Origin of the sequence: Streptomyces sp. NPDC057253 (genome assembly GCF_042669125.1) — a bacterium.
GTDB lineage: Bacteria > Actinomycetota > Actinomycetes > Streptomycetales > Streptomycetaceae > Streptomyces.
In genome coordinates this window covers 55,441-169,780 of record NZ_JBHUXV010000001.1, presented here as the reverse complement: position 1 = coordinate 169,780, position 114,340 = coordinate 55,441, and the positions used below count along the sequence as shown (strand labels likewise).

The window sequence follows — 114,340 nt, the reverse complement described above, 5'->3', positions numbered from 1 at the left end:
TAGACGACGTCCAGCCGCAGTTCCGGCTCCGGGCCGTCGATCATCGGCACGATCGGCTCCAGGAACCGGCGGAAGACGCGGTCCGCGCCGATGGCGGCCTCGGACCCGACCCGGGCGACCGCGGGATCGGTGGCGCCCGCGGCGAGGAAGACGCGCATCAGACGCTCGTGCGCCTGATAGGTCTCGGTGAGCCCGGTGACCGCCGAGGTGACCAGGGCGACCGGGTCCGTGCCCAGCGGGGCGAAGCGGCGGACGATGTCGGCGTCGAACTGCTCGATCATGTCGTGCTGGAGGGCCGCGATCAGGCGGTCCTTGTCGCCGAACCGACGGTAGACGCTGCCGACCGCGACCCCCGCCCGGGCGGCGACGGCCGCGACGGTGAGCGCCTCGGTGCCGCCCTCTTCGAGCAGGGCCGTACCCGCGTCCAGGATGCGCTGCTGGGTCAGCCGGCTGCGGGCCTGCTGTGCCGGCGGCAGGTCGAGTGACGGTTCGGAACTCACCGTCCCAGCCTATACACCGTCGGCATCCGCCCTCGGGGCTGCCGGACGACGGGTGGACGGACAGGGCCCTTGACGCCTCGCGAGCCGTAATGCGAATGTGAATCCACAATCCTATTCGAGGACCGCACACGACGGTGCCCTCGCAGGTGATCCCCCACTCCACCCTGCCCCGTCACCGCTGTGCGCCCGAGCCGCCCGGGAGACAGCACCATGACCACCACTTCAGAGACCGACACCGGCACGGGCTACGGTCGCCCGAAGCCCTCCTACAACGCCCGCCTCCGCGAGGTCGGACCCGGTACCCCCATGGGGGAGGCGCTGCGCCGCTACTGGCACCCGATCGCCAGCTCCGAGGCGCTCGTCGCCGGCGCCCTGCCGCAGAAGACCCGGGTGCTCGGCGAGGACCTGGTCGTCTTCCGGGACGGGCGGGGCAACCCCGGTGTCGTGTTCGAGCGCTGCGCCCACCGCGGCGCCAGCCTCTTCTACGGCCGCGTCGAGGACGACGGCATCCGCTGCTGCTACCACGGCTGGAAGTTCGACGTCGAGGGCCGCTGCGTCGAGCAGGCCTGCGAGCCGGCCCTCGGGCGCAGGCGGGACGCCGCCCGTCAGCCCTGGTACCCCGTCGCGGAGCGCTACGGGCTGGTCTTCGTCTACATGGGCCCGCCCGAGCTCAAGCCCGAACTCCCGCGCTACGACGCCCTGGAGGACCCCGCCGAGGACGAGCGGTACTTCGCCGGCTGGCCGGTGCCGCACGCCGCGGTGCTCGGCATGCCGGCCGACTTCAGCTGGCTCAACATCTACGAGAACTCCGCCGACCCGACCCATGTCACCTGGCTCCACTCCACGCACAGCGGCTACCAGATGCTGGGCACCGGGACCTTCGGCTACCCGGAGAACTTCTTCGACCCGGCCACCATCGCCGATCGTCTGACGTACGAGCGCACCGACCACGGTGTGAAGTACACCCAGCGGTTCGAGGTGGAGGGCGAGGACGGCGAGGTCACGGAGTACGGCTTCGCGGTCGAGCAGCACCTGCCCAACGTCTTCGGGCTGCCGGACTACGTGCACGTCACCCCCGACGCGCGGCCGGACCAACTGCTGTGGGTCGTGCCCTCCGACGACACCAGCCACCGGCTCTTCTTCTCCATCCGCAGCAACGACCCCGAGCGCATGGTCCGCTTCGTCATCGGCATCACGCAGAACGGCAAGCAGAACCACGAACTGACCGAGGAGGAGCGGCAGAGGTTCCCCGGTGACACCGAGGCCCAGGGCTCCCAGGGAGCGATCACCCTGGACTCCGAGGAGACCCTGGCCACCGGTGACCGCGGTGTCGTCATGCTGCGGCGCATGCTTCTGACGATGGCGGACGACGTCGAGGCCGGGCGGGACCCGATCAACATCGTCCGCGACGCCTCGGAGGTCCACCGCACCCAGTCCGGCCTGTTCACCCTCGGCAGGCGCCCGGCGGCCGACCGCGCCTCCACGGCCGCCGGAATCTGAGCGAGCGGCATGAGCAACGATTGGCTCGACACCGTCGTGGTCGCCCGGTATCACGCGACGGCCCGGATCGTGGTGCTCGACCTGGTCAGCCGCGACGGCGTCGCGCTCCCCGAGTTCGCCGCCGGCGCCCATGTCGACGTCCTCGTGGACGACGCCGCCGGGCTGGTCCGCCAGTACTCCCTGTGCGGGCCGCCGCACGACCGCACCCGCTACCGGCTGGCCGTGCTGGCCGAGACCGCGTCCCGCGGCGGCTCCCTCGGGATGCACCGGCTGCGCGCGGGCGACGGGCTGCGGATCTCCCGTCCACGCAACAGGTTCGGCGTCTCGGACCGGGCGCGCCGCCATCTGCTGGTGGCCGGCGGCATCGGCGTCACTCCCCTGCTGGCCATGGCGCACTCCCTCCAAGTCGCCGGCGCGGACTACCGGTTGCACTACTGCGCGCGAAGCCACGCGGACGCGGCCTTCCTCGACGAGCTGGAACACGACCCCCGCGTCCGGCTCCACCTCGACGACGGCCCGGACGAGCAGCGGTTCAGCATCGCCTCCGACCTCGGCCCGCCCGACCCCGACACGGCGGTGTACGTCTGCGGACCCGGCGGCTTCATGGACTTCGTGATCTCCGCCGCGCAGGGAGCGGGTTGGCCTGCCGAGGCGATCCACAAGGAGCGCTTCGCTCCCGTGGAGAACGCCGGCGCACGCCTGGCCGACGGGACCTTCACCGTGCGGCTCGCCAGGACCGGCGGCGCGTACGAGGTCAAGGAGAGCGAAAGCGTCCTGGACGTGCTGCTCGCCCAGGGTGTCGACGCCCCCTACTCCTGCCGGCAAGGGATCTGCGGTGAGTGCATCGTGCGCGTCCTGGCCGGCGAGCCCGACCACCGCGACGACATCCTGACCGACCGTGAGCGCGCCGAGGGCCTGTTCACCACGTGCTCCTCGCGAGCCCACTCACCCCTTCTGGAGCTGGACCTATGACGACGACCCCGTCCACCGCAGCCGTCCGGGCGATCGAGGAGGCGGAGGCCGCCTGGCTCGCGGCCCTCGTCCAGGGCGAGGAGGCGATGACCGCCCTCATGCTCAAGGACGGCCGGGCCGTCCACGGCCCGATCGGGAAGATCGACGACCCGCAGACCTTCGCCCACTTCACCTGGACCCGCCGCCGGCACGTCTTCGCCAAGGCCGAGGAACTCAGCATCACGGTCCGCGGCAGAACGGCGATCACCACGTGTCTCCAGGAGATGCACATCGTCTTCGACGAGAACCTCCCGCCGTTCCCGGTCCAGGAGACGGTGACCCGGGTGTGGGAGGAGACCGATCAGGGCTGGCGTCTGGCGCATCTGCACCAGGCCAAGCGCATGCCGCCGGTCTGACACCCCCGCCGTCCTGGCCTGACGTCGTTGTTCGATCAACGGACATGAGGGTTCAGGTCAGGAGGCCGGCCGAAGAGAGTTCGACATGCAGGGTTCCCGCGGCGATCGACGACGACCGCCGCTGTCGTGGAGGTGAGGCAACACATGTCAGCCACTGAGATCGAGGCACCCACGTCCGGCGCGGTCCGGACCAGCGACCTCCTCATCGCGGGCGAGCACGTCGGGGCCAGGGACGGCCGCCGCTTCGAGACCGCCGAGGCCCTGACCGGGGAACCGATCGCACGGGTCGCGGCGGCCGGTGTCGAGGACGTGAACCTCGCGGTGGACGCCGCGGCGGCGGCGCTGCCGGAGTGGTCGGGCCTCGCGCCGGCCGCACGGCGGGCGGCGCTGGAGCGCGCGGCCGTCCTGCTCGGCGAGCGCACCGACGAGATCGTGGCCACGATGAGCCGCGAGATGGGCGCCACGCTGCCGTGGTGCGGCTTCAACGTGCACGTCGCGAAGGGCATGCTCGTCGAGGCCGCGGCCCAGGCGTACGCGGCCGTCGGTGAGGTCATCCCCTCCGACGTGCCCGGTCTCACCGCGCTCGCCGTGCGCCAGCCGGTCGGTGTCGTCGTCGGCATCGCGCCCTGGAACGCGCCGCTGATCCTGGGGGTGCGCGCCGTTGTGTGGCCGCTGGTGTGGGGCAACACCGTGGTGCTCAAGTCGTCCGAGCAGACCCCGCTCACCCAGGCCGCCATCGTCCAGGTCCTGCACGACGCGGGGGTGCCCGCCGGTGCGGTCAACCTGATCAGCAACGCCCCCGAGGACGGCCCGGCCGTCGTCGAGGCCCTGATCGCCCATCCGGCCGTGACCCGCGTCAACTTCACCGGCTCCAGCAGGGTCGGGCGCATCATCGGCGAACTCGGCGGCCGTCACCTGACCCGGGTGGTCCTCGAACTCGGCGGCAAGGCCCCCTTCCTGGTGCTTCCCGACGCGGACCTGGAGGAGGCCGCCGCCGCGGCCAGCTTCGGGGCCTTCATGAACCAGGGCGAGATCTGCATGTCCACCGAGCGGGTCATCGTCCACCGGAGCGTGGCCGACGAACTCTCCTCCCGCCTCGCCGACCGGGCCGCCAAGCTGGTCGTCGGCCCCCCGAGCGACCCCGCCTCACAGATCGGCCCGCTGGTCCACGCCGCCGCCCGCGACCACGTGGTCGCGCTGATCGAGGACGCCCGCGCCAAGGGCGCCCGGATCCTGACCGGCGGCACGTCCGACGGACTGTTCGTGCAGCCCACCGTGGTGCGCGGGGTCACACCGGACATGCGCATCCACACCGAGGAGACCTTCGGGCCGGTCGTCTCGATCATCGAGGTCGACTCCACCGACGAGGCCGTCGCCGTCGCCAACGACACCGAGTACGGGCTCTCCGCGGCCGTCTTCAGCAAGGACGCGGCCGCCGCCCTCGATGTGGCCCGCCGCATCAGGTCCGGCATCTGCCACATCAACGGCGCCACCGTGCACGACGAGCCCCAGATGCCCTTCGGCGGCGTCGGCGCCAGCGGCTGGGGCCGCTTCGGCTCCCGCGCCGCGCTGGAGGAGTTCACCGAACTGCGCTGGATCACCCTCCAGTCCGGATCCCGCCACTACCCCATCTGACCAACCGGCGATGCCCCCGGCACCGGGAACCCCCACCTCTGCAAGGAGTCAGCAATGTCGCGGAGCGACACCGACCGCCACGAGATCCGGCAGCTCGTCGAGGACTGGGCACTGTGGCGCGACGCCGGGGACTGGGACCGTTTCGCCACGGTCTGGCATCCGCGGGACGGCTGGATGAACGCCACCTGGTTCCAGGGCACCGCCACCGACTTCATCAAGGCCAGCCGGGAGGGCTTCGAGAACGGCGTCAGCATCCTCCACTTCCTGGGCGGGCACACCGCGGAGGTCTCCGGCGACCGGGCCGTCGCCCAGACGAAGATGACGATCAGTCAGCGCGCGAGCGTCGACGGCGTGGAGGTCGACGTGGTCTGCACCGGCCGCTTCCACGACCTCCTCGCCCGCCACGAGGGGCGCTGGACCCTGGTGCGCCGACAGCCGATCTACGAGAAGGACCGGCTCGACGTCGTCGATCCCGCGGCCGCACTGACCTTGGATCCCGAACTCCTCGGCCAGTTCCCGCCCGGCTACCGGCACTTGGCCTACGTGCAGACCAAGGCGGGCTTCACGGTGAAGAACGGCCTTCCCGGCCTCACCGGCGCCGCGGTCGAACAGCTCTACTCGGAAGGCGGACAATGGCTGGCGCAGGCCCGATGAGATTCACCCACGAGACCCCCGCCCAGCGGGTGGTGTTCGCGGCCGGGCGGTCGCCGGACGCGGTGGCGGCGGAGGTCGAGGCGCTCGGCGGTGCCAAGGTCATGCTGATCGCGTCGGACCGCGAGAAGGAACTGGCGGACCCGATCGCCGAGAAGATCCCGGTCGTCCTGCGTCACGAGGAGGTCGTGATGCATGTACCGGTCGAGGTCGCGGAACGAGCCCGGCGGGCGGCCGCCGACGCCGGCGCGGACATCCTGGTCAGCGTCGGCGGCGGCTCGACCACGGGTTTGGCCAAGGCGGTGGCGCTGACCACCGGGCTGCCGATCGTGGCCGTCCCCACCACCTACGCCGGCTCCGAGGCGACCGACGTCTGGGGCCTGACCGAGGGGGAGACCAAGACCACCGGCGTGGACAAGAAGGTGCTGCCGGCCTCGGTCGTGTACGACGCGGGCCTGCTGACCACGCTGCCCGGCGACCTGACCGTCGCCAGCGGCCTGAACGCGATGGCGCACTGCGTGGACTCGATGTGGGGCCCGCGCGCCGACCCGATCGACCGGGCGCTGGCCCAAGAGGGCATCCGCGCGCTGGCGACCGGCCTGCCCGCGGTCGCCGACGCCTCGACCGGCATCGAGGGCATCGAGGGCATCGAGGGCATCGAGGGCATCGAGGGCATCGAGCAGACGCTGTACGGCGCCTACCTCGCCGCGGTCGCCTTCGCCTCGGCCGGCTCCGGCCTGCACCACAAGATCTGCCATGTCCTCGGCGGCATGTTCCACCTCCCCCACGCCCAGACCCACGCGGTCGTCCTCCCCCACGTGCTCGCCTTCAACGCCCCGCACGCCCCCGAGGCGGCGGCACGGATCGCCCAGGCCCTCGGCTCGGACTCCGGCCCCCGCGGCGCGAGCGCCGGCCTGGCCGCCCTGCGTGAGGTCCTGCACGCGCCACGGGCCCTGCGCGACTACGGCATGCCCGAGGACGGCATCGCCAAGGCGCTGGCGCCGATCATCAAGGCCGTCCCCGCCAACAACCCCGCACCCGTCACCGAGGACAACCTCACCGCCTTGCTGAAGGCGGCGTGGGCCGGCGAACCCCTCAGCTGAAAGAGGCCGTCATGGCTACCTACGTCAACCCCGACGCCGCCCGGGCGGGCGTGCACGGCACGGTCCACCAGGAGGTGCCCAAGGAGCAACAGGCGGTCGAGCAGCGGCTGGTGGACAACGTCGTCGCCTCCTTCGACGGCTGCGCGGACCCGCGGCTCAAGGAGCTCATGGTCTCGCTGGTCAGGCACCTGCACTCCTTCGTCCGCGAGGTCCGGCTCACCGAGGAGGAGTGGGGAACGGCGATCGACTTCCTCACCCGGGCCGGCCACATCACCGACGAGGTCCGGCAGGAGTTCATCCTGCTCTCCGACACCCTCGGCGCGAGCATGCAGACGATCAACGTCAGCAACCAGGCCTACGAGGGCGCCACCGAGGCCACCGTCTTCGGGCCCTTCTTCGTCGAGGACGCCCCGCGCATCGCACTCGGCGAGGACCTGGCCTTCGGCGCCCCCGGCGAGCCCTGCTGGGTCGAGGGCACCGTCACCGACACCGACGGCACCGCTGCCGCCGGCGCACGGATCGAGGTCTGGGAGGCCGACGAGGACGGACTCTACGACGTCCAGTACGACGCCGGGAAACGCGCCGGCCGGGCCCACCTGTTCACCGCGGCCGACGGCGGGTACCGCTTCTGGGGGCTCACCCCGACGCCGTACCCCATCCCCAACGACGGGCCTGTCGGCAAGATGCTCGACGCGGTCGGCCGCTCGCCGCTGCGCGCCGCCCACCTGCACTTCATGGTGTCCCACGAAGGGGCGCGCACCCTGGTCACGCACATCTTCCCCGAGGGCGATCCCATCGGCCGCAAGGACACCGTCTTCGGCGTCAAGGACTCCCTGATCAAGCGGTTCGAGCGGCAGCCCGCGGGGACACCCACCCCCGACGGCCGTGTCCTCGACGGCACCTGGAGCCGGGTCCGCTTCGACATCGTCCTCGCCCCCGCGGGCGTATGAGGGAGCGAGCGGGCCGCTGTGCCTCAGGGGTCGCCGCCCCTCATCAGCGGGGAGACGAACCCCTCGCTCCCCTCCCACCTGGGCGTTTCCGTGGCGCCCAGGTGGGGACCCGGTCTTCGTGGTGGCGTACGGAGCGGAGCAGCGGGTGCGGATGCCGGCTCTGCGGGCACGTTGGCTGCGGCAGACGTTCGTCCACTGGCCCTTCCGGCCGGAGGCGGTGCGGGCGCTGCTGCCTCCCGGACTGGCCGTGGACGAGTACGAGGGGGCGGCGTGGGTGGGTCTCACGCCGTTCGTCATGGCGGACGTGCGCCCGGCCGGCGTGCCCGCCGCGGTGCCCGCCCTCCCCTCGTTCGCGGAGACCAACCTGCGGACCTATGTGCGCCGCGCGGACGGGCGGGACGGGATCTGGTTCCTGTCCATCGAGGTGGCCAACCCGGTGATGCTGGCGGCGCGTGCCGTGGGCGCGCCGTACCGGCTGGGGTCCCTGCGGGTCGGCGGGGACGGGGAGACCGTCTCGTACGCCGGCTCGCGGCTCGGGGGCCGGGTCTCCTACCGCTTGCGCATCCGTCCCGGCGAGGACCTGCGGCCCACGGAGCGGGACGTGTGGCTGACCTCGCGGTGGCGGGCGTACACCCGCCGCCTGGGCCGTCTCTGGGAGACGCCGGTGGAACACGAGCCCTGGCCCCTGGCCGGCGCGGACGTCGAGGTGCTGGAGGAGACGTTGACCACCGCGGCGGGCCTGCCCGCTCCGCTCGACGGTCCCGTCGTGCACTTCTCCCCCGGCGTCGAGCACGTCCGGCTGGGGGCCTCCCGGCTCTCCTCCTCATGAGCCGCCCGGCGCGCGGCGGACGGCTGCGGTTCGACGGCTGGATCGCCGGTCTGGGCACGGCCTCCGGGACCCGGATCGTGCTGGGGCACTGGCCGCGGTCGCCGTACGGACCGTTCAGCGATGTGATGGTGGAACGGCCGGACGGGGAACGGCTGTTGCTGGCCCCCACGCGGGAGACGGCGGACTTCATCGCAGGCACCTACGCCTTCGACAGCGTGCGGATCGTCCCCGTCGGCGTCCGGATCGACCACGGGACCTGGCGCGTCACGGCGGGGCCGCTCGACCTGCGGTTCACCACGGGCCGCCGACGGCTCCTGGGGCTGCTGCTGTGCGCGGTGCCCGCCGTGCTCGCCCGGCGACCGGCCTGGTGCACGCTGACCTCCCTGCCCGCCCGCCTGCTGCTGCCCGGCGTGCGCACCCGGGGCAGTGCGCGAGCGGGACGCCGTGAGTGGTACGGCGCCCAGGACCTGCGGCCGATCCGGGAGGTGTCCGCGGTCTTCGAGGGCGTGGACCTCGGTGCCCTGTCACCGGTCGCCCCGCCCGTGCGCTTCGGCTTCGGGTCGGTGCCGAGGGAGCCCTCCCTCACCCGTGTCACGACCACGGTGGGTCCGGCCCCGGGGAGAGGACGCGCAGCCGGGGTACCCGGCCGTCCGCACGGGCCCACCAGGGCCGAGGCCCGCCCTATCGGCGCGGCACCACCCCCACGAACCCCTGACAGTGAGGCCGACCATGAGTGAGCAGACCCCGTCCCAGGCCGAGGGCGAGCGGCAGGAGAACGACCCGGACGACGCCGAGCGGGAGACATCCGAGCGCCGTGACGTGCCCCGGACGACGCCTTCGCAGGCGGAGGGCGAGGACACGGAGGACACCGAGGGCGCGGAGGACGCGTAGGCCGGGAGCCCCCGCACCGTGAACAAAAGTCCGATGACTGGCTCTCGGCAGGCTGGTTACACACTGCCCGACACGCACACTTCTCCGAGGCACCGTTGGGCGGGCCGATGGCCGTACACACCGAACCTGTCGCGCCGGTCCCCGCGGTGGAGCGCCGCAGCAGGGGCCAGGTGATCGTCTCCTGGCTGACCACGACCGACCACAAGAAGATCGGCCACCTCTATCTGATCACCTCGTTCTGCTTCTTCCTGCTCGGCGGGGTGCTCGCGATGGCGATCAGGGCGGAGCTGGCCCGGCCGGGGCTGCAGTTCCTCTCCAGCGAGCAGTACAACCAGGCGTTCACCATGCACGGCACGGTGATGCTGCTGCTGTTCGCCACCCCGACCTTCGCCGGATTCGCCAACGCGATCATGCCGCTCCAGATCGGCTCCCCCGACGTCGCCTTCCCGCGGCTGAACATGTTCTCGTACTGGCTGTTCCTCTTCGGCGGGCTGATCGTGGTGAGCAGCATGTTCACCACCAACGGCACCGCCGACTTCGGCTGGACCGCCTACACCCCCCTGAGCGGCGGCGAACGCACCCCCTACGTCGGTGGCGACATGTGGATCATGGGGCTGGCGCTGTCCGGGTTCGGAACCATCCTCGGCGCGGTCAACTTCATCACCACCATCATCTGTATGCGCGCCCCCGGCATGACCATGTTCCGGATGCCGATCTTCACCTGGAACGTGCTGCTCACCTCGGTACTCGTGCTGCTGGCCTTCCCCGTCCTGGCCGCCGCCCTGCTGGCGCTGGAGGCGGACCGCCACTTCGGCGCGCACGTCTTCGACGCGGAGAACGGCGGGGCGATCCTCTGGCAGCACCTGTTCTGGTTCTTCGGGCACCCGGAGGTCTACATCCTGGCGCTGCCGTTCTTCGGGGTCGTCACCGAGATCATCCCGGTGTTCTCCCGGAAACCGATCTTCGGCTACATGGGGCTGATCGGCGCGACCATGGCCATCTCCGGCCTGTCGGTGACGGTGTGGGCCCACCACATGTTCGCCACCGGGGCCGTGCTGCTGCCGTTCTTCTCTTTCATGAGCTACCTCATCGCGGTGCCCACCGGGGTGAAGTTCTTCAACTGGATCGGCACGATGTGGAAGGGCTCGGTCTCCTTCGAGCCACCGATGCTGTGGGCGACGGGCTTCCTGGTCACCTTCCTCTTCGGCGGGCTGACCGGAGTTCTGCTGGCCTCCCCGCCGCTGGACTTCCACGTCCACGACACCTACTTCGTCGTGGCGCACTTCCACTACGTCCTGTTCGGCACGATCGTGTTCGCGATGTTCGGCGGGTTCAGCTTCTGGTGGCCGAAGATGACCGGCACCATGCTCGACCACCGCCTGGAGAAGATCCACTTCTGGACGCTGTTCGTCGGCTTCCACACCACCTTCCTGGTCCAGCACTGGCTCGGCGCCGAGGGCATGCCCCGGCGCTACGCCGACTACCTGGCCGCCGACGGCTTCACCGCCCTCAACACCGTCTCCTCCATCGGTGCCTTCGTCCTCGGCCTGTCCACGCTGCCCTTCCTCTACAACGTGTGGAAGACCGCCAAGTACGGCAAGCGCGTCGAGGTCGACGATCCCTGGGGCTACGGCCGTTCCCTGGAGTGGGCCACCTCCTGTCCGCCCCCGCGCCACAACTTCGCCGAACTGCCCCGCATCCGCTCCGAGTCCCCCGCCTTCGACCTGCACCACCCCGAGGTGGCCAAGCACGACCAGAAACGGCACAGCGGAAAGCGCGACGTCATCGACGCCGAGGGTCACGAGGGGGAACGCGCCTGAAGGGGCCGGCCCACGAAAGCACCGAGGTCCGGCGGGACACCACCCGGGCCCGGACCCTGTTCCGTCGGCGAGGCGGTTGACCGGCCCGGTGGGGGCACTCGGAGGCTGACACAGGACCGCGGCAGCCGGAGACGATCATGAACACGACGACACAGAGCTCGCAGGACGCCGGCACCCGGCAGAAGCGGCTGGTGATCTACCTCAACGACCACCTGGCCGGATCGACGGCGGGCGTCGAGCTCGCACGCCGCATGGCCGGGGAACACCGTCAGTCGCCCTTCGGCGAGGCCCTGGAGAACCTGCGCAAGGAGGTCTCGCAGGACCGGCAGGCCCTGGTGCGCCTCCTCGCCGACCTCGACGTGCCGGTGCGGCGCTACAAGGTGTACGGGGCCTGGCTCGCCGAGAAGGCCGGACGGGCGAAGCCCAACGGACGGCTGGTGCGTCGCTCCGGGCTCTCGCTGCTGATCGAACTCGAGGCGATGCGGCTGGGGGTGCAGGGCAAGGCGGCCCTGTGGCGCGGACTGCTCGCCGGGTCGGCGCAGGACGCGCGGCTCGACGCCGACCGCTTGGAGGAATTGCTGCGCCGGGCCGACCGCCAGATCAGGACACTGGACGCGCTGCACGCCAGGGCAGCCGACACGCTGCTGTTCCCGACGTCACGGCCGGAACCGACGTCGACGGCCCCGACCGGGACGAACGCTCCGACCGGGACGAACGCCTCGACGTGACCTCGGCTCTCCTCGGTGCGGACGGCGCCTCTCCACCCTCCTCGCACACGGGTTACACCGAACCGTCACGGGTACCCGCGCGGCTCCGCTCCGGCCCGCAGCCGAGGAGATCTCATGGGCTTCAACCCCCTGGAACATCAAGGCATCCCCCTGGAACGCCAGTTGCGCAACTGGCGGGAGCTCGACGTCGAGCCCGTCGACCCCGACCACGGTGACCCGTACACCAAGTGCCGCATCATCGCGATGAACGGCATCGAGGTCGAGGCGATCCTCTTCAGCCACCAGTTCGCCCGCCGCTGTCCCGACCTGGACGTCAAGCGGCAGCTGGCGGAGGTGCGTTACATCGAGCAACAGCAGCAGAAGGTCGTCAACTGGCTGCTGCCCGGCCTCGCCTCGGTCCTGGAGACGACGATCTCCTACGAGCAGGTCGCGGTCGACCTCACCGGCTGGATCGCCCGCCACGAGCCCGACCCGTACCTGAGGCAGGCGTACGAGTTCGGCGTCCTGGAGGACTTCGACCACCTGTACCGCTACGCCAACCTCTACGAGATGATCGAGCACCGCAAGGCGGAGTCGATCGTCGACGGGCTCACCGAGGTGATGCCGGGACGGCCGACCAGGTTCCACCACCGGCACCCGGTCGACAACGTGCGCGAGCCCTACGACCGTTCGACGGTCAACCCGCTCTCCCGGCTGCACGCGCTGACGATCATGGCCGCGGAGCAGCAGACCATGAACTTCTACATGAATGTCGGCCCCCAGTACATGGAGCCGATCGCCCGCCGGCTGTACCAGGAGATCGGGCTGATCGAGGAGGAGCACGTCACCCACTACGAGTCGCTGGTCGACCCGGGCGAGTCGTGGTGGGAGCAGCTCGTCACCCACGAGTACAACGAGTGCTACCTCTACCACTCCTTCATGGAGCAGGAGCCCGACCCCAAGGTGAAGGCGGTCTGGGAGCTGCACCTGAACATGGAGCTCGAACACCTGCGGATCGCCTGCGACCTGATGCGCCGTCACGACGGCCGGGAGCCGCAGGAGATCCTCGCCCCGGAGCTGCCGAACGTCCTGACCTTCGAGGAGAACAAGCAGTTCGTACGGGGCCTGCTGGACACCCAGATCGATCTGACCACCCTCGGCACCGGCTACGTCCGGGACGCCCACGAGCGGTTCGAGAGGATGCAGGAGCAGATCCACGGGGGCGAGGAGCCGCCCAGCGAGCGCGTGATGGCGCAGCACCAGGAGCTGTTCGGCCGCGAGTACCGCATCGAGACGGAGGGCGAGCACCCCGACGCCGCCCTGCGGGAGAGGAGCTGACATGGCCGGGATCGCCGCGAGCGACGCCGACGTCGTGGCCCTGCTGATGCGGCAGCACGGCGACATCCGCAACCTCTTCGACCAGGTGGAGCGGACGGCCGGGGACGAGCGCCGGGCGGCGTTCCGTCAGCTGGTGCGGCTGCTCGCCGTGCACGAGACGGCCGAGGAGGAGGTGATCCGGCCCTTCACCCGTACGTCGGTGCCGGACGGGGCGAAAGTCGCGGACGAGCGGCTGGCCGAGGAGCGGGAGGCGAAGGAACTGCTGTCCCGGCTCGACGGGACGGACCCCGACGACCCCAAGTTCCTGCCCGAGCTCCAGACCCTGCGTCTGGACGTGATGAAGCACGCCCGCGCCGAGGAGCGGTACGAGTTCAACCACATCCGCCGCCACGCCGACAAGGCTCGCCTCGCCTCCATGTCGACCGCCCTGAAGGCCGCCGAGGCGGTGGCCCCGACCCACCCCCACCCCCGCACGGAGTCCGCGGCCAGGAACATGATGCTGGGTCCGGTCGCGGCCCTGGTCGACCGCACCCGGGACGCCGTACGCAAGGCCATGGGCAAGGACGGCTGACAGGCTCCCGTCCCCCAACGGCGATCCGGATCCTGGGCCGCTGCTTCGGCCGTGACGGCTGCGGCTCAGGACTCGTCCCTCCGGAGACGGACACCCGACGACGGCCTAGACCGCGGCGGCCTCCGTGACCTCCCCGTCGGCTTCCGGCACTCCTCCCTCGTGCGAGGCGAACTGGCTGCGGTACAGCTCGGCGTAGCGGCCGTCGAGGGTGAGGAGTTCTCCGTGGGTTCCCCGCTCCACGATCCGGCCGTCCTCGACGACCAGGATCTGGTCGGCCGCCCGGACCGTGGACAGGCGGTGGGCGATCACGATCGCCGTCCGGCCCTCCAGCGCCTCGGTGAGCGCCTCCTGGACGGCCGCCTCGGAGGTGTTGTCGAGGTGGGCGGTGGCCTCGTCGAGGATGACGACCCGCTGGCGGGCCAGCAGGAGCCGGGCGATGGTCATGCGCTGGCGTTCGCCGCCGGAGAGCCGGTAGCCGCGCTCGCCGACCACGGTGTCGAGACCGTCGGGCAGGGACCGTACGAGGGCGTCGAGGCGGGAGCGGCGCAGGGCGTCCCAGAGCTCGTCCTCGGTCGCCTCCGGGCGGGCCAGCAGCAGATTGGCGCGGACGGTGTCGTGGAAGAGGTGGCCGTCCTGGGTGACCATGCCGAGGGTCGCCCGCAGGGAGCCCGCGGTCAGGTCGCGGACGTCGACGCCGCCGACCCGGACGGCGCCCGCGTCGACGTCGTAGAGCCGCGGCAGCAGCTGGGCGACGGTCGACTTCCCGGCGCCGGAGGAGCCGACGAGGGCGATCGTCCGGCCGGGTTCGGCGCGGAAGGAGACGCCGTGCAGGACCTCGGCGCCGCCGCGGGTGTCCAGCGAGGCGACCTCCTCCAGTGAGGCCAGGGAGACCTTGTCGGCGGAGGGGTAGCCGAAGCGGACGTCCTCGAACTCCACGGCGACCGGTCCCTCGGGAACCTCACGGGCGTCCGGCTTCTCCGCGATCAGCGGCTTCAGATCCAGCACCTCGAAGACCCGCTCGAAGCTGACCAGCGCGCTCATCACCTCGACGCGGGCCCCGGCCAGCGCGGTGAGCGGGGCGTACATGCGGGTCAGGAGCAGGGCGAGGGAGACCACCGCGCCGGGTTCCAGGGTGCCGCGCAGGGCGAACCAGCCGCCGAGGCCGTAGACGAGGGCCAGGGCCAGGGCGGAGACCAGGGTGAGGGCGGTGATGAAGACCGACTGTGCGGTGGCCGTGCGCACGCCGATGTCGGCCACCTGACGGGCCCGGGCCGCGAACTCCACGGACTCCTGCTCGGGCCGGCCGAAGAGCTTGACCAGGGTGGCGCCCGTTGCGGAGAAGCGCTCGGTCATACGGGTGCCCATGGCCGCGTTCAGGGTGGCCGCCTCCCGCTGCATCCGGGCCATCCGGCTGCCCATGCGGCGGGCCGGGATCACGAACACGGGGAGCAGGGCGAGCGCGAGCAGGGTGATCTGCCAGGAGAGGGTGAGCATCACCACAAGGGTCAGCAGCAGGGTCACCAGGTTGCTGACCACGCCGGACAGGGTGTTGCTGAAGGCGCGCTGGGCGCCGATGACGTCGTTGTTGAGACGGGAGACGAGCGCTCCCGTACGAGTGCGTGTGAAGAACGCGACCGGCATGCGCTGCACATGATCGAACACAGCCGTGCGCAGATCGAGGATGAGTCCCTCCCCGAGCGAGGCCGACAGACGCCGGGCGAGGATGCCGAGCGCCGCCTCGGCGACCGCGATCAGCGCGATGAGCAGGGCCAGGCGTACGACCTCGCCCTCGTCGTCGCCCGACACGATCGCGTCCACGACGTTGCCGGCCAGGACGGGCGTGGCGACGGCGAGCAGCGCGGTCGCCACCCCGAGCACGACGAAACGGGCGATGCGGGCGCGGTGCGGGCGGGCGAACGCGCCGATGCGGCGCAGCGTCGCGCGGGCGAACGGACGGCGCTCCTGCTCGGCGTTCATGACACTGTGCAGCTGTGTCCAGGCTGTGGTCTCCATGCTCATGGGAGAAAACCTAGGACCTCAAGCGTTGTTGAGGTCAACGCCCGAACGTCGACCGCCCGACCGAAGGACTCGATGACCGTACGTAAGGCCCTCGTCCCGCTTCCGCAACCCGCCGTTGGCGCGGTGCGGAGAACCTCTCCCGATGTGACAGCGGTAGAACTCCCCCAGGGACGCCTTCCCCAGCGCCTCCCCGTCCGCCGTATCCGCCAGATCCTGTGTCTGGTCCCGCTCCTGCTGGTCACCGTCGTGGCGGTGCAGCACCGGTCCGTGCTCGCCGAGGGCTTCGGGCATCTGAGGCACGCCGAGTGGCCGTGGCTGCTGGCCGCGGTCGGTGCCACCTGTCTGACGTGGGTGGCCGCCTCCTTCACGCGGCAGGGCGCCGTGGTGCAGCGGCTGCCCCGGCGACGGCTGCTGGCCACCCAGTTCGCGGCTGGCGCGGCCAACCACCTGCTGCCGACGGGGCTCGGCGCGAGCGCGGTCAACCTGCGGTTCATGACGGTGTGCGGGGTTCCGCTCGCCCGCTCCTCGGCCGCGCTCGCCCTGTATCTGATGGCGGAGACGATCGGCCGGCTCACCCTGCTGACCGCGCTCCTCGTCGCCTTCCCGGACGCGCTGCGGCTCGGCACCCTGCTGCCCGAGACGGCGGTCGGCCCCCTGCTGCTGGGCCTGGGCGCGGTGCTGGTGGTGGCCGTGGGCGTGCTCACCGGTGTGCGCCGGGTGCGGTCGGCGGTGGGCTCCTTCCTGCGGACCGCGCTGTGCGAGGCCCGCTCGGTGCACGCCCGGCCGTCCCGGGCGCTCGCCCTGTGGGGCGGCTCGCTCGCCTTCCCCGCGCTCCAGGCGGCGGGGCTGGCCGCGGTGGGACAGGCCCTCGGGCTGTCGGTGCCGCCCGTGCACATGGCGCTCGCCTACCTCGCGGCGACCTGCGCGGTGGCGCTGGTGCCCACGCCGGGCGGGGTCGGCTCGGTGGAGGCGGCCCTGGTGGTGGCGCTGGTGGCGGCGGGCGGCCCGGCGGCCGTGGCCACGGCGGTGGTGCTCGCGTACCGGATCATCACGGTCTGGGTGCCGCTGCTGCCGGGCGCGCTGACGCTGGGCGCGCTGGTGCGGCTGAAGGTGATCTGACCGGGGGCACGGGAATCACCGCGCACTGTTCCGACCGGCGGACACGCCGACTTGCCGTCCACTGATGCGACCGGCGCGCACGCCACGCTGCCGTCCACTGATCCGACCGACGCGCACGCCACGCTGCCGTCCACTGATCCGACCGACGCGCACGCCACGCTGCCGTCCCCTGATCCGACCGACGCGCACGCCACGCTGCCGTCCCCTGATCCGACCGACGCGCACGGGACCTCACCGCCCGGTGACCCGGACGACCACGGCCCTGCCCCCGGCATCGACCCGGTGCGTCCAGCCGGCGGCCAGGGTGATGGTCCGGTTCGGGAGTGCCCGGCGCAGGGTCTGGCGGTGCAGTGTCCGGCCGTTCTGGGTGACGTGCAGGAGGGACCGGCCCAAGGGGACCGTGGTGCGCAGGACGTACGGCAGGCCGCGGTCGGCCGGGGTGACGCGGTTCGGGGCGATCCAGCGCAGGGGCGGCTCGACCGACAGGGGCACGCCGGCGGGGCGTTCGGCTCCGGCGAGCGCTTCGAGCACGGCACCGGCCGCGTGGGCACCCTCGCGGGCCGCGGTCGCCGCGCTCTCCACGGCGTGCAGGACACTGCCGACGGCGAGGACACCGGGCCGTGAGGTGTGCAGCGAGCCGTCGACGACCGGGCCGCGCGTGCCAGTGTCGAGGGCGAGGCCGCCACGCCGGGCCAGTTCGTGCTCGGGCACGAAGTCGCCGGTGAACACGACGGTGTCGCAAGGCAGTACCGTCGTACGACCGTCGTGGTGCCGGACCCGGACACCGGACAGCCTCCCGTGGCCGAGGAGTTCGGTGACCGTGGTGTCGGTGAGGAGCGGGATCCCCTGTCGCAGCCGGGCGTCGGCGGCGCGGGCCGCGGTGGTCTGCGGACGGGGGAGGTCGGTGACCATGGCGACGACCACGGCCCCCGCGGCCCGTACGGTGGCGGCGGCCGCGTAGGAGACGTCCTCGGCGCCGACCACGACCGCCCGCTCGCCGATCCGCTGTCCGTACAGGTGCACGGCCTGCTGGAGTTCGCCCGTGGTGCGGACGCCGGCCGGGCGGGTGCCGGGCACCAGCCGTGCGGGGCGCGGGCGTTCGCGGGCGCCGGTGGCCAGCACGACCGCGCGCGCCTCGATCGTCTCCGGGCCGCCGGGGCCGACGGTGTGCAGCGCCAGAGGGCCCGCCCAGTCGAGGGCGGTGACCTGGGTGCGTACGGCGGCTCCGGCGCGCTCCGCCGCGCTGACGAGGAGTCGGGCGTACTCGGGGCCGGTCAGGGGGTGCCGCCAGGTGCCGTAGCCGCCGTGGGCACAGTGCCGCGGCACTCCCCCGGCCGCCGGCTCCCGGTCGAGGACCTCGACGCGGGGCACTCCGGCGGCCGCGAGACGGGCCGCTGCCGCGAGTCCGGCGGGGCCGGCGCCCACCACGAGGACGTCGACCCGGCGTGCCGCTGTCATGACCGGCCCTCCGCGCCCTGTGCCCTTTGTGCCGTCTCCCACAACTCCCGTACCGCCGCCCCGCAGTGGAACCCCTGGCACCGCCCCGCCCGGGCCCGGGTCCGGCGGCGCAGTCCGTCGAGTCCGGCCGGGGGGATCGTGGCGGTGAGCGCGTCGCGGATCTCGCCCCGGGTCACCCGCTCGCAGTGGCAGACGACGGTGCCGTACTCGGGGTCGGCGGCGATGAGTTCGGGCCGCTGGTAGGGGCGTGGGAAGGCTTCGCCGAGGTTGGGCATGCGCACCGGCTCCAGGTCCTCGGCGGGCCCGAGGTCCAGCCCGCTGTCGGCGAGCAGGTCCGTCACGTACGCGGCGACCGCGAGGGAGGCGGTCAGTCCGGTCGAGCGGATGCCGCCGACGGTGACGTACGCCTGCTCGGGGTGCGCGGTGATGCGGTAGTCCTCGTGCTCGGTGGCGGCGCGCAGGCCCGCGTAGACGGCGGTGACCTCCTCGTCGAGCAGGGCGGGGAGGATGCGGCGGCCCTGGTCGCGGAGCGCTCGCAGTCCTTCGGCGGTGGAGTGGGTGGCCCGCTTGTCGTCCAGGTCCTCGGCGGTCGGGCCGAGCAGGACGTTGCCGTGGACCGTGGGGGCGACCAGGACGCCCTTGCCGAGGGCCGTGGGGACGGGCAGGAGGATGTGCCGTACGAGGTCGCGGGCGAACTTGTCGAAGACGAGCAGTTGGCCGCGGCGCGGGGTGACGGTGAAGTCGTCGTGGCCGAGGGCGCGGTCGAGGGTGTCGGCGTGCAGCCCGGCGGCGTTGACGAGCCAGCGGGTGCGCAGGGGGCCCCGGGTCGTGTCGAGGACGTGGTGCTCGCCGTCCCGGCGGACCGTCCTGACCTGGGCGTTGAGGTGGAGGTCTACGCCGCTGAGGACCGCCTGGGTGGCGTAGGCCAGGTTCGTCGTCCAGGGGCAGATGATGCTCTCGCCGGGCACGTGCAGGGCGCCGAGCGCGCCGGGGCCCAGGTGGGGTTCCCGTGCGTAGAGCTCTTCCGGGCCGATCAGGTGGGTGTCCGGGTGGTCGTTGCGCTCCGCCTTCTCCGCGAGGCGGGGCAGGGCGGCGTGTTGCACCTCGTCCCAGGCGACGAGGAGGGCGCCGACGGGTTCCACCGGGATGCCGGTCGCTGTCGCGTACTCGGCGAGCAGCCGCGCGCCTTCTCTGACGAGGCGGGCCTCCAGGAAGCCGGGGGTGGCGTCGAAACCGGTGTGCAGGATGGCGGTGTTGGCCTTCGAGCTGCCCTGTCCCACGTCGTCCTGGGCGTCCACGAGGGCGATGCGGAGGTGGGGGTGGTGGGCGAGGGCTCTGGCGATGGCGCTGCCGACGACTCCGGCGCCTGTGACGGTGATGTCGTAAGGGAGTGAGGGCAGGGGGCCTTGGCGGGTGACCGTGGCTCGGGTGTCAGCCGTCATGTGAGTGCCGCGACGGGTCGTCGTGCCGCGATGTGGCGTCGTGCCGCGATGTGGCGTCGTTCGGCTGCCGCGCCGTCGGGGCCGGTCGCGCAGTTCCCCGCGCCCCTGAGGGGGCGCTGCCGGACCGTCTCTTTCATTCGGCCGCTTCCTCCAGGAGCGTTGCGACCGCCCTCCGGAAGCCTGCCAGTCGCTCCGCCGCCTCCCCTGCCGAGACCTGTGGCTCGTACACCGCGGCCGGTTTCCAGTCCGGCAGGGCGTCGGCGACCGACAGGCCGGGTTCCGCGCCCAGGTGGGCCAGGGCGCCCACGCCCAGTGCGGTCGCGTCCGGCAGCGCGGATACCTCTACCGGGCGTTGCAGCAGGTCTGCCTGGGTCTGCATGAGGAGGGCCGAGCGGGTGAGGCCGCCGTCGACGCGGAGGGTGTCCAGGGGCGAGCCGAGGTCGGCCTCGGCGGCCTCGGCCAGCGAGACGACCTGCGCCGCCAGGCCCTCGCAGAGCGCCCGCACCAGATGGCCGGGGCCGGTGTCGAGGCCGAGTCCGGTGAGGGAGCCCCTGAGGTCGCCCCGCCACCAGGGGGCCGCGAGACCGGCCAGGGCCGGGACGAAGGTCACCCCGCCGCTGTCGGGGACCGTCCCGCCCACGGCGTCGAGGTCGGCGGCGCCCCCGATGACGCCCAGGTCGGTGAGCCAGCGGACCGCGGACGCGGCCGTGTACACCTGGCCGTCCAGGCAGTAACTGGTCCGCCCCTCCAACTGCCAGGCCACACAGCTCACCAGTCCCGAGTCACCGCGCCGGGGCACGGATCCGGTGTGGGCGAGCAGGAACGCACCGGTGCCGTACGTGCACTTGGCGCCGCCCGGTGCGGTGACGCGCTGGGCGAGCAGCGCGGCCTGCTGGTCGACGGCAAGTCCGGTGAGCGGGATCTCCGGTCCGAACGCCCTGGTCACGCCCACCGGTCGGGCGTTGTCGACGACCTCCGGGAGCTGTTCGTCCGCGAGGCCGAAGAGTCCCAGCGCCCGCTCGGACCACTGCGCGCGGTCGAGGTCGAGGAGCTGGGTGCGTCCCGCGGTGGCCGCATCGGTGACCAGGGCCCCGGTGAGCCGGTGGACCAGCCAGGCGTCGCTGGTGGTGACGGCTCCCTCGCGGGTGAGGTGACGGCGGATCCAGGCCATCTTGGGGGCGGCGAAGTACGGGTCCAGCGGGAGACCCGTCAGGTCCCGCAACTCCTCGGCGAACTTGGCGAGTTCGGCGCACACGCTCTGTGCCCGCCGGTCCTGCCAGACGAGCGCGTCGGTGAGCGGCCGGCCTGTCGCGGGGTCCCAGGCGAGCACGGTCTCCCCCTGGTTCGCGAGGCCCAGCGCCACGACCGGTTCACCCGCGTCGGCGAGCGCACGCGAACCGGCCTCGATCACCGAGTCGTGGAGCCGTGCGGGATCGACCTCGACGAGTCCGCCGGGCAGATGGCGGGGCCGCACCTCGGCGAACCCGGTGCCGATGACCCCGCGTTCGGGGCAGATCACCAGGGCCTTGGTGCCGGACGTGCCCTGGTCGACGGCGAGCACCGGACCGGTCATTCCCTGAAGGCCCCTCCCGGCACGCGTTGCTGAGCGATCACTGCCCGACAGCCTGCCGTCGCCGTCCGTGTCCCGTCAAGCGGCTCCCACCAGCGGCTTCTTGGGCCCGTTGACTGGCTGATCACCAGTCAACTCCCTTGTTGTGAAGAGAAGTTGGCAATGATCGGGAAGGTGGTGTGCGGTCCATTCCCCGCCCCTATAGTGACCGCCGTCCCGCGCGATCTCCTCAACCGCCGCCCCGAGGAGGGCTGTTGTTACTCCACCTCGCCGTCCTGCCCGGTCCCGTGTCCGGGGCGGGCGGGTGATGGCCAGAGAAGGAGCACGCCCCGTCTACGATCCCGCCGGTCACGACCCGGAACTGCGCGCGGCCCTCCAGGAGGTCCGCACCGGGCGCTGGATGTCGATGCGCACTCTGCTGGAGCGGACCACCGCCTGGTGGCAGTGGACCCAGCGCACCCAGGTGCTGGCTGCGGCGGCCGCGGGCACCGACGTGGTGCGGACCTGGCTCACCGAGGAGCCCGGCAGTGTGCCGGCCACGGTGATGCGGGCCCGGGTCGCGGTGGAGCGCGCGCTGCGGGCCCGGCGCGAGCGGCACCGCCGTACGCACGAACTGTGGATCGAGGCCTGGGACGTGAGCCGGACCGCCGCCCGGGTCGCGGCGCACGACCCGGTGCCGTGGGTGTGTCTGCTGGCGCTGGCGCAGCTGGACCAGCGGCTGCTGTGGGAGGAGCACCGCGCCGCGTCGCCCGGACCGATGCTGCCGCCGGGGCCCTGGGGGCTGCTGGCCGAGGCCGACAAGCGGGATCCGTACAACCGCGAGGCCCACCACCGGATGCTCCAGTTCCTGTACGCGCAGGCGTCCTCGGAGCGGCTGGCGGAGGCGGTCGGCTTCGCGCACTGGGCCGCCGAGTCGGCCCCGCCGGGTTCCGCTCTGCACGTGCTGCCGCTCTATGTGCGGGTCGAGCGGTACCGGCGCGGCCGCGGGTCCCGGGCGGCGCTGGACCTGCACTGGGTGGCCGAGGACGCCGTCCGGGAGGCGGGCCGGGCGCACGACGGCTGGTTCGCGCAGGCCCCCGCCGAGGAGCGCACCCCGCTGGACCTCAACCACCTCGCCCACGCGCTGTGGGGCGCGCTGCGGTTCGAGGAGGCGGCCCGGGTCTTCGAGGCGCTCGGCCCGTACTACACGCCCCTGCCGTGGTCCTACCGCACCGACGCCGACGGCGAGCGGGCCGAGGGCGTCCAGATCTTCCTCCAGGCGCGGGCTCGCAGCAGCTCCGCGGCGTACGGCGCCTGACATCCGTACCACTCCTGCCACTTCACCGGAGGTCCTCGTATGTCATCCGAACCCTCGATATCCCCGGACGTCCCGCAGCCCGACGAGGAACAGCGGCTGCGGGAGCTCGGCTACCGGCCCGTCCTCGCCCGGCGCATGGGCGGCTTCGGGAACTTCGCGATCAGCTTCTCGGTGATCTCGATCCTGTCCGGCTGCATGACCCTGTACGGCTTCGGCATGGGCGCGGGCGGTCCCGCGGTGATGCTGTGGGGCTGGGCGGGGGTAGGCCTGTTCGTGCTGTGCGTGGGACTCGCGCTGGCGGAGGTCACCAGCGCGTATCCGACGTCCGGCGCCCTCTACTACATGGCGGACCGGCTCGGCGGGCGCCGCTGGGGCTGGTACACGGGCTGGCTGAACCTGCTCGGGCTGCTCGGCGCGATCGCCGGCATCGACTACGGCGCCGCCCTGTTCGCGGGCGCGTTCGCCAACATCCAGTGGGGCTTCGAGCCGACACCGGAGAAGACCATGCTGATCTTCCTCGGGATCCTGCTGCTGCACGCGGTGCTGAACCTGTTCGGGGTGCGGCTGGTGTCCGTGCTCAACTCGGTCAGCGTGTGGTGGCACCTCGCCGGGGTGGCGGTCATCGTCGGCGCCCTGTGGATCGTCCCGGACCGCCACCAGTCGCCGTCGTTCGTGTTCACCGAGTTCGTCAACGACACCGGCTGGCACAACCCCGTCTACGTGGCCGCGATCGGCCTGCTGCTCGCGCAGTACACCTTCTCCGGCTACGACGCCTCCGCGCACCTGTCCGAGGAGACCTCCAACGCCTCGGTGTCGGCCGCGAAGGGCATCGTGCGCTCGATCTGGGTCTCCTGGATCGCCGGGTTCGTGCTGCTGGCGGGGCTGACCTTCGCGATCCAGGACTACGACGCCACGCGGGCCAGCGGGACCGGGGTGCCGCCGGCCCAGATCCTGCTCGACGGGCTCGGCACCGACGGGGCGAGCGCGCTGCTCGCCGTGGTGATCGTGGCCCAGCTGTTCTGCGGCAACGCCGAGGTGGCCGCGGCCAGCCGGATGGTGTTCGCGTTCAGCCGGGACAAGGCCCTGCCGGGCTCGGCGCTCTGGCGGAAGGTCAGCGCCCGCACGCAGACGCCGGTCGCGGCCGTGTGGCTGTCGGTCGTGGTCGCCGGGGTGCTCGCGCTGCCCTCGCTGTACTCGGCGACCGCCTATGGCGCGGTGACGGCGATCAACGTCATCGGGATCACGCCCGCGTACGCCATCCCCGTGTTCCTGCGGCTGCGCGCGGGCAGCCGTTTTCAGCCGGGTCCGTGGAGCCTGGGCCGGTGGAGCAGGCCGATCGGATGGACGGCTGTGGTGTGGGTGGCCGGTGTGACGGTGCTGTTCTGCCTGCCGCAGTCCTCGCCGGTGACGGTGGACACCATGAACTACGCCTCCGTCGCCCTGGCGGTCGTGCTGCTCCTCGCCACGGTGTGGTGGTTCGTCGCCCGGCGGTCGTACGGCACGCCCACGACGGCCGCGTACTCCGACCGGGAGCAGGCCGAACTCTCCGAGGGGATCGTCTGAAACAAGGCGATCCGGCATCCGGCCGAGTACGAACTCCTGTGTCGGATACGGCAGGATGAGCGGTCGCGTCGGCCACGGAAGCTTCACTCGGCCGACGCGATCGCACATCCCGCACTTCTCGAACAGGTGGCAACGTGACGGCATTCAAACGGGATCTCACCATGGACGACCTGGTCGTCGCCGGCATCGCGGTGGTGGCGGGCCTCGTGGCGGCTTTCCTGCTGCGCATGCTGCTCAAGTGGCTGGGCAAGCACGCGGACCGCACCAAGTGGAGCGGTGACGACGTGATCGTGGCGGCGCTGCGGACCGTGGTGCCGTCGGCGGCGATCGCGGGCGGCATCGCCGTCGCCGCGGCGGCCCTGCCGCTCGCCAAGGGGGTCCAGCGGACCGTCAACCAGATCCTGACCGTGCTGCTGATCTTCGTCGTCACGGTGGCGGCGGCCCGGCTGGTGGCGGGGCTGGTGCGGACGGTCACCACGTCCCGCTCCGGAGTCGCCGGTTCGGCCACGATCTTCGTCAACATCACCCGGGTGCTGGTCCTGGCGATCGGCTTCCTGGTGGTGCTCCAGACCCTGGGCATCTCCATAGCGCCCCTGCTCACCGCCCTGGGCGTCGGCGGTCTCGCGGTGGCGCTCGCGCTCCAGGACACCCTCGCCAACCTCTTCGCGGGCATCCACATCCTCGCCTCCAAGACGGTCCAGCCCGGCGACTACATCCGGCTGAGCAGCGGCGAGGAGGGCTATGTCGAGGACATCAACTGGCGTCAGACGACCGTCCGCGCGCTCTCCAACAACCTGATCGTCGTCCCCAACGGGGAGCTCGCCAAGACGAACATGACCAACTTCATGCGTCCCGAGCAGCAGTTGACGATCCTGGTGCAGGTCGGGGTGGCCTACGACAGCGATCTGGAGCACGTCGAGCGGGTCACCTGCGAGGTCGTCACCGAGGTCATGACGGAGGTGGAGGGCGCGGTCCCCGAGCACGAACCGCTGGTCCGCTTCCACACCTTCGGCGACTCCCGGATCGGCTTCACCGTCATCCTGGGCGTCGGGGAGTTCAGCGACCAGTTCCGCATCAAGCACGAGTTCATCAAGCAACTGCACAAGCGCTACCGCGAGGAGGGCATCCGCATCCCGGCCCCCACCCGGACGGTCGCCCTCCAGCAGGGCTCGGTGACGATCCCTCAGCAGCGGGGCGGAGAGCCGGTGATCGAGCCGGGCGAGGTGTCGCCCGCCCGGTTCGACTAGGTCGACGGGCCGACGTCAGGCCGGTGGGGGGAACGCCGGGGCTGTGGCCCAGCGGGGGTACGGACGTCCGGCCCCAGGCCGGGGCTCGCCGGCACGCGGGATCTCCTGGGCTGCCGCGGCCGCATGGGCGACCGGCCGTGCGGCGGCTCCCCGATCAGGTCCCCTTACGAGCGGTTCCACCACAGCGGCACTGCCCGGCCGCATCAGCGCCCGCCCACCGGCACCCGGCCTGTCGCCCAACACCCATCGCCCCGCAGACGCCCCGTGCGGCCGTGACCGCGCGGGGCGTCCATGTCGGTCGGGAGCGGTCATTCCCCCGGGTCGGCTACAGCGTCGCCGAGTTGTCGTGCGGGGCGCTCGGTCTGGTCTGCGGGATGCGCAGGGTCGAGGTGACGGGGGTGACCGTCCAGTCCGGGTGGCCGGGCATCCTGGGGGTCTTCGTGCCGTAGAGCCAGTCCCGCAGGAAGCCGGACTGGTCCGTGCCGGAGATCTCCGAGGCGACGGCGATGTAGTCGGCGGTCGAGGCCGAGGAGTTGCGGAAGCGCTCCAGGAAGGTGGACTCGATCGCGGCGAAGACCGTCTCGCCAACCTGTTGGCGCAGCGCGTACAGGACGAGCACGCCGCCGAGGTAGCGCTGGCTGTCGAACAGGTTGACCGCGTTCGGGGCGGCGACCGGGCCCGAGGTCCTGCGCCACTGGTCGCCGCGCGCGTACGTGTCCTTCATACGCGCTTCCATCGTGGTCAGGCCGAGGGAGTCGGCCCAACCGCGCTCGTAGCGGTACAGCAGCCCGTAGAAGTCCGCGTGGCCCTCGTTGAGCCACAGGTCGGACCAGGTCGCCGGGCTGACGCTGTTGCCGAAGTAGGAGTGGACCAGCTCGTGCATCATGTGCGAGCCGATGCTCCTCTCCGCCTGGAGCAGGAAGTTCGGCTTGTACAGGGTGAGGGTCTGGGTCTCCAGGCCCGTGAAGTCGAAGGCGTTCGAGGCGTCGTTGTTGCACGGCAGCAGACCGTACGTCTCGAAGGGGAAGGCGCCGAGCCGCTGCTCGATCCAGCTCACCAGGTTCGGGGTGAGGGCGAGCGCGGGCTCCAGGGCCGTGGCCCGGGCGGCCGGGACGACGTCCCGGAGCGGGAGCCCGTGCGGACCCTGCCGGTCCTTGATCACGTAGTCGCCGACCGTGATCTGCACCAGCTCCGTGGCGATCGGCTCCCGGGACGCGTAGCAGTACGCGGTCCGGCCGTCGCCGAGGTCCTCGGTGCTCACCAGCCGCCCGCTCGCGACGCCCTTGAGACCGGCCGGGACGGTGACGCGGAAGGTGAAGTCCGCCTTGTCCGAGGGGTGGTCGTTGCACGGGAAGACGGTGTGCGCCGAGTTCGGCTGGGGGCAGACGGCGAAGCCGTCCGGAGTGGGGACCCAGGCGGTGTGGGCGAGCGTGCGGCGCGGATCGGCGCCGTACGCCACGACGACGGTGACCGTCCGACGCGCGGGCAGCGAGACGGCGGGCGTGATCCGCAGCTTCTCGCCCACCTGCTCGAAGCCGGCCGTCTCCCCGGCGACGGTCACGGTGCGTATGTCCAGGCCCAGCGCGTCCAGCGAGAAGCGGCTCAGCTCCTGGCTGGTGGTGACCGTCAGCGTCACGGTCGCCTCGACGAGCCGCGTGCCGGCGTCGTACGCGAGGTCGAGGTCGTAGGCGGAGACCCGGTAGCCGTCGTTGCCGAGGCTCGGGTAGACGGAGTCCCCCAGGGTCTCCGGGCCAGGGGTGCCGGTCTCCGGGTCCGCGTGCGCCGGGGAGGCCAGGGACAGGGCCGCCACCGTGCCGAGCAGAGCTGCCGGGGCCGTCACTCTGGTGCGATATCTCATGGTCCGCTTTCGTCGGGCGGCCGGATGGTCGGGTCCGGCCGTCGGATGAGTGTGATCAACCTGCATGACCACAAGATCGGACGCCTGAGTTGCCTCGGGAGATGCACGGGTTCTCGGACAGCGTGTCCGGACCCCTGTCGAGTCGGGCTCGATCACGAGATATCTTGATGTCGAGCAATGTTGCAGACGTGGAGCGGAGCACCCGGTGACTGACTCGACCATCATCTATACGCACACTGACGAGGCCCCGGCCCTGGCGACGTATTCCTTCCTGCCGGTGGTCCAGGCGTACGCCTCGCAGGCGGGTGTCTCCGTGGAGACGCGGGACATCTCGCTGGCCGGACGCATCATCGCGGTGTTCCCGGAGTACCTGACCGAGGACCAGCGGATCCCGGACGCCCTGCACGAGCTGGGCGAGCTGGCGAAGACGCCCGAGGCCAACATCATCAAGCTGCCGAACATCTCGGCGTCGATCCCGCAGCTCAAGGCCGCGGTGGCCGAGCTCCAGGCGCAGGGGTACGCGCTGCCGGACTACCCGGACGACCCGAAGACCGACGAGGAGCGGGACATCCAGGCCCGCTACGACAAGGTCAAGGGCTCCGCCGTGAACCCGGTCCTGCGCGAGGGCAACTCCGACCGCCGCGCCCCCGCCTCGGTGAAGAACTACGCCAAGACCCACCCGCACCGCATGGGCGCCTGGTCCTCGGACTCGAAGACCAACGTGGCGACCATGGGCGTGGACGACTTCCGCTCCACCGAGAAGTCCGTCGTGATCTCCGAGGCCGGCGCGCTGAGGATCGAGCTGGTCGGCGACGACGGCTCCACCACCGTGCTGCGCGAGTCCGTACCGGTCCTCGAGGGCGAGGTCGTGGACGCGTCGGTGCTGCACGTGGCCCCGCTGCGGGAGTTCCTCACCGCGCAGATCGCCCGCGCCAAGGCCGAGGACGTCCTGTTCTCCGTGCACCTGAAGGCCACGATGATGAAGGTCTCGGACCCGATCATCTTCGGTCACGTGGTGCGCGCGTTCTTCCCGAAGACCTTCGCGCAGTACGGCGCCACGCTCGCCGCCGCCGGTCTGACCCCGAACGACGGTCTGGGCGGCATCTACAAGGGCCTGGAGTCCCTGCCCGAGGGCGCCGAGATCAAGGCCTCCTTCGACGCCGAGCTCGCCGAGGGCCCCGCTCTCGCGATGGTCGACTCCGACAAGGGCATCACCAACCTGCACGTGCCGTCCGACGTGATCGTGGACGCCTCGATGCCGGCCATGATCCGCACCTCGGGCCACATGTGGGGGCCGGACGGCCAGGAGGCCGACACCCTCGCGGTGCTGCCGGACTCCTCGTACGCCGGTGTCTACCAGGCCGTGATCGAGGACTGCCGGGCCCACGGCGCCTACGACCCCTCGACCATGGGCTCGGTGCCGAACGTCGGCCTCATGGCGCAGAAGGCCGAGGAGTACGGCTCCCACGACAAGACCTTCGAGATCGCCACCACCGGTACGGTGCGTCTCGTCGACCAGGCCGGCAATGTGCTGATCGAGCAGACCGTCTCGGCCGGTGACATCTTCCGCGCCTGCCAGACCAAGGACGCGCCGATCAAGGACTGGGTGAAGCTGGCCGTCACCCGCGCCCGCGCCACCGGCGACCCGGCGGTGTTCTGGCTGGACGAGACCCGTGCGCACGACGCCAACCTGATCGCCAAGGTCAACGCGTACCTGCCGGAGCACGACACCGAGGGCCTGGACATCCGGATCCTCGCGCCGGTCGAGGCGACCAAGCTGTCGGTGGAGCGCATCCGCCGCGGCGAGAACACCATCTCGGTGACGGGCAACGTCCTGCGTGACTACCTCACCGACCTCTTCCCGATCCTGGAGCTGGGCACCAGCGCCAAGATGCTGTCGGTGGTCCCGCTGATGGCGGGCGGCGGTCTGTTCGAGACGGGCGCCGGCGGCTCCGCCCCCAAGCACGTCCAGCAGCTGGTCAAGGAGAACTACCTGCGCTGGGACTCCCTCGGTGAGTTCTTCGCGCTGGTCCCCTCGCTCGAGCAGTACGCCGACTTCACCGGCAACTCCCGCGCGAAGGTGCTGGCCGACACCCTGGACCGCGCCACGGCGACCTTCCTCAACGAGGACAAGTCCCCGACCCGTCGCGTCGGCGGCATCGACAACCGCGGCAGCCACTTCTACCTGTCCCTGTACTGGGCCCAGGAGCTGGCCTCGCAGACCGACGACGCGGACCTGGCGAAGGCCTTCGCCCCGCTCGCCGAGACGCTCGCCGCGAACGAGCAGAAGATCGTCGCCGAGCTGAACGCCGTCCAGGGCAACCCGGCCGACATCGGCGGCTACTACCAGCCCGACCCGGCGAAGGCCGCAAAGGTCATGCGCCCGTCGCCCACATGGAACGAAACCCTGTCGTCTCTCAGCTGACGCGGCCCCCTACGGGCCCAGCCACCTGCCCTCCGCCCCGGTCGCCTTCGGTCCGACCGGGGCGGAGGCGGTCCCGAGGGGGGCGGGGCAGGTCGTACAGGGCACGTACCCGTCGTGGCAAAGCTGACCAAGAGTGCCGCTATGGCGCAGACCACCTGCACCCCCAGGGGCGCGGGGAACTGCGCGACCAGCCACAACGGCCCCGCACCCGCCCGCCAACAGAACCCGGCACCCCCTAGGCGCCCACCCCTCCACCGACAACGCCCCGGGAGCAGCCGCATGACCTCTTTCGATCTTCTGCCCGGTGCCGAGGATTCGCCGGTGATTCTCCATGTGCCGCACTCCGCGCGGGAGATACCCGCCGACGTGCGGGCGGGGATTCTACTGGACGGTCCCGCGCTGGAGCGGGAGCTCGATCACATCGTCGACGCTCACACGGCGGAGCTCGCCGCGGTCGCGGCCGGGCTGGCCCGCAGCACCCCGTGGCGGTTCGTGAACCGGCTGTCCCGGCTCGTCGTCGATCCGGAGCGGTTTCCCGACGAGCGGGAGGAGATGCTGGCCGTGGGGATGGGGGCCGTGTACACACGGACCACGCACCGCGAGGAACTCCGGCCCGCGGACACCGACCCCGAGCCGCTCATCGACCGCTACTTCCGGCCGTACGCCCGCGCCATGAGCGACGCCGTCGCCGGACGGCTCGCCGCGGTCGGGCGGGCCGTGATCATCGACGTGCACTCCTATCCCAGCGCGCCGCTGCCCTACGAACTGCACGGCGAGGGCCCCCGACCGCCCGTCTGCCTCGGGACCGACTCCTTCCACACCCCGCCCGAGCTGGTCGCCGCGGCCCGGAAGGCGTTCGGGGAGGCCGGTCTGGACAGCCCGTTCAGCGGGACGTACGTGCCGCTGGAGTTCTACGGCCGTGATCCCCGGGTGAGCGCCCTGATGGTGGAGATCCGCCGCGACACGTACATGACCGAGCCGGGCGGCCCCGCCGGGCCAGGGCTGGACAGGCTCGCACAAGCGCTGGCCATTCTCGTGGACGCCCTGCGCTGACCCCGCCACGGACGGGGGCGGAGCAGGCCCGCCCCCGTCCGGATCAGACGGTCAGCCAGTCGGTGACGATCACTTGCCCGCCGGTCCGCAGCCGTAGCGCGAAGGGACCGGTCGGGGACGCGTCCGAGGTGAAGCGCCCCATGTCGTCGGTGGTGAGCGGCGCACCCGCCCGGGGGCCGCTGAGCACCTCGATCCGGGCCGAACAAGGCGGCAGCACCTGCCCCATCAGGCCCTGCGCGGTGAGTTCGACGTCGACCGTCACCTCGCCCGCGTGGAAGGTGAGCATCCGGGGTGCCGCCGAGGCTCCCCGCACCGGGATCGCGTCCACCACCGAGTCGAAGGACAGTTCGGCGATACGGCTGTCCAGGTCGTGCAGCGCGAACGCCTCGACGGCGATCTGCCGCAGGGCCGGCGGCACCGGGTCCAGGATGGCGGTGGCCTGCCGGAGCTCCTCCTCCAGCAGGTCCAGGGTTAATTCCTCGTCCGGCAGGGCCTCTTCGGCGAAGATGTCGTCGAAGTCGTCGTGGTCGCTCATACCGCCCCCCGGGCTTCGAGCCGCGCCCGCAGCCGCCTCAGGCAGCGCTGGCGCAGTGGTCCGATGCTGCCCACCGCGATCCCCAGGGCGGCGGACACCTCCTGGTAGCCGGGTTTCGGGGACGCCATCAGGATCCGCAGCAACTGCCGGCAGCGGTCGCCGAGTTCCTCGAACTCCTGCCACAGGTGCCGCACCCGTTCGCTCTGCGCGGCGGCCTCCTCGGAGTCGATGAGGGACTGCTCGGGCGTACGGTCCTCGCTGATCCGGTCAAGCAGTTGCGGATCGTCCGTGACGGTCAGCCGCCTTAAGCTCTTGAGCACCTTCAGGCACTCGTGGCGCGCGGTGCTGGCCAGCCAGGACTTGGCCTTGTCGGGTTCCCGGATCCGCCCCAGGTGCTGGGCGAAACGGAACCAGACGGTCTGGTACACCTCGTGTGCGTCGGCGTCGGAGAGCCGGTGTGAGCGCACCACTGACCACACCAGTGGGCTCAGCCCTTCCACGAGCGCTTTCCAGGCCGCCGCGTCGCCGTCGACGGCGGACTGGACCAGCGCACCGACATCTGCTCGGTCCACGGTCCCACCCCTCGTGTACGGCAAGTCATCGTACGCCGTGGAAGGGACCACTCCGGCCCTCACGCCCCGACCGGGCGCTGCACCACCGGCACCGGGCGCCAGCCGGCCGGCCGAAGCGCCGGTACGTGCGCCCCGCGCACTTCCGCGAACTGCGTGTTGCCGGCGAGCAGTTGCTGCCGGGCGGCACGCGGGTCGGTCTCCTTGTTCGCGGTCATGTGGGCGGCGACCAGACCTGCGACGACCGGGGTGGCGAAGGAGGTGCCGCTCCAGTGCGCGTACCCCTCGAACATCACCTGGTCCGGCTTGGCGGTGGTGCCGTCCTCGCTCAACACACCGATGTGGGACGGGGACTGGCAGGTGCACACGTAGGTGAAGCCGTACCGGCAGGCGTCGTAGGTGGAGTGCTGGTACGCGTACGGCACCGGCGCGTCGAAGCCGGTGAGGGCGCTGGTGAGGCGCTCGCCGGGGGCGTAGACCTTCACCCAGGAGCCGTGGTTGCTGAAGCAGGCGCCGAACTCGCCGTCCCCGCGCAGCGCGCCGACCGACAGGACGACGTCCCGGTAGTCGGGCAGGTCGGCGTAGGCGGCGGGCCAGAAGGGGCTGGCGCTGGAGTTGTTGCCGGCGGCGGCGACCAACAGGGTGCCGTGGGCGCGCAGTTCCTGCATGAAGGCGTCCATGCCGACGAGTCCGTCGGTACGGCCGTTGGAGGTGCCCGCGGAGAGGCTGATGATGTCGGGCCAGCCGTCGGCGACCGCGTCGAAGAGCCGCTCGCCGAGCTCGGACTCCAGGATGGCGCCCGCGTCGTTGAGGGTGTTGCGGACGACGATGTCGGTGTTGGGCGCGACCGCCGCGAGCACACCGGCGATGAAGGTGCCGTGGCCGACGTACTGGAGGAGGTTGCCGGCCGCGTCGGTCTCGGTGCCGTGCAGGTCGCCCTCGACGTGGGCGAGCAGCGGGACGAGCGCGTGGTCGTGGGTGAGGCCGTTGTCGACGACGAGGACGCCGACCGAGGTGTCGGGGTCGTAACCCGCTTCCGCGGGGGCCGGGTTGGTGCCCTGGCTGAGCGAGGCGGGCACCGGCTCGTCGCCGGGGCAGGAGTTGACCGCGATGGAGACCACGTGGTTGCGGCTGACGATCCGGCGCCCGGCGCGTCCCTCGCGCTCGCTCATGGCGCGCAGGGCGTGGGTGACGGCGCGGTCGCCGCGCCGGTCGCCGTGGCCCGGGTCGCCGACCTTGATCCGGGTGATGCCGGAGCGGTTGGTCTCCGGGCTGTCGCGGCGCACGTAGTCGCCGGTCAGACCGGTCGCCGCGGTGAAGTGGCTGCGGACGGTCTCCTCGACGAGCGCCGCGTCGCGGCCGTCGCGGGCGAGCACGACACCCTTCTCGTAGATGAACTCCGAGGCGTCGTCGGGTCCGAGGGCCAGCGGGACGTCCGGCATCGAACGCTGGATCTGGTCGAACTGCTCGTGGAATCGCTGAGGTGCCATGGCGTGTCCTCCCACTGGGGCGGCGGTCGTCAGTCAGAGCCGCGGGTCCGGTGATTGATACAGCGACAAACCGGTGTGGCCCGCCACCTGGGCCACTACCATCCTTTGAGTGACAGCGGGAAGCGACTCGGTTCTCGAACTTCTGCCGATGGTGTTCGCCGCACCCAACCAGGCGCTGGCGAGGGCGGAGGAAGTGCTCGGCTCGGATCCCTCACCGCTGCACGCCTCGGTGGCCCACCAGGTGATCGGCATCTGGCAGCGGGACTGGGGCGACATGCGGATCGCGCTGGAGCATCTGCGCCGGGCCCGTGACCTCGCGGCGCGCTCGGAGTCGGCCGACCGGGAGGCGGACGTACTGGCCGCGCTCGGGGTGGCGTTGGTGCACGCGGGGCGTACCCGGCAGGGGCTCGCGGCGCTGGAGCGGGGTGTCGAGGTCGGCAGTGGGCACACCCGCGCGCGGGTGCTGTTCCGGCGGGCCTACGCGTCCTGGGTGCTGGGACAGCACCGGGCGGCGCTGGAGGACGTACGGCGGGCGGTTCCGGTGCTGCGGCAGGCCGACGACGTGATCTGGACCGCGCGGGCGCTGACCCTGCGGGCCACCGTGCATCTGGCGCTCGGGGCGGTGGAGCGGGCGGATGCCGACTTCACGGCGGCGGAGGCGCTGTGGGACACCACGGGCCAGGAGCACGACAAGGCCGACGCGGTGGAGAGCCGGGGCCTTGCCGCCTACCGGTCGGGGGACATCCCGGCCGCGCTGCGGCTGCTGGACGAGGCGCAGGAGCGGTACGCCAAGCTCGGCACGCCGACGTTCATGCTCACCATCCGGCGCTGCGAGGTCCTGATGGCGGCCGGGCTCGCCCGGGAGGCGCTCGCGGAGGCGGACGCGGCGATCAAGGTCCTGGACGGGATCGGCGGGCAGTCCACGCTCAAGGCGGAGCTGCTGCTCGCCGCCGCGCGGGCGGCCCGCCTCGAAGGCGACCCGCACACCGCGATCGCCCGTGCCGACCTGGCCGTACGGCTGTTCGCGGGGCAGCGGCGCACCTGGTGGGAGACGCATGCCCGGCTGGTGCTGATCGAGGCGCGGGTCGCGGCCGGACGCGGCTCGGGGCGGCTGGTCGCGGACGCGGCGGCGGTCGCGGAGCGGCTGGCCTCCTTCGGCGCGCCCGCCGCCCCGGAGGCCTCGCTGCTGGCGGGCCGGATCGCGCTGGACCTGGGGTGGCGCGAGGACGCCCAGCGGCATCTGGAGATCGCCGCGCGCAGCCGGCACAGCGGGCCGCCGCTGGGGCGGATGACGGGCTGGGCGGCCCGGGCGCTGTGGGCGCGGGCCGTGGGCTCCGACCGGCGGGTCCTGGAGGCCTGCCGCCGGGGCCTGGACGTGCTCGACGACCACCGGACGACCCTGGGCGCCTCGGAGCTCAGGGCACGGGCCACCGCTCAGGGCGCGGAGCTCGCCGCACTGGCCGCGCGGGCCTCGCTCGCCTCGGGCGGGCCGCGCCGGCTGCTGGTGTGGAGCGAGCGCTGGCGGGCCACCGCGCTGTCCGCCCCGCCGACCCGTCCGCCGGCCGACCCCGGGCTGCTCAGCGATCTGACCGCGTTCCGGGAGATCGCCGCGCGGGCGGAGGCGGCCCGGATGGAGGGGCGGCCGGTGCCGACGCTGGAGCGTGAACAGCGGCGCCTGGAGCGGGAGATCCGCTCCCGCACCCACCACATCCGCGGCGACGCGCCCGGCGACGGCTACCGCTTCGACCCGGTCCGGCTGCTGGCCCGGCTCGGTGACGACGTACGACTGGTCGAACTGGCCGTGCTCGACGGGCGGGTGCAGGTGCTGCTGTGCGGGCAGGGGCGGGTGCGGCGGTTCGAGGGCGGGCTGCTGGCCGACGCGGAGCGCGAGGCGGAGCACGTCCAGGCGGGGCTGCGGCGGCTCGCGCACCCGGGTGCGGAGGCGCGGCTTCCGGTGGTGGAGGCGGCGGGGCGGCGGCTGGAGGAGCTGCTGCTCGGCCCGGCCGCGGCGCAGCTCGGCTCCGGGCCGGTCGTGGTGGTGCCGCCGGGGCGGCTGCACCGGGTGCCGTGGGCGCTGCTGCCGTCGCTGCGGGAACGGGTGTTCAGCGTGTCACCGTCGGCCAGCAGCTGGCTGCGGGCGCGCGAGACCGCACCGCCGGGCGGCGGACGTCAGGTGCTCGTGCGCGGGCCGGGGCTGGCGACGGGCGGCGCCGAGGTGCCGGAACTCGCCGGACGCCACGGCTCCGCGACCGTTCTGGAGCACGACGAGGCGCGTGTGCCGCGGGTGTTGGAGGAACTGGACGGGGCGGCGCTGGCCCATATCGCGGCGCACGGCACGTTCCGTGCGGACAGCCCGCTGTTCTCGTCGTTGCGGATGGCCGACGGGCCGCTGATCGTCCATGACTTCGAGCGCCTGGACCGCAGCCCGTACCGGATCATCCTGTCCTGCTGCGACACCGCGCGGTTCGCGTCGGTCGGCGCGGACGAACTGCTCGGCCTGGTCACGGCGTTGCTGCCGCTGGGGACCGCGGGGGTGGTGGCGTGCAGTGCGCCGGTCAACGACGAGGCGGTGGTGCCGTTGATGCTCGCGCTGCACAAGGGGCTCGGTGCGGGGGCGTCGATGGCGGAGGCGCTGCGGGACGCGCGGGCCGCGCTGCCGGGGGACTCGGTGCATCAGGCGACGGGGTGGGCGTTCTCGGCGTTCGGGGCGGCGTGACGCGTCAGGGGTGCTCGACGCGTGTGGGGGCGGCCTGACCCCTCCCCCGAATACTGGGGGTCAGACCGCCCCGGTCCGGTGTCCGGCTCAGGCCGGCTGTGCCTCGGGCAGCTCCACCAGGCACGGCAGCGCGTCGCGGTCGCTCGCGCCGAGGCGGGTGTACGCGCTGTAGAGGTGGTTGCCGACGGTCCGGATCGACAGGGTGAGCTTGTCCGCGATCTGGCGGTTGGTCAGCCCGGCGGCGGCGAGGGTGACGACCTGCCGCTGGCGGGCGGTGAGTTCACCGAGGACCAGCCCCGCGAGGGCGGGGGTGCGGGCCCCCTGGCAGCGGCGGGCCAGCGCGACGGCCCGGGTGCGTGAGGTGCGGGCCGCGCCGGGGTCGCGGTGCGCCCGCACGGCCTGGGCGTACGCCTCCGCCGCGAACAGCAGGAAACCGCGCTCCTCCAGGGCCCGGGCCGCACGGTCGAGTCCGGGCCCGTCGCCGAGCGCGAGCGCGTCGGCATGCGCGGCGAAGACCCCGGTCAGCCTGCCGCCGGCCCGTTCGGGCGCACCGAGCCGGACGGCGTCGTACGGCTCCGCACCGACCGCGTCGAGAGCGGCACCGAGATCACCATGGGCAACGGCCCCCCAGGTGGCTGCGCCGGCTGAGGGGGCCACCACCGATCCCGGCTCCCCCGACTGTGCCGTCGCCAGGGCGAGTTCGAGTCGGCAGGAGGGGTCGTCCGGGGTGGTGCGCAGGCCCTCTCTTGACCAGGCCGTGGCCTCTCGGAGTTCGCCGCGCAGGCGGGCGAAGCGGGCTCGGGCGGCGGCGTGGGGGGCCGGGATGCCGGTGCCCTCGGCCACGAGCCACTCCCCCACCGGGGCCGGTACGGCCCGTACGTCCGCCTCGGCGATCGCCCGGGTCAGCGTGGCCGTCTCGGTCTCCAGGGCGGCGGCCGTGCGGTCGGACGGGGTGCGGGTCAGGCGGCGGGCCCGGAGGCGGCCGGCCACCGACCGGAGTACGGCGCCGTGGAGCGAGTGGACGAGGCGCGCGGCGCCGTGGTCGTCGACGTGGACCAGGCCGTCGGCCTCCAGGGCTTCGAGCGCGGCGAGGTCGAGCGTGTCGGCGTCCGCGGGAAGCGGCTCGCCGAACGCCAGGCGGTCCAGGGCCTCGCGCTCACCGGGACCGGTGCGCTCCAGGAGGTCCGCGGTGCGTTCGCGCACGGTCGCGGTGACCGGCACCGGGCCCCGCCACTCCCACTCGGCCGTGTCCCCGACGCGCTTGAGGAGCCCCTGCTCGCGCACCGCGCCCACGAGTTCGCGCAGCAGCCGCAGATCGCCCTGGCTCAGGCGGTGCAGCCGGTTGACGGTGAGGGCCTCCAGGCCACCCGCGCCGGCCGCCAGCAACTGGGCGGTCTCCTCGCGCGGCAGCGGCTCCAGGGCGAGGCGCGGCAGCAGTTCACCGGTCCACAGCCGGGAGATCGCGCCAGGCGCCCGCGTTCCGTCGGTGGCGACGACCAGGAGCCGGGTGCGGCCGTGCACGGCGAGCTGGTGGACCAGGGCGGCCGAGGCGTCGTCGAGCAGATGGGCGTCGTCGACCAGCAACAGCCGTACACCGGACAGCAGTTGGACCGCACGGTGCAGGGAGACCGTCTCCGGGAGGAGGTGCGCGAAGGCGGCGAACGGCAGGCCCTGGGTCTCGGGCGTGCCCGCCGCCCTGGCGCAGTCGGTGCCCCGCACCGCCTCCGTGACCAGCCGGGTCTTGCCCCGCCCCGCCGGTCCGGTCACCACGATGCCGTGCCGGCCCCCCGCCACCGACCCGCGGATCAGCTCCAGTTCATCCTGACGCCCGGTGAACGGCCAGGGCAGCTCCAGGGTCTTCGCGTCCCGTTCGAATGTCGTCACGGAAGCAAGAGCACCGCTACTCAGGTCTGATACAGGGGGACTTGAGTAGCCCCCGACTCAGGCGCCCCCGGACGCCCGACGGCACGCTGAAACCCATGACCGCACGCTACTGCTCCCTCGCGCAGCAGTCGGCTCCGGCGTTCGCTCCGGGGCTGGCCGCCGAGCGGCTGAGCGCGCTGATCGGCGGCGGTCGGATGTGGGTCAACAGCACCGTTCTGCACTACTGCTTCTTCGACGGCGACACCGACGGGTCGGTCATTCCTGTTCCGGGGACCGGGCAGTCCCGGCGGGTGTCGTGGGTGGGCGCCAAGGAGCAGCGGGACGTGGTGCGCGAGTGCTTCCAGGAGTGGCAGGGCCTCGGTATCGGGGTGCGCTTCACCGAGGTCGGCGACCGCTCGGAGGCAGAACTGCGCATCGGGTTCCAGCTCGGCGACGGATCCTGGTCGACCGTGGGCAAGGACGCCCTGCGGGTCGGGGTGAACGAGCGCACCATGAACTTCGGCTGGGACCTGACCGCGCCAGGGGAGCGCGGGACGGCCCTGCACGAGATCGGGCACGCGCTCGGCATGCTCCACGAGCACCAGAGTCCGTTCGCCGGGATCCACTGGGACGACGAGGCCGTGTACGCCGATCTGGCGGGCCCGCCGAACTTCTGGAGCCGGGACCGGACGTTCTTCAACATCCTGCGCAAGCTCGACCCGGACGAGGTCAACGGCTCCGTCTGGGACCCGCAGTCGATCATGGAGTATCCCTTCGAGGCGGGGCTGATCCTGGAGCCGGAGCAGTTCCGCGCGGGCCTCAACCCGCCCGGCACCCTGTCCGCCGCCGACAAGGAGTACGTCCTGCGCTGGTACCCGCCGACCGAACCGGTCCGGCCGCCGGCGCTGGTGCCCTTCCGGTCCGCGCCGCTCGGGCTCGGCCCGGGCGAGCAGGCCGACTTCACCGTGGAACCGCCGGAGACCCGCGAGTACACCGTGGGCACCTTCGGCGACAGCGACACCGTCGTCGTGGTCTTCGAGGAACGGGACGGAGAAGCCCGCTTCCTCACCGGCCACGACGACGGAGGCACCCCGCACAACGCCACGCTCAGGGCCCGTCTCGTGAAGGGCCGCCGCTACTTCGTCCGTGTGCGCCTGTACTCCGCGTGGGGTTCGGGGGAAACCGCGGTCATGTGCTGGTGACACAGCACGGACAGGCCGCACATGGACGAGGCTGGACCACTGTCCGGCGCCGGGGGATGGCCGGGAGTACGTAACCTTCGGGGGAGGGATACGTACTCCCGGCCGCACGGCGTTCGGCGGGGCGCCGAGTGCGAGAGTGGGGGGCATGCTGATCGTCATCGGCGGGCTCCCCGCCACCGGCAAGACCACGCTGGCGCGGCTCCTGGCGGCCAGGACGCGCGGGGTCCATCTGCGGGTCGACACCATCGAGCAGGCGATCGTCCGTTCCGGACTGGCGCGGCATCCCGTGGGGCCGGTGGGCTATGTCGTGGGGTACGCCCTCGCCGAGGAGCAGCTGCGGCAGGGGCACACCGTGATCGCCGAGTCGGTCAACCCGCTGGCCGTGACGCGTGACGCCTGGCGCGATGCCGCCGTGCGGGCCGGTGTGCCCGTCCTGGAGGTGGAGGTCGTGTGCTCCGATCCGGACGAACACCGCAGCCGCGCGAGTTCACGCTCCGTGGACATCCCCGACCTGCCGCTGCCCGACTGGGAGCAGATCCTCGGACGGGACTACGAGCCGTGGCACCGGGACCGCCTGGTGGTCGACACCGCCGGGCAGCAGCCGGAGGACTCGCTCGGTCCGCTGGTCGAGGCGGTCCTCAGGGCGGATCGCGGGTGACGGCGGCAGGGGCGGGGCCGGGGTCGTCGTAGCGGGCGGCGGTGCGGCGGGCGGTCTCCGCCAACTCCCGCCGGACGTCCGTCGGTTCGAGGACCTCGGCGTCCGGGCCGAAGCCGAGCAGCCGGCGGCAGGAGGCCTTCCGGTCGTCGAAGTGCAGGACCAGGCGGTGCCAGCCGGGTGCTTGCGGGTCCGGGGTCGCCCGTGCCGCCGATCCGGTGTCGCCGAGGACCTGCGGAAGGGCGGCGAGGCCCGCCGCCGACAGCCGCACGGTCACGGCGAGTTGGTCCAGGCTCGCCTCGAACTCGGCTGTCCAGTCGGCCCAGTGGGCCGACAGGTCGAAGTCGGCGGGGCGGACGAAGGACTCCGGCAGCAGCTCCGCCGCCGTGATCCTCGACGCCCGGTGGGTGCGGATGCCCCGGTCGGACCGCACGACCAGGTACCAGACGCCCGCCTTCGCGACGAGGCCCAGGGGGTCCACCGCCCGCGTCACGCCCGCGCGGCTCGCGTGCGTCAGCCGCAGGCGCCTGTCCTGCCGTACGGCGTCCACCAGCACGGCCAGCTGCGGTACCGGTTCGGTCGGCTTGAACCAGGCCTGGGTGTCGATGTGGAAGCGGCTCGCGGTGGTGTTCGCCTGCTCGCGGCCCGCCGCCGGCAGAGCCGCCAGGAGTTTCAGGCGGGCCTGGGCCAGCGCGTCGCCCAGCGCGATGCGCTCCAGCGGGCCACTGCCGGAGGCGACCGCCAGCAGCGCCGTCGCCTCCTCCGCGCTGATGCCGAGCAGCGGACTGCGCCAGCCCTCCATCAGACGGCAGCCACCGCCCGGACCACCGCTCGCCACCACCGGTACCCCCGCCGCGCCCAGCGCCTCCAGGTCCCGGTAGACGGTACGGACCGACACCTCCAGCTCCACGGCGAGTTGACGGGCCGTCATCTGCCCACGGGACTGGAGGTGGAGCAGGAGGGACAGCAGCCGGTCCGCTCGCATCGGGCGATCACCTCATCGACGTATGACTGACAAAGGATGTCAGTCATCCGGTCGTAGCGTCTTGCGGGAAGCCCCGGAGCAGTAGGGAGACGGCACGTGATCAGCGGATACGTCATCGGAGAGAGCCTGCGGACCGGTGCGGTGTTCGAGCCGCGCGGACTACGGCTGCGGAAGGTCGGCAGGATCGCGGTCGACGGCGTGAGCGCGGGCCAGCCGGCGGTGTGGACCCTCGTCGAGTGGGAGAGCGACGGTGAGGACGTCGGCGCGCTCGCGGACGCGCTGGCCGACGCGTTGGAGCCGGAGCTCGGCTGGTACGCCGACTTCGTCGCCGGGGACGAGCGCGTGGTCGTGTTCGCCGGGAAGGTGTTCCGCCATCGGCGCGGCGACGAGCGCGGCCGCGCCGAAGCGGTGGCGTACGGGCGGTCGGTGGGTACGCCCGAGCATCAGCTCGACTGGGAGGAGTGACGCGGGGGTCTCACGTCATGAGGCCGCCCGGTGTGCGGTGCGGGTGTCGTCGGGGTGGGCCAGGCCGAGGTGGTGGCGCAGGGTGGGGCCTTCGTAGTCGGTGCGGAAGACGCCCTGTTCCTGGAGGAGGGGGACGACCTGGTCGGCGAAGGCGTCCAGGCCGGTGGGGGTGATGTGGGGGACCAGGATGAAGCCGTCGCTGGCGTCGGCCTGGACGTAGTCGTTGATGGTGCGGGCGATGGTGGCGGGCGAGCCGATGAAGTTCTGCCGGTTGCCGGTGTTGATGACCAGGTCGCGGATGGACCACTTGTTGGCCTCGGCCAGCTCACGCCACTCGCGGGCGGTGGCCAGCGGGTCCCGGTACATCCGCACCTGAGCACGGCCGCGCGAGATGTGCTCCTCGCTCACCAGGGGATCGATGTCGGGCAGCGGCCCTTCCGGGTCATACGAGGACAGGTCCCGGTTCCACACGAACTCCAGGTGCTTGAGCGCGGTGGCGCCGCTGACCTGCTGGCGGCGCACGGTCCGGGCGAGTTCCTCGGCCTCGGCGTCGGTGTCGGCCAGCGCGAAGGACGCGGCGGGCAGGATCAGCAACTCCTGCGGGCGGCGCCCGTACTTGGCGAGACGGCCCTTGACGTCGGTGTAGAAGGCCTGGCCCTCGGTGAGGGTGGCGTAGCGGCTGAAGATGGCGTCGGCGGAGGAGGCGGCGAACTCGCGGCCCTCCTCGGAGTCACCGGCCTGGAAGATGACCGGGCGGCCCTGCGGGGAGCGCGGCACGTTGAACTGGCCGTGGATGTCGAAATGCTGCCCGGAGTGGACGAAGGAGCCCGCCTTCGCATCGCGCAGGAACACCCCCGCAGCCTGGTCGGCGAGGATCTCCTCACCGGTCCAGGAGTCGAAGAGTTCCTGGGTGGTGGCCAGGAACTCCCGGGCACGCGAGTAGCGCTCGCTTTGCGGGAGGAAGCCGCCGCGGCGGAAGTTCTCGCCGGTGAAGGCGTCCCAGGAGGTGACCACGTTCCACGCCGAGCGGCCCCCGGAGAGATGGTCGAGGCTGGCGAACTGGCGGGCCACCTCGTAGGGCTCGTTGAAGGTGGAGTTGATGGTCCCGGTCAGCCCGAGGTGCTCGGTGACGGCGGCCAGCGCGGCCAGGATGGTGAAGGTGTCGGGGCGGCCCACCACGTCCAAGTCGTATATTTTTCCGCCCTGTTCGCGCAGGCGCAGGCCCTCGGCGAGGAACAGGAAGTCGAACTTGGCGCGTTCGGCGGTGCGCGCGAAGTGCGCGAAGGAGTCGAACTCGATGTGACTGCCGGCCTCCGGGTCGCTCCACACGGTGGTGTTGTTGACGCCCGGGAAATGCGCGGCCAGGTGAATCTGCTTCAAGGGCTTGGACATGGTGGCGGGATCCCTCCGGCTCAGACGGACGCGGCATAGCGGTTGGCGGGGCGGGCCAGACCCAGCAGGCCGCGCAGGGTGTCCGCCTCGTAGGCGGTGCGGAAGAGGCCCCGGCGCTGGAGCTCGGGAACCAGCCCGCGCGTGATCCCGGGCAGGTCATGACCCAAAACGGCGGGCCGCAGCCGGAAACCGGTGAGGCCTGCCGCCTGCAACTCGGCCAGCAGGTCGGCGAGTTGCGAGGGGGTGCCGGTGAAGATCCGGGCGTCACTGGTGTACGGCTCCCCCGCCAGCGTGTCCAGACGGTCCCGGCGGGCGGCCGCCTCGGCCGGGTCCTCGTCCAGGAAGACCACCAAGTCCCCGAAGACATGCAGGAGTTCACCCGCGCGTCCGGCCGCCTCCTGTTCCGCGCGGATCTCCGCCACGATCGCCCGCGCCTGGTCGCCGTCGTGCGGGGTGATGTAGCCGACGTCCGCCTGCCGGGCGATCAGCCGATAGGGCACGCTCTGATGCCCGAGGGCGGTGACCAGGGGCTGTCCCTGCGGCGGCCGCGGCGTGATGGAGGGGCCCTTGACACTGAAATGCCGGCCCTCGAAGTCGATGTAGTGCAGCTTGTCCCGGTCGATGAACCGCCCGCTGGCCGCATCCCGGATCTCCGCGTCGTCCTCCCAGCTGTCCCACAGCCGGCGCACCACCTCCACCCAGTCCGCCGCCTCCTCGAACAAGTCGGTGACCAGCTCATGGGCCTGGGGGCTGTCGTAGGCCTCGATGCGCGGGATGCTGCGCCGGCCGAAGTGCGCCGCCTCACCGGGCCGGGCACTGACCTGCACCCGCACCCCCGCACGCCCGGTACTGACATAGTCCAGGGTGGCGATCGCCTTGGACAGATGGAACGGCTCGGTATGCGTGACCACCGCGGTCGGCACCAGCCCGATGTGCCGGGTCAGCGGCGCGATCCGCGAGGCGATCAACACCGCGTCCAACCGTCCGCGGACCTGGTCGGTGCGCTCGTCCGCATCGAACAGGTGCGAGGACTGCAGGCCCAGCCCGTCCTCGATGGTCACGAAGTCCAGCAGGCCGCGCTCGGCCTCGGCGACCAGATCCGCCCAGTAACCGGCGGTGAACAGCTCACCGGGCCGGGCCACCGGCTCCCGCCAGGAAGCCGGGTGCCAGCCGGTGCCGTCCAGAGCGACAGCAAGATGCAAAGAAGAAGGGGACACGAGCAGGTGCCTTCCTGGAGATCCGTACGAAAGGCCGGCCCGCAAGGGTGGGGGCGCGGCGGCGGGGGCAGCAGACGGGTCAGGAACAACACAGCGCGGCAGACACGCGCTGGAGATCGATGTGCGGCCGGGAGTGGAGGTGGGCGGAGCGGAGCGTCGCGGTCACGCCCGTCACCTCCTCCTTCGGGGCGCGCGAAGGCGCCCGGCGGATCTCGTCGTGAGTCACAACGCGGTGGTCTCGCGGGTTGTTCCTGGACTGCGGACGAGAAGGATGGGCGAGCGGCGGCGCAGGGTGAAGCCGATCGACTCGTAGAGCCGGATGGCGTTGGTGTTGTCCGCCGCCGCGTGCAGGAACGGCGTGTCGCCGCGCTCCCGGATCCCGGCGGCGACCGCGCGGACCAGCCGGGTGGCCAGACCCCGGCCGCGATACGCCGGGTCGGTGCAGACCGCGCTGATCTCGGTCCAGCCGGGCGGGCGCAGCCGCTCACCGGCGAGGGCGATCAGGCGCCCCCGGTCCCGGATGCCGAGGTACGTGCCGAGGTCTACGGTCCGCTTGAGGAAGGGGCCGGGCCTGGTACGGGCGACCAGGTCAAGAATCTCGGGCACGTCGGCATGTCCGAGCCGTACCGCCTCGGCGGCGGGTTCGGCCCGCAGCGCGGTGCCCACGAGTTGGACGCCCACTCCCCCGCCGACGATCTCCCACCCGTCCGGGACCTGCTCGACGGGCTTGATCCGTACGGTCGTTGCGGGGCCGACGAGGGTGTGCAGGTCGGCCCAGGCGGCCGGGTCGCCGGCATCGGCGAGGGCGGCGAAGGCGTAGACGTCGTGCGGGTAGCGGGCGGCGCGGCCGACGCGTTCGGCGAGGTGGGCGTGCGGGCCGGTGAGGGCCGCCCATACGGCGTTGTCGAGGACGGAGAAGTCGGGTGCGGCGGATCTCAGGGAGGCTCCGCCTCCGCGGACGTCGATCTGCTGGGCCACGGAGGCGGAGTCCCTTCCCGAGTCAACCGGTGGATGTGTCAGGCTTCCTGAGTGGGCGTCAGGAGTTGGTGAGCGGCAGCCCGGGCGGGTTGATCTCCGACTTGGTGACGGCGTCGTTGGAGAGGTTCCACGCGGCGAGCCACTTGGCGTACTGGCCGTTGTCGATCAGGTAGTTGATCGCGTCGGCCAGCGGCTTGGCGAGGCCGCTGTCCTTCTTCGTGGTCGCGGCGATCAGGCCCTGGAGCGACTCACCGGCACCGGAGTACTGGCCCGCGATCTTCGTCGGGCTGGGCGTGCTCGCGGTCTGGGTGACGTGGTAGGAGAGGTTCGGGCTGGGGCCGAGGTAGGAGTCGATCTTGCCGCTGTTGAGGGCGAGGTAGGTGCTCGGGCTGTCCTGGAAGTACTTGATGGTCAGCTTCTTGCCCTCCTTCTTCAGCCTGCTCTGCCACTCCAGCAGGATCCGCTCCTGGTTGGTGCCGGCGCCGACCGAGACGGTCTGGCCCGCGAGGGCCTCGTAGTCGCCGTCGAAGGTCCACTTCGAGGACTTGAGCGTCTCGAAGGCGAGGTCGTCCTTGCGGTAGGAGGCGAAGTCGTACTTCCGCTTGCGCTCCTCGGTGTCGGTGATGTTGGAGAAGCCGACGTTCACCTTGCCGCTGTCGATGCCGACGAAGAGGTTCTCCCAGGTGAACCGCTTGACCTCGGGCTTCAGGCCGAGGACGGCGGCGACCAGGCGGGCCAGGTCGCTCTCGGAGCCGGTGAGGGTCTTCTGGTCGCTGCCCACGAAGCCCAGCGGCGGGGAGCCGGAGGGCAGGGTGCCGGAGCCGATGACGAGCTTGCCGCTCTTCTTGACGGCGTCGGGCAGTCCGGCGCTGATGGACTTGACCTCGGCGACCTTGAGGGTGGTCTCCTTGGCGGCGCCGTTGGAGAGCCGGCCGACGGTGACCGAGCCGGCGCTGTCGTCCGTCTGGGTTGCCGCGTCGCTGTCCCCACCGCAGGCGGCGAGCCCGGTGGCGAGAGTGGCGACCGCGGTCGCCGCGGTGATGCCGCGTATCAGGCTGCGTCGGGTGAAGTGGGCAGACATGTCCGTCCTCGGTGGTCGATGAGAGAGGTGAAGGGTGGTGCGTGTGGGGGGAGTCCGTGGGAGCGGTGGGATCACAGCACCTTGCTGAGGAAGTCCCTGGTCCGCTCGTGCTGGGGCCGGTCGAGGACCTCGGTGGGCGGGCCCTGCTCGACGATCCGGCCGCCGTCGATGAAGACGACCCGGTCGGCGATCTCGCGGGCGAAGCCGATCTCGTGGGTGACGATGACGAGGGTGGTGCCGCTGGTCGCCAAGTCCTTGATGACGGACAGGACTTCACCGACGAGCTCCGGGTCGAGGGCGGAGGTCGGCTCGTCGAAGAGGATGACTCCGGGGCGCAGGGCCAGGGCGCGGGCGATGGCCACGCGCTGCTGCTGGCCGCCCGACAACTGGCGTGGATAGGCACCGGTCTTGTCGGCCAGGCCGACCCGGCCGAGGAGTTCGCGGGCCAGCTCCTGGGCCTCCGCCTTGCCGAGCTTGCCGGTCGCCACCGGGGCGGCGGCCACGTTGTCCAGGACGGTCAGGTGCGGGAAGAGGTTGAAGTTCTGGAAGACGAACCCGATGCGGCTGCGCTGGGTCAGGATGGCGCGCTCGCTGAGCTCCTTGAGCCGCTCGCCCTGGCGTCGGACGCCGATCAGCTCGTCGTTGACGCTGACGTAGCCGATCTCCGGCTTCTCGAGGTGGTTGATGACCCGCAGCAGGGTGGACTTCCCGGAGCCGGACGGGCCGAGGATCACGGTGACCTCGCCGGGGCGCACGGTCAGGTCTACGCCGTCGAGGACCCGGTGGGAGCCGTACCACTTGTGCACGCCGTGCACTTCGAGGGCGACGGGGGTGATGTCGGTGACGGTCATATCGCGGTCTCCCTGCGGACACGGGCCCTGAGGTCGGTGACGGAGGCCCGCAGTTTCTGGATCGGGGTCGGCGGCAGCGAGCGGGTGGCGCCCCGGGCGTAGTGCCGCTCGACGTAGAACTGGACGACGGAGACCGCGCTGGTGAGGATCAGGTACCAGACGGTGGCGACCAGGAGCAGGGGCACGATGTCGCCGGGGTAGGTGGAGCCCATGGACTGCACGGTGCCGAACAGGTCGAGCAGGGAGACGTAGAAGACCAGCGAGGTGCTCTTGATGAGGCCGATGAGCTGGTTGACGTAGTTCGGGGTGATGGAGCGCAGGGCCTGCGGGAAGACGATCCTGCGGAACTGGTAGCCCTTGGGCAGACCCAGCGCGGAGGCCGCCTCGTGCTGGCCCTGGTCGACGGAGAGGATGCCGCCGCGGACCACCTCGGCGGCGTAGGCCGCCTCGTTGAGGCTGAGGCCGATCACGGCGATGACCATGTCGGTGGCGAGCCGGGACTCGTCGAAGGAGAAGAAGGCCGGCCCGAAGGGGACACCGACGCTCAACGTCTTGTACAGGGCGGAGAAGTTGTAGAGGAAGAGCAGGACCACGATGAGCGGGATCGAGCGCAGGGCCCAGACGTAGGTCCAGCTCACCGCGCGCAGCACCGGGCTCTTCGAGAGCCGGGCCAGGGCGAGCAGGATGCCGCCCAGGAGTCCCAACACCGCGCTGTAGGCGGTGACTTCGAGGGTGATGAGGAGTCCGTCGAGGACGGTCGGGCGCAGGAACCAGTAGCCGAAGCGGTCCCACTGGTAGAACTGGTTGGTCGCCAGGCCGTGGACGAACTGGGCCGCCAGGACCAGGACGACGGCGGTGGCGATCCAGCGGCCCGGCCGCCGCAGCGGCAGAACTCGCTGTGCGGCGAGGGGCTTCGGCGCGGTGTCGGACGGGGGCGGTGCCTCGGTCACGGACACGGCGGTGCCTGGGGGTTCACTCATGAGGGGCTCCGGCGGAGTCGGGTCACCCCCTGGGACACGACGGGCGACGGCGTCCTACTGCGGGAGGACGTGACGCACGGGCACCGGGGGCTGGGCGGACAACGGCACACCGCGGGCGCGGTGTTCGTCAGGAACGCGGGGGCTGGGAAGGAACGTCAGCCCCGACAGCGGGCACGGCCCGGTGCGGTACACAGTGCGCTGCTCACGCGCAGCAGGTCGACGGCCCGGTTGGCGACCAGGGGGTCGCCGTACGGCCGTACGCAGCCCGGAGAACGGCGTGCGGCCGTCCTGGGAGCTGCGTACATGTCGGTCACCGTCGCTGTTCTCGGGGGTCCCGCGGAACCCTGGTGGGCCCGTGGCTGGAACTGGGCCCTGATGGACCCGTAGGTTAAGGCAGTCGTGCGAACCGCTGTCAAGCCGGTCCATCAGGTGAAACGGTCGGGCGTTGTGAGCCGCGTGGGCGGCCCGGTCCGGAAACGGTCAGGCGCTGCGCGCCGCGTGCGCGGCCCAGTCCAGAATCTGTACGGCGGCCCCGGCGGCCTCCAGGCCCCGACAGCGGGCGTGGTGGCGGCGGGCGATGCCGTCCAGGTCGAGGTGGGTGCCGAAGGCCGGGTGGGCGGCCAGACGGCGGGCGTAGGCCCACAGGGTGGGGTGGTCGGCGATGCGCTGCACCGCTCCGGCGTCCAGGTGGTGGCGGTGCACGGTGTCGAGCTGGACCAGGGTGACCCACAACTCGACGTCGGCGGCGGTGATGTGATCCCGGATCAGGTAGTCGCGTCCGACCAGCCAGCGTTCCAAGGAGCCGAGGGAGTCCAGGAGTTGCTCCAGTGCGGCGGCACGCTCGTCCGCCTCGCCGCCCGCCGATCCGGCGCGCTGCGCGGCCTGTCCGATGGCGCCGCACATCCGCTCGACGGCCTCGGTCTCCGACTCGGCGCCGCACGGGTACAGCGCGGGACGGCCGGAGCCGAAGTGCCGGGCCAGGTCGCGGGTGATGTCGGCGGCGTGGGTGCTGACGATCCGCCCCGACCAGTCGTCGCTGAGCACCGGGGCGACGGCCGCGCCGGTGTACCGGTGCGCGCTGGCCTCGTAGAGCGGGCGCAGTGCGGAGTGTCCCCCGTCGGAACAGTCGGGGACCGGGTCGAGGAAGGTCACGGGACACACGTCGTCGAGGCCGAGCAGGCTGTGCACGACGGCGATGCGCAGGCCGTCGGCGCAGGCGGCGGCCAGATGGAGTCGGTAGCGGCGCGGCACGGCGTAGTGCCCGCTGCGCGCGTCCTGGCCGATCCGGCCCCGGAAGGCGGGGCTCGGGTGGGTGGTGGGGACGTGGGCGAGCGGTGTGACGGACATGGGTCTCCCCGGGGGTCGGTGCGCAGACGTACGCGCGGCGGAAGCGTCGTCGGGCAGGAGGCGGCGGCCGTCCCCGTGCGCGGTGGCAGGGGTGTGCCAGTCGGGTGCGGAACGGGGCGGATGCGGCCGGGGGCTCAGCCCAGGGGCCTGATCGCGCTGCAGACCCGCAGCAGATCGATGTGACGGCGGGAGGTCAGAAGAGGGGACGGCCGAGACGTACGGCTCACTCGGCCGGTGGCCGACTCAAGGCGCCCCATGTTTCCCTACCTGTTCACTAGGATTCCCAAAGTGAGTGTCGATCGGGCCGGGGCGCACGTCAAGAGGGCGTCCACGAGACGGGATCCGCGCAGGCCTCCGCCCATGACGCGGATGGCCGGGGACACGATCACGAGCGGGCCTGGACGACGGCTGCGTCCATCAACTGGATTTCGGGTGGGTGATCAGTCGAGACAGAACTCGTTGCCCTCGACGTCCTGCATCAGGATGCAGGACTCGTTGTGCTCGTCGGCGAGCAGGACACGGACGCGGACCGCGCCGAGCGCCTCCAGCCGTACGCACTCGGCTTCGAGGGCGGCGAGGCGCTCCTCCCCCACCAGCCCGGTCCCGACCCGCACGTCGAGGTGCACCCGGTTCTTGACGACCTTGCCCTCGGGGACACGCTGGAAGTACAGCCGCGGGCCCACGCCGGAGGGATCGCCGCAGGCGAACGACGCCCCCTGCCGCTCCGGCGGCAGTGTGCGGTCGAAGTCGTCCCACGTGGCGAACCCGTCCGGTGGCGGCGGCACGACATACCCCAGCACCTCGCACCAGAAGCGCGCGACCCGCTCGGGTTCGGCGCAGTCGAAGGTGATCTGGACTTTCTTGATCGTTGACATCGGCGCACCCTAACAGGGGGCTCGGGTCGCCGCGTTCCGGTGCCCGTCCCGGCCCGATCAGTGCGACTCGCGGCTGACCTCCGAGCCGCTGGAGCCGACGAGGAAGTCCAGGTCGGCGCCCTTGTCGGCCTGTTGGACATGGTCGACGTACAGCCGCTCCCAGCCTCGCCGCGGATCGGCGAAGCCCTCGACCGTGGCCGCGTTCGGGGTGCGGGCGGCGAGTTCGTCCGCGGGGACCTCCAGGTCGATACGGCGGGCCTCGACGTCCAGGCTGATGACGTCACCGGTGCGGACCAGGGCGAGGGGTCCGCCCGCCGCGGCTTCCGGTGCCACGTGCAGGACGACCGTGCCGTACGCCGTCCCGCTCATCCGTCCGTCGCAGACCCGGACCATGTCCCGCACGCCCTGTTCGAGCAGCTTGGTGGGCAGCGGCATGTTGGCCACCTCGGGCATGCCCGGGTAGCCCTTGGGGCCGCAGCCGCGCAGGACGAGGACGGAGTCGGCGTCGACGTCCAGGTCCGGGTCGTCGACGCGGGCGTGGAAGTCCTCGATGCTGTCGAAGACGACCGCGCGGCCCCGGTGGCGCAGCAGGTGCGGGGAGGCCGCCGCCGGTTTGATCAGCGCCCCGTCGGGGGCGAGGCTGCCGCGCAGGACGGCGATGCCGCCCTCCTCGACCAGCGGGCGGGCCCGGGTCCTGATCACCTCGGCGTCCCAGATCGGGGCGTCGGCGAGGTGGTCCACCAGCGGCTTGCCCGTGACGGTCAGCGCGTGCGGGTCCAGGAGGTCGGCCACCTCGCGGAGCACGGCGAGCAGGCCGCCCGCGCGGTGGAAGTCCTCCATGAGGAAGCGTCCGGCGGGCTGGAGGTCCACCAGGACCGGCACCCGGGAGCCGATGCGGTCGAAGTCGTCCAGGGTCAGCTCGATGCCCAACCGGCCCGCGATGGCGAGGAGGTGGACGACCGCGTTGGTGGAGCCGCCGATCGCGGCCAGCGCCACGATCGCGTTGTGGAAGGACCCCTTGGTCAAAAAGGTGCTCGGGCGGCGGTCGCCGGAGACCAGCTCCACCGCGAGGCGTCCGGTGCCGTGCGCGGCCTCCAGCAGCCGGCTGTCCGGGGCGGGCGTCCCGGCCACCCCGGGGACGACCGTGCCCAGGGCCTCGGCCACCAGCGCCATCGTCGAGGCCGTGCCCATGGTGTTGCAGTGCCCGCGGCTGCGGATCATCGACGACTCGGAGCGGGTGAACTGCTCCTGGGACAGGGTCCCGGCGCGCACCTCCTCCGACAGCCGCCACACGTCCGTGCCGCAGCCCAGCGGCGTGCCCCGGAAGGTGCCCGTCAGCATCGGACCGCCGGGGACGACCACCGCGGGCAGGTCGACCGAGGCGGCGGCCATCAGCAGGGACGGGATCGTCTTGTCGCAGCCGCCCAACAGGACCACTCCGTCAAGGGGGTTGGCCCGCAGCATCTCCTCCGTGGCCATCGCCGCCATGTTCCGCCAGAGCATCGCCGTGGGCCGCACATTGGTCTCGCCGAGGGACACCACGGGCAGGTCGAGGGGGATGCCGCCCGCCTCGTACACGCCGTCACGGACGGATCTGGCCACCTCGTCCAGGTGGGCGTTGCAGGGCGTGAGGTCGGAGGCGGTGTTGGCGATGGCGATCTGGGGGCGGCCGGTGAAGGCGTCGGCCGGGGCGCCCCGGCGCATCCAGGCCCGGTGGATGTAGGCGTTGCGGTCCTGTCCCGCGTACCACTGTGCGCTGCGAAGGTTCATCGCTGGGACTCTTTCCGGTAATCGGTACGGCGGTCTACTATCCGGAACGCCATGCAGCATACGCAGCGCTTCCCCGCTTCGGCAGCCCCCGGCACGGACCCCGCCGAGGGCGACCGACTGGTGGGTTCCGACCGGGTGCTCGCCGTGCTCAAGGAGCTGGCCCGGCATCCGGACGGGGTGGCGCTGGACGAGTTGACCCGGGTGATCGGCAGCCCCAAGCCGACCGTGCACCGGGCCCTGGCGGCACTGCGCCGCGCCGGTCTCGCAGGCCAGGACGGCCGCGGCCGCTATCTGCTGGGCGACGAGTTCCTCCGGATGGCCTTCGCCCATCACGAGGCCCGCCCCGAACACGTCCGCGTCCGGCCGCTGTTGGAGACCCTCGCGGCCCGGTTCGGCGAGACGGCCCACTACGCCGTCCTCGACGGGCGCGAGGTCGTCTACCGCGCCAAGGCCGACCCGCCCACCGGAGCCGTCCGGCTCACCTCGACGGTCGGCGGCCGCAACCCCGCCCACGCGACCGGGGTCGGAAAGGCGCTGCTCGCTCACGAGTTGGGCACCCTGGACGCCGTACGGCGATGGATGGGCGAGGCACCCCTGGAGCCCCGGACTCCGCGGACCCGGTGCACGGCCGAGGAGTTGCACGCCGAGCTGCGGGCCACGCGCGAGCGGGGCTACGCCCTCGACGACCAGGAGAACGAGAGCGGCGTCACCTGCCTCGCCGTATGCGTGTACGGCACCTCCGCGACGGTCCCCTCCGGGGCCGTGAGCGTGAGCGCGCTGGCGTACCGGACTCCGCTCGGGGCGCTGGTCGACGCGGTGGCGGAGATCCGTGAGGCGCTGGGTCCCCTGAAGGAGCCCTTCTGATGCGTGCTTTTGTCCTCACCGGTGCCGGTGCGTTCGCGGTCCAGGAGGTGCCGGCGCCGGTCGCCGCGCCCGGCGAGGTCGTCGTGGACGTGGAGCGGGTCGGGGTGTGCGGCACCGATCTGGAGTTCTTCACCGGCGCCATGGCCTATCTGCACCAGGGGCACGCCGCTTACCCGATGCGGCTCGGCCACGAGTGGGCCGGGCGGGTCCGTGCGGTCGGCGCCGGGGTCGATCCCGGGTGGGTCGGCCGCCGGGTCATGGGCGACACGATGCTCGGCTGCGGGACCTGCCGTCGCTGCCGGAGAGGCCGCCGGCACGTCTGCGAGAAGCGGGAGGAGGTGGGCATCCGGGGCGGCCGTGCGGGCGCGCTGGCCGAGCAGGTCGCCGTACCCGCGGGCTCCTTGCACGCCCTGCCCGACTCCGTGGACGCGGAGCTGGGTGCGCTGGTCGAGCCGGGCGGCAACGCGCTGCGGGCCGCGCGGGCCACCGGGGCCGGGCCCGGTGACCGGGTCCTGGTGCTGGGGCCGGGCACCATCGGTCTGCTGGTCGCGCTGTTCGCCCGGGCCGCCGGTGCCGAGGTGCACCTCATGGGCGCGACCGAGGACTCCCTCGCCTTCGCGCGCTCGCTGGGCTTCCCGCACGCCTGGCGCGAGGACACCCTGCCGGACCTGCCGTTCGACGCGGTCGTGGACGCCACCAACGCGGTCCATCTGCCCGCTCTGGCCCAGGAGTCGGTGGAGCCGGGCGGGCGGCTGGTGTACATCGGGCTGGCCGGGGAGCCCAGCCGGATCGACACCCGCGCGCTCGTCCTGAAGGACGTGACGGCGGTCGGAATCCTGTCGGCCTCCCCCGGGCTCGGCGCCACGATCAAGGCGTACGCCGACAAGACCATCGACCCGAGGCCGCTCGTGGCCGCCACCGTCGCCCTGGACGCGATCGGTCCCGTGCTCGCCGGTGAGCGGCCGCCCGGCGCCGGCCGGGGTCCGAAGATCCACGTCGATCCCCGCCTGGCCTGACCCCACAGAACCGGCCGATGTAACGGACCGGCCACGGCCGACCATGCCTTCCGATAACGTGTCGTCTGTGATCACGTCGGACAAGAAGGTCACCATAGTTCGACCGGTTGCGGTGGGAAGGTGACCGGCCGGCCGACGACCGCGGTGCTGCCCCCGTCGCAGCGCGCGCGGCTGGGGCTGGTCGCGGTCCTCGCCGCGCTGGTGGTCGCCGGGCTCGCCGTCCTGTACGCCGGGCACAGCCAACCCGGCAGGGTGGACAGCTGGCTCGTCGCGCCGACGGCGGACAGCGTGCGGCCTCCCTTGCGGTACGTCGCCGAGACCCTGGACTTCCTCGGGGAACCCGCGGGATCGGCGCTGGTGATCGTGGCCGCGGTGGCGGTCTGCCTGCTGCTTCGACGTCCCAGAGCGGCCGTCCTCATGCCGGCCGGCGTCGGTGTCGCCGTGGGAACGGCGACGCTGCTCAAGCACCTGGTGGGCCGCACCATCCACGGCCCCGACAACCTGTCCTACCCGAGCGGGCACACCGCCTACTTCACCGCGCTCGCCTTCGTCGCGGCGCTGCTCGCGACCGACCGGCTCGGCCTCGGCGGCACGGCCGGCACGTCACTCGTTCTCACCGCGGCGCTGGTCGCGGGCGCCGCGATGGGATGGGCGCAGGTCGCCCTGGGCGCGCACTATCCGACCGATGTGCTGGGCGGTTGGTGCACCGCGCTGGCGGTGCTTCCACCGACCGCGTGGCTCGTCGACCGGGCGGCCGACCGGCTGGCCGCCCGGTCGGTCGATCCGACGGCCGACGCCGGTCGGCGAGAGCACGGCTGAGGGTCACGCCAGGCGACGGAACACGGGCTTCACCGGTCGTCCGCCCACCCACGGAGTGGGGTCGGCGGCGTCCAGTGCCTTCCGGTACACCGCACACGCCTGGGCCACCACATCGACGGTCTGCTCAATGTCGGCGTCGCTGAGCGCGCTGCTCACCACGAACGACGGGGCCAGCACCCCGCCCGCGAGGAGCCGGCGCACGAACAGCGTGCGGTACTCCTGTGACGGCTGCCCGTTCTCGTCGAGGGTGGCGAAGACCAGGTTGCTGGCCCGGCCGCGGACGACAACATGCTCGCCGACGCCCATGCCGGCCGCCGCGTCACGGACACCGGCGGCCAAGCGCTCGCCGAGGGCGTGCAGCCGCGCGGTGACGCCCTCTTCGGCGTACACGGTCTGCACGGCTATGGCGGCGGCCAGCGAGTGCGTCTCCGCGCCGTGCGTGGTGGACAGCAGGAACACCCGGTCGTCGGAGTGGCGCAGCCCGCCCCGCTCCATCAGTTCGCGGCGCCCGGCCAGTGCCGAGACGGCGAATCCGTTGCCCAGCGCCTTGCCGAACGTCGAGAGGTCGGGGACGACGCCGTACAGGCCCTGGGCGCCGGCCTCGGACCAGCGGAAGCCGGTGATCATCTCGTCGAAGACCAGCACGCAGCCGTGCCGGTCGGCCAGTTCGCGCAGACCCGCCAGGTACCCGGGCGGCGGCTCGGTGTGGGTGGCGGCCTCGAGGATCAGACAGGCGATGTCGTCCGGGTACCGGGTGAACAGTTCCTCCGTGGCGGCCAGATCGCCGTAGGGGAAGGCCACCGTGAGCTCGTTGGTCGTCTCCGGGATGCCGGCGGACATCGGTGTGGTGCCGATGAACCAGTCGTCGGTGGAGAAGAACGGATGGTCGGCGCAGAGGGCCACCCGGCGGCGCCCGGTGACGGCGCGGGCGAGGCGTACCGCGGCCGTGGTGGCGTCGGAGCCGTTCTTGGTGAACTTCACCATCTCGGCGGTCGGCACCGTGGCCAGGAAGCGCTCCGCGGCCTCGACCTCCACCACGGACGGCCGGACGAAGTTGCTGCCGCGGTCGATCTCGCGCCGCACGGCCTCGGTGACCCGTGGGTGGGCGTGGCCGAGGCTGACCGAGCGCAGGCCGGAGCCGTACTCGATGTACCGGTTGCCGTCGACGTCCCACACATGGGCACCGCGGCCGTGGCTGATGACCGGGGCCAGGTTCTCGGGGTACTGGTCGTCGCCCTTGGCGTAGGTGTGGGCGCCGCCGGGGATCAGGGCATGGAGCCGTTCGTTGGCCGCGCGCGACCGGGGGAGCTGGAAGTCTTCGCTGGTCAAGCCGACTTCACCTTTCCTTGTGCTCGAGGACCTCGGCGAGGCTCGGGGCCTCCCGGTCGCGCTGGGACATCGATGTGACGGGCAGCGGCCAGGGGATGGCGAGTTCCGGGTCGTCGAAGGCGATGGTCACGTCCTCGGACGGATCGTGCTCACGGTCGATACGGTAAGAGGTGTCTGCGATTTCGGTAAGAGCCTGGAAGCCGTGGGCACATCCCGCGGGGATGTACACGCTCTTCTGCGTCGCGCCGGACAGCTCGAAGAAGGCCCGGTTCCGGTACGTCGGCGAGTCGGGCCGCAGGTCCACGACGACGTCGAAGATCTCGCCGTACGAGCATCGCACCAGCTTGGCCTCTCCGGCGCCGGAGCGCAGGTGCAGGCCGCGCAGCACGCCCCGGACCGAGCGGGAGACGCTGTCCTGGATGAAGGCGTGCGGGTCGAGGCCCACCGAGCGGAACACCTCGACGTCGAAGGTGCGGCTGAAGAAGCCGCGTTCGTCGGAGTGCGGTGTCGGCTCGAACAGGTACGCGCCGGCGATCTCCGGGACTTGGGTCGCTTTCATCGGGCCTTCCGCGGTGCGTGGGCGTGGGTGTCCGCCGGGAACAGGGTGGTGGTCAAGGCGGTGAACTGCTGGGCGAGTTGCTCCGCGGCGAGCCGGTTGCGCTCGGTGAGGGTCCGCCGTACCTCGACCGCGTGCTTCTCCAGGTCCCGGAACTGTTCGAGCAGCCGGTCGGCGTCGACCTCGCGGGCCGGGTGGCAGTACGTGCCGAGGCCCATCCGCTCCATGAGCGCGTCGCTCTTCGCCGCGTAGGACAGGGCGAGCACGGGTGTTCCGGTCTTCAGCGCGCAGATCAGGTTGTGGTAGCGGACGGCGACCACGGTGTCGGCGGCCGCCATCTCGTCCATCAGGTCGGCCAGTGAGGCCGGTTCGGCCGCGGTGACCAGCGGTGAGTCGACGGCGTCGAGGATCGCGTCGACCACCGACAGGTCGCACTCGTCGCCGGTGAGGAGCCGGACCGGTCTGCCCTCCGCGACGAGCGCGCGGACGAAGGTGATCGTCCCGTCGAGGTAGCGCCGGTAGATCTCCTCGGCCCGGGCGCGGTCGTCGTTGCCGCCGTGGAAGTCCATGACGCCCAGGCAGACCGGACCCGGTGTGCCGGTGGGCTCGCTCGACTTGGGCGCCGGAAGGTAGAACGCGAGGTCCGGGTAGACCTCGTCGTGCGCGGTGTCCACCCCCATCGCCCGCATCGCGTCGCGGGACTGATCGTCCCGGTAGGAGCGGTGGGCGGCGAGCCGTGCCGACCAGCGCACCAGGGCCCGGGTCGGGCGGTTCCTGATCTCGGCGGCGCCGACGCTGACCAGCGCGACCCGGGTGCCGAGCAGCCGGCCGCTCGCGCAGAGCAGGAACAGGGAGTAGGGGAAGCCCCAGGGCCGCAGCGGCAGCGTGGCCTCCAGGACCCCCATGCCCGGCACGATCACCACGTCGTGCCGGCGCACCCAGGCGGCGGTGCGGAAGGCGTCGACGAGTTTGCCCACGGCCTTGCCCGCGATCGCCGCCGCGCGGGACGCGGTGCGGTACTCGCCGCGGTACCAGTGCAGCCGGGTCGCGGGGATCCCGAACCGGGCCGTGACGGCCTCGGGTCCGCCGCACAGGGCGTCGACGGCCGCCTCCGGATGCTCGGCGCGGAGATAGCGCAGGACAGCTTCGAGCGACCCGTCGTTGCCGAGGTTGCCGGAGCCGAGCAGGCCGAACACCCCGACGCGCGCCGGGGTCCCGTCCTTCGGCGTCATGCCCCCCTCCCTTCACGGCCGGCGACGAGGGCATCGACGGAGACGGTCAGCTTGGCCGGGTCGACCGGGGCGCGGTCCTCGACCCGCTCACCGGCGCCCGGCCGCACCCGGCTGGTCATCCACGCGGCCAGGTGGCGGAAGCACTCGCGCCGGTCGGCCGCCGACAGCGGGGCCCGCCGGATCGCCGAGGCGAAGCCCCAGACGTACTCGGCGAGCAGCCGGGGCGTCGGGTGCAGCAGGCCCGCCCGGCGCGGGTCCAGGTTGACGCACCGGGACCGCTTGGAGGGGTTCGCCCGCTCGGCGCGGGTGGGGTGGTCGCGGCGGAAGTACAGGAGTTCCGGCACCTGGTGGAAGCGGCCGTGCAGGGTGATCTCGGCGACGTAGGTGCGGTCCGCGTGGTGGTAGCTGTCCATCGGCTTCACCCGGCGCAGCACGTCGGTGCGCATCACGCCGTAGAAGTCGTCGCCGCCGGGCTCGAACAGCAGGCTGCGGAAGCGGTCCGGTGCGTGCGGGGAGTCGGTGGCGAGCGTGTACTCGTAGGGGACCTTGACCTGGCCGTCGCCGTCGATGACCGCCTGGTCGGTGTGGGCGAGGATCACGTCAGGCCGCTCGTCCAGGGCATCGATGCAGCGCCGCAGCAGGTCGCGGCCGTAGAGGTCGTCGTGCGAGGCCCACTTGAAGAGCTCGCCGCGGGCCTCGCCGAGGACCCGGTTGTGGTTCGGCGTGGCTCCGATGTTCTGCGGCAGCCGGAGGTAGCGGATGCGCGAGTCCTGCGCGAGGTACTTGCGGCAGATCTCCTCGGTCCCGTCGGTCGAGGCGTTGTCGGAGATGACCAGCTCGAAGTCCTCGTAGGTCTGGCCGAGCAGCGCGTCGAGCGACTCGGCCAGGTACTCCTCGCCGTTGTACACGGGCAGGCCGATGCTCAGTCTGGGTCGGTCGGTCATGAGGTCCTCACTTCGGGAACGGAGTCGTGGTGGCGCTCGCGCAGGGCGGACCGCAGTTGCAGCCACCACACGGCCGAGCCGCCGACGGTCGCGGCGGCGACGCCCCAGGCCGAGCCGACCGTGCCGGCCAGGGCCGCCCCGCCGAGCCCGCCGCTGACGTAGAACGCGGAGGCGAACAGCTGGCAGCGCAGGCTGCGCCGGGCGGCGCCGAGGGCGCGCAGTCCGGCCGCCGCGCCGGTGCCGAGGCCGGCGCCCGCGACGCTGAAGGTGATGGGCACGATGAGGTGCGAGGAGGAGTGCCAGACGCCGCCGAGCAGGAGGTCGCCGAGCCGGTTCGGCAGCAGCAGCAACGAGCCGCCCCACAGCAGGGCGGCGACGGCCTGTCCGCCGCCCAGCAGGAGACAGAACTTGCCGAGGCGGTGCGGGGACTGCCGCAGCACCCGTGCCGCCTCCGGGACGGTGACCAGCGAAAGGCCCATCAGTACGGCGAGGAAGGGGCCCATCAGGAGCTCGGCGCCCCGTACGGCGCCCACCGCGCCGACCCCGACGATCGCGCCGAGCCCGTAGGCCCGCAGCTGGCTCGCCCCGCTGAGGCTGACGTTCTCGACGAGGTACCGGTAGCCGAGGTCGCGCTGCTCGCGCAGCCACCCGCGCGCCTTGCCCATCCGGGGCCGGATGCCGGACTGGAGGCAGCCGTACGCGGCGGCCACCGCCGCGGACGCGCCCCAGGCCAGCACGAAGGCGCCCACGGTGTCCGCGTGGGCCGCCGCCACCATGGCCGGGACGAGCGCCACGCACCACACGACGTCGTTGACGAAGGCCTTCCGCCCGTTGCCCGCGGCGAAGAACGCGAACCGCCAGGCGTCCTGGAGCAGCAGCCCCGGCAGCATGACGCCCAGGCAGGCGAAGGCGGCACCCAGGCGGCCGCCGAGGGCCAGCCCGACCACCAGGGACAGCGCGCCGATGGAGGTGCCGACGCCGAGCGCGGTACCCGTCGAGCGGGCCACCGCCCGCCGCCAGGACGCTTCAGGGACACCACTGAAGCGCACGGTGAGCGGGTCGGTGGACAGGCCGCGCGAGACGTTCAGCACCACGCCGTAGGTGACCCAGGCGAGGCTGAACACGCCGAACGCGGTCACCCCGAGCGAGCGGGCCACGTAGATGCCCACCGCGAAGTTGCTGATGCTGGAGGCCGCCTGGTCGGCCAGTCCCCAGGACAGCCGGCCGAGGAGGGCCCGCTTGGCGGATGGGGCCCGTGGCGCCGCTGTCGGCGGGTTCTCCCCCTCGACGGGCATCGACGTCATGTCTTGATCAGCCCTGCCTCGTGCAGTGCGCCGGCCGCGTCGGCGACGGTGTCGAAGGGCAGCCCGGACCGCTCGGCGACGTCGAGCAGGTCGTGCTCGCCGTCGGAGAGGTTGAGCACCCAGAGCATGGCCATCTGGGCCTGTTTGGTGTCGCTGCGGCCGCCGAGCGCGTCGTACAACCCGCGGCGGCCGAGCTGCGGTTCGCCGTAGGGGCTGAGGTTGAGGTAGCGCCGGTTGCGGTCCAGGACGGCGAACGCCTCGCGGCAGACGGCGAGGGTGTCCGCCAGCGCCTGAGGGGAGACGAAGTCCGGGTTGTCCGCCGAGGTGTGGTACTCGGGGTAGCCCGCGTACGGGGTCCGGGTGAGCGAGCCCACGCCGAGGTTGAAACCGGGCGAGCAGTACTGCCGCTCGTCGTAGCCGTACGGGGTGAACTCGTTGACCTGGTGCGGGCGTTCGGAGGCGGTCAGCACGTGCCGCAGCACCCGGTCGATCTCGGCGTCGCCGCGCCTGCTCTGCTTGTAGGTCAGTTGGCCCGGGTCGCCCGCGCAGGCCAGCACGAGTCCGTGCTTGACCCGCTCCACCCGCTCCGCGTTGCGGGCCAGCCAGGTGATCGCGCCGATGGTGCCGGGCGCGAAGATGAACCGGTAGGTGTAGTACGGCGTCTGCCGTGCCAGCTCCCGGGCCAGGTGCGTCGCCACCGCGACACCGGCCATGTTGTCGTTGGCCAGCGCCGGGTGGCAGATGTGGCAGGAGACGATCACCTCGTCGGCGACCTGTCCGGGCACCACGTGCTCGGCGTAGGTGAGGTGGCCGTCGGCGAGCGTGGAGTCGATGCGGACCTCGTAGTCGCCCTCCGGCATCGCGTCCAGGGTCTCCTGCGCCAGGCAGAAACCCCACTCGGGCTTGTAGTAACTCGTGCGGTACGGCACCCAGCTCGGCCGGTCCGGCAGGGTGTGCAGGTGGTCGCGCAGCTCGGACAGCGGCATGGTCGCCGACACCGGGACGCTGTAGCCGAGCACGTGCAGGCTGGACGCGGCGAAGTCGACGACCCGGCGGCCGGTGCCGTCGGCGATGTACGCGTCGCGGATGTTCCACTCCTGCGGCACCGTCCAGTCCAGCACCTGCGTGCCGGTCGGGACCTCGTGGACCTGGAGCGGGAGGTACTCGCCGATGATGTCCAGGGTGGCGCGGACACCGTCGCCGGTGATGCTCCGGCAGAGCGGGTACAGCCGCTCCACCAGGGCGTGCATCTCTTCGCCGGAAGGGGTCATCGGCGCCACCGCAGGGTGTCGTCGACGGTGCCGGCCTCGGACGCGGCGCGCAGTACGGCGAGCCGGGTGAAGCGCTGGTCGAAGTCCTCCTTGGTCAGGTTGAACTTCCGGTAGGCGTCGGCGAGTTCGAGGGCGCCGCGCTTGACGGACCACTCGATGTCGAAGCCGGGGATCGCGGCGCGGAACCGGGAGAAGTCCACCCGGTAGGAGCGCGGGTCGGCGCCGTTCTCGCCGGTGATCCGCACCTTCGCGCCGGGCACCGCCTCGGCGACCTGCTCGGCGATCTCGGCTACCGTGACGTTGTTGGTCTCGCTGCCGATGTTGAACGCCCGGTCGTGGACCGCCTCGCGCGGGGCGGTCAGGGCGGCCGTGAAGGCGCGGGCGATGTCGGCGGCGTGCACCAGCGGGCGCCAGGGGGTGCCGTCGGAGAGCACCAGCACCTCGCCGGAGAGCAGCGCGTGGCCGACCAGGTTGTTCAGCACGATGTCGGCGCGCAGCCGGGGCGAGTAGCCGAAGGCGGTGGCGTTGCGCATGTACACCGGGGTGAAGTCGCCGTCGGCCAGCTCGTGCAGGTCGTCCTCGACCCGCACCTTGGACTCCGCGTACGGGGTGACCGGGCGCAGCGGGGCGTCCTCGCCGACCAGGTCGTCGCCGCCGGCGGCGCCGTAGACCGAGCAGGTGGACGCGTACAGGAAGCGGCGCACTCCGGCCTCGCGGGCGAGCCGGGCCAGGTGGACGGACGCGTGGTGGTTGATGTCGTAGGTGAGTTCCGGCGCCAGCGAGCCCAGCGGGTCGTTGGAGAGCGCGGCCAGGTGGATCACGGCGTCCACCCCGGCCACGTGCTCGGCCGTGACGTCGCGCAGGTCGACGCGGTGGCCCTGCGGGTCCGCGGGTGTGTCGCCGAGGACGGAGTCGGCGAACAGGCCGGCGTCGAGGCCGACGACCTCGTGTCCCGCGGCGGCGAGGACCGGGGCCATGACGGTTCCCAGGTATCCCTGGTGTCCGGTGAGCAGTACGCGCATGGGTCAACCCCCCAGGTTGAGCGTGAGTTTGGTGACGGCGAACGCTTCGGCGTATCGCTCGTGGCATTCGATGCCACGGATCCGGGCGAGGCCGAGGAAGGCCTCCCGGTCGTACCAGGGCCGGTGCCGCTGCGAGCCGTAGTGCTCCTGGAGCAGCCGTACCTTCTCCTCGGCGGTCTCCGACGACAGCGGCTGGTAGGCCGCCATGCGGCCGAGGTCGCCGTCCCACTTGACGATCTCGTAGCCGAGGACCAGGTGGTCGCGGAAGGCGGTGGGGATCAGCTGCGCCAGGCCGCGGTGGTCCTGGTGGGCGTCGTCGGTGCGCGGGGCGAGGATCAGGTCCGGGTCGGTCTGCGCGCGCAGTTCCTCGACCGCGGCCTTGGCCTCGTCCCAGTGCACGGGCATACGGCCGTCCGGCAGTTTGAGCACGGTCAGCCGCAGGTCGGCGCCCGGGCAGAAGGCGGCGAGCGCGGCCCGCTCCTCCTGCTCGCGTTCGGTGCCGCCACCGGAGAGCACCAGCGCGTCGACGCGCAGGCCCGGCCGGGCGTGGCACAGCGTCAGCAGGGTGCCGCCGGCGCCGATGGCGATGTCGTCGCAGTGGGCGCCCACGGCGACGATCCGGTCCGGGCGCTGCCCGGCCCCGAGCGCGATCACGCGCTCACCGTCGCGTTGTCCTGCTCCCACACGGCCCAGGGGCGCTCGCCGCGGGCGTAGGCCTCGTCGAGCGCGGCCCGCTCCTTGACGGTGTCGGTCGGCTTCCAGAAGCCGCGGTGCTGGTGGGCCACCAGGCGGCCCTGCTTGGCCAGTTGGGCGCAGCCGTCGGCGACCAGGTCCCCGCCCTCCGGGATGTGGTCGAAGACCTCCTGGCGGAGCACGAAGTAGCCGCCGTTCTCCCACAGCGGCATGTCGCTCACCGCGGTGATGCCGCCGACCAGGTTGTCCTCGCCCAGCTCCACGCAGTGGAAGGAGGACTGGGGCGGCACGACCATCATCGAGGCGCCGGCGTCGCGCTCGGAGAACTTCTCGATCATCTCGGGCAGCGGGGCGTCGGTGAGGACGTCGGCGTAGTTGGCGAGGAACATCTCGTCGCCGTCCAGGTGGTGGCGCACACGGCGCAGCCGCTCCCCGATCGGCGACTCGATGCCGGTCTGCGCGAACGTGATGGTCCAGTCGGCTATGTCGGTGGACAGCAGCTCGGTCTGTCCCTTGCGCAGCACGAAGTCGTTGGACGTCGTCTCCTCGTAGTTGAGGAAGAAGTCCTTTATGTGGTGGGCGCCGTAGCCGAGGCACAGGATGAACTCCTTGTGCCCGAAGTGCGCGTAGTAGCGCATGACGTGCCAGATCAGGGGTCTCGGGCCGACCATCGCCATGGGCTTGGGCACGTCGTCGGCGGTTCCGTTGCGCATCCGCATCCCGTAACCGCCGCAGAACAGAACGACCTTCATGACTGCACCTCGACAATGCTCAGTTCCGGGATGGGAAAGACGAGCCGGCCGCCCCACTCGTGCACGTAGGACAGCTGCTCGGTGAGTTCGGCGCGCAGGTTCCACGGCAGGACGAGCACGTAGTCCGGCTTGTCGACGGCGATCTGCTCGGGCGCGAGGATCGGGATGCGGGTGCCCGGGGTGAACCGGCCGTGCTTGTAGGGGTTGCGGTCGACCGTGTACGCGAGCAGGTCGGGGCGGATGCCGCAGTGGTTCAGCAGGGTGTTGCCCTTGCCGGGGGCGCCGTAGCCGACGACCGTCTCGCCGCGCTCGGCCGCCTCGATGAGGAACTTGAGGAGGTCGCGGCGCACCTTGGCGACCCGGGCGGAGAACTCGGTGTAGCCGGACAGTTCCTGGAGCCCGGCGGCCTTCTCGCGGGCCAGTACGTCGGCCACCCGCTCGCTGGGCTCGCCCGCCACCTCGGCCGGGCGGGACCACAGCCGGATGGAGCCGCCGTGCGTGGGCAGCAACTCCACGTCCACCAGGGTGAGTCCGCCGCTGGCGAGGGCCCGGATCGCGGAGGCGACCGTGTAGTACTGGAAGTGCTCGTGGTAGATCGTGTCGTACTGGTTCTCCTCGATCAGGGTCAGCAGGTGCTGCACCTCGATGGAGACCCAGCCGTCGTCGGCGACCAGGGCGCGCAGGCCCTGGGTGAAGCCGATCACGTCGGGGATGTGCGCGTACACGTTGTTGGCCACGACCAGGTTCGCCGGGCCGTGCTCGGCGCGGACGGCCGCGCCGGTCTCCGGGCTCAGGAACTCGGTGAGCGTGGGCACGCCCTTGTCCCGTGCCGCCGCGCCGACGTTCACCGACGGCTCGATGCCCAGGCAGCGGATCCCCCGGTCCACCACGTGCTTCAGCAGGTATCCGTCGTTGCTCGCGACCTCGACCACGAAGGCGTCGGAGGCGTCGAGTCCCGCCCGCTCGACGGCACCGTCGACGAAGGCACGCGCGTGCTCCACCCAGGAGGTCGAGAACGACGAGAAGTACGCGTACTCCTTGAAGGTCTCCTCCGGTGTGATCAGCGGCGGGATCTGCGCCAGCCAGCAGTCGGTGCACACCTGGAGGTGCAGCGGGTACGCGGGCTCCGGCTGGTCGAGTTGATCCGCGGCCAGGAAGCTCTCACAGGGTGGCGTCGCTCCGAGGTCGACGACGCTGGCCATCGCTTCCGAGCCGCACAGTCGGCATCGTGTCATCTACTTGTTCCCATCCCCCCAGCTCGCGCGGGTGTCCCCGCCACGAGTCAGTGCTGACCGGCCCGCGATCGCGGTGCGGTACTCGTCAACCAGGCGGTCGAGACCGACCGTCGGGCTGAAACCCTTTTCGTATCGGCGCCGGGCCGCCTCGCCCATCTCCCGGTTGCGGGCCGGCTCCGTCGCGACCCGGCGTACGCAGGACGCGAGCGAGGCGGACTCGCCCGGCCGGTGGAGCAGCCCGGTCACCCCGTCCTCGACGAGTTCGACGAAGGCGCCGTGACCGGCGGCGACCACCGGGACCCCGGCCGCCATCGCCTCCACGACCACCAGGCCGAACGCCTCCAGCCAGGTCGAGGGAGCGACCACGGCGACCGACCGCGCGATGGCCTTCTGGCACTCCGCCGTGTCGTACAGGCCGACGTAGCGCACGTCGTCCCGGCCCGCCGCCCAGGCGGTGACCTCCGCCTCCAGTGGTCCGGTGCCGGCGATCACGAGCGGTACTCCCACCCCGCCGCTCGCCGCGATCTCGTCCCACGCGGCCATGAGGAGCCGTACGCCCTTGGCCTCAGCGAGCCGGCCGAGATAGAGCAGATGCTCGCCGGCGTCGGTGCGGCGCGCGTCCGGGTCCGGCACGAAGTTGTGCTTCACCGCCAGCCGCTCGGCCGGCATCCCGGCAGCCATCAGGACGTCACGCTGCGCCGCGGAGATGCAGAGGAAGCGCTCCACGCCGGACCACCACCGCCGCCGGTTGGCCGACAGGCTGACCGCGAGCGGCACGGTCGCGAGGCGGGAGTTCCGGTAGCAGCCGTGCCGGACGGCGGGCAGCGGCGTCGACCCGACGCACTCGGTGCACGGCCGGCCGTCCCGCTGGAGCGTGCCCGGCGGGCAGACCTGGGTGTAGTTGTGCAGCGTCGCCACCGCGGGCACACCGGCGTCGGCGCAGGCGGCGAGCACCGCGGGCGACAGGAGCGGGAAGACGTTGTGGACGTGGACGACGTCCGGCCGCTCGGTGCGGAGCCGGGCGGCGAGCTCGGTGCGGACCTGCGCGTTCCACGGCACCCGCAGGGGCACCGCGACCTTGGCGAGCAGGGACATGGAGCCGATGTCGTCGCTGCGCCGCTCGAACAGCTCGACCCGGTGGCCGCCCTCGCGCAGCAGCGCCACCTCCTGGTCGACGACCTTGTTCTCGCCGCTCGGCTGCGCCGAGGCGTAACGGTTGTGCACCACGAGGATGTGCATGCTCACCTCACCTCCGGTTTCTGGGCCCGGCGCGCGAGGCGCTGTCGGGGGACGGCGGGCGTCGCGAGGGGGGTGGCCTCGGCGGGTGCCGCCAACAGCGAGACGGCCACGGCCAGATGCAGCAGGTACGGCGAGGCGTCGCCGAGGCCTGCCTCGGTGTAGGACGCGATCGCGCAGTAGCTGATCAGGAAGATCGCGCAGGCCCGCTGGAGCGACGGCGGCCGCAGCAGCGCCACGCCGCCCAGCACGATGATGAAGGCCGCGACGAGGGAGACGCCGATCAGGCCCTGTTCGTTGTAGACGGCCAGCCAGCTGTTGTCGATCGGCAGCCCGCCGAACGACTTGTCGCCCAGGCCCACGCCGAACAGCTTCTCCCCGGTCGTGCGGGGCGCGGCCAGCAGGGCGTCCCAGACCTTGGCGCGGCCGGTGAGGCTGGAGAAGTTGTCCTTGCTCTGTCCGCGCAGGAACCACGCCTGGAGCGCGCCGGCGAACCCCACCGCGGCCACCGCGGCGATCGCCACCGCCCAGGTGAAGAAGCGGCGGGCCGCGGAGCTGGTCATCAGGAGCGAGCCGATGCCCAGCACCAGCCCGAGCAGCAGGCCGAGCGTGGCCGTGCGGGTGTGGGTCAGCGCGAGCAGGACGAGGGACGGCACGATGACGACCGCCGCGCTGGTTCTGTCGATCCGGCGGCCCACCAGGAGCAGCACGGTGAGCCCGATGATCACCGCGGCGTACTGGCCGATCTGCGGCGGGGTGAGCGGCCACAGCGCGCCGACCAGCCGCCCGCCGTAGAGGTCGGGCAGGGCCGCGCCCGGTGAGACGACCAGGCCGAGGGCCACCGAGCCGAGCACCGCGAAGTACATCCGGATGTGGTGCCGTACGAAGGTCAGGCTGCCGTCCCACCAGCGGCTGAGCAGCCACAGCGTGCCGATGAAGAGGGTCAGCCGGAAGCAGCGGAACAGCGCGCCGAACCCGGACTCCAGGTGAGCGCTGGAGATCACGCTCGTCACCAGCAGCAGGGTCAGCAGGAACACGTACGCGCTGGCTCGGACCCGCAGCCGGGCGTTGATCGCGAGCGCCAGCGCGAACGCGGCGACCAGCGAGCCCATGGTGACCATCTGGATGAGGGAACGGGGCAGCGGGATGATGGTCTTCGCCCCGGCGGAGCCGAGGGTGTTGAGGACCAGCAGCCCCCAGATCACCCCGACGATCCTCGGTGTGCGCTCTGTCTCCATCTCAGCCACCGGCCTTCGGGTCGGGGGCGAGGGTGCTGCCCGTGTCCTGGCGGTACGGCGTGCCCTGCCATTGCGTGAAGTCGAGGACCGTGGCCGGGTCGTGGGCGACGAACTTCCAGAGTCCGACGTACACGTTGTCGCGCCAGCGGTTGTGCTGCCCGGTGGTGATCGCGTCGGCCACGGCCTCGCCCTTGTACGGCGACCAGTCCGGGTAGGTGCCGTAGTTGGAGAGCACCGCCATCCGGTCGCACTTGGTCGTGCACTTGACGACGGACATGTCCAGCACGAAGCGGTTGTCGTGGATGTCCACCCGCTGGGTCTTCCACCGGCAGTCGGAGTAGAGCGGCGCCTTGGCGATCGCCGGCTTCGCGCAGCTGCTCGTCTTCTTCACCAGCAACGTGCAGTCACCGGAGGAGGTGTTGGCCGGGCTGTTGCAGAACCGGTCGGCGTTCTCCCACAGGGTGATCCCGGACCAGTTGTTCTCCAGCAGGTTCCCGTAGATGTCGATCTTGTCGGTGCGGGCCTTGATCCGTGGTTCGCCGCCCGACTCGGACAGGTAGATCGTCGCGAACGGGAAGCTGTCGCCCTTGTCGGCCGCCTTGCGGCCCTCGACCCAGTTGTTCCGCCGGATCGTGTTGTTCCTGATGATCGCGTTGTAGCTGATCTCGTAGATGAGTGCGGCACCGTCGTTGGCCTCGATCACGTTGTTCTCGATGAGGAAGTCGTTGTTGTTGGTGTCCGCCCACAACCCGGTCCCCCGGTTGTCGTGCACCCAGTTCCCGCGGACGTCGGCGCCGTCCACGGCCCAGAACTTGACGCCTCCGGTGCAGCCGCAGCCCGGCTTGCGCCGCTCCCAGTCGCCGGTGTTGTTGCCCACGATCTCGTTGCCCTCGACCACCAGTCCGGTGATACGGCCGTTGCCCTTGTAGGCGTTCATGCCGTACTGGCCGTTGTCGCGCAGGCAGTTGCCGCGGACCTGCTGGCGGGCACCGGCCATCAGCCCGGCACCGGAGTTGTTCTGGATCGTCGAGTCCTCGATGACCCATCCGTCGGCCGAGTCGTGGTTGACCACGCCCTCGTCGGACGGCGCGACGAAACCCTGCACGGTCAGGTAGCGGATGGTGACGTCGGGGGCGCCGCCGCTGAACGCGTACTGGTTCTTCTTCCCGCCGTCGAGCACCGCGCCCGGCGCACCGAGGTAGCGGTCCCCCTTCTTCGGGACGACCTGGGCGTAGCGGTCCGGGTCGAGCCGGTGCTTGCCCGGCCGGAGCCAGAACGTGGTGTTCGGGGGGCTCTTCCTGGTCTTGGCCGCCAGGTCGCCGACCTTCGCGGGGTCGACCGTCACCGCACCCGCCGGTGCCTCGGTCGGCCCGGCTGCGGGGTTGGCGCACACCCGGGCCAGGGCCTCGGACCGGGCCCCGGACGTGGTCGGCACGGCGGTCGGTTTGGCGTCGGCTCCCGGCGTGCCGCTGTCACAGCCGGTCACCGCCAGCAGGGCCAGCGCGAGCGGTGCCACCGCCCACGCCCAGGGCCGCCTCTTGATCCCCACGTGCCCCCCTAGCCGCCGAACCTGAGCACGGTGGTGAAACCCTCCGTACCGTCGGTGGAGCCGGTGCCGATCAGGGTGGTGGCGGGTTCCTTGCGTCCGAATCCGGCGGAGTACCAGCCCAGCGGGGGGTCGGTCTCGCCGCGGTGCGCCTGCCAGGACAGGTGCGCGGGCAGTTCGAGGACGGCTGAGCGGTCCTCGCCGTCGCGGGTCCAGGTGAGCCGGGCCCGGTTCCCGGTCAGCTCTGCGGTGATCGCCGGGCCGAGGTGGAACGCCAGGCGTGCCTCCCGGCGCGGGCCGCGCACCTCGTCGACGATCCTCAACTCCTGCGTCTCGGCGGTCAGTTCCACCCGCCGCCGGTGCACGGAGCCCTGGTAGCCGTCGTGTTCGGCGCTCCAGCGGGCCGCTTCCGCCGTCAGGACCCGGCTCTGCGCGTGCCGGGTCCACAGGAACGGGCCGCCGGAGACGGACTGGTCGGCGCCGTCCAGCTGGAGGGTGTTGTGGCCGAGGGTCGAGCGGAAGTACTGCCGCCACTCGGGCTGCCCGTGGTAGCAGTACGTCCCCGGGTCGGCGAGCACGTCGACGCCGTCGTGCCGGGCCTCCACGGACAGCGCGTCCGCGTGGGCGTGCGCGGCGATGGACAGGAAGCCGTGCGGGCCGCCGTCGCAGCGGACCCAGATCTCCTCCGGGCCGCGCAGGATCGTCATGCCGGCGTCGGCGAAGTGGGCGGGCCTGGTCGCCGGGCGGGACACGGCCGGTCCGGTTCCGTTTTTCGCGTACGGCTTGATGAGCGCGGCCAGCAGCGGGGTGCGCACATCGGTGGCGGTCACCTCGGGCCACCAGTCGAGCCGGCCGAACAGGGCGTCCCCGGTGGCCAGCAGCGAGGCCCAGCGGTCGGTGCCCGCGCCGTCCACGATCAGTCCGTGCCCGTCGTCGGCGTCCCCCTGACGGGGCGGCCGCAGCCGGTTGTCCACGACGGCGGCGAGCGCGTCGGTCATGCGCAGCAGCACCAGGCGGACGGTCGCGGGGACCGGCACTTCGGCGGCGTCCGCCTCGGCCAGCGCGGCCAGGCCGAGCTCCAGGACGAGACCGTGGTACTCGGTGGCCAGCTCGCGGTTGAGGCCGGAGCCGTAGGTGTTGGCGCGCAGCTGCCGGTCCAGCGAGCGCAGTGCGTCGGCGCGCCAGCGGGTCGAGGCGGGGAACCAGTCGAACGCGCAGGCCGCGGCGAACTGACCGGCGGCCTCGGCGATGACGTGGTTGTTCGCCGAGGAGCCCCGGCTGGGGAAGGCGGCCAGCCAGCGCTGGTGGTGCCAGATCTGGTTGCGCGCCACCGGGTTGTCCTCGAACAGCTCGACCGCGCCCGGCCAGCCGTCGAGCAGCCGGCGGACCCACACCCAGGACAGCAGCCGGATGCCCAGTTCGATACCGCTGAGCCAATGGACTCCGCGCAGCGGCGGGTTGGCCTCCCACCACGACCGCAGGTGCTCGGCCACGCGCTCGGCGTACCGCTCGTTCCCGGTGATCGCGTAGGCGGCCGCGAGCTGGGTGAGGTACTGGTGCCGGGACGGCTCCCAGATCTGCTTGATGTCCCCGACCGCGTCCTCGCTGCGGTACGGCACGTCGAAGGCGTAGCCCGCGGGGGCCCGCCGCCCGGTCTTCGGGTCGAACCACCAGTCCGGGGCGGCCAGGTCGTCGCGGAGCACGCCGAAGAACTCGGCGTGCCCGTCCATCAGCCGGTCCGCCTCGGCGACGAGCCGCTTCGCGGCGTCCGCGGGTACGGCGGCGATCGTGCCGGCGGGCAGCACCGCGGGGAACCGGGCGCCGGTCACGCTCGGGCAGTCGGGCGGCGTCGCCCGCCAGCGCCGTCTGCGCAGGGTGTCGCCCACCCGGCCCGCGACCTCCTGCGGCCCCATCCGGGACAGCCGCCGGAGGTACCAGCCCACGCTCATCGTCATCAGGGCCTCGCCAACGTCACCGGCACACCACCGGCCAGGCCGGCCTGCACGGCGAGGGTGGCCGCCGTGGTGGCGACCAGGGACTCCAGCGGCACCGGCATCGGCCCGCCGGTGCGCACCGCCTTGACGAACGCGGCCAGTTCGGCGTTCTGGCCCTTGTCCCGGGCCTTGGGCAGCCGCGAACTGACCCACTTCTTACGGCCGTACACCGAGGCCCGTACGAAGTCGTCGAGCCGCAGCGCGCGGCCGTCCGCGACCAGGTCCAGCGTCTCCTTGGGGAAGCCGGAGGGGCCGCTGGTGACGTAGCTGATGGTGGCGGTGGAGTCGTCCGGGTAGCGCAGCACGACCTGGAGGTCCTCGTTGCCGGACGTGGCGGTCGCGTACACCGAGACCGGGTCGGCGTCGAGCAGCCAGCTCGCCGTGTCGATGAAGTGTCCGCCCTCGCCCACGAACCGCGAGCCCTCGGAGCCCTGCTGGAGGTACCAGCTGCCGTGGTCGAGGCGTCCCGCGTTGACCAGGTAGCGCAGGTGCGCCGGACCGCTCCGGGCGCCGAAGTGGTTCCTGGCCTCCTGGAGCAGCGGTGCGAAGCGGCGGTTGAAGCCCACCTGGAGCCGGTCGTTGCCGGACTCCTCCACCGCCGCGAGCACGCCGGACAGCTCGTCCTCGGTGAGCGCCAGGGGCTTCTCCACGAACACGGTCTTGCCGGCGAGGAGGGCCTGCCGGGTCAGTGCGGCGTGCGAGCTGTGCCGGGTGACCACGAACACCGCGTCGACGGACTTGTCGCCGAGCACGGCGTCGAGGTCGGTGGTGGCCTCCTTGAAGCCGAACTTGCGCTGTGCGTTGGCCGCGGACAGCGCCGTCGTGGTGACGACGGTCGACAGCTCGACGCCCTCGCGCTGGGCGAGGTGCGGCAGCAGCATCGACGTCGCGTAGTTGCCGGCGCCGACGAACGCCAGCTTCACCTGCGCCTTGGCGGCGCGGGCCGGAGCGGCCTTCACCTCGACCGCGGGGACGGTGACCGACGGGGCCTTCGCCTCCTGCGCCTCCTCAGCCTGCTCCGGGTACCGGAACAGCGCGGTGACGGCCTTCAGCTCGCCGTCCTTGAGGCGCCGGTAGGTCTCCACGGCGTCGTCGAAGTCGGCGACGTGGGAGATCAGCGGCTCCACGTCGACCTTGCCGCGGGCGGCGAGGTCCAGGAAGCACCCCAGGTTGCGGCGCTCGGTCCAGCGGACGTAGCCGATCGGGTAGTCGCGGCCCTCCAGCTCGTACGACGGGTCGTAGCGCCCGGGGCCGTAGCTACGGGAGAAGCGGACGTCGAGTTCCTTCTCGTAGTACGCGTTCCACGGCAGGTCGAGGCGGCACTTGCCGATGTCGATGACCCGGCCGCGGTCCCGGGCCAGCTTGGCGGCCAGTTCGACGGGCTGGTTGCTGCCGCCGCCGGCGGCCAGGTACACCTGGTCCACGCCGTGTCCGTCGGTGAGTTCGGCGACGGCGTTCTCCACGGCGGTGGAGGCGGGGTCGCCGCAGGCCGCGGCGCCCAGGCGCTCGGCGAGCTCGCAGCGCGCCGGGTCGGGGTCGGCGCCGACGACGCGGACTCCGGCGGCGGCCAGGAGCTGCACCACCAGCTGGCCGATCAGCCCGAGGCCGATGACCAGGGCGACCTCGCCGAGCTGCGGCTCGCCCTGGCGGACGCCCTGGAGAGCGATCGAGCCGACGGTGCCGAAGGCCGCGTGCTGCGGCGCGAGGCCGTCCGGCACCGGGACGTAGAGGTTCTTCGGCACCCAGTTCAGCTCGGCGTGCAGCGCGTGCTCGTTGCCGGCGCAGGCCACCAGGTCGCCGACCTTCACGTCGTCGATGCCGGCGCCGACCTGCTCGACCACGCCGCACAGCGAGTAGCCCAGCGGCGTGTAGGAGTCCAGCTTGCCCATCACCTTGCGGTACGTGGCGGGCACCCCGTTGGTGGCCACGCTCTGCATGACCTTGGCCACCTGGTCGGGGCGGGAACGGGCCTTGCCCAGCATCGACATGCCGGCCTCGGACACCTTCATCATCTCGGTGCCGGTGGAGATCAGCGAGTAGACGGTGCGGACCAGCACGCCTCCCGGCTTGCACCCGGGCACCGGCACGTCGAGCACCGCCAGCTCGCCGCTCTTGTAGTTCTGTACGACCTGTTTCACCGAAGTCCCCTGATTCCTAAGCCGTTTGCCGAGTGTTCTGGCCGGACGGGGAGGTCGCGTCGCGGTACCAGTACTCGAGGGTCAGCACATGCCACAGATGCTTGGAGAAGTCCTGCTGCCCGGCGGCGTCCTCGGCGACCATCCGGTTCAGCGCGTCCTTGCGCAGGAACCCCGAGCGGACGAGCTCGCCGTCGTTGACCACCTCGCGCACCAGCGGTGCCAGGTCCCGGCTCATCCAGGCCCGCAGCGGGGCGCTGAACAGGCCCTTGGGCCGGTAGACGATCTCCCGGGGAAGGATCGAGGTGGCCGCCTCCTTGAGCACGGCCTTGCCCTGCCGCCCGACGATCTTGCGGTTGCCGGGCACGGCGAACGCCGCCTTGACCACCTCGACGTCCACGTACGGCACCCGCACCTCGGTCGACGCGGCCATGCTGGAGCGGTCCGTGTAGGTGAGGTTCAGGCCCGGCAGGAACATCCGGGCATCGCCCAGGCACATGCGGTTGACGAAGTCGTCGAGCTCGTTGTCCTGGTAGATGTCCGCGTGCTCGGTCAGCACGTCGTCGACCGTCCCGGCGAGGTCCGGATCGACCAGGGCGAGCAGGTCGTCCTGGTCGTACATGGTGTAGCTGCGCCGGAACGCGGTCTCCTCCGGCAGATCGGCGAAGGACAGGAACCGCTTCGCGAAGCGCACCGAGCGCAGCCCCCGGCGGGACGTGGCGACCGGCAGCCGGTCCACGACCGCGGACGCCCCGCGCCGCAGCGGCCGCGGGACGCGCTGGTAGCGCAGGGCGATCAGGTTGGCCAGGTGCTTGCGGTACCCGGCGAACAGTTCGTCGGCGCCCATCCCCGAGAGCATCACCTTGACGCCGGCCTCGCGGGCGGCCTGGCAGATCAGGAAGGTGTTGATCGCCGCGGGGTCGCCGATCGGCTCGTCCAGGGAGTACGTCATCTGCGGCAGCAGGTCGAGCACGTTCGGGGCGATCTCGATCTCGTGGAGGTCGACGCCGAACTGCTGGGCCACCTGCCGGGCGTAGCGCAGGTCGTCGGGCATGGCCTCGAACCGGGCGTCCTCGGCGCGGAACCCGATCGTGTAGGCGGAGATCCCCGGCTGGTGGCGGGCCGCGAGGGCGGTCAGCCAGCTGGAGTCGAGGCCGCCGGACAGGAAGGTCGCCACGGGGACGTCGGCGAGCAGGTGCTTGCGGGTCGACTCCTCGACGATGGCGGCCAGGTCCGGCAGTTCACCGGTCCGGGCCCGTTCCTGGCCCTCGGCGGCGACGTCCTTCAGGTTCCAGAACCGGCCGCGCTCCACCCGGCCGTCGGGGCGGATCCGCAGCCAGCTCCCCGGCGGCAGCTTCTCCGCCTCGCGGAACGCGCACCGGGTGTCCGGCACCCAGTAGTAGAGCAGCGAGGCCACCAGCGCCGCATGGTCCACCTCCAGCTTTCCGCCGGTCGCGGCGGCGAGCGCCTTGAGCTCGGAGGCGAAGGCCAGACCCTCGCCACGCCGGATCAGGAACAGCGGCTTGATGCCCAACTGGTCGCGGACCAGCACCAGTTCGCCGGTGCGCTCGTCGAAGACGCCGAACGCGAACATGCCGCGCAGCCGGGGCAGGCAGTCCGTGCCCCAGCGCCGCCAGGCCTCAAGCAGCACCTCGGTGTCGGAGGTACCCCGGAAGCGCACCCCGGCGGCCTCCAGTTCGGTACGCAGCTCGGGCGCGTTGTACAGCTCGCCGTTGTACGTCAGGACGAGGCTATCCTTGACCATCGGCTGGGCGCCGGTCTCGGACAGGTCGACGATGGACAGCCGGCGGTGCCCGAGCTGGACCTCGCCGTCACCGACGGGGTGGCCGTAGCGTCCCGCCCCGTCGGGGCCGCGGTGGGCGAGGGTCTCGGTGAGCCGGTCGGTCACGATCTTGCCGTCCGGCCATCGGTACGTCCCTGCGATGCCACACATGTGCTACCGCACCTCCTGGTCGCTGTCCGGGACGTGTGCGGCCCACATCGGCTGTCGCTCCGTCTTCACCTGGCCGTTCCCGTTCTGCCGGGACGTGCGCTCACTGTGTCCCCGCAGCGCGACGTGCAGGCCGTCCCAGAGGGTGCCGTCGGTGCGGTCCCGCGGATCGGGGTCGATCAGCACCACACCGACCACCGTGATGCGCTGGTCCGCGAGTTGCCGCGCCACGGTGTGCAGCCAGGCGGCGCTGCCGTGTCCGGCCCGCACCACGAGCACGGTCTGGGTACCGAGGTACTGGAGGTCGGTCCACGCGGTGCCGGGTGCCACCGAGCCGACGCCGAGCAGTCGCCCGTGGTCCGGCACCGTCGCGGCCTCTCGGCCGCTGACCACGGTGGGGTCGCCCGGCTTCGAGCGGCGGCGGGAGAGCTCCGAGCCCGGCAGACCGTCGACGACGACCACGGGGCCGTCGGCCGCCAGTGCCCTGGCGACGTTCAGGGCGATGGCGCTGGTGCTGCGCGCACAGCCCAGTTCCAGCAGCGACAGCGGCTGCGCGGAGCCGCGTGCGGTGCGGGCCAGGGACGTGGTGAGCCGTTCGCGGGCCAGCCGGGTCCGCCGGCGCTGCCAGGGCCGGCCCGACCGGCGGGGCAGCTCGGAGATGACCGAGGCACCCAGGTTCGCCGCGATGTCCCGGCGCAGGACGGGACGGTCCGCGACCACCACGCCGACCGCGGCCAGCGCGAGCCCGAGGAAGAGACCGAGGACCAGCCCGATCCCGGCGTCCGTGGCGGCGGCCTTGGGCAGGGAGTGCCGTACCGCGCTCGGCGCGTCCACGATCTCCGTGCCGGCGACGACCGCGGGCGTGCCGGTGCGGGCGTCGGCGGCGCGCGCGTCGAAGTCGGAGATCCGCGAGTTGAGTTCGGCCCGGCGGGCGTAGAGCGACTCGAGGCTCGCCGCCCCCGTCGTGTCGCCGGTCGCGGCTCGTTCGTTGATCTGCTTGTTGACCGTGGCGAGTTCGTCGCGCGTGCGGTCGCGCTGGTCGAGCAGGGCCTTGGACTCGGCCTGCGCGGTTGCCTTCATCCGCTGCACGTGGTCGGCGACGAAGGCGTCGGCCAGCGCCTTGGCCCGGGCCACCGCCTGCGCGTCGTCGTCGCCGGACACCTCGATCTGGAGCAGGTTGTTGGTGAGGCCGGTGCCCCGGTAGTCCTTCATGAAGTCCTCGGGCTTCTCCGGGGACTTGAGGGCCTTCAGGGCCGCGTCGGCGATGCGCGTGGTCTGGAGCAGCGCGACGTCGGTGCGGATCAGTGTTCCGGTGTCGTTCGGCTGGTCCTCCGCGTGGGCGACCAGCACCTTGGTCGTCGCGCTCGGCGGCGGCGGCAGCAGGACCGCCACGGCCAGGCCGGCCACAAAGCCCAGGACCGCCATGGCGCACCACAGGCGACGGCGCCTGCGGACCGCCACCACCAGGGCCTGGAGGTCCACGAGCGGGGTGGCGGCCGACTCGGGTGACGTGGTGTTCGTCGTCACGCCCGACCTCCCGTCGCGCGGCCGGGGACCGCGAACGTCAGCGTCGCGTCGTCCGGCAGGTCGGCGGTGGAACGCGCGGGACCTGCCTGGACCGGGCCCGCGACGACGACTCCGACGACGTCGTGCCGGCCGTCCGCGCACGCCTCGGCGATGCCGGCGAGCTCCTCCGCGGTCCGGCTGTTCGCGCTGAGGACCACCACGACACCGTTCTCCGTTCCTCGGTCCGGCACGATCGGCCGGTCCACCGACACCTCCACCACCCGCAGCTGCGGATCGTTCTTGGCCTCGGCGACGAGCTGTCCCGCGGCACGGCGGGCGACCTCGTCGCCGCCCGGTACGACGACCAGGAGCCGCCGGGGAGCCGGCAGCTCCTCGCGGATGCGGGCACAGACCCGCCGGTAGCGGAGCCGTCTGGCGGCCTCGTCGCCGGATGTCTGCGGATCCGGTTCGTCCCAGGGGGTGTCGGCCCCGAGGAGCCGGCGTATCCGGCCCCCGCTCTCCGTCCCGTGCACGGGCCATTCACCGGCCACGTCCACGGCGCCGAGCGGCGCCGAGCCCAGTGCCGCGGCGATCTCGGGTTCGGTGCGCAGCCGTCGGTTCATCCGTGCGGCGACCAGATGGCCGACGACCCCGAGCAGGAAGAACACCAGCGCCCCGCCGACGATGAGCTGAATCCTGGTGGGCGGCGCCTCACCGGTGGGCCGGGGGGCCTGCCCCATGACGACCATGCCGGACTTGCTGGTCGAGGGGTCGGCCTCCTCCAGCTTCTTCATGGCCGCCTCCAGCGAGGTGCGCAGGTTCTCGAGCGCCGTGCGGGACTGCACGCTCTCCACGGTCTGTCCCGGGTCGGCCGCCTCGGCGAGGTCGGAGATGCGCCGGTTGGTCTCCGCCACCTGCTTGCGCAGCGCCTCGGTCTGCGCGGCCACCGAGGAGTCGGCGCCGCTGCCCGCGACCTGCGCGGCGAACTGCACGAACTGCTGGGCCACCCCGTCGGCGAGCCGCTGCGCGCGCTCCGGGGTGTCGGCCGTACCGGAGATCGTGATGATGTTCCCGTCGGCGGCCGAGGCGCTCACGTCGTCCCGCAGGTCGGAGCGGCTGACGTCGGACCAGTGCAGGGCGTCGGCCGCACGGTCGACCACGGTCAGACTCGTGGCGATCTCGACCTGGGTGAGCAGCTCCCGCTCCTCCCACACCCCTGGCAGCAGTACCGGTGCCGACGCGGTGTATCTCGGCGGGAACACCAGCACCGAGGTGCCGTAACCGAACAGTGCGCCCACCACGGCGATGACGGCCAGAAGCCGCCACCGCCGCCGAAGTATCCGCCCGATCGTGACAAGGCGGATGGTGTCTTGGTTCAACTGCGCTGCCTCTTCTTCCTCGTGCGCACCGGACCGCTCGCCGGGACCGCGTCGCGGTCCTGGCACGCGGCGGCATAGGCGGCGAGCAGCGACTCCTGCGAGTTGCGCCAGGAAAGCTGCCCGCCGATCCGCTCCTGGCCGATCTTGCCCATCCGGGCCCGCTGGTCCGGGTCGTCCAGCAGCACCGTGATGAGCTCGGCGAACCGGGCCTCGTCATTGGCGGGCGCGTAGACGGCGGCGTCACCGGCGGAGACGCGCGCCTCCTTCAGGTCGAAGGAGACGATCGGCCGGCCCATGGCCATGTACTCCAGGACCTTGTTCATGGTCGACACGTCGTTGAGCGGATTGCGCGGGTCGGGAGACAGGCACACGTCCGCGGTGGACAGGTAGCGCAGCAGGTCGGCGTCCGGGATGCGCCCGGTGAACTGCACCTGCTCGCTGAGCCCGAGCTGCCGGGACAGCTCCACCATCGCGTCGAAGGCGTCGCCGGAGCCGACGAACACCGCGTGCCAGTCGGTCCGCCCGAACTCGTCGCGCAGCTTGGCGAGGGCGCGCAGGGCGTAGTCGACGCCGTCCTGCGGGCCCATGACACCGAGGTAGCACAGCAGATGGGGCTTGCCGCGCTTCAACTCCGGCTCGGGCGGCACCGGTTGGAACCGCTCGATCTGGGGCGCGCTGCGCACCACGAAGACGTCCTCGGGCCGCTTGCCGCCGCGGCTGACGGCGACGTCCCGGTAGCTCTCGTTGGTGGCGAGCACGACGTCCGCGGCCCGGTAGGTCCGCCGCTCCAGCGCGCACACGGCGCGGTAGAGCAGGTCCTTGCCGCGGTCGAAGCGGGACAGGTACAGCTCGGGCACCAGGTCGTGCTGGTCGAAGATGAACCGCGCGCCGAGCCGCCTGAGCCGGCGCGCCGCGAGGAACAGCAGGTCGGGCGGGTTGCAGGCGTGGACCACGTGGACCGGGCCGACCTTGCGGGCGAGCCGGGCCGTGTGCCACAGCGCCGATCCGTACTCCTGGAGGTAGCCGGCCGGGCCTCCGGTGGCGGCGCGCAGCGGGTAGCGGTGGATCCGCACCCCGTCGATCACCGCCTCCGGCTCCGTGTCCCGCTTCTCGCCGCGGGGGCAGATGACGTGCACCTCCCAGCCCGCGTCGCGCAGCGTCGTGCACTCCTGCCACACCCGCCGGTCGAACGGCACCGACAGGTTCTCCACCAGGATCAGCGCGCGCCGGCCCGTGCCGTCGCCGCTGACTTCGTTACCAAGCAAGGCCCATGTATCCCGGTTCGGTCCGGCGCGTCTCGGCGTCGGGAAGGCGGATGAGGTCGACGACCACCTGGTCGCCGCCGTGCGGCAGGGCCGCGAGGACGGCCGGGTCCTTGGTCCCGACCAGGCACACCTCGGCGTGGTCGAGCACGTCCTCGACGGAGTCGGCGAGCAGCTGCGCGAGGTGCGGCAGCCGGGTCTCGATGTACTCGCGGTTCGCGCCGATCAGCCGGGACAGGCTCACGTTGGCGTCGTGGATCCGCAGGTCGTACCCCTTGCCGTGGAGCCGCTCCGCCAGCTCGACGAGCGGGCTCTCGCGGAGGTCGTCGGTGCCGGGCTTGAAGGACAGCCCGAACAGGCCCACCCGGCGCTTGCCGGTGCGCTCCACCAGGTCCACCGCCCGCTGGAGGTGGTCGGCGTTGGAGGCCAGCACGTGGGAGAGGATGGGCACCGAGACATCGGCCCGCTGCGCCGCGTACACCAGGCTGCGCAGGTCCTTGGGCAGGCAGGAGCCGCCGAAGGCGAAGCCGGGGCGCAGGTAGGCGGGGCTGATGTTCAGCTTGCGGTCGGCCAGGAACACATCCATGACCTGGTGCGAGTCCACCCCGAGCGCCTGGCACACCGCGCCCAGCTCGTTGGCGAAACCGATCTTCAGACCGTGGAACGCGTTGTCGGCGTACTTGATCGCCTCGGCCGTCGGGACCGGTACCCGGAACACCTCGCCGGGCAGGCCCTCGTACAGGGCCGCCACCACGTCGCCGCTGGCCTGATCGAGCTCGCCGATGACCGTCTTGGGCGGGTCGAAGAAGTCCCGCACGCTGGTGCCCTCGCGCAGGAACTCCGGGTTGACCGCAACGCCGACATCGACTCCTGCGGTGCCGCCGATGTTCTTCTCCAGGATCGGCACCAGGAGGTTCAGACAGGTGCCGGGGAGCATGGTGCTGCGGAACACCACGGTGTGCCGCCCGCCCCGCTCGGCGAGAGCGGCGCCGATCTCCTCGGTGACCCGCTCCAAGTAGGTGGTGCAGAGGCTGCCGTTGGGCTCCGACGGGGTGCCGACGCAGATCAGCGACACCTCGCTGCCCATGATCGCCTCGCGGACGTCGGTGGTGGCGCGCAGCGCTCCGGTCGCCACGACCTCCGCGGTCAGCTCGCCGATCCGCTCCTCGACCACCGGGGCCTTGCCGTCGTTGACCAGGTCGACCTTCACCTGGTTGACGTCCACACCGATGACCTCGTGCCCCATGCCGGCCAGGCACGCGGCCGACACGCAGCCCACGTAGCCGAGCCCGAACACGCTGATTCTCATGACCCGTTCCTCCCCCCAGCGGGGCCCTTGTGGCCCGCTGTCTGCCCGCCCTGCGGACGGCGCCCCCCGCACATCAGTAGGCCCCCTGGCCGTAGAGCACCGCGCGCAGCGTCTTCCACAAGATCACCGCGTCCAGGGCGAGCGACCAGTCCTCCACGTACCGCAGGTCGAGGCGGACGGCCTCCTCCCACGGCAGGTCGCTGCGTCCGCTGATCTGCCACAGGCCGGTGAGGCCGGGCTTGACCAGCAGTCGCCGCCGGATGTCCGGGCCGTACGCGGCGGACTCCTCCGGCAGCGGAGGGCGCGGACCGACGAGCGACATCGATCCGGTGAGTACGTTGAAGAGCTGCGGGAGTTCGTCGAGCGAGTACCGGCGCAGCACGGTGCCGACCCGGGTCACCCGCGGATCCCGGCGCATCTTGAACAGCAGTCCCGCGCCCTCGTTGCGGTCGGCCAGTTGGGCGCGGACCCGGTCGGCGTCGGCGACCATGGTGCGGAACTTGAGGATGGTGAACTCGCGGCCGTCCTTGCCGACCCGGCGCTGGCGGTAGAACGCCCCGCCCCGGCTGTCGGCCACCACGAGCAGTCCGACGAAGACCATCACCGGCGCGAACAGGATCAGCAGGAACGCCGAGCCCAGCCGGTCGACGACCGCCTTGATGGCCCGCCGGCCCCCGGTGAACGTCGGCATGCTGACCCGCAGCAGCGGGATCCCGAGCACGCCGTCCACGTGCAGCCGCGGGCCGGCCACCTCCATCAGCACCGGGGCGACGACCATCTCGGCCTCGCTGCCCTCCAGGTTCCAGGCGAGGCGCTGCAACCGGTCCGGTGTCCAGTAGGGGTCCGGGGTGATCGCGACGACCCGATAGCCGTCGTTCTCCACGTACTTGGCGACGTCCGTGAGCTGACCGACGACCGGCACTCCGTCCAGTTCGTCACTGTCGAGCCCGCGCCCTTCCGTCGTGCACACCCCGTCCACCCGCCATCCGAGGTGCGGGAACTTGCGGGTGCGGCTGATCAGGTCGCTCACGGTGGCCGGGCTCCCGGCGGCGAGCACCGGTCTCAGACACCGCCCTTCCTTGCGCTGCTTGTGCAGCCCGAGGCGGAGCACATAGCGCGCGGTCATGGTGACCAGCGCGATGGCGGGGATCGCCACGAAGATCCAGAGCTTGATGTTGCGTGAGGTCAGGGCGATCCCGCCGAGCGCGAGCACGACGGTCGCCGCGAACAGCGAGCGTCCGAGCCTGCGGAACTCCTCGGCACCCTGGCCGAGCACGGCCGGTGCCCACGCCCGGCCCACCGCCAGCGCGCCCAGCACCAGCAGTTCGGTGCCGAAGGCGAGAATGCCCCATTTCTCATGCCAGTTGGCCGCGTCCCGGGCCCCGAAGAACTCGCCGATCCCTGCCACCACGAAGGCGGTGGTCACCGTGTCGCTGGTGATCACGGTACGGCGGTACCGCTGCTCCCAGTCGTTCGCCGACTGGTTCATCGCCCCGTCCGTCAGCTCGTGCGCCGTCGGAAAGGGCCTGACTATTCCCCCCTCCGGCACCGAAACCCCCCGGTCCCCAGTGGTACGACGTGATTGCCAGACATCGTTCCTCCCCCCTCCGGAAGGCCCCCGCCTCCCGCACCGTTCCTCGCAGGCCCCCGCCCCGCACCGCGCTGTTCCTCTGAAGGGGGCACACCGCCCCCTGCGCATGACATGCCTAGGTCAACACTGAGTAAAGAACTGACCTCGGCAGCAGCAGAGTTACACGTTCCGCCAGACTCTCGAATTGTTCGGGAACCCACTGAAGCCTCGGATGCGCCCCGCACCCGAAGCCCCCCTCGGGTTCCGAGAGCTCATCACCCCCGGGACTGACGCCGAGACGTTTCTGCTCACTTTGCGCAGCGTCAGACCCATAGATCACTATTTGTTGCCCCGTGTCCCACCATGGGCAGCAAGGTCAATCTAGACCATCGAGACCCTTCTGCAAGGGGGCATGTGTGGAATATGTGCTTACGATTTGGAGATGAGGCAGCGGAGTCGTCACCGCTGCACACGCTTACATCACGAAGGCAGGCCTCGTGACCTGCGATGACAGCAATTCCAGGTTGCAGGACGGCATCCCGCGGGGTGATCACCGGGTGGCGCGGCCGATCAGGACACCGCCCGTGGAAGGCCAAAAACGACTCATACGAGATCGCCGCGCTGCCATCGACGCACAGAGCGGGGCGCGAACGGCGCAGAAGTGAACGCCGAACCGACCTGGCCGCGAGGGCGTCCCGCCGGGTGGCGCAGCCGATCAAACTGACGGATCCCCCAGGTCACGGCCCGAATCACCCTGACTGGACGCCCTGTTGAGACTCGCCGGGCCGAGACCATCGGTGATCGAACGAGGGCTTCGGCTGCGGCAGGTATCGGACGGCCCAGCAGCGGAAGCGACGGATCCTGATCGGCTACACCGCGACGGGGGCTGCGGGACACCCACGGGCAGGCAGCACTCGTCACCTCACCACAAGCCCAGAGGGCCGTCTCGGGCGGGGCCGCGGGGAGGGCAGCGTAGGCGGCACGCAGACCCTCACCGCGGCGGCCACTTGTGAGGACGGACGGCGAGCGCCGGGAGGCCGCGCGTCCGCGAGCAGGACTGTCGCCGTAGTGGCCGCCCGTGAGGACCATCGACGCCGAGCCCGGGAAGCGGGCACGTCCACGCGGAGCCGGCTGCGCCGAAGCGGGTCCCCTCCCGAGCCGCCCCGGAAGGCACGGACAGGCCACCGCCGCCGCGGCCGACCACAAGGACCACCCACGCCGAACCCCAAGTGACCAGGACGTCCCCGCGCAGCCGCCGACACCGAAGCCGCCCCCCTCCCGAGCCGACCCAGAAGGCACGAACAGGCCGTCACCGCTGCGGCCGACCACAAGGACCACCGACGCCGAACCCCAAGTGACCAGGGCGTCCGCGCGCAGCCGCCCAGTGGCCAGGACGCCCGCGCGCAGCCGCCGACACCGAAGCCGATCCCCGCCCGAGCCGACCCAGAAGGCACGGACAGGCCACCGCCGCCGCGGCCAACCACAAGGACCACCCACGCCGAACCCCAAGTGACCAGGGCGTCCCCGCGGAGCCGCCGCCACCGAAGCCGATCCCCTCCCGAGCCGACCCAGAAGGCCGCGAAGTGAGCACCCCGCGCCGCGGCCGCAGCGCAGAACCGGCCCTTGTGGAACCCCCGTTGAGACTGACGGCCGACTTCCCGCGAGGCCACCGTGTCGTCCTGCCACGGCCGGCCCGCCGGGATGACCCCGTACCGCCTCACGGCCGGCGTCACTGCTCACCGGGCCGCGACAGCCGGAGCCCTCCCCTCCGCTCACCCCGTTTCAGTGCAACTCGGCCGCCACGGCGTCGTCTTCGAGGAAGCCGCCCGACTGGTGGTGCCACAGCTTCGCGTACGGTCCGTCCAGCGCGAGCAGTTCCTGGTGGCTGCCCTGCTCCACGATCCGCCCGCGGTCGAGGACCACGAGCTGGTCCATGCCCGCCACCGTGCTCAGCCGGTGCGCGACCACCAGCGCCGTGCGCCCCTCCATGAGCCGCCACAGCGCCTCCTGGACGAGGATCTCGCTCTCCGAGTCCAGCGCGCTGGTCGCCTCGTCGAGGAGCAGGATCGGCGCGTCCCGCAGGATCGCCCGCGCGAGGGCGACCCGCTGGCGCTGTCCGCCGGACAGTTTCACGCCCCGCTCCCCCACCAGCGTGTCGAAGCCGTCCGGCAGCGCGTCGGCGAACTCCGTGACGTGGGCCGCCTCGGCGGCACGGCGGATCTCGGCGTCGGTGGCGTCCGGCCGGGCGAAGGCGATGTTGTCGCGCAGGGTGCGGTGGAACATGGCCGGGTCCTGCGGGACGTAGGCCATCAGACTGCGCAGATCCCGCTGGCGCAGCCGGCTGATGTCCTGCCCGCCGATCAGGATCCGGCCGCCCTCGATGTCCTGCATCCGCAGCAGCAGCCGGGTGAGCGTGGTCTTGCCGCCGCCGGAGCGTCCGACGAGGCCGACCTTGGTCCCGCCGGGCACGACGAGGTCGAGCCCCTCGAAGAGCCGCTCCGCCCCCGCGTGGCTGAAGTGCACCCCTTCGAAGCACACGTCGGCGGCCCCGGGCACCAGCGGCTCGGGCGACGGCGGATCGAGCACGGTCGGCGGGCTCAACAGCAGCTCGGTGAACTGCGCGGCCTCCGTCATCGAGCTCTCCAGCCTGCGGTAGATCTGGTTGAACTCGAACATGATCCGGGTCGCGTTGGAGTAGTAGGTGAAGGCGACCACCACCGCCTCCACGCCGTGCTCGCCCCCGCCCAGCGTCACCGCGAGCAGCAGGCCCAGCGCGTTGGTCAGCACGGACATCGGCGCGACGAAGGTGTCGATGCGCAGATTGCCGTAGTCCCACGACCTGAGCATGAGCCGGCGTGAGGTCGCCACCCGGGAGCGGTGCTCGGCGGCCTCACGGGCCTCGGCGCCGAACGCCCGGACGGTGTCCATGTTCATCAGGCTGTCGGCGACATGCCCGGACACCCGGGCGACCGCCGCCTCCCGCTCGGCCACCAGTTCCTGGCGGCGCCGGATGAGCGGGGCCGCGCACACCGCCGTGACCGCGATCATCGTCAACAGCCCTACGACGAGCAGCGGTTCGTAGCGCCACAGCACCACCGAGCCGAACAGCAGCGGCACGACGTTGCCCACGACCTGGAAGCACAGGGTGTCGACGAACGGCTCGAAGCGGGTGGCGAAGCTCAGGACGCGCTTGGTGAGCGACCCGGCGAAGTTGTCGTGGAAGAACGTGGCGTCCTTGGTGAAGAGTTCGTCCATCCCGATGATGGACAGGTGCTCGATGCCGAGGGCGTCGAGGCGGTTCATGCAGTGCAGGGCGACCCGCCACAGTGCCTCCGCGAGCAGCAGGACACCGGCGAAACCCAGGACGTACGGCAGTGCCGAACCGGCGGTGAACTCGTCGCCGTCGGCGAGGGCGCCGGCCAGCTTGGCGACGACCAGCGGGGCGATGTAGTTGAGGCCGATGCCGCCCAGCGCGAACAGCAGCATGGCGGGAGCCGTCAGCCGCCGGAGCCGGGCCAACTCCCGTCCGTAGTAACGAAGTGCGAGGAGCACCGCGCCCTTGCGCGGTGTGACTTTCTCAAACTCAGGCGTCTGCATCCTGACCCTGTGTGTATGGGGAGTAACGGTCCGAGTTCGGCAGTGTCCCGTGACGACCGCCTCCCGGTCCACGCCTTTTCGGTCGGGTGAGACCCCTCGGGAATCGTCAATTCCCAAGTGACGCAAGGGGATTGACCTAGAAAGCGCTTGCCGCCTACGGTCCCCCGAATGGGTATGAAGCGAGGATTCGGCTGGGCGTCGCTCGCCGCGGCGACGACCACGATGGCTCTGGCGGCAGGGGTGACGGCGGCACCCGCCGCCCACTCCGCGGACGATCCCGTGCAGATCGTGATCGACGGGCACGACGTACGCGCCGACAACGTGCACGGCCTCACCTACAAGGGCCTCGGCCTGCTCAGCTGCAACAGCACGAGCAATCTGCTGATGGACTACAAGGCGGAGCACCCGCAGCGGTACTGGCAGTTGATCAGGGTGCTGTTCGGCGGCCGGAACCCGCTGATCAACCACGTGAAGATCGAGATGGGTTCGGACACCAACACCTCGACCGGTTCCGATCCGGCGACCATGCGCACGGCGGACGAGCTCGCCGACGCGTCCCGCTCCCCCGGCTTCCAACTGGCCGCCGACGCCAAGACGGTGAACCCGGGGCTGAAGGTCTCGATCCTGCGCTGGGTCATGCCCCAGTGGGTGCAGACCGAGTGGAACAAGGGCACCGGCACCGACGAGATGTACCGGTGGTACAAGGAGACGATCCTCGACGCGTACGAGAAGTACGGGTACATGGTCGACTACGTCGATCCGGACACCAACGAGACCACGAAGCCGGACGTCTCCTTCGTCAAGTGGTACAAGAGCGCGCTCGTGAGCGACACCGAATTCGCCGACCCGCGCTATGGCTTGACGCCCCGTCAGCAGGCGGCGGCCGCAACGGCGTACCACAACATCAAGATCGTCGCGTCGGACGAGAACACCACGAAGAACATCGGCCCGGCGATGCTCACGGACACCGAACTCTTCGGCACGGTCGATGCGGTGGGCTACCACTACACCACCGAGGACCGGCTCGACGGCACCCCCGACAGCGCCACCTACCGGCCGTACACGAAGCTGGCGACCGGTGACAACTCCTACGGCCAGGACAAGGAGGTCTGGTACAGCGAGGGCGTCGGCTCCTTCGGCTGGACGGACTACCGGGTCAACAACACCGAGGGCCCGAACGGCGCGAGCACCGGCATCGGCGGCGTGCAGAGCGCGCTGGACCTCGCCAACCGCTCCGTGAAGAGCTACGCCAACTCCAAGCGGACGCACTACATCTTCCAGCCGGCGATCGGGGCCTTCTACGAGGGTGCCCAGTACAGCCACAAGGAGCTGGTCAGCGCCCGCGACCCGTGGTCCGGGAGCATCCACTACGACGCCGCCGTGTACGTGATGCAGCACTTCACCCAGTTCGCGAGGACCGGCTGGGAGAACTCCGGCAACACGGCCGGGATCTGGCGCACCGTGCCGGAGGCGAGCTACAGCGGGGTGAGCGGCACCGAGAACGTCGACGGCTCGAACGGCGCGCCCAGCTACATGACGCTCGCCGACCCCAAGACGCGGGACTTCTCGACGATCGCCGTCAACGACAGTGACCGGACGAGGAGTTATCGCATCAAGGCCGAGAACATGGACCTGGGCGGCGATCCCACCATGGAGGTCTGGGAGACCCGCGCCGCCGACCCCGGCCAGGCCTACGACGCCAACTTCAAGCACCTCGCCGCCGAGATCCGCCCCGACGGCGACGGCTACTACACCTACACCGTGCAGCCGCGCTCGATCGTCACCTTCACCACGCTCGACCGCAGCCGCGACAAGGAGACGCTGCGGCGCCTGCCCGGGTCCGCCGCCCGCACGGTCCTCGACACCGACGCGACCGGCAAACGCCACGACACCCGCGACGACGTCCTGTACGCCGACGACTTCGGCTACGAGGAGGAGGGCCGGGTCCAGGTCGGCGCGGACGACGGCGCCCGCAAGGTGTCCCGGCCGTACCTCGTCTCCCGTGGCAACCAGCCGCGTTACCTGGTGGACCAGACGGGCGCGTGGGAGGTCGGCGAGGACGCCGACGGCGACAACGTCCTGTACCAGTACCTGGACCAGTCCATGAAGGACACCGGCGCCTGGAACCGCAACACCCCCAACACCACCGTCGGCGACTTCCGTTGGGAGAACTACAAGGCCTCGGTCGACGTCTCCTTCCCCGACCCGCAGGGCGGGCTCGCCACCCTGGGCGTGCGCCAGCAGAAGGGCATGGCCGCGACCGACGCCGCGTACAGCCTCGGCATCGGACCGGCCGGGAACTGGACCTTCCACCGCTACGGCACGGTCGTCCGCACCGGGACGGTCGCCGCGGCCGACGGCTACCGCCTCGCCGTGGAGGCCAGGGGCGCGACCGTCACCGCGTACGTCGACGGACAGGCCGTGGTCACCTACCAGGACCCGGCGCCCGCGACCGGGGGCCGCGTCAAGCTCGGCACCGACTTCCACCGGACCGCGTTCGACGACCTGTTGGTCGAGAAGGTCGCCGGATACACCCCGTACGCCACCGCGCTGATCGACAACATGGACCGTTCGGTGGCCTACGACGGCACCTGGAGCCGCAACGCCTCCCTGGGCGACGCGATGAACTGGTACCGCACGACGTCGACGAGCGCCACGGCGGGCGCGACCGTCACCGTCCCGTTCCGCGGCACGGGCATCGATGTCATCGGGGGCAACGACGCAAGCGCGGTCCTCGACGTGCTCGTGGACGGCCGGCCGGTCGCCGTGGACGCGCGGACCACCGCCACCGACAAACGCCAGGTGACGTACTCGTTGCGCGGACTGCCCGACGCCCGGCACACGGTGGTGTTCACCCTGAAGTCCGGGAAGCTCGTCCTCGACGCCTTCACCACGTTCTCCGGGGAGGTGGCCGGGCGGGTCTCTCCCGCAGCGCCGGCACCATGAACTGACGTCCGGCCCGAGGACTTCTCGCGCACCCCGAACGGCAGGTCCACGGCGCGGTACCGGGCCGTGGACCGCCGAGTCACCCCCGCCGGGTGAGGCCGCGCGGGCGTCGCCGTCGGATCCTTCGAGGACACGGCGTTCCGGACCCGGGCAACGGTCGACGGCCGTGGTGAGGTCGGGAAGGGCGGATGGACTGCCAAGACGCGCAGACACGGTCCGTGGCCACCGGGCAGCAGGCCCGGGGGGCCATGGGTCGGCTGCGGGCCATACCGGGCGTCCGGGCGCTCACGGGCTACCGGCGCGAGTGGCTGGCCAAGGACCTGGTGGCCGGAATCGCCCTCACGACCCTGCTCGTGCCGCAGGGCATGGCGTACGCGGAACTCGCGGGGCTGCCCCCGATCACCGGCCTCTACACCACGATCCTGTGCCTGCTCGGCTACGCGGTGTGCGGCCCGTCCAGGATCCTGGTGCTGGGCCCCGACTCCTCGCTCGGCCCGATGATCGCCGCCACGGTGCTCCCCCTCGTCGCGTCCGGCGGGGATCCCGAGCGGGCGGTCGCCCTGGCCTCGATGCTCGCCCTCATGGTGGCCGGCATCATGATCCTCGCCTCCGTGGCCCGCCTCGGTTTCATCGCGGACCTCATCTCCAAGCCGACGATGATCGGCTACATGAACGGTCTGGCCCTGACCATCCTGATCGGCCAGCTGCCCAAGCTGCTCGGCTTCAAGGTCGACGCGGACAACCTGGTCGGCGAGTGCGCGGGACTGGTGCGCAAGCTGGCCGAGGGAGCGACGGTGCCCGCCGCGGCCGCCGTCGGCATCTCGGGGCTGGTGCTGATCCTGCTCCTGGAGCGGCTGCTGCCCAAGGTCCCCGCCGTGCTGGTGATGGTGGCCCTCGCGATCGCGGCGGCCTCGCTCCTCGACCTGGACGAGCACGGCGTCGGTCTGGTCGGACCGCTGCCGGAGGGCTTCCCGCCGTTCACGATCCCCGACGTACGGGCCGACGACCTGGTCCCGCTGTTCGGAGGCGCCCTCGGGATCGCCGTGGTGTCGCTGGCCGACACGATCTCCAACTCGTCGGCGTTCGCGGCCCGCACCGGCCAGGAGGTGCGCGGCAACCAGGAGATGGCGGGGGTCGGGGCGGCGAACCTGGCGGCCGGGCTCTTCCAGGGCTTCCCCGTCAGCGCGAGCGGCTCCCGTACGGCCGTCGCCGAGCGCGCGGGCGCGAAGAGCCAGCTCACCGGCGTGGTCGGAGCGGCCCTGATCGTGCTCATGCTGGTGCTGGTGCCGGGCCTGTTCCGCAACCTCCCCCAGCCCGCCCTGGCCGCCGTCGTCATCGCCGCGTCCCTGTCGCTGGCCGACATTCCTGGTGCCGTACGGCTGTGGCGGCAGCGCCGGACCGAGTTCCTGCTGTGCGTCGCCGCGTTCGTCGGGGTCGCCCTGCTCGGTGTGCTGCCCGGCATCGCGATCGCGGTCGGGCTGTCCGTGCTCAACGTGTTCCGGCGGGCCTGGTGGCCGTACGACACCGTGCTGGGCCGGGTGCCGGGCCTGGAGGGGTACCACGACCTCCGCTCCTACCCGGGCGCGGACAGGCTGCCGGGGCTGGTGATCTACCGGTTCGACGCACCGCTGTTCTTCGCCAACGCCAAGAGTTTCCGGGACGAGGTGCGGCGGCTGGCCGGGACCGATCCGCGGCCGCGCTGGATCGTCGTCGCCGCCGAGCCCATGACCGACGTGGACACCACCGCCGCGGACGTCCTGCACGAGCTCGACACGGCGCTCGGCGTCCGGCACGTCCGGCTGGTCTTCGCCGAACTCAAGGACCCGGTACGGCGCAAGATCGAGCGCTACGGGCTCACCCGCACGTTCGACCCCGACCGCTTCTTCCCCACCGTGGAGGCCGCCGTCACCGCCTACATGCGCAGCACCGGAGCCGAGTGGGGCGTCGGCTCCGAGACCCGACCGCTCGACCGGAGGTGAAGCGATGGGCAGCAACGACAGGGGGGCCGCCGCGGGGGCGGCACGGCTGGCCATGGGGCTGGCCGATCTCGCCGTGCGGGCCGTCGCCGACACCGCGCGGGACGCGGCACACGCGCGTCCACGGGCGCGGGGTGCCACCGCCGTGCCGGACGCGGCGCTCGGCCTCGCACTGGAGCTGCGGCGCCGGTCGTCGTGGGTCCTGGCGGGCGTCGGTGCGGTCGCCGTGCCGGGCACCCGTGCCGCGGTGCGCCTGCTGGTGCCGTCCGTCGCTGCCGATGCCGTCGGCCGGCGGGTCGCGCGCTGGAGTGCGCTCGGCGCGGCGGAACGGCTGCGGGCACGCGACGAGGCGGCGCTGCGCAGCCGAGCGCTGGTGCGGGCGGTCGCCGCCGCCGTCCTCGACGAGATCGACCTCGACGCGGTGGCCGAACGGCTGGACGTCGACCGCGTCGCCGCGCGCATCGACCTGGACGCCGTGCTGGCCCGGGTGGACCTGGACAGCGTGCTCGCCCGCGTCGATCCGGACACGGTGGTGGCCCGGGTCGACCTGGACGGCGTCCTCGAACGCGTCGACCTGGACGCCCTGCTCGCCCGTGTCGACCCGGACACGGTCCTCGCGCGCGTCGACCTCGTGACGTACGCCGAGGCGGTTCTCGACGAGCTCGATCTCGGGCGGGTGGTCCGGGACACGGGCGGGAGCATCACCGCGGAGACGCTGGACTCCTTCCGTGAGCAGAACGCCCGTGCCGACCGGGTCGTGCAGCGGATCACGGACCGGCTCCTGCATCGGGCGGGTCCGTCGGGAGCGGACGGGCACACGGGCGGTCCGGCCGCACCCATGGAGGCACCGTGACGGCCCCGTCCCGCGCCCGGCGTCCGCCGCAGCTCCAAGGGAGTCACGCGGGGCTCGTGTCGCGCACGATGGCGGCCGCCGTGGACGCCTTCGTGGTGCTGGCGATCCTTTTCGCCCTCCAGTGCGGTTACGCCGCGGCACGCTCTCTGCTGACGGGACAGCCCTTCGCCTTCCCCGATCCCGGGCCCGGCTTCACCGTGGCCTTCGGCTACGCGGTCCTCGTGGTCTACCTCGCCGCCGGGTGGGTCTTCGGCGGGCGCACGGTCGGGGACCAGCTGATGGGCCTGCGGGTGACGGACCGTTCGGGACGGCGCCTCACCTCGGGCATCGCCCTGCTCCGGGCCGTGCTGTGTGTCGTCCTGCCCGTCGGGCTGCTGTGGATCCCGGTCAGCCGGCACGGGTCGTCGCTCCAGGACGCGGTGACGGGCAGTGCGGTCGTGCACGACTGGTACGGCGGTACGCACGGTGATCCGGTGGGCTCACCTCCTACGGGTGAGGCGCGGGGCGGGGACGGCCGTATGGGATGAGCCGGGGGCGGTGGAAGGGAGAGAGACGATGGCGACACTCGGGCCGGTGCAACTGCTGACCATCGAGTTCGGCCCCGACGCGGCTTTCGAGGGCCGCGTTCTCGAGGAGTTGGGGGTCCTGGAGAGCAAGGGGCAGATCCGGGTCCTGGACGTGCTGTTCCTGCAGAAGGAGATCGACGGCGACACGCTCGGTCTCAACTACGAGTCGGAGGGCATGGGTGAGACCGTCGAGGCCCTCCTCGGTCTGACCCCGCGCATCCCGGACGCGACCGGCGGCGCACCGGAGTACGGCCCCGGCACGAAGGCGTTCGGGTTCACCCCGGACGACCTCAGGGCGCTGGCGGAGGAACTCCTGCCCGGCACGGCGGCGGCCTTCGTCCTGCTGGAGCACCTGTGGGCCAAGCCGCTGCGCGAAGCCATCAGGAAAGCGGGCGGCCTGCCCGTGGCGGAGGGCTTCCTGACACCCCAGTCCCTGGCTCCGGTGGCGGCCGAACTCCTGGCCACGACGCAGACCGTCGACGACCTGACAGCCGCACAGGAGGCCTCCGGCCACCTGACCACGAGGACCCGCTGACGCAGCCCGCGCCAACCCACCCACTCCGGCCGGGAGCACGACGCCCCCGGCCGGAGACCCGTCTGCTCCGCGGCCGGAGACCCGTCTGCTCCGCACCGCACGCACGGGGCCGAGCGCGACCTACGGCGGAGCGAGGCGTGGGGTGAACGGGCTGTCGGGTCGTCGGGTGGGAGCGGGATCCTTGTCGGCGTCCGTCCGTAAGGCTCGCGGCGGGAAGTGGCGGCCCCGGTCCGACCGTTCGTCTTCGGGGTGGCCCCCGTGTGGCTTTCGGTGGTGGTCCCCGCGTGGTCTTCGGGGGTCGGCCCCGTGCCCCTCTACGGCGGTCTCCCGGTGTGGCCTTCGGCGGCCCCTGCGCCCCTACCGCTCCCGAACCCGTCGCCGCCAAGTGACCGTCACCCACCCCGCCCCCGGCCGGAATCGGGCTCCGACGGCGTCGTACCGTGCCCGTGCCCGTGCCCGTGGCCGTGTCTGAACAGACCGCCTCGGGCCAGGCGGGCCACCCGGGGCCAGTCGGCCGGGGCTCCGGTCGGTGGCTTGCCGGGGCGGTGGCGGGGGACGTGGACCCGCAGTGCTCCCGGCGCGGTCCGGCAGATCACCGGGGTCGGCAGCATGACGTGTTCTCCGTCGATGCCGACCGCGATGTCGGCGGTGTCCGCTTCCACGACGACCTCGTCGGCCCGCAGCCGCATGACGGAGCCGGAGCGCGCGCCGCGCACCAGGCGAGCCGCCTGGGCGGTGTTCGCCACCCGCACGCCGAGCACTCCGAGCAGCCCCGAGTCCAGCCGTTCCCGGCGTCCCGGACGGGCCGAATCGACCGCCCGCAGATAGGGGTTGTTGCTGACGAGCAGCGCCTGGAGTCCGTCGGCGCGCGTGGGACCGGCCCGCATCCGCAGACCCGGCGCGTCCTCGCCGGTGAGCAGCCCGGGAAGGGTCCGCAGCGTCGTGTGCAGCTTGGCGTCGCGGTAGGCGGGGTCGGCGACGACGGACGCGTACGTCCCGAACGACGCGTTGTTGACGAACACGCGGTCGGCGGCGAACCCGAGGTCCACCCGGAGTTCGACACCGTCGGTGAGAGCCTCGAGTGCCGCCGCCGGGTCCTCGCGGTCGAGGCCGAGATCGAGCGCGAAGTGGTTGCGGGTGCCCGCCGGGATCACCGCGAAGGGCACGTCGTGCCGGGCCGCCACCTCGGCCACCAGGGCCTGGGTGCCGTCCCCGCCGGCCACCCCCAGCAGGTCGGCACCCTCGGCCACGGCCCGCGTGGCGAGGCCCGCCACGTCCTGGTGCCCCTCCAGCAGCACGACCCGGGCACCCGCCGCCCGGGCCTTCTCCACCAGACCGAAGCGCCCCACCTTGCCGCCGCCGGAGCGCGGGTTCATGACGATCCAGGGAGCGTGAGGTGCCGCCACCCGCCCGGCTGCCGAGCGCGGGGGCGCCAGGGCGGTGCGTGCGGAGGCGACCGCCAGCATCCACAGGGCCAGGGACAGCAGGGCCGGCCCCAGCATCCCCGACGCGCTGTAGAGGGCGAGCACCGTGAGCGGTGCGGTCACCGACAGCACCAGTCCGAGGACGCGCAGTGCTCCGGTGTGGGCCAGGGTCCACCACACCCCGACGGCGGCGACCGCGAGTCCCGCGATGCCGACGAGGGCCCACAGCACACTGCGCAGTCCGGCCACGAGCAGCGGCACCAGGATGCCGCCCAGCAGGGCGAGGAGGGCGAGGCGGGCCCGCAGGACGTTGCCGGTGTGCGTACCGATGTCCTGTTCCTGTCCCATGTTCTCGCCCTCCCTCCCCGGTGCCGACCCCTCCCGCGAACCTCATATATGACGGGTCGTCACATATCGCGTCCGGGCCGCTCGAACGGCTCGAAGGAGTCGTCACGCCGGACAGTGCACAGGGCCCAGATGATGAAGCCCGAGATCGCGATCATCACGATCGACCAAGCCGGGTAGTACGGCAGGGAGAGGAAGTTGGCGATGATGATGAGCCCGGCGATGGCCACCCCGGACACCCGCGCCCAGGTCGCCGCGCGGAACAGCCCGAGGCTCACCACCACGCCGATCGCGCCCAGCGCCAGGTGGATCCAGCCCCAGCTGGTCAGGTCGAACTCGAAGACGTAGTTGCGCGTCGTGACGAAGACGTCGTCCTCGGCGATCGCCATGATGCCCCGGAAGATGTCGAGCACTCCGGCGAGCATCAGCATGACGGCGGCGAACACCGTCGTGCCGGCGGCCCAGTCCTGCTTGGCCGTGGAGCGCTGTCCGGTGGTGTGGGTAGCGGTCATCCTGACCCCTCCTTTCGATCGACCGGCGTACTCAGCGCCGGGAGGTGGCGGCGACACCGGGGGACGTACCGGAGCCGTGGCCGCTCAGGACGAGGTCCTTGGCCCGGGCGAACTCCTCGTCCGTGATGTCGCCCTTGGCGCGGATCTCCGAGAGCTTGGCGAGTTCGTCGGCACTGCTGGTCGCACCGCCGCCCTTGGCGGTCTCACGGATGTACGAGTCGAATGCCTGCTGCTGCTCCCGCGCCTGGGCGACCTCACGGCGGCCCATGTTCTTGCCGCGGGCGATGACGTACACGAAGACGCCCAGGAAGGGCAGGACGATCGTGAACACCAGCCAGCCGGCCTTGGCCCAGCCACTCAGGCCGTCGTCCCGGAAGATGTCGACGACGACCCGGAAGAGCAGGACGAACCACATGATCCACAGGAAGAACCACAGCATGGACCAGAAGACGCTCAGCAGCGGGTAGTCGTACGCGAGGTACGTGGACGCACTCATGTCACTCTCCTCCGTCCGGGGCCTTCGCCCGGCCGCCTGTCCCTCTCAGCGTGCCCACGGCAAGAAGCCGTCTGCTTCACCCGGCGCGGGTGAGCGGATGCTCCGGCGGGGTCGCGCAGGGGCGGCCGGGCCCACCGGACGGCCCCATTCCGGTGCCACGGCTCATGCCACCGCGTGCCCCGGTCGGTCCGTGGTGTCCGGCGCCGGGCGCGCGGCGGCGAGCACCGCCGTGACCGCCAGCACCACCAGGACCAGGACGAGGACCAGCGCCACCGCGCCGACGGTGGGGCGGTTCCACAGGACCAGCGCGAGCGCCCCCGCCCCGATGGTGACGCCGGTGGTCCAGCGCTCGTGGGCGGACAGCCAGCTCCCGGTGAGGCCGGTGGTCACGCCCGCGCGGCGCAGCGCGCCCCCGGCGCCCGAGGCCCCGCGTCCGGCGAGGCCGCGCACTCCGCGGGCGATCCGGCCGGGGCCGTAGAGGTAGGCGGTCAGGGCCGTGAGCAGGCTGACCACGAGCAGGGTGCGGGCGCTCGCGCGCAGGAAGCGGACGAAGGTGTCGAAGACCGCCGCGGCGGCATCGGGCGGCAGCGTCGCCGGCGGCACCGAGTCCAGGTAGACGCGCCGCAGCACGACCAGCGCGACGAGCACCACCACCGCCATCAGGCCCACGCCGAGCGCGGTGATCATCACCATCACCCGGTGCCCGGGAGCGACCCACACCGCGAGGGCGCCGAGAGCGAGCGTCAGGACGGGCAGCCAGGTGCCGACGACGTCCAGCAGGCGCATGCCGTCCTGGGCCTTGGCCAGTTGTTCGGTCCGGAAGAGCGTGACGGTGCGGTCGGTGTCCGGGATGGCGGCGGCCTTCTCGAAACCGGCGTCGACGAGGCGTTGCCGCACCTGGTCGACCACGGCGCCGATGTCCAGTTGCACCGTGTCCCCGTCGGCCCGCACCGCGCCCTCGCGGTCGCCGGTGAGCATGGTCAGCACGGCGGTGTGGGCCCGCCGGTTGGCGCCCTCCCAGGTCTGCTGGAAGACGTCGCTGGTGACCACGCGGGCCACGTTGCGTTCCACGACCGTGCGCACCGCGGAGCGCAGCGGGGCGGTGAGGGAGCGGGCCCCCTCCACCACGCGGGGCGGCGCCCCGTTGGCCGCCAGGGTCGTGGTCAGGGAGGCCGTGATGGCCGCCACGTCCACCTGGGCGACCACCCGGTCGGTCAGCCGGTCGATCACGACGTCCTGCACGGCCGGGTCCGAGGCCAGCGGGGCGACGGTCTGGACGTACCGGTCGGTGTCGGAGACCTGGTCGTGCACCCAGGTCGCGACGAGGGCGAGGGGCGCGAGCAGGAGCGTGAGGACCAGCAGGACGGTGGCACCGGCGTGGCGCGCCCTGCGGTGCCGTACCTCCGCCGCGCGGCGCAGCCGCTGGTACTCGGCGTGCTCGTCCGCGGTCACCGCGTGGCCGGTGACCGGGGAGGCGCCGCCGCCGGGCGTGCCGGAGGTCGGGGCGGGAATCATGGTGGCTCCCTCGCTGGATGCGGCGGGCCGGTTTCTCGTTGTCAGACGTCCACGGGCTCGGTTCTGAGACGTCCGCGGGCTCGTCTCTCAGACGTCCGCGCGCTCGTCTCCCAGACGTCCGCGGACTCGTTTCTCAGGCGTCCGCGCGCTCGTCTCCCAGACGTCCGCGGACTCGTTTCTCAGACGTCCGCGGGCTCGTGGCGGTCCGTGATGCCCGAGCGGCGCAGCGCGGCCCGCCAGGCGAGGGCGAGGACCAGCTCGAAGAGGCCCAGCAGCACGAGCCACAGGCCGAGCAGCCGGGTCAGCGCCCGGGCCGACTCGGTCGGCAGGGCCAGCACCACGATTCCGGCGACGATGCCGATCACCGCCGTGCCCAGCACGAAGGCGCGGTGCGGCAGGTCCTCGGCGGTGATCGCCGTGTAGAGGGTGAGGATCCCGGTCACCAGCCAGACGACCCCGACGACCAGGGAGAGCGCGGCGATGGTCTGGAGCGGATTGCGCAGGCACAGCACTCCGGCGAGGACGTACAGCACGGCCATGATCAGGCCGATGAGCCGCTCGCCGGGCGCATGCCAGGCGAAGACGGAGACGAACCGGAACGCCCCGGCCACCAGCAGGTACAGGCCGACGAGGACGGCGAGGACGTGCAGGGTCTCGTCCGGCCACACCAGGACGAGGATGCCCGGCACGAGCGTGGCGATCGCGGAACCCAGGATCCAGGTCCAGGAACGGCCGAGGCGCTCCAGTACGTCCGCGCCGGCGGCCGGGTGCTCGGAGGCGCCCCCGTAGGGGTCGTAGTCGGGTGCGGTGTGCGGCGCCGGACCCCGTTGCGTGGTCATGGCTTCTCCTCGCCCGGTCGAACGGGTCGTCTCCGCACCGCCGGGGCGGTGCGGAGCCCCTCACGCGGCCAGCGTCCCGCGTACCGGGGACGGCCGGGTCACCCGTCGTGGGTGATCCGGCCGTCCGGCCGTGCCGGTGGGCTGGAGCCGACGTCGTACGCCGACCGGGCGACGACTCGATCGAGGCCGTCGACCAGGAGGTCCCGCCATGACCGTTCCCGACTCCTCCACGGTCCTGCTGTCCCCCGCGGAACGGGCGACGATCGGCAGGAACGCCCGCACCCGGGTGCCCCGTTCGAGCCACGGCTTCTTCGAGGCGGGCCTCGAGCGACCCGACCCCGTCGAGGTGATAGAGCGTCAGTCGGCGACACGGGTACCCGAGTTGGTGCCCATCCGCTACGGCCGGATGCTCGAATCGCCCTTCCGTTTCTACCGCGGTGCGGCGGCGATCATGGCGGCGGATCTGGGGGCCGCCCCGAACACGGGACTGCGGGCGCAGCTGTGCGGAGACGCCCATCTGCTGAACTTCCGGCTGCTCGCCTCGCCGGAGCGCCATCTGGTCTTCGACATCAACGACTTCGACGAGACGCTGCCCGGCCCCTTCGAATGGGACGTCAAGCGGCTGGCGGCCAGCTTCGCCATAGCGGCCCGGGCCAACGGCTTCTCGATCAAGGAGCAGAACACCGTCGTGGGCACCTGCGCGCGGGCCTACCGCAAGCGGATGCGTGACTTCGCGGGTATGCGCACCCTGGACATCTGGTACGCCCAGGACGACGTCGACCGCCTGCGCGCACTGCTCGCCTCCTCGATGGACAAGAAGGCCAGGCGCCGTACCACCCGGGCCACGGAGCAGGCCCGTACCCGCACCCACCTCCAGGCCTTCGCGAAGCTCACGCGGACCACCCCCGAGGGACGCCGGATCGCCGCCGACCCGCCGCTGATCACGCCGCTCGGGGATCTGCTGGCCGACACGACGGACAACCAGCAGGAGAAGGAGCTCCAGACCGTCCTGAACGACTACGCGCGCACCCTGCCGTCCGAGCGGCGGCACCTCCTGCACCGCTTCCGCCTGGTGGACATGGCCCGCAAGGTGGTGGGGGTCGGCAGCGTCGGCACCCGGTGCTGGATCCTGCTCCTGCTGGGCAGGAACGACGACGATCCGCTGCTGCTCCAGGCCAAGGAGGCCCAGGAGTCGGTGCTGGCCGCCCGGACCGGCACCGACCGCTTCGACAACCAGGGCCGCCGGGTCGTCACCGGGCAGCGTCTGATCCAGACGACCAGCGACATCTTCCTCGGCTGGACGCAGGTGCTGGGCATCGACGGCACCGAACGGGACTTCTACGTACGGCAGTTGCGGGACTGGAAGGGCATCGCCCGGCCGGAGACCATGGACCCCGGCCTGCTGGGGCTGTTCGCCCGGCTGTGCGGTTCGTCCCTGGCCCGGGCCCACGCCCGTTCCGGCGACCCGATCGCCATCGGCGCCTACCTCGGCTCCGGCGACCGCTTCGACCAGGCCCTCACCAAGTTCGCCCAGTCCTACGCCGACCAGAACGAGCGGGACTTCGAGGCCCTGGCGGCCGCCGTCCGCACCGGCCGGGTCACCGCGGAGAGGCTCTGAGCCGCCCGGAGGCCAGGAAGCCCCCTCAGTCCCCCTCACGCCCGGAAGCCCCCCTCGCTCCCGGAAGCCCCCTGACTCCGGAAGCCCCCTCACTCCGGCATCCGCCGCATCTCCAGCACGTGCAGCCCCAGCGACTGGCAGCGGGCCAGCAGGCCGAACAGGTGCGCCTCGTCGATCACGGAGCCGAACAGGACGGTCTGTCCGGACATGACCACGCGTTCCAGCTCGGGAAAGGCTTCGGCCAGTGTGTCCGACATATGTCCGTCGACTCGGATCTCGTAGCGCATGGGCTGTCCTCCCGCGGGCGTCCGGGCGGGCGATCGGTGCCCTGTCCTGCGATGGTCCCCTCGCCCGGTGCCTGTCGGCCTCACCCGGCGCAGGTGATCCGCCGACCGGCCCGCCGGCCGACCGGTCAGTGTTTCAGGAACACCTTGAACGAGATGATCAGCAGGCCGATCAGAAGGTTGACCGAGGCGGTGGCGGCGACCAGCCGCCAGGAGGCACCGGCACGCCGGGCCGCGGCCACCGACCACCCCACCTGCCCGGCCACCGCGACGGAGAGCGCCAGCCAGAGGGCGCCCTGCACGTCCAGTCCGAGCAGCCCGCTGACCGCCACCGCCACGGCCGGCGGTACGGCGGCCTTGACGATCGGCCACTCCTCACGGCACGCGTTGAGGACGACACGGCGGTCGAGCGGTTGCTGGGCCAGTCGTGACCCGAACAGCTGGGCGTGCACATGCGCGATCCAGAACGCCACCCCGGTGAGCAGCAACAGCACGACCAGTTCCAGGCGCGGGAACGAACCCAGCGTGCCGGCGCCGATCACCACGGAGGCCGCGAGCATGGATCCGTAGACACCGCCGGTGTAGTCGGCGCGGGCCCGGCGCCCGGTGCCGGCCCCACGGACCGTCGGGCGATCGGTCGTGGACATGGGTGCTCCCTGGGCGTCAGCGCGTGGTTCCGGCCGAGGGGGCCGGCGCGCGGGTCTCGCGGGCCCCGGTACGGCCGCTCCGGCCGGCCGGGAGGTTCGGTGTGACCAGGAGGCTGACCAGCGTGATGCCGCCGGTGGCGAGGATCGCCGCCTTGAGACCGTCGAGCTGTGCGGAGGCGTAGGAGTCGGTGACGGCCTCGACCTCGGAGGGCGGCAGTCCGGCGTCCTCGGCCGCGGAACGCACCTGGTCGGTGGTGACGAAGGAGATTCCGGCCTCCAGGGCGATGCCGGTCTGGGTGCGGGCCGACTCCGAGAGCCGCGGGTCGTCCTCGACCTGCGTGGTGAAGGCGTGCGCCAGCGAACCGAGGAGGATCGACCCGATCAGTGCCGTGCCCAGTGCGGAGCCCAGGTTCTGCGCCGTGAACTGGAGCCCGCCGACCTCGCTGCGTTCCTCCTCACCCACGCTGGACTGGACGACGTTGCCCAGCTGCGAGGCGAGCAGTCCGGTGCCCACGCCCACCAGGGCCATGGCTCCGGCGAACTGCGCGTCGTCGATGACCGGGTCGATGGTGGCCAGCAGCCACACGACGGCGATCGCCAGGGTGACGAGGGCGAGCCGGACCATCCGGCGCGGTCCGACCGCCCGCCCCAGCGACGAGGCCAGCATGGAGGCGGCGAGCATGGTGATCGAGACGGGGAGCAGCCGCAGCCCGGTCTGGAACGCGTCGAAGCCCTGCACGACCTGCAGGTACAGCGGGATGACGAAGAACAGTCCCAGCAGGATGAGGTTCTGGCTCAGCAGGGCCAGCAGACCGGAGCGCAGCGCGGGCCGGCCCAGCAGGGGCAGATGGACGAGGGGGTCGGTGCCCTGTTCGGCCCGCCGCCGCTCCCAGCGGACGAAGACGGCGAGGACGGCCGCTCCGAGCCCGACGACGAACAGCGTCGGGGAGAATCCGAGGACGGTGAAGGGCGGGTTGCGGGGCGCGACCCATCCCCAGGTGCTGCTCTGGAGCACACCGAGCACGCCCAGCGCCAGCCCGGTGGCGGACAGCGCGGCGCCGACCCCGTCGAGGCGGGGGCGGGTGCCGGTGCGGGCGGGTTCGGCGATCATCCGGCGGCAGCACAGCACGGCCAGCACGACGACGACCTCGCCGGCGAAGACCAGCCGCCAGGTGAGGTAGGTGGTCACCCAGCCGCCGAGGAGCGGTCCGACCGCGATCCCGGCCCCGGCGAGGCCGCCGATGACGCCGTAGGCGACGGCCCGGTCCGGCCCGCGGTAGGACTCCGCGACCAGGGCCGCCATGGCCGGCAGCACCATGGCGGCGCCGAGCCCCTCGATGACCGACCAGCCCAGGGCGAGGACCCACACGGTGGGGGCCAGCGCGGTCAGGGCCGATCCGGTGGCGTACACGATGAGGCCGAGGAAGAACAGACGGCGACGTCCCAGGATGTCGCCGAGCCTGCCACCGATGATCATGAACGCGGCCATGACGAGCGCGTAGAGGGTGATGACGGCCTGGATGGTGGTGACCTCGGTGTCGAAGTCCTCGACCAGCTGGCTGATCGAGACGTTCATGACCGAGGTGTCCAGGACCATCAGGAACTGAGCCGTCCCCAGGACGATCAGAGCGCGCCATCGTCTCACGGTGACCACCTCGCCAGGTCGGTTCGCGGCGGCAGTGGCAGACGGCCGCCCCTCCCATCGCAGCGGAAGAGGGCCTCCCGCCGCCTCACCCGTGACGGGCGACCTGCCGGCCCCTCACAGGAGCCGCAGGTCCCGTGCGCGCCGTACGGCCTCGCTGCGGCGGTTCACCGCCAGCTTCCGGTACAGGCTCTTGAGGTGGGTCTTCACCGTGTTCACCGACAGGTACAGGTCCGCGGCGATCTCCTGCGTCGACATCATCTGGGCCAGCCGTATCAGGACGTCGTGCTCGCGCTCGCTCAGCTCGGGCAGGACGATCGGGGCGGGGGGTGTCGCGACCCCGGCCGGTCCGCCGGCGGCCGCGGGCTCGGGCAGGAGCCAGCCGGTGGCCAGGCCCCGCAGGGGCGCCGCGACCAGCAGCGGCTTGATCCACCGTCCGGTGTCGAGGAAGGGGCGCCGCAGCCGTTCGCGCCGGGCGGCGAGCAGGGCCTGCGCGACGAACCGGCGTGCGGTCTCGGTGTCTCCCGCCGTCGCGGCGGCCTGGGCCCGCACCAGCGACGCCCGGACGGTCACGGCGGGCCCGGGCCGACTCTCGGCGGGCAGGCTGTCGAGCAGGTCGATCGCGGCGGCCGGCCGTCCCGCGGCGAGCTGGATGCGCGCGGCCTCCACCGCCCACGCCGGCCGGTCGTCCGGCAGGTTCCGCAGCACCTCGGCGGCCGTATCGGCCCGTCCTTCGGCCAGGTGGACGGTGGAGGCGACCACCCGCTCCAGGCTCTCCGCCCAGGGTGAGGCGACGGCGGTGGAGACGGCGGGGCTGGCCGACTCCATGGCCGCCCGCCCGTTGCCCTGTGCCAGCTGGAGCCGGGCGGTGGCGATGGCCCGGCCTGCGGCCTTCACCGGGTCCTGGGTCTCGTGGGCGAGTTCGTCGGCCTCGTCGAGCAGCGCCTGGGCCCGGCCCAGTTCGTTGCGGTCGACCGCCACGGCGGCCAGCACCAGCCGCTCGATGCCGGAGCCCGACCACTGGGGCAGACCGAACCGCTCCGACTCGCTGAGCGCCGCCAGGGCCTTGTGCTCGGCCCTGCCGGGCCATCCGTTCAGGTAGTCGATCAACGCCAGGTGCCCCATCGACTCCTCCCGGGGCATCACCGTCAGGGCGCCGCCAGGGCAGTCTGCCGCCTCGGTCAGGGCCGCCCGCGCGTCCTCGTAGCGTCCGGCCCACAGCCGCGTGGAGCCCAGATGCGTGAGCAGCAGGGCGGGGAGTTCGGGGTGTTTGTCCAGGAGGTGCGCGGGGACCTCCGGCCGCACCTCGTCCGCGGTCTCGGCGGCCTGTTCGGCCCGTGCCGGAGAGCCGGTCAGCCTGGCCGCCACCGCCTCCAGGAGCGCCCAGCTCAGCTGGGCCGCCGCCGGGTCGCCCTCCTCGACGGCGAGCCGGGCCTCGGCGTGGTGCAGGTGGGCCATGCCCCGGTCGAGGTCGCTCTGCGCCAGGTCGCGGGCCGCCCGGACGAGTTCCGGCGCGGGGCCCGTGGCCTCGGGGCCCATCCGGGAGAAGATCTCGTTCAGGTCGTCGGAGCGCAGACCGGTGAAGAACTGCCCGATCGCCAGGTCGTCGACGAGAGCGCCGGCGGTGAAGTCCCAGTCGGCGGCGGCGGCGCCGTGGGCGAGCGCCTCGGGCAGGGTGCCGCGGCGCCGCAGCCACTGGGCGGCCGCCCGGTGCAGATCGGGCTCCAGGCCGGGGCTGCGCACCCGCAGATGGGTCTGGAGGATCTCCCCGAACAGCGGGTGCAGGCGGTACCAGCCCTGTCCCAGCTGTTCCACGAAGGCGTTGTCGCGGTACAGCTCGGCCAGGATCCGGTCCGCGTCGGTCCGGTGGGTCAGTCCGTTCACCAGGTCGGGGCAGAAGCGGTCCAGCACGCTGACGCGCAGCAGGAGGTCCTGGGTCTCCTGCGGCTGGCGCCTGAGCACCTCGGCCAGCAGGAAGTCGGCGACGCTGCTGCGGTCGGCCTCGAACTCCTTGAGGTAGGTCACCGGATCCGGGCTCTCCTGGGCGGCCAGGGCGCACAGCCGCAGGCCGGCGGCCCAGCCCCGGGTGCGCTCCACCAGGGCGCGCACGGCGTCGTCGGGCAGGCTGAGGCCGTGCAGTTCCAGCAGCGTCGACGCCTCCTCGGGGGTGAAGGCGAGCTCGGCGTCCCGGATCTCCGTCAGGGCTCCGGCCGCCCGGTACCGGTGCAGGGAGAACATCGGCTCGTTGCGGGTGACGAGGACCAGGCGCAGCCCGGAGCCGGCGTGCTGGAGCACGAACTCCACCTGTTCCGCCACGTCGGACGCGCTCACCCGGTCGAACTCGTCGAGCACCACGAGCAGGGCGGGGTCGCGTCCGACCAGGTCCTCGGCGATCTCCGAGAGCACCTTGTGGCTCACCCGGCTCGGGTCCGCCGGGCAGTGGACCCAGTCGGCCAGCGGGGTGCCGGAGGCCCTGAGCGCCTGGAGGAAGTACGCCCAGAACATGCCGGGCCGCTGTTCCTCCGCCTCGACGGTGAGCCAGGTGACCGGCTGGTCCAGACCGGCCGTCCAGTCGGCGACCGACACCGTCTTCCCCGCCCCGGCGGAGCCGTTGACCATGGTCAGCGGGGTCCGCAGGGCCTGGTCGAGATGGCGGGCCAGGCGTCGGCGGGGCAGGAACATGGCGGGCCGGCCCGGCATGGCGAATCGCGTGCGCAAGAAGGGATCCCCGAGCGGATCGACCCGGCCTGCGGCCGGAACGGTGCTGTTCGTGTCACCTGTAGCCACGGTGCTCACCACCACGCATCGTCAGGTCATGGGCAGCGCTCCCCTTCGCTCAGCTTCTCACTGTTCCGGTGTGCGCACCTGGTACACAGGGCCCCACTGGTCCCGTCGGAGGGCCGACCAGCCCTACGAAGGGACCAAGGGACCTACTCCCGCACCCCCGGTCCCCCGTCGACACACGGAGGAGCACGGAAAAAGGGCCCCGCGGGCTGTTGCCCGCGAAGGCCCTTCGTGCCGTCGGGACGACAGGATTTGAACCTGCGACCCCTTGACCCCCAGTCAAGTGCGCTACCAAGCTGCGCCACGTCCCGGCCGCGTCCTCCACGGGTCTCCCGTGTGATCACGCGGGTAAACCCTACCCCACGCGCGCGGCCGGACCGGATGGCCGACCGTCACCTCCTGGTGGCGACGGGCTCGCGGATCTCGGCACCGTCCGTGACGACCCGGCGCACGGTCCGCCGCACCGGGACGAGCAGGGCGGCCAGTGCCGCCGCCAGGCACAGCACGGCGAGCAGGGTGAAGCCGTGGGTGTACCCGGACTCGTGGGGCAGGCCCGAGGGCTGGAGCCGACCGGTGACCAGCACGCTCGTGACGGCCGCGCCGATGGAGCCGCCGATGGTGCGGATGTTGGCGTTCATACCGGTCGCGGCCCCGGTCTGGTCGGCCGGGACGCTGCCCACGATCAGGTTCGCCATGGAGGCGAAGGCGAGTCCGATGCCGAGGCCGAACAGGCCCGCGACCAGGGCGATCTGCCACTGCTCGTCGTGCCAGTGGGCGAGGAAGCCGCAGGCCACCGCGCCCAGCGCGGCACCGGTCACCAGCAGGGCCTTGGCGCCGACGACCGGCTCCAGGCGGCCGCTGAGGACACCGGAGAGGAACATCGCGACGAGCATCGGCAGCATGAGCAGTCCGGCCGCGGTGACGCTCGCGCCGAAGCCGTATCCCGCCGCCGAGGGCGTCTGCACGAAGCCCGGCAGGAAGGACCAGATCGAGTACATCCCGGCACCGAAGAGCAGAGCCGCGGCGTTGGTGGTCCACACGGCCGGGAGCCGCATCACCCGCAGGTCGATCAGCGGGGTCCGGGAGCGGGCCTCGGAGTACAGCCACAGCGCGAACAGCACGACGGCGGCACCGAACAGACCGAGCACCCGCGCCGAGCCCCAGCCCCACCGGGCGGCCTGGCTGAGCGGCAGCAGCAGCGCCACCAGCCACGCCGACAGCAGCACGGCACCGAGCCAATTGACGCTCCCCTGCGCCCTGTTGGGCGACTCGGGCACATAGCGTACGGCGATGAGGGTGGCGGCGATCACGATGGCGACCGGGATCCAGAACAGCCAGCGGTAGTCGAGCGCGGTCACGATGGGACCGGCGGCGACCATGCCGACCCCGCCGCCGGCGGCGATCACGGCGGACAGGTTGCTGATGGAGCCGCTGACCTCGGACGCGGCGAACTCGTCCCGGATGATGCCGAAGGAGAGCGGGAAGAGGGCACCGCCGACGCCCTGGACGACCCGGGCGACGATCAGGACGCCGATGCTCGGGGCGAGGGCGGCGAGGAGACAGCCGACGGCCACGGTCACCAGGACGGCGACGAGCGTGCGCTTCTTGCCGATCAGGTCGCCGACACGGCCGAGGATCGGCGTGAAGATCGAGGCGGACAGCAGATACGCGGTCATCACCCAGGTCGCGGTGGACTGCGAGGTGTGCAGCGCGTGCTGGACGGTCGGCAGAGCCGGCGCGATCAGCGACTGGAGCATGGAGAACACGCCTGCACCGGCCGCGAGGACCGCGAAGGTGAGACGGGTGGACTTGCGGGGCATGAAGAGCCTCTCCGAACGAACGGGGTGCGGCCGGAGCCTCTGGGGAAGCGGTCGCGGAAAGGACGATGAAGGCACCTCGACTGCTAAAGTGGAGGTACGCCTCCACTCTAGCGGAGGCACACCTCCGCTTCAACCCGTTCCGGAGGTCGACCTCCGTTTCAGCCTCGGGAGGCAGCCGTGACCGCCCCGTCGTCGTTCCCCGTCAGCGAGATCGTCGCGTCCCGCCGGCCGCACCGGAAGGACGCCGCCCGCAACTACGACGCCCTGCTGGCCGCCGCGCGCGAGGCGTTCGCCGAGCACGGTGCGGAGGCGTCCCTGGAGGACATCGCGCGGCGCGCGGGCGTGGGCATCGGCACGCTGTACCGGAACTTCCCCACCCGCCGGCATCTCTTCGAGACCGTTTACGCGGACGAGGTGAACACGCTGGTCGAGGTGGCGCGGGAGCTCGCCGACGAGGAGCCCTGGCCGGCGCTCACCGCCTGGCTCGACCGGTTCGCCGGGTACATGGTGACCAAGCGGGCGGTGCGCGAGGCGCTCAACGACGAGTCGGAGATCTTCGCGGCGTGCCGGGAGTCGATGTACGCGGCGGGCGGGCCGTTGTTCGAGCGGGCACAGGAGGCCGGTGAGGCCCGGCGGGACATGGACTTCGTGGATCTGTTGCGGATGGTCGCGGGCATCACCGCGACGGCCTTCGACGACGACGTCCAGCGCGACCGGGTGCTGGCGATCGCGCTGGACGGGGTACGGATCAGGAAGTGACGGGCGCCTGAGAGCTCGGGGCGACCGGTCGCCGTGCGGGTGCGGGTCGTGGTGGGCCGGTCGCGCAGTTCCCCGCGCCCCCAGGTGGGTGTCAGTGGGCGGCGACCAGTTCGTGCTCGCTACCGCTGCCCGCCGTCTGCCGGGAGCCGCGCAGGGCGGCGATGCCGATGAAGACCATGGACGACAGACCGGCGAGGGCGAAGGCCGTGAAGCCGCGGTCGCCGTGGCCCGAGGCGAGGAGCTGGCCACCGAGCCAGGGGCCGAAGACGGCGCCGAAGCGGCCCATGCCCGAGGTCCAGCCGACCGCGGTGGCCCGGTTGTCGGCGTTCGAGCGGATCGAGACCGTCGCGTAGATCATCGTCTGGGCGCTGTTGAGGAAGACCCCGGTGAGGAAGACGACGACCATCGTGACGGTCGTCGACAGGTGGACGCTGAGCAGGAAGACGCCCGCGGCGGTCAGCGCGAACCAGATCGCGGCGATGCGCGGGGCGCCGAAGCGGTCGGCGGCCCGGCCCGCGACCAGCATGCCCACGATGCCGCCGAGGTTGAAGACGACCACGAAGGACAGGGCGGAGCCCAGCGCGTAACCCTCGGCCCGCATCAGGGTGGGCAGCCAGGTGGCGACGCCGTAGACGAGGAGCAGCCCGCCGAAGGAGGCCGCCCAGTAGAGCAGGGTCTGGATCCACTCCTTGCCGCGGAAGAGGTTCGCGAGGTTGGCCCAGCGGTCACCGGCGCCGCCGGTCCTGGCAGCCGGCACCTCGACGTCGTGGCGCTCGGCGAGTGCCCTGGCCTCCTCGGTGCGGCCCTTGGCGACCAGGAAGCTCAGCGACTCGGGCAGGACCCTGGCCAGCACCGGGGCGAAGAGCAGCGGGAGCACACAGACCCAGAACGCGGCACGCCAGCCGACCGGCTCGACGAGCCACTTGGCGACGTAGGCGGAGAGGATGCCGCCGGCGTGGTGAGCGGTCATCAGCAGGCCGATGACGAGGGCGGCGCGGCCGCGCGGGGCGTAGTCGCAGACCATGCTGATCGCGGTGGGGAGCAGACCGCCGAGGCCGACGCCCGCCAGGGTCCGCCCGAGGCCGAAGACCGTGACGCTCTCCGCGACGGCGCACAGCCCCGAGGCCAGCGAGAACAGGGTCACGCAGGCGACCATCAGCTTCTTGCGCCCGATGCGGTCGGCGATCGTGCCGGCCACGAGCGCGCCGACCAGCATGCCGAAGGTGGCGTAGCTGCCGAGGTCACCGGCCTGGTCCGGGGTGAGGCCGAAGGTCCTGGTCTCCAGCAGGTGGGGCAGCACCGAGCCGTAGATGAACATGTCGAGGCCGTCGAAGAGCACGGCCAGCCAGCACAGACCGACGACCAGCAGGGCCAGTCCGCTGCCGCGGGCGGACAGGGACGGGGAGGGGGAGGAAGACATCGTTGGTTACCTCTCGTACTTGGTGCGCCAGACGCTAAGGAGCCACCCCAGAGAGTGTCAACGCTTTTGTCAACAATCTCATTGACAATCAATCCGCAGCCCATACGGGGTGCGCTACGAGGTGGCTCCGGACGCCTCAGCCTCAGCCGACCGGCGGGGTCCCGTGCGTGTGGAAGGACTCGATGGTCTTCAGCCCCCAGGCCTGCCCCTTCTTCCGCTCCTCCTCGGTCCAGGTGATCAGCGGCCAGTCGGGGGCGAGCACCAGCCGGGTGAGCGGGTTGCACAGTTCGATGCGGTTGCCGCCGGGCTCGTAGACGTAGAGGAAGAAGGTCTGCTGGATGGCGTGCTTGTGCGGACCCGTCTCGATGAACACCCCGGTGTCGATGGCGAGATCGGCCGCGCGCAGCACGTCCTCGCGGGTGTCGGTGGCGAAGGCGATGTGGTGCAGCCTGCCCTGACTGCCGGTCCAGTCCGAGGTGTAGACAACGTCGTACGACTTGTTCGTGTACGTCAGCCAGCGCGCCGCGATCCTCCCGCTGTCCAGCCGGATCTGCTCGGTCGGCCGGGCGCCGAGCACGTTCTGCTGGAACTCGGCGTTGGCGAGCACGTCGGCGGCGAGGAAGTTGACGTGGTCCAACCGCCGTACGCCCACTCCCCTGTTGGGCTTGGCCTGCGGCTGGTTCTTGAGGGCCGGCCGCAGGTCCTCGGGGGCCCGGTAGTACTCGCTCTCCCAGTAGAGGGCGTGTTCGTGGCCGTCCGGGTCGGTGGTGACCCACAGCTTGCCGAGGCCGGGTTCGTCCTCGGCCCACCGTCCGGTGCCGCCCGACTCCTCGATCGCCTTGATACGGCGGTGCAGTGCCTCCTCACTGGAGGTGCGCAGGGCGAGCCGGCCGAGGCCGGGCCGGGCGCGGGCGGTGAGGACCAGGCTGTGATGCTCGTAGTCGTCGAAGGTGCGCAGGTGGACGGTGTCACCGTCCTCGCCGTTCACGGTCAGGCCCAGATAGTCGGTGAAGAAGGCGACGCTCGCGTCCAGGTCCGGGGTGAAGAGCTGGGCGTGACCGATGTGGGCGATGTCGCCGAGCGGCGGAGTCATCAGTGACCTCCTGTGGGTCGGTCGGCGGCCCGGGGGAAGACGGTGCCGTCGAAGATCTTGCGGGCGGTGCGCAGCACGGCGGTGTGCCGGGCGGCGGGCGGACCGTCGGGACCGGCCGTCACCCTGCTCTCGATGTCCAGGAAGCCCGTGGGGTGTTCGATGCGGACACGGTCGCTGCCCGGGTCGACCACCGCGAGGTCCGCGCCCACGGCGCCCTCGATCCGCAGGCCCGCCGCCACGCTCGCCGCGCCCAGGACGCCGATGGAGGTGTGGCAGCGCACCGGGATGAAGGTGCGGGTGGTGACCGCGCCGCCGTTCCTGGGCGGGGCGAGCAGCGTGAGCTTGGGGACGGTGGTGTCGGACACGTCACCGAGGCCCATCAGGCGGCCCGCCGCCAGGCGGAGGGAGTGCAGCCGGTCGGCGAGCGCGAGGTCCTCCTCCAGGTCCCGGGGCGGCTCGTAGCCGGTGACCTTGAGGGAGGCCGCCGCGACGAGGACGGTCGGCATGCCGTTGTCCACGCAGGTCACCTCGACGCCGTCGATGACGTCGACCGGACGGCCGGTGGGCAGCAACTGCCCCGCGCCGGGCGGGAACTCGATCACGACGGGAGCGGCCGTCCCCGGCACACCCGAGATCTCGGCGTCCCCGGTGTAGTCGACTCGGCCGCCGGGGGTGGGGAAGGTCGCGACGGCGTGGTCCCCGGTGTTGACCATGCGGATCCGGACCGAGGTCTCCCGCTCCCCCGCCGGGACCAGCCCGCGCTCGACGGCGAACGGTCCGACCCCGGCGAGGAGGTTCCCGCAGTTCTGACGGTCCCTCACCTCAGGCCGGTCGACGGCGACTTGGAGGAACAGGTAGTCGACATCGGCGTGCGGGTCGGCGGAGGCGGAGATCACGGCGACCTTGCTGGTGAGCGGGTGCGCACCGCCGAGGCCGTCGATCTGGCGCTCGTCCGGGCTGCCCATGATCCGCAGCAACAGGTCGTCGCGCAGGGCGGGTTCGGCGGGCAGGTCGGCGGCGAGGAAGTAGGCGCCCTTGGAGGTGCCGCCGCGCATCAGCAGACAGGGCACCCCGTCGGTCACGGCCGCTCTCCCGCGTACTGCTCGTAGGACTGGTACTCGACGCCGAGGTTCTTCAGCGTCTCGCGCAGTCCGTAGCGGTCCAGGCCGAGTTGGCCGCCGAGGAAGGCGGCGCGGGTGGCGGCCTCCTTGGCCTCCCGGGCCTCGGACCTCCGGGCGGTCTCCCGGGCGCGTTCCCGCGGGACGACCACGACACCGTCGTCGTCGGCGAGGATCACGTCGCCGGGGTGGATCACCTGGCCGTCGATGGCGATCGGCACGTTGACCGAGCCGCCGGTGGCCTTGACCGTGCCCTGCGAGGAGACCGCCCGGGACCAGGCGGCGAAGCCCATGTCGCGCAGTTCCTGGGTGTCGCGGATGCCGGTGTTCATGACGACCCCGCGCACCCCGCGCCGCTGGAGGGCGGTCGCGAACAGCTCTCCGAACAGGCCGTCCGTGCACGGCGAGGTGGTGGTGACGACCAGGATGTCGCCCTCGCCGCACTGCTCGACCGCCGCGTGGATCATGAGGTTGTCGCCGGGCCAGCTGAGCACGGTGACCGCGGTGCCCGCGACCCGCACGCCCTGCTGGACGGGGCGAATCCCCGGGCCCAGCAGGCCGGTTCGCCCCATCGCCTCGCTGACGGTCGCCACGCCGTACCGCGCGAGCGCGTCGACGTCCGCGAGCTGGGCCTTCGGCGGGTTGGTGACGATCACGCCGCTCATGCCAGCTCCTTCGCGATCTGCGGGTAGGGGCGCATGTACGCCTCCGCCATGGTCTTGTGGGCCAGCCCCAGGTTCGGGCCCGCGTTGCGCTTGAGCTGGACGCCCCGGCGGACGGCGAGGTCGGTGTAGTAGTCCCACAGGTGCTGCTGGGCGCCGAGGCACTCCATGGCCTTGCGCTTGGTCTCCCAGACCTCGGTGATGTCGAGGAGCACCTCGGGCTTGAAGCCGCTCATCTCGGGCTGGTGCGGCTCGAAGTAGAAGACCGGCGGGGCGCCGATGATCTCGCCCTCGCCCGGGTAGCCGATGGCCTGCGCGAGGACCCGGGCCTCCAGGGCCATACGGTTGGCGGCCGGGTGGTCGCCGTTGTAGGGGTCCTCGACCGGGTGGGTGAGCACGACGTCGGGCTGGGTGGCCCGGTAGACCTCGACGAGCCGGTCGGTGAGCTCGGCGGTCGCGACCAGCGGGTAGTCGCCGGCGTCGAAGAAGCGGACCTCGGCGCCGAGGCCGGCGGCGGCGCGCTCGGCCTCGTCCCGCCGTATCGCCTTGATCTCCTCCAGTGTCCGGCCCTCGCGCCAGGCCTTGGCGGACTCGCCGCGCTCGCCGAAGGTCAGACAGGCGATGGTGACCTTCTCGCCCCGGGAGGCGGCCAGCGCGATGGCTCCGCCGGCCCGCCACACGAAGTCCCCGGCGTGCGCGGTGATCACCAGTGTCGAACGTGGAGGGGCGGGCGCGCCTGACTGCGTCATTGCTGAAATCTCCTTGAAGTGGACAGGTTCGCGCCCGCCCCGCGCGGCTCAGTCGCGCAGCGCCTCGATCACGCTGGTGAGGTGGGCGCGGACGGCCTGCTCGGCCGCCTGCGGGTCCCTGGACCTGATCGCCTCGATCATCGCCAGATGCTCGTTCAGGGAGTGCTGCGGGCGTCCCGGCCTGAGCGCCAACTGGAAGCGGTGCCGCACCAGTTGGGCGTTCAGCCGCTCCAGCAGGTCCACGGCGGTCCGCTGGCCGGAGAACTCCCGCACCTTGGCGTGCAGTTCCTGGTTGAGCTCGGAGTAGGTCACCGGCTCGCCGTCGGCCACGGCCTTGGTCATCGCCGTGCCCAGTTCGGTCAGCTCGGCGAGCTGCTCGTCACTGGCCAGGGTCGCCGCCTTGGCCGCGCACAGCCCTTCGAGGACCATGCGGCACTCGGTGATGGCGACGGCCTCCTCGACGGTCACCACCCGCACCCGGGAACCCCGGTTGAGGATCCGCTCGACGAGGCCCTGGGCCTCCAGATCGATGAGTGCGGCCCGGATGCTGGCCCGTGTCACACCGAACTGCTCGGCGAGCTCGTTCTCCACCAGCCGCTGTGCCGGTGCCATCTCGCCGTGCAGGATCGCCTGCCGCAGCTGCGCGAGCGCGTGCTGCTTGGCCTGCTCCCCGGTGCTCGGACGGGCTTCCTTCGGCATCGTTGCCCTCCCTGAGTGAGTGCCTGTCGAACGTAAATCTAGCCAGACAAGATTGTCAACAATTTTGTTCACTGCATTGCGGGTATTTGATTGCTTGACTCAAGTAAGTCCATGTGCTTGCCTAAGTCAAGCAAGCCGCATCGGCTCCCTGCGCCCCTCCCTCCGGAAAGCGAGACCCCATGGCCACGATGAAGTCCGTCCGCACCGCGAAGGACAGGGTCGACGTGGTGGACGTCCCACGCCCCATCGCCGGCCCCAAGGACGCCCTCGTGCGCATCCGGGCCTGCGGGATCTGCGGCACCGACACGTTCTTCCTCCACCTGGGCGGCATGCCCGTCGGCGCCGACGGGTCGATGCGGGCCATCCCGCTCGGCCACGAGCCGGCCGGTGAGATCGTCGAGGTGGGCGCCGGGGTGACGGGTCTGGCGGTCGGCGACCGGGTGGTCGTCAACCCGCAGAGCGCGCCGACCGGCATCATCGGCTGCGGCGGTGAACTCGGCGGCATGGACGAGTACTTGCTCATCGAGAACGCCGAGGTCGGCACGAGTGTCGCCGTGCTCCCGGAGGACATGCCCTTCGATGTCGCGGCCCTCAACGAGCCGATGGCGGTCGCCCGGCACGCCGTCAACCGCTCCGCGGCGGGGCCCGCGGACAGGGTGGTGGTGTTCGGGGCCGGCCCCATCGGGCTGGGTGCGGCGATCTGGTTGAAGCTGCGCGGGGTCGAGCACGTGACCGTGGTCGACCTCATCCCCGAGCGGCTGGAGACCGCGCTGGCGGTGGGCGCCGACGCGGTCGTCAATTCCGCCGAGGAGGATCTCACCGCCCGGCTGCGGGAGTTGCACGGCTCGGCCGTCAACGCGCTCGGGCAGCCGCGGGTCGGCACCGACATCTACCTCGACGCCGCGGGCGCCCCCGCGGTGTTCGACTCCGTGATCGCCAACGCCAAGTGGCACGCCAAGCTCGTCATGGTCGCCGTACAGAAGAAGGGGGAGGTGGACCTCGGCGGCATGCTGCGCAGCGAGCTGACGCTCATCGCCTCCCAGGGATATCCGACGGAGATCTTCGAGGTGACGGCGGAACTGGTGGAACACCGGGAGCGGTTCGCGAAGCTGATCAGCCATCGGGTGCCGTTCGGGGAGGTCGGCCGGGCGTTCGAGCTGGCACTGACTCCCGGGGCCGCGGAGAAGGTCGTGGTGACCTTCGGCGCATGACGACGCCATTTCACCTGCGCAAGTCCATCAATCGCGATTCACCCGAGTAAGCCGAGCAACCCCGTACGGAGGCCACTGCCATGTCCGACGCCCTTGCCCGACCCGCCGAAGCGGGGCCGTCCGCCCCTCCGAAGCCGAACGCCGTGGTGGCGGTGCTGGCTCTGGCCGGGATCGTCGTCTCGC

Annotated in this window: 97 protein-coding genes and 1 tRNA gene (2 of these 98 running past the window's edge); 36 read left to right on the top strand and 62 right to left on the bottom strand. The window is 71.9% G+C overall.

The window, feature by feature from the left end; all coding sequences use genetic code 11:
- Window positions 1-500, bottom strand: the 5' portion of a protein-coding gene (locus ACFULQ_RS00745) for a TetR/AcrR family transcriptional regulator (RefSeq protein WP_383536189.1). Its footprint begins 142 nt before the window's first position; only the first 500 of its 642 coding nucleotides appear in the window; its start codon is at window positions 498-500; the stop codon falls past the left edge of the window.
- A 210-nt stretch (window positions 501-710) separates the two neighbouring features.
- On the opposite strand from ACFULQ_RS00745, the gene ACFULQ_RS00740 reads away from it, so the two are divergent.
- The 14 genes from ACFULQ_RS00740 to ACFULQ_RS00675 all read left to right on the top strand — a co-directional run bounded on the left by ACFULQ_RS00740 (window position 711) and on the right by ACFULQ_RS00675 (window position 13,862).
- Complete coding sequence (locus ACFULQ_RS00740) at window positions 711-2,000, top strand: Rieske 2Fe-2S domain-containing protein (protein ID WP_383536187.1); 1,290 nt, start codon at window positions 711-713, stop codon at window positions 1,998-2,000.
- Window positions 2,001-2,009: 9 nt separating this feature from the next.
- Window positions 2,010-2,972, top strand: a complete 963-nt coding sequence (locus ACFULQ_RS00735) for a PDR/VanB family oxidoreductase (RefSeq protein ID WP_383536185.1) — start codon at window positions 2,010-2,012, stop codon at window positions 2,970-2,972.
- Window positions 2,969-3,367, top strand: a complete 399-nt coding sequence (locus ACFULQ_RS00730; RefSeq protein WP_383536183.1) for a nuclear transport factor 2 family protein — start codon at window positions 2,969-2,971, stop codon at window positions 3,365-3,367. Before ACFULQ_RS00735 ends, ACFULQ_RS00730 begins: the two co-directional genes overlap by 4 nt.
- A gap of 144 nt (window positions 3,368-3,511) precedes the next feature.
- Window positions 3,512-5,002, top strand: a complete 1,491-nt coding sequence (locus ACFULQ_RS00725) for an aldehyde dehydrogenase family protein (protein ID WP_383536181.1) — start codon at window positions 3,512-3,514, stop codon at window positions 5,000-5,002.
- A gap of 54 nt (window positions 5,003-5,056) precedes the next feature.
- Window positions 5,057-5,656, top strand: coding sequence for a nuclear transport factor 2 family protein (locus ACFULQ_RS00720; protein ID WP_383536179.1), 600 nt, complete (start codon window positions 5,057-5,059; stop codon window positions 5,654-5,656).
- Complete coding sequence (locus ACFULQ_RS00715) at window positions 5,653-6,756, top strand: maleylacetate reductase (RefSeq protein WP_383536177.1); 1,104 nt, start codon at window positions 5,653-5,655, stop codon at window positions 6,754-6,756. Before ACFULQ_RS00720 ends, ACFULQ_RS00715 begins: the two co-directional genes overlap by 4 nt.
- 11 nt (window positions 6,757-6,767) lie before the next feature.
- Entirely contained in the window at window positions 6,768-7,706 is a 939-nt protein-coding gene (locus ACFULQ_RS00710) for a dioxygenase (protein ID WP_383536175.1), read from the top strand.
- Window positions 7,707-7,824: 118 nt separating this feature from the next.
- Entirely contained in the window at window positions 7,825-8,535 is a 711-nt protein-coding gene (locus ACFULQ_RS00705; protein WP_383536173.1) for a YqjF family protein, read from the top strand.
- Window positions 8,532-9,272 (top strand): hypothetical protein, encoded by a 741-nt coding sequence (locus ACFULQ_RS00700; protein ID WP_383536172.1) that lies wholly within the window; start codon window positions 8,532-8,534, stop codon window positions 9,270-9,272. Before ACFULQ_RS00705 ends, ACFULQ_RS00700 begins: the two co-directional genes overlap by 4 nt.
- Window positions 9,265-9,426 (top strand): hypothetical protein, encoded by a 162-nt coding sequence (locus tag ACFULQ_RS00695; RefSeq protein ID WP_383536170.1) that lies wholly within the window; start codon window positions 9,265-9,267, stop codon window positions 9,424-9,426. The genes ACFULQ_RS00700 and ACFULQ_RS00695 overlap by 8 nt, the downstream gene beginning before the upstream one ends.
- Window positions 9,427-9,533: 107 nt before the next feature.
- Complete coding sequence (gene ctaD, locus ACFULQ_RS00690; RefSeq protein ID WP_383536168.1) at window positions 9,534-11,246, top strand: cytochrome c oxidase subunit I; 1,713 nt, start codon at window positions 9,534-9,536, stop codon at window positions 11,244-11,246.
- Between the two features lie 137 nt (window positions 11,247-11,383).
- A complete protein-coding gene (locus ACFULQ_RS00685; protein WP_383536166.1) occupies window positions 11,384-11,974 on the top strand; it encodes a hypothetical protein in 591 nt (196 codons plus the stop codon).
- Window positions 11,975-12,088: 114 nt separating this feature from the next.
- Entirely contained in the window at window positions 12,089-13,291 is a 1,203-nt protein-coding gene (locus tag ACFULQ_RS00680; protein WP_383536164.1) for a hypothetical protein, read from the top strand.
- A gap of 1 nt (window position 13,292) precedes the next feature.
- A complete protein-coding gene (locus tag ACFULQ_RS00675) occupies window positions 13,293-13,862 on the top strand; it encodes a hemerythrin domain-containing protein (RefSeq protein WP_383536162.1) in 570 nt (189 codons plus the stop codon).
- A 105-nt stretch (window positions 13,863-13,967) separates the two neighbouring features.
- Here the strand turns inward: ACFULQ_RS00675 and ACFULQ_RS00670 are convergent, their stop codons facing one another.
- Window positions 13,968-15,875: an ABC transporter ATP-binding protein gene (locus tag ACFULQ_RS00670; RefSeq protein ID WP_383536323.1), complete on the bottom strand. Its 1,908-nt coding sequence runs from the start codon at window positions 15,873-15,875 to the stop codon at window positions 13,968-13,970.
- Window positions 15,876-16,025: 150 nt separating this feature from the next.
- On the opposite strand from ACFULQ_RS00670, the gene ACFULQ_RS00665 reads away from it, so the two are divergent.
- On the top strand, window positions 16,026-17,000 hold the full coding sequence (locus ACFULQ_RS00665; protein ID WP_383536160.1) for a YbhN family protein: 975 nt from the start codon (window positions 16,026-16,028) through the stop codon (window positions 16,998-17,000).
- Window positions 17,001-17,231: 231 nt separating this feature from the next.
- Here the strand turns inward: ACFULQ_RS00665 and ACFULQ_RS00660 are convergent, their stop codons facing one another.
- The 3 genes from ACFULQ_RS00660 to ACFULQ_RS00650 all read right to left on the bottom strand — a co-directional run bounded on the left by ACFULQ_RS00660 (window position 17,232) and on the right by ACFULQ_RS00650 (window position 21,473).
- On the bottom strand, window positions 17,232-18,458 hold the full coding sequence (locus ACFULQ_RS00660; protein ID WP_383536158.1) for an NAD(P)/FAD-dependent oxidoreductase: 1,227 nt from the start codon (window positions 18,456-18,458) through the stop codon (window positions 17,232-17,234).
- Window positions 18,455-19,900, bottom strand: coding sequence for an FAD-dependent oxidoreductase (locus ACFULQ_RS00655; RefSeq protein ID WP_383536156.1), 1,446 nt, complete (start codon window positions 19,898-19,900; stop codon window positions 18,455-18,457). Before ACFULQ_RS00655 ends, ACFULQ_RS00660 begins: the two co-directional genes overlap by 4 nt.
- 133 nt (window positions 19,901-20,033) lie before the next feature.
- Complete coding sequence (locus ACFULQ_RS00650) at window positions 20,034-21,473, bottom strand: FGGY family carbohydrate kinase (protein WP_383536154.1); 1,440 nt, start codon at window positions 21,471-21,473, stop codon at window positions 20,034-20,036.
- Between the two features lie 304 nt (window positions 21,474-21,777).
- On the opposite strand from ACFULQ_RS00650, the gene ACFULQ_RS00645 reads away from it, so the two are divergent.
- From ACFULQ_RS00645 to ACFULQ_RS00635, 3 genes are all read left to right on the top strand, one after another.
- Window positions 21,778-22,767, top strand: coding sequence for a hypothetical protein (locus ACFULQ_RS00645; RefSeq protein WP_383536152.1), 990 nt, complete (start codon window positions 21,778-21,780; stop codon window positions 22,765-22,767).
- Window positions 22,768-22,806: 39 nt separating this feature from the next.
- Window positions 22,807-24,330 (top strand): amino acid permease, encoded by a 1,524-nt coding sequence (locus ACFULQ_RS00640; RefSeq protein ID WP_383536150.1) that lies wholly within the window; start codon window positions 22,807-22,809, stop codon window positions 24,328-24,330.
- Window positions 24,331-24,491: 161 nt separating this feature from the next.
- Window positions 24,492-25,577 (top strand): mechanosensitive ion channel family protein, encoded by a 1,086-nt coding sequence (locus ACFULQ_RS00635; RefSeq protein WP_383536320.1) that lies wholly within the window; start codon window positions 24,492-24,494, stop codon window positions 25,575-25,577.
- 325 nt (window positions 25,578-25,902) lie between these two features.
- On the opposite strand, the gene ACFULQ_RS00630 is transcribed toward ACFULQ_RS00635, so the two are convergent.
- Entirely contained in the window at window positions 25,903-27,435 is a 1,533-nt protein-coding gene (locus ACFULQ_RS00630) for a M1 family metallopeptidase (protein WP_383536148.1), read from the bottom strand.
- Between the two features lie 205 nt (window positions 27,436-27,640).
- On the opposite strand from ACFULQ_RS00630, the gene ACFULQ_RS00625 reads away from it, so the two are divergent.
- Both ACFULQ_RS00625 and ACFULQ_RS00620 read left to right on the top strand, forming a co-directional pair.
- Window positions 27,641-29,860 carry an NADP-dependent isocitrate dehydrogenase gene (locus ACFULQ_RS00625; RefSeq protein ID WP_383536146.1) on the top strand — a complete coding sequence of 740 codons (2,220 nt, stop codon included), beginning with the start codon at window positions 27,641-27,643 and terminating at the stop codon, window positions 29,858-29,860.
- A gap of 279 nt (window positions 29,861-30,139) precedes the next feature.
- Window positions 30,140-30,913 (top strand): N-formylglutamate amidohydrolase, encoded by a 774-nt coding sequence (locus ACFULQ_RS00620; protein ID WP_383536144.1) that lies wholly within the window; start codon window positions 30,140-30,142, stop codon window positions 30,911-30,913.
- 43 nt (window positions 30,914-30,956) lie between these two features.
- Here the strand turns inward: ACFULQ_RS00620 and ACFULQ_RS00615 are convergent, their stop codons facing one another.
- The 3 genes from ACFULQ_RS00615 to ACFULQ_RS00605 are packed head-to-tail and all read right to left on the bottom strand — an operon-like array spanning window position 30,957 to window position 33,507.
- Window positions 30,957-31,448 carry a hypothetical protein gene (locus ACFULQ_RS00615; protein WP_383536142.1) on the bottom strand — a complete coding sequence of 164 codons (492 nt, stop codon included), beginning with the start codon at window positions 31,446-31,448 and terminating at the stop codon, window positions 30,957-30,959.
- Complete coding sequence (locus ACFULQ_RS00610) at window positions 31,445-32,020, bottom strand: RNA polymerase sigma factor (RefSeq protein WP_383536140.1); 576 nt, start codon at window positions 32,018-32,020, stop codon at window positions 31,445-31,447. The genes ACFULQ_RS00615 and ACFULQ_RS00610 overlap by 4 nt, the downstream gene beginning before the upstream one ends.
- Window positions 32,021-32,079: 59 nt before the next feature.
- Entirely contained in the window at window positions 32,080-33,507 is a 1,428-nt protein-coding gene (locus ACFULQ_RS00605; RefSeq protein WP_383536138.1) for a S8/S53 family peptidase, read from the bottom strand.
- 148 nt (window positions 33,508-33,655) lie between these two features.
- On the opposite strand from ACFULQ_RS00605, the gene ACFULQ_RS00600 reads away from it, so the two are divergent.
- Window positions 33,656-36,223, top strand: coding sequence for a CHAT domain-containing protein (locus tag ACFULQ_RS00600; protein WP_383536318.1), 2,568 nt, complete (start codon window positions 33,656-33,658; stop codon window positions 36,221-36,223).
- Between the two features lie 87 nt (window positions 36,224-36,310).
- Here the strand turns inward: ACFULQ_RS00600 and ACFULQ_RS00595 are convergent, their stop codons facing one another.
- Window positions 36,311-38,107, bottom strand: coding sequence for a LuxR C-terminal-related transcriptional regulator (locus tag ACFULQ_RS00595; RefSeq protein WP_383536136.1), 1,797 nt, complete (start codon window positions 38,105-38,107; stop codon window positions 36,311-36,313).
- 95 nt (window positions 38,108-38,202) lie between these two features.
- Here ACFULQ_RS00595 and ACFULQ_RS00590 point away from each other — a divergent pair, with 95 nt between their 5' ends.
- Both ACFULQ_RS00590 and ACFULQ_RS00585 read left to right on the top strand, forming a co-directional pair.
- Window positions 38,203-39,288, top strand: coding sequence for a M12 family metallopeptidase (locus ACFULQ_RS00590; protein ID WP_383536134.1), 1,086 nt, complete (start codon window positions 38,203-38,205; stop codon window positions 39,286-39,288).
- A gap of 145 nt (window positions 39,289-39,433) precedes the next feature.
- Window positions 39,434-39,946, top strand: a complete 513-nt coding sequence (locus ACFULQ_RS00585; RefSeq protein WP_383536132.1) for an AAA family ATPase — start codon at window positions 39,434-39,436, stop codon at window positions 39,944-39,946.
- Here ACFULQ_RS00585 and ACFULQ_RS00580 read toward each other — a convergent pair.
- Window positions 39,927-40,928 (bottom strand): helix-turn-helix transcriptional regulator, encoded by a 1,002-nt coding sequence (locus ACFULQ_RS00580; RefSeq protein WP_383536131.1) that lies wholly within the window; start codon window positions 40,926-40,928, stop codon window positions 39,927-39,929. The two genes, ACFULQ_RS00585 and ACFULQ_RS00580, sit on opposite strands and share 20 nt — an antisense overlap.
- 96 nt (window positions 40,929-41,024) lie before the next feature.
- Here ACFULQ_RS00580 and ACFULQ_RS00575 point away from each other — a divergent pair, with 96 nt between their 5' ends.
- Entirely contained in the window at window positions 41,025-41,393 is a 369-nt protein-coding gene (locus tag ACFULQ_RS00575; protein WP_383536129.1) for a hypothetical protein, read from the top strand.
- Between the two features lie 15 nt (window positions 41,394-41,408).
- On the opposite strand, the gene ACFULQ_RS00570 is transcribed toward ACFULQ_RS00575, so the two are convergent.
- From ACFULQ_RS00570 to ACFULQ_RS00515, 12 genes are all read right to left on the bottom strand, one after another.
- Window positions 41,409-42,785: an NtaA/DmoA family FMN-dependent monooxygenase gene (locus tag ACFULQ_RS00570; protein WP_383536127.1), complete on the bottom strand. Its 1,377-nt coding sequence runs from the start codon at window positions 42,783-42,785 to the stop codon at window positions 41,409-41,411.
- Between the two features lie 20 nt (window positions 42,786-42,805).
- Window positions 42,806-44,002 carry an LLM class flavin-dependent oxidoreductase gene (locus ACFULQ_RS00565; protein WP_383536126.1) on the bottom strand — a complete coding sequence of 399 codons (1,197 nt, stop codon included), beginning with the start codon at window positions 44,000-44,002 and terminating at the stop codon, window positions 42,806-42,808.
- A 79-nt stretch (window positions 44,003-44,081) separates the two neighbouring features.
- Window positions 44,082-44,168: a putative leader peptide gene (locus tag ACFULQ_RS00560; protein ID WP_383536316.1), complete on the bottom strand. Its 87-nt coding sequence runs from the start codon at window positions 44,166-44,168 to the stop codon at window positions 44,082-44,084.
- Between the two features lie 56 nt (window positions 44,169-44,224).
- Complete coding sequence (locus tag ACFULQ_RS00555) at window positions 44,225-44,980, bottom strand: GNAT family N-acetyltransferase (RefSeq protein ID WP_383536124.1); 756 nt, start codon at window positions 44,978-44,980, stop codon at window positions 44,225-44,227.
- Between the two features lie 58 nt (window positions 44,981-45,038).
- On the bottom strand, window positions 45,039-46,061 hold the full coding sequence (locus ACFULQ_RS00550) for a transporter substrate-binding domain-containing protein (RefSeq protein ID WP_383536122.1): 1,023 nt from the start codon (window positions 46,059-46,061) through the stop codon (window positions 45,039-45,041).
- Window positions 46,062-46,132: 71 nt separating this feature from the next.
- Window positions 46,133-46,912 carry an amino acid ABC transporter ATP-binding protein gene (locus tag ACFULQ_RS00545; RefSeq protein WP_383536120.1) on the bottom strand — a complete coding sequence of 260 codons (780 nt, stop codon included), beginning with the start codon at window positions 46,910-46,912 and terminating at the stop codon, window positions 46,133-46,135.
- On the bottom strand, window positions 46,909-47,892 hold the full coding sequence (locus tag ACFULQ_RS00540) for an amino acid ABC transporter permease (protein WP_383536118.1): 984 nt from the start codon (window positions 47,890-47,892) through the stop codon (window positions 46,909-46,911). The genes ACFULQ_RS00545 and ACFULQ_RS00540 overlap by 4 nt, the downstream gene beginning before the upstream one ends.
- Before the next feature lie 155 nt (window positions 47,893-48,047).
- Window positions 48,048-48,197 (bottom strand): hypothetical protein, encoded by a 150-nt coding sequence (locus tag ACFULQ_RS00535; RefSeq protein WP_280848005.1) that lies wholly within the window; start codon window positions 48,195-48,197, stop codon window positions 48,048-48,050.
- A 175-nt stretch (window positions 48,198-48,372) separates the two neighbouring features.
- Window positions 48,373-49,239, bottom strand: a complete 867-nt coding sequence (locus tag ACFULQ_RS00530; RefSeq protein WP_383536116.1) for a glutathione S-transferase C-terminal domain-containing protein — start codon at window positions 49,237-49,239, stop codon at window positions 48,373-48,375.
- Between the two features lie 134 nt (window positions 49,240-49,373).
- Window positions 49,374-49,496, bottom strand: coding sequence for a putative leader peptide (locus tag ACFULQ_RS00525; RefSeq protein ID WP_383536114.1), 123 nt, complete (start codon window positions 49,494-49,496; stop codon window positions 49,374-49,376).
- 183 nt (window positions 49,497-49,679) lie between these two features.
- On the bottom strand, window positions 49,680-50,114 hold the full coding sequence (locus tag ACFULQ_RS00520; RefSeq protein ID WP_383536112.1) for a VOC family protein: 435 nt from the start codon (window positions 50,112-50,114) through the stop codon (window positions 49,680-49,682).
- Window positions 50,115-50,171: 57 nt separating this feature from the next.
- Window positions 50,172-51,884 (bottom strand): IlvD/Edd family dehydratase, encoded by a 1,713-nt coding sequence (locus ACFULQ_RS00515; RefSeq protein ID WP_383536110.1) that lies wholly within the window; start codon window positions 51,882-51,884, stop codon window positions 50,172-50,174.
- A gap of 51 nt (window positions 51,885-51,935) precedes the next feature.
- Here ACFULQ_RS00515 and ACFULQ_RS00510 point away from each other — a divergent pair, with 51 nt between their 5' ends.
- The 3 genes from ACFULQ_RS00510 (at window position 51,936) to ACFULQ_RS00500 (ending at window position 54,583) form a co-directional block, all read left to right on the top strand.
- The gene (locus ACFULQ_RS00510) at window positions 51,936-52,748 is read left to right on the top strand and encodes an IclR family transcriptional regulator (RefSeq protein WP_383536108.1); all 813 of its coding nucleotides are present in this window, start codon (window positions 51,936-51,938) and stop codon (window positions 52,746-52,748) included.
- Window positions 52,748-53,764, top strand: a complete 1,017-nt coding sequence (locus ACFULQ_RS00505) for a zinc-binding dehydrogenase (RefSeq protein WP_383536106.1) — start codon at window positions 52,748-52,750, stop codon at window positions 53,762-53,764. The genes ACFULQ_RS00510 and ACFULQ_RS00505 overlap by 1 nt, the downstream gene beginning before the upstream one ends.
- Before the next feature lie 120 nt (window positions 53,765-53,884).
- Window positions 53,885-54,583: a phosphatase PAP2 family protein gene (locus tag ACFULQ_RS00500; RefSeq protein ID WP_383536104.1), complete on the top strand. Its 699-nt coding sequence runs from the start codon at window positions 53,885-53,887 to the stop codon at window positions 54,581-54,583.
- Between the two features lie 3 nt (window positions 54,584-54,586).
- On the opposite strand, the gene ACFULQ_RS00495 is transcribed toward ACFULQ_RS00500, so the two are convergent.
- From ACFULQ_RS00495 to ACFULQ_RS00390, 22 genes are all read right to left on the bottom strand, one after another.
- Window positions 54,587-55,912, bottom strand: a complete 1,326-nt coding sequence (locus ACFULQ_RS00495) for a glutamate-1-semialdehyde 2,1-aminomutase (RefSeq protein ID WP_383536102.1) — start codon at window positions 55,910-55,912, stop codon at window positions 54,587-54,589.
- Window positions 55,913-55,919: 7 nt separating this feature from the next.
- Window positions 55,920-56,471, bottom strand: a complete 552-nt coding sequence (gene rfbC / locus ACFULQ_RS00490) for a dTDP-4-dehydrorhamnose 3,5-epimerase (protein ID WP_383536100.1) — start codon at window positions 56,469-56,471, stop codon at window positions 55,920-55,922.
- The gene (locus ACFULQ_RS00485) at window positions 56,468-57,700 is read right to left on the bottom strand and encodes a polysaccharide pyruvyl transferase family protein (RefSeq protein WP_383536098.1); all 1,233 of its coding nucleotides are present in this window, start codon (window positions 57,698-57,700) and stop codon (window positions 56,468-56,470) included. The genes rfbC and ACFULQ_RS00485 overlap by 4 nt, the downstream gene beginning before the upstream one ends.
- Window positions 57,697-58,644, bottom strand: a complete 948-nt coding sequence (locus tag ACFULQ_RS00480; protein WP_383536097.1) for a glycosyltransferase family 2 protein — start codon at window positions 58,642-58,644, stop codon at window positions 57,697-57,699. The genes ACFULQ_RS00485 and ACFULQ_RS00480 overlap by 4 nt, the downstream gene beginning before the upstream one ends.
- Window positions 58,641-59,948, bottom strand: coding sequence for a hypothetical protein (locus ACFULQ_RS00475; RefSeq protein WP_383536095.1), 1,308 nt, complete (start codon window positions 59,946-59,948; stop codon window positions 58,641-58,643). The genes ACFULQ_RS00480 and ACFULQ_RS00475 overlap by 4 nt, the downstream gene beginning before the upstream one ends.
- Window positions 59,945-61,228 (bottom strand): DUF4910 domain-containing protein, encoded by a 1,284-nt coding sequence (locus ACFULQ_RS00470; protein ID WP_383536093.1) that lies wholly within the window; start codon window positions 61,226-61,228, stop codon window positions 59,945-59,947. The genes ACFULQ_RS00475 and ACFULQ_RS00470 overlap by 4 nt, the downstream gene beginning before the upstream one ends.
- Complete coding sequence (locus tag ACFULQ_RS00465; RefSeq protein WP_383536091.1) at window positions 61,216-62,241, bottom strand: NAD-dependent epimerase/dehydratase family protein; 1,026 nt, start codon at window positions 62,239-62,241, stop codon at window positions 61,216-61,218. The genes ACFULQ_RS00470 and ACFULQ_RS00465 overlap by 13 nt, the downstream gene beginning before the upstream one ends.
- A gap of 3 nt (window positions 62,242-62,244) precedes the next feature.
- Complete coding sequence (locus tag ACFULQ_RS00460; protein ID WP_383536089.1) at window positions 62,245-62,895, bottom strand: PIG-L deacetylase family protein; 651 nt, start codon at window positions 62,893-62,895, stop codon at window positions 62,245-62,247.
- A complete protein-coding gene (locus ACFULQ_RS00455) occupies window positions 62,892-63,686 on the bottom strand; it encodes a glucose-1-phosphate cytidylyltransferase (RefSeq protein WP_383536087.1) in 795 nt (264 codons plus the stop codon). The genes ACFULQ_RS00460 and ACFULQ_RS00455 overlap by 4 nt, the downstream gene beginning before the upstream one ends.
- Window positions 63,683-64,921, bottom strand: a complete 1,239-nt coding sequence (locus ACFULQ_RS00450; RefSeq protein ID WP_383536085.1) for a class I SAM-dependent methyltransferase — start codon at window positions 64,919-64,921, stop codon at window positions 63,683-63,685. Before ACFULQ_RS00450 ends, ACFULQ_RS00455 begins: the two co-directional genes overlap by 4 nt.
- Window positions 64,922-66,160: a glycosyltransferase gene (locus ACFULQ_RS00445; protein WP_383536083.1), complete on the bottom strand. Its 1,239-nt coding sequence runs from the start codon at window positions 66,158-66,160 to the stop codon at window positions 64,922-64,924. It lies immediately after the preceding gene.
- Window positions 66,161-66,162: 2 nt separating this feature from the next.
- Window positions 66,163-67,395, bottom strand: a complete 1,233-nt coding sequence (locus ACFULQ_RS00440) for an O-antigen ligase domain-containing protein (RefSeq protein ID WP_383536082.1) — start codon at window positions 67,393-67,395, stop codon at window positions 66,163-66,165.
- Between the two features lies 1 nt (window position 67,396).
- Window positions 67,397-68,944, bottom strand: coding sequence for a right-handed parallel beta-helix repeat-containing protein (locus ACFULQ_RS00435; protein ID WP_383536080.1), 1,548 nt, complete (start codon window positions 68,942-68,944; stop codon window positions 67,397-67,399).
- An 8-nt stretch (window positions 68,945-68,952) separates the two neighbouring features.
- Complete coding sequence (locus ACFULQ_RS00430; RefSeq protein WP_383536078.1) at window positions 68,953-70,896, bottom strand: alginate lyase family protein; 1,944 nt, start codon at window positions 70,894-70,896, stop codon at window positions 68,953-68,955.
- Entirely contained in the window at window positions 70,896-73,073 is a 2,178-nt protein-coding gene (locus tag ACFULQ_RS00425) for a bi-domain-containing oxidoreductase (protein ID WP_383536076.1), read from the bottom strand. The genes ACFULQ_RS00430 and ACFULQ_RS00425 overlap by 1 nt, the downstream gene beginning before the upstream one ends.
- Window positions 73,074-73,089: 16 nt before the next feature.
- On the bottom strand, window positions 73,090-75,024 hold the full coding sequence (asnB, locus tag ACFULQ_RS00420) for an asparagine synthase (glutamine-hydrolyzing) (protein ID WP_383536074.1): 1,935 nt from the start codon (window positions 75,022-75,024) through the stop codon (window positions 73,090-73,092).
- A gap of 3 nt (window positions 75,025-75,027) precedes the next feature.
- On the bottom strand, window positions 75,028-76,548 hold the full coding sequence (locus ACFULQ_RS00415; RefSeq protein ID WP_383536072.1) for a Wzz/FepE/Etk N-terminal domain-containing protein: 1,521 nt from the start codon (window positions 76,546-76,548) through the stop codon (window positions 75,028-75,030).
- A complete protein-coding gene (locus ACFULQ_RS00410) occupies window positions 76,545-77,906 on the bottom strand; it encodes a Wzz/FepE/Etk N-terminal domain-containing protein (RefSeq protein ID WP_383536070.1) in 1,362 nt (453 codons plus the stop codon). The genes ACFULQ_RS00415 and ACFULQ_RS00410 overlap by 4 nt, the downstream gene beginning before the upstream one ends.
- Complete coding sequence (locus ACFULQ_RS00405) at window positions 77,903-79,171, bottom strand: glycosyltransferase family 4 protein (protein WP_383536068.1); 1,269 nt, start codon at window positions 79,169-79,171, stop codon at window positions 77,903-77,905. Before ACFULQ_RS00405 ends, ACFULQ_RS00410 begins: the two co-directional genes overlap by 4 nt.
- Window positions 79,161-80,477, bottom strand: coding sequence for a nucleotide sugar dehydrogenase (locus tag ACFULQ_RS00400; RefSeq protein ID WP_383536067.1), 1,317 nt, complete (start codon window positions 80,475-80,477; stop codon window positions 79,161-79,163). The genes ACFULQ_RS00405 and ACFULQ_RS00400 overlap by 11 nt, the downstream gene beginning before the upstream one ends.
- Window positions 80,478-80,550: 73 nt before the next feature.
- The gene (locus ACFULQ_RS00395) at window positions 80,551-81,921 is read right to left on the bottom strand and encodes a sugar transferase (protein WP_383536315.1); all 1,371 of its coding nucleotides are present in this window, start codon (window positions 81,919-81,921) and stop codon (window positions 80,551-80,553) included.
- Between the two features lie 1,908 nt (window positions 81,922-83,829).
- Window positions 83,830-85,644 (bottom strand): ABC transporter ATP-binding protein, encoded by a 1,815-nt coding sequence (locus ACFULQ_RS00390; RefSeq protein ID WP_383536065.1) that lies wholly within the window; start codon window positions 85,642-85,644, stop codon window positions 83,830-83,832.
- 168 nt (window positions 85,645-85,812) lie between these two features.
- On the opposite strand from ACFULQ_RS00390, the gene ACFULQ_RS00385 reads away from it, so the two are divergent.
- The 5 genes from ACFULQ_RS00385 to ACFULQ_RS00365 all read left to right on the top strand — a co-directional run bounded on the left by ACFULQ_RS00385 (window position 85,813) and on the right by ACFULQ_RS00365 (window position 92,520).
- On the top strand, window positions 85,813-88,590 hold the full coding sequence (locus ACFULQ_RS00385) for a GH59 galactosidase (RefSeq protein ID WP_383536063.1): 2,778 nt from the start codon (window positions 85,813-85,815) through the stop codon (window positions 88,588-88,590).
- A gap of 248 nt (window positions 88,591-88,838) precedes the next feature.
- Window positions 88,839-90,569, top strand: a complete 1,731-nt coding sequence (locus ACFULQ_RS00380; protein ID WP_383536314.1) for a SulP family inorganic anion transporter — start codon at window positions 88,839-88,841, stop codon at window positions 90,567-90,569.
- Window positions 90,570-90,573: 4 nt separating this feature from the next.
- Window positions 90,574-91,419 (top strand): hypothetical protein, encoded by an 846-nt coding sequence (locus tag ACFULQ_RS00375; protein ID WP_383536061.1) that lies wholly within the window; start codon window positions 90,574-90,576, stop codon window positions 91,417-91,419.
- Complete coding sequence (locus ACFULQ_RS00370; protein ID WP_383536059.1) at window positions 91,416-91,946, top strand: RDD family protein; 531 nt, start codon at window positions 91,416-91,418, stop codon at window positions 91,944-91,946. Before ACFULQ_RS00375 ends, ACFULQ_RS00370 begins: the two co-directional genes overlap by 4 nt.
- Before the next feature lie 28 nt (window positions 91,947-91,974).
- Complete coding sequence (locus ACFULQ_RS00365; protein WP_383536057.1) at window positions 91,975-92,520, top strand: DUF1269 domain-containing protein; 546 nt, start codon at window positions 91,975-91,977, stop codon at window positions 92,518-92,520.
- 392 nt (window positions 92,521-92,912) lie between these two features.
- Here the strand turns inward: ACFULQ_RS00365 and ACFULQ_RS00360 are convergent, their stop codons facing one another.
- The 5 genes from ACFULQ_RS00360 to ACFULQ_RS00340 form a co-directional block, all read right to left on the bottom strand.
- The gene (locus ACFULQ_RS00360) at window positions 92,913-94,292 is read right to left on the bottom strand and encodes a diacylglycerol/lipid kinase family protein (RefSeq protein ID WP_383536055.1); all 1,380 of its coding nucleotides are present in this window, start codon (window positions 94,290-94,292) and stop codon (window positions 92,913-92,915) included.
- A 59-nt stretch (window positions 94,293-94,351) separates the two neighbouring features.
- The gene (locus tag ACFULQ_RS00355; protein WP_383536053.1) at window positions 94,352-94,801 is read right to left on the bottom strand and encodes a hypothetical protein; all 450 of its coding nucleotides are present in this window, start codon (window positions 94,799-94,801) and stop codon (window positions 94,352-94,354) included.
- Between the two features lie 31 nt (window positions 94,802-94,832).
- Entirely contained in the window at window positions 94,833-95,297 is a 465-nt protein-coding gene (locus tag ACFULQ_RS00350) for an SHOCT domain-containing protein (protein WP_383536051.1), read from the bottom strand.
- Window positions 95,298-95,459: 162 nt separating this feature from the next.
- A complete protein-coding gene (locus ACFULQ_RS00345) occupies window positions 95,460-96,812 on the bottom strand; it encodes a hypothetical protein (protein ID WP_383536049.1) in 1,353 nt (450 codons plus the stop codon).
- Window positions 96,813-96,991: 179 nt separating this feature from the next.
- Window positions 96,992-97,651 (bottom strand): HdeD family acid-resistance protein, encoded by a 660-nt coding sequence (locus tag ACFULQ_RS00340; protein ID WP_383536047.1) that lies wholly within the window; start codon window positions 97,649-97,651, stop codon window positions 96,992-96,994.
- Window positions 97,652-97,859: 208 nt separating this feature from the next.
- Between ACFULQ_RS00340 and ACFULQ_RS00335 the strand changes: the two genes are divergently transcribed.
- Complete coding sequence (locus tag ACFULQ_RS00335) at window positions 97,860-99,269, top strand: DUF2252 domain-containing protein (RefSeq protein ID WP_383536045.1); 1,410 nt, start codon at window positions 97,860-97,862, stop codon at window positions 99,267-99,269.
- Window positions 99,270-99,358: 89 nt separating this feature from the next.
- On the opposite strand, the gene ACFULQ_RS00330 is transcribed toward ACFULQ_RS00335, so the two are convergent.
- The 6 genes from ACFULQ_RS00330 to ACFULQ_RS00305 all read right to left on the bottom strand — a co-directional run bounded on the left by ACFULQ_RS00330 (window position 99,359) and on the right by ACFULQ_RS00305 (window position 106,446).
- Entirely contained in the window at window positions 99,359-99,556 is a 198-nt protein-coding gene (locus ACFULQ_RS00330; RefSeq protein WP_383536043.1) for a hypothetical protein, read from the bottom strand.
- Between the two features lie 125 nt (window positions 99,557-99,681).
- On the bottom strand, window positions 99,682-100,200 hold the full coding sequence (locus ACFULQ_RS00325) for a hypothetical protein (protein WP_383536041.1): 519 nt from the start codon (window positions 100,198-100,200) through the stop codon (window positions 99,682-99,684).
- 16 nt (window positions 100,201-100,216) lie between these two features.
- On the bottom strand, window positions 100,217-101,845 hold the full coding sequence (locus ACFULQ_RS00320; protein ID WP_383536039.1) for an MFS transporter: 1,629 nt from the start codon (window positions 101,843-101,845) through the stop codon (window positions 100,217-100,219).
- A gap of 114 nt (window positions 101,846-101,959) precedes the next feature.
- Window positions 101,960-104,644 (bottom strand): LuxR C-terminal-related transcriptional regulator, encoded by a 2,685-nt coding sequence (locus tag ACFULQ_RS00315; RefSeq protein WP_383536037.1) that lies wholly within the window; start codon window positions 104,642-104,644, stop codon window positions 101,960-101,962.
- A 219-nt stretch (window positions 104,645-104,863) separates the two neighbouring features.
- A tRNA-Pro gene (locus tag ACFULQ_RS00310) sits at window positions 104,864-104,937 on the bottom strand.
- An 81-nt stretch (window positions 104,938-105,018) separates the two neighbouring features.
- A complete protein-coding gene (locus tag ACFULQ_RS00305; protein ID WP_383536035.1) occupies window positions 105,019-106,446 on the bottom strand; it encodes an MFS transporter in 1,428 nt (475 codons plus the stop codon).
- 177 nt (window positions 106,447-106,623) lie between these two features.
- Here ACFULQ_RS00305 and ACFULQ_RS00300 point away from each other — a divergent pair, with 177 nt between their 5' ends.
- Window positions 106,624-107,205: a TetR/AcrR family transcriptional regulator gene (locus ACFULQ_RS00300; protein WP_383536033.1), complete on the top strand. Its 582-nt coding sequence runs from the start codon at window positions 106,624-106,626 to the stop codon at window positions 107,203-107,205.
- A gap of 91 nt (window positions 107,206-107,296) precedes the next feature.
- On the opposite strand, the gene ACFULQ_RS00295 is transcribed toward ACFULQ_RS00300, so the two are convergent.
- The 6 genes from ACFULQ_RS00295 to ACFULQ_RS00270 form a co-directional block, all read right to left on the bottom strand.
- On the bottom strand, window positions 107,297-108,625 hold the full coding sequence (locus tag ACFULQ_RS00295; RefSeq protein ID WP_383536031.1) for an MFS transporter: 1,329 nt from the start codon (window positions 108,623-108,625) through the stop codon (window positions 107,297-107,299).
- 142 nt (window positions 108,626-108,767) lie between these two features.
- Window positions 108,768-109,718: a VOC family protein gene (locus ACFULQ_RS00290; RefSeq protein WP_383536029.1), complete on the bottom strand. Its 951-nt coding sequence runs from the start codon at window positions 109,716-109,718 to the stop codon at window positions 108,768-108,770.
- Window positions 109,718-110,800 (bottom strand): 4-oxalomesaconate tautomerase, encoded by a 1,083-nt coding sequence (locus ACFULQ_RS00285; RefSeq protein WP_383536027.1) that lies wholly within the window; start codon window positions 110,798-110,800, stop codon window positions 109,718-109,720. The genes ACFULQ_RS00290 and ACFULQ_RS00285 overlap by 1 nt, the downstream gene beginning before the upstream one ends.
- Window positions 110,797-111,501, bottom strand: coding sequence for a 4-carboxy-4-hydroxy-2-oxoadipate aldolase/oxaloacetate decarboxylase (locus tag ACFULQ_RS00280; protein ID WP_383536025.1), 705 nt, complete (start codon window positions 111,499-111,501; stop codon window positions 110,797-110,799). The genes ACFULQ_RS00285 and ACFULQ_RS00280 overlap by 4 nt, the downstream gene beginning before the upstream one ends.
- Window positions 111,498-112,247: a PIG-L deacetylase family protein gene (locus ACFULQ_RS00275; RefSeq protein WP_383536023.1), complete on the bottom strand. Its 750-nt coding sequence runs from the start codon at window positions 112,245-112,247 to the stop codon at window positions 111,498-111,500. The genes ACFULQ_RS00280 and ACFULQ_RS00275 overlap by 4 nt, the downstream gene beginning before the upstream one ends.
- Window positions 112,248-112,295: 48 nt before the next feature.
- Window positions 112,296-112,946, bottom strand: a complete 651-nt coding sequence (locus ACFULQ_RS00270; protein WP_383536021.1) for a GntR family transcriptional regulator — start codon at window positions 112,944-112,946, stop codon at window positions 112,296-112,298.
- Window positions 112,947-113,125: 179 nt separating this feature from the next.
- Between ACFULQ_RS00270 and ACFULQ_RS00265 the strand changes: the two genes are divergently transcribed.
- Window positions 113,126-114,157 carry a zinc-binding dehydrogenase gene (locus tag ACFULQ_RS00265; RefSeq protein WP_383536019.1) on the top strand — a complete coding sequence of 344 codons (1,032 nt, stop codon included), beginning with the start codon at window positions 113,126-113,128 and terminating at the stop codon, window positions 114,155-114,157.
- A gap of 80 nt (window positions 114,158-114,237) precedes the next feature.
- Window positions 114,238-114,340, top strand: the 5' portion of a protein-coding gene (locus ACFULQ_RS00260) for an MFS transporter (RefSeq protein ID WP_383536017.1). Its footprint extends 1,376 nt past the window's final position; only the first 103 of its 1,479 coding nucleotides appear in the window; its start codon is at window positions 114,238-114,240; its stop codon lies off the right edge, out of view.

Coding starts and splice junctions, on each gene's coding strand:
- ACFULQ_RS00445 (WP_383536083.1), bottom strand. CDS start 66,160: ATGCACATCCTCGTGGTGCACAACCGTTACGCCTCGGCGCAGCCGAGC.
- ACFULQ_RS00450 (WP_383536085.1), bottom strand. CDS start 64,921: ATGACACGATGCCGACTGTGCGGCTCGGAAGCGATGGCCAGCGTCGTC.
- ACFULQ_RS00400 (WP_383536067.1), bottom strand. CDS start 80,477: ATGAGAATCAGCGTGTTCGGGCTCGGCTACGTGGGCTGCGTGTCGGCC.
- rfbC (WP_383536100.1), bottom strand. CDS start 56,471: ATGAAAGCGACCCAAGTCCCGGAGATCGCCGGCGCGTACCTGTTCGAG.
- ACFULQ_RS00680 (WP_383536164.1), top strand. CDS start 12,089: ATGGGCTTCAACCCCCTGGAACATCAAGGCATCCCCCTGGAACGCCAG.
- ACFULQ_RS00600 (WP_383536318.1), top strand. CDS start 33,656: ATGGTGTTCGCCGCACCCAACCAGGCGCTGGCGAGGGCGGAGGAAGTG.
- ACFULQ_RS00350 (WP_383536051.1), bottom strand. CDS start 95,297: ATGAGTGCGTCCACGTACCTCGCGTACGACTACCCGCTGCTGAGCGTC.
- ACFULQ_RS00585 (WP_383536132.1), top strand. CDS start 39,434: ATGCTGATCGTCATCGGCGGGCTCCCCGCCACCGGCAAGACCACGCTG.
- ACFULQ_RS00710 (WP_383536175.1), top strand. CDS start 6,768: ATGGCTACCTACGTCAACCCCGACGCCGCCCGGGCGGGCGTGCACGGC.
- ACFULQ_RS00485 (WP_383536098.1), bottom strand. CDS start 57,700: ATGACGCCGAAGGACGGGACCCCGGCGCGCGTCGGGGTGTTCGGCCTG.
- ACFULQ_RS00720 (WP_383536179.1), top strand. CDS start 5,057: ATGTCGCGGAGCGACACCGACCGCCACGAGATCCGGCAGCTCGTCGAG.
- ACFULQ_RS00540 (WP_383536118.1), bottom strand. CDS start 47,892: ATGAGTGAACCCCCAGGCACCGCCGTGTCCGTGACCGAGGCACCGCCC.
- ACFULQ_RS00265 (WP_383536019.1), top strand. CDS start 113,126: ATGGCCACGATGAAGTCCGTCCGCACCGCGAAGGACAGGGTCGACGTG.
- ACFULQ_RS00475 (WP_383536095.1), bottom strand. CDS start 59,948: ATGACGTCGATGCCCGTCGAGGGGGAGAACCCGCCGACAGCGGCGCCA.
- ACFULQ_RS00695 (WP_383536170.1), top strand. CDS start 9,265: ATGAGTGAGCAGACCCCGTCCCAGGCCGAGGGCGAGCGGCAGGAGAAC.
- ACFULQ_RS00725 (WP_383536181.1), top strand. CDS start 3,512: ATGTCAGCCACTGAGATCGAGGCACCCACGTCCGGCGCGGTCCGGACC.
- ACFULQ_RS00330 (WP_383536043.1), bottom strand. CDS start 99,556: ATGCGCTACGAGATCCGAGTCGACGGACATATGTCGGACACACTGGCC.
- ACFULQ_RS00290 (WP_383536029.1), bottom strand. CDS start 109,718: ATGACTCCGCCGCTCGGCGACATCGCCCACATCGGTCACGCCCAGCTC.
- ACFULQ_RS00335 (WP_383536045.1), top strand. CDS start 97,860: ATGACCGTTCCCGACTCCTCCACGGTCCTGCTGTCCCCCGCGGAACGG.
- ACFULQ_RS00590 (WP_383536134.1), top strand. CDS start 38,203: ATGACCGCACGCTACTGCTCCCTCGCGCAGCAGTCGGCTCCGGCGTTC.
- ACFULQ_RS00700 (WP_383536172.1), top strand. CDS start 8,532: ATGAGCCGCCCGGCGCGCGGCGGACGGCTGCGGTTCGACGGCTGGATC.
- ACFULQ_RS00570 (WP_383536127.1), bottom strand. CDS start 42,785: ATGTCCAAGCCCTTGAAGCAGATTCACCTGGCCGCGCATTTCCCGGGC.
- ACFULQ_RS00545 (WP_383536120.1), bottom strand. CDS start 46,912: ATGACCGTCACCGACATCACCCCCGTCGCCCTCGAAGTGCACGGCGTG.
- ACFULQ_RS00455 (WP_383536087.1), bottom strand. CDS start 63,686: ATGAAGGTCGTTCTGTTCTGCGGCGGTTACGGGATGCGGATGCGCAAC.
- ACFULQ_RS00630 (WP_383536148.1), bottom strand. CDS start 27,435: ATGAGATATCGCACCAGAGTGACGGCCCCGGCAGCTCTGCTCGGCACG.
- ACFULQ_RS00275 (WP_383536023.1), bottom strand. CDS start 112,247: ATGACGCAGTCAGGCGCGCCCGCCCCTCCACGTTCGACACTGGTGATC.
- ACFULQ_RS00580 (WP_383536131.1), bottom strand. CDS start 40,928: ATGCGAGCGGACCGGCTGCTGTCCCTCCTGCTCCACCTCCAGTCCCGT.
- ACFULQ_RS00510 (WP_383536108.1), top strand. CDS start 51,936: ATGCAGCATACGCAGCGCTTCCCCGCTTCGGCAGCCCCCGGCACGGAC.
- ACFULQ_RS00740 (WP_383536187.1), top strand. CDS start 711: ATGACCACCACTTCAGAGACCGACACCGGCACGGGCTACGGTCGCCCG.
- ACFULQ_RS00650 (WP_383536154.1), bottom strand. CDS start 21,473: ATGACCGGTCCGGTGCTCGCCGTCGACCAGGGCACGTCCGGCACCAAG.
- ACFULQ_RS00635 (WP_383536320.1), top strand. CDS start 24,492: ATGGACGACCTGGTCGTCGCCGGCATCGCGGTGGTGGCGGGCCTCGTG.
- ACFULQ_RS00375 (WP_383536061.1), top strand. CDS start 90,574: ATGGGCAGCAACGACAGGGGGGCCGCCGCGGGGGCGGCACGGCTGGCC.
- ctaD (WP_383536168.1), top strand. CDS start 9,534: ATGGCCGTACACACCGAACCTGTCGCGCCGGTCCCCGCGGTGGAGCGC.
- ACFULQ_RS00360 (WP_383536055.1), bottom strand. CDS start 94,292: ATGGGACAGGAACAGGACATCGGTACGCACACCGGCAACGTCCTGCGG.
- ACFULQ_RS00305 (WP_383536035.1), bottom strand. CDS start 106,446: ATGCCCCGCAAGTCCACCCGTCTCACCTTCGCGGTCCTCGCGGCCGGT.
- asnB (WP_383536074.1), bottom strand. CDS start 75,024: ATGTGTGGCATCGCAGGGACGTACCGATGGCCGGACGGCAAGATCGTG.
- ACFULQ_RS00660 (WP_383536158.1), bottom strand. CDS start 18,458: ATGACAGCGGCACGCCGGGTCGACGTCCTCGTGGTGGGCGCCGGCCCC.
- ACFULQ_RS00530 (WP_383536116.1), bottom strand. CDS start 49,239: ATGTCCGTCACACCGCTCGCCCACGTCCCCACCACCCACCCGAGCCCC.
- ACFULQ_RS00645 (WP_383536152.1), top strand. CDS start 21,778: ATGGCCAGAGAAGGAGCACGCCCCGTCTACGATCCCGCCGGTCACGAC.
- ACFULQ_RS00365 (WP_383536057.1), top strand. CDS start 91,975: ATGGCGACACTCGGGCCGGTGCAACTGCTGACCATCGAGTTCGGCCCC.
- ACFULQ_RS00620 (WP_383536144.1), top strand. CDS start 30,140: ATGACCTCTTTCGATCTTCTGCCCGGTGCCGAGGATTCGCCGGTGATT.
- ACFULQ_RS00550 (WP_383536122.1), bottom strand. CDS start 46,061: ATGTCTGCCCACTTCACCCGACGCAGCCTGATACGCGGCATCACCGCG.
- ACFULQ_RS00430 (WP_383536078.1), bottom strand. CDS start 70,896: ATGACGATGAGCGTGGGCTGGTACCTCCGGCGGCTGTCCCGGATGGGG.
- ACFULQ_RS00340 (WP_383536047.1), bottom strand. CDS start 97,651: ATGACCACGCAACGGGGTCCGGCGCCGCACACCGCACCCGACTACGAC.
- ACFULQ_RS00505 (WP_383536106.1), top strand. CDS start 52,748: ATGCGTGCTTTTGTCCTCACCGGTGCCGGTGCGTTCGCGGTCCAGGAG.
- ACFULQ_RS00535 (WP_280848005.1), bottom strand. CDS start 48,197: ATGTACGCAGCTCCCAGGACGGCCGCACGCCGTTCTCCGGGCTGCGTA.
- ACFULQ_RS00515 (WP_383536110.1), bottom strand. CDS start 51,884: ATGAACCTTCGCAGCGCACAGTGGTACGCGGGACAGGACCGCAACGCC.
- ACFULQ_RS00640 (WP_383536150.1), top strand. CDS start 22,807: ATGTCATCCGAACCCTCGATATCCCCGGACGTCCCGCAGCCCGACGAG.
- ACFULQ_RS00385 (WP_383536063.1), top strand. CDS start 85,813: ATGGGTATGAAGCGAGGATTCGGCTGGGCGTCGCTCGCCGCGGCGACG.
- ACFULQ_RS00735 (WP_383536185.1), top strand. CDS start 2,010: ATGAGCAACGATTGGCTCGACACCGTCGTGGTCGCCCGGTATCACGCG.
- ACFULQ_RS00670 (WP_383536323.1), bottom strand. CDS start 15,875: ATGGAGACCACAGCCTGGACACAGCTGCACAGTGTCATGAACGCCGAG.
- ACFULQ_RS00655 (WP_383536156.1), bottom strand. CDS start 19,900: ATGACGGCTGACACCCGAGCCACGGTCACCCGCCAAGGCCCCCTGCCC.
- ACFULQ_RS00520 (WP_383536112.1), bottom strand. CDS start 50,114: ATGTCAACGATCAAGAAAGTCCAGATCACCTTCGACTGCGCCGAACCC.
- ACFULQ_RS00345 (WP_383536049.1), bottom strand. CDS start 96,812: ATGATTCCCGCCCCGACCTCCGGCACGCCCGGCGGCGGCGCCTCCCCG.
- ACFULQ_RS00325 (WP_383536041.1), bottom strand. CDS start 100,200: ATGTCCACGACCGATCGCCCGACGGTCCGTGGGGCCGGCACCGGGCGC.
- ACFULQ_RS00295 (WP_383536031.1), bottom strand. CDS start 108,625: ATGTCTTCCTCCCCCTCCCCGTCCCTGTCCGCCCGCGGCAGCGGACTG.
- ACFULQ_RS00280 (WP_383536025.1), bottom strand. CDS start 111,501: ATGAGCGGCGTGATCGTCACCAACCCGCCGAAGGCCCAGCTCGCGGAC.
- ACFULQ_RS00685 (WP_383536166.1), top strand. CDS start 11,384: ATGAACACGACGACACAGAGCTCGCAGGACGCCGGCACCCGGCAGAAG.
- ACFULQ_RS00270 (WP_383536021.1), bottom strand. CDS start 112,946: ATGCCGAAGGAAGCCCGTCCGAGCACCGGGGAGCAGGCCAAGCAGCAC.
- ACFULQ_RS00480 (WP_383536097.1), bottom strand. CDS start 58,644: ATGACCGACCGACCCAGACTGAGCATCGGCCTGCCCGTGTACAACGGC.
- ACFULQ_RS00675 (WP_383536162.1), top strand. CDS start 13,293: ATGGCCGGGATCGCCGCGAGCGACGCCGACGTCGTGGCCCTGCTGATG.
- ACFULQ_RS00525 (WP_383536114.1), bottom strand. CDS start 49,496: ATGGGGCGCCTTGAGTCGGCCACCGGCCGAGTGAGCCGTACGTCTCGG.
- ACFULQ_RS00380 (WP_383536314.1), top strand. CDS start 88,839: ATGGGTCGGCTGCGGGCCATACCGGGCGTCCGGGCGCTCACGGGCTAC.
- ACFULQ_RS00440 (WP_383536082.1), bottom strand. CDS start 67,395: ATGGAGACAGAGCGCACACCGAGGATCGTCGGGGTGATCTGGGGGCTG.
- ACFULQ_RS00605 (WP_383536138.1), bottom strand. CDS start 33,507: ATGGCACCTCAGCGATTCCACGAGCAGTTCGACCAGATCCAGCGTTCG.
- ACFULQ_RS00615 (WP_383536142.1), bottom strand. CDS start 31,448: ATGAGCGACCACGACGACTTCGACGACATCTTCGCCGAAGAGGCCCTG.
- ACFULQ_RS00730 (WP_383536183.1), top strand. CDS start 2,969: ATGACGACGACCCCGTCCACCGCAGCCGTCCGGGCGATCGAGGAGGCG.
- ACFULQ_RS00715 (WP_383536177.1), top strand. CDS start 5,653: ATGAGATTCACCCACGAGACCCCCGCCCAGCGGGTGGTGTTCGCGGCC.
- ACFULQ_RS00465 (WP_383536091.1), bottom strand. CDS start 62,241: ATGCGCGTACTGCTCACCGGACACCAGGGATACCTGGGAACCGTCATG.
- ACFULQ_RS00355 (WP_383536053.1), bottom strand. CDS start 94,801: ATGACCGCTACCCACACCACCGGACAGCGCTCCACGGCCAAGCAGGAC.
- ACFULQ_RS00390 (WP_383536065.1), bottom strand. CDS start 85,644: ATGCAGACGCCTGAGTTTGAGAAAGTCACACCGCGCAAGGGCGCGGTG.